Genomic DNA, 100,129 nt, shown 5'->3' on the forward strand with positions numbered 1-100,129 from the left:
TGATTCTCCCCGGTTTTTATCCGGATGCGGACAGCTTATCCGACTAATGCTGGACAACTTATGCCGTCATCTGCTGGGCATTATGCGCTAGCAGTAACAATATCTCAATTCTGGAGCGACAGCTTATAACAGCAAGAGGGGATGGTAAAAGCTATATTTATACTAACTTCAATCCAAAGTATGCTCATTACGCCCTAACCATCCTTCGGACCTTCTATAATTTCTGCTTAATGTGGCTCTCAATGAAACCAAATCGTCGCAAATCAAATAAGAGGGTATGTTCATATCGTAAAACTTATGGGGATATGTTCTTGTCCGATAAGAGGGTATATTCATGTCGCTACACATATAAAAAAGCATTATCGCCAATCTTTTCTGTCAAAGTGAAGCAAACCACCGCGAGCATCGCGGTTTTTATTTTTTTGCGATGGAATGAACCTTTTGAGTTGCTCGAGGCTCTTAGTAATAGAGGTGAAAAAATGGATGTAGTAAATATGGTTAAGAAAGCGAAAAAGGGGGACAAGGAGGCTTTGCTTCAATTGATTTTATCAGAAAAAAACGCGTATTATCGGCTAGCTTATTCCTACATGAGGAATGAAGAGGATGCCATGGATGTCTTAGAGGAAATGATCGTGAAGCTTTATGAGCGGATCGGCCAATTGAAGAAAGAAGAGTCCTTCTACACCTGGAGCAAGACCATTCTGGTCAATCAATGCAAACGCTCGTTGAAAAGAAACAACAAGGTAATCCCACTAGGAGACCAGCTAGAAGTGAGCAAGGGGCAAATCGACTCTTCCGCAAAATCCGATTATAGCCAAGTGGAAGAGCAGATGGATCTACAAGCGCTACTGACCCATCTGAACGCTGACCAAAGCGAAGCCATTCAACTAAAATATTTTCATGATCTGGATTATGGTTCGATTGCTGCGATGACCCACGTATCGACGGGAACGGTCAAATCAAGAATTTATCAAGGGCTTCAGAAACTGAGAGCGTTATACGGGAGGCTTGCAGATGAGCAACATTGAAGATCGGTTCTTGGAAGAGAAAGTGCGGTTAAGTGAACTTTCCGCCCCTGAAGAGTTGGAAGCAAGATTAAGAAATGCGTTAAACACCACAGTCCCCAGAAGAAAAGCGAAATGGAATGTAAAAAGAAGTTGGACAATCGCGGCAGCTGTCCTTGCGGTTATGCTGTTCACTGGAAACCAATACCATGCGTTAGCCTATTACGGCAAGATGCTGCTCGGCTTTGACGAAGCCGTATACGACACTCTTAGCGAACTAGACAAGCAGGGGAAGGGGCAGGCTCTTAACGAGCGGTTCCAACTTGAGGACGGTACTATGCTTACCATCAACGGCATTATGTCGGATGAAAATCAGTTTATCTTGTACTATACCTTGAGCAACCCGAATGGGCTTCGGAGTTACGACGGTTTTGATCCTACTGGGATTAGAGGTTTTCAAACGGATTCCCATCATATACTACGTGGAGCAACATCTGGACCAACTGGCGGGGTTACCGAGACCAAAGGATATTTGGCTTTCGATCCTGTCAGCCCGCTTGCCAAGAAATTAACGCTTTCGTATTGGTATAAGCTGCCGGAAAGCGATCAACGACGGGAGGGACAAATTACGTTCCCTTACCGGCCGGATGAAGCGATGCCTACCAAGATCAAACAATCCGTAAATGTTACCGTTAATGGCCAAACGATAAGCATCGGCACGATTACCGCAACTCCGACGATGACTTTGATTGAAGGCACACTTCAAGCGGAAAATGAACAACTGAATCAAGCCGTTCTGAACGGAATGGATCTGATCGCCAATGGAGATTCGGTATCTTTATTCAGCAGCTCATGCAGTCTCAGACCGGAGCTTTTTCACTGGAGTATGATACCCTCCCGGAGAATCTTCAATCTTTGCAGCTTATCCTAAAGAAAACGGGTGATACGGTGCAGATACCGGTTAAATAAAAATTTCTTCGACTTAGTAGGTAAGCGTGGAATTAAGATAAATTCAGTGAAAGCAGCTACATTTTTTTTAGGTGAGGTAAGCGATATGAATCCGGTGATTGGCTTGGCTGAGAAGGTCAAAATACTGAAGAAGCTAGAAACACATGGTTATCAAATTGCTTTTTATATACTTCAAAATGAGGATCTTGCTATTGAAGCTATTAAGACGGCGCTGATCGAACTCAGTATGGATGATACGTTTTTTAGAAAATCTCAAACTGTTCAGCAACAAATTATGAAAAGAACCTGCATGTATAAATCAATAGCGGTAAAGCAAAAGTGAATATTGGACATTTACGGTAAGCCAAGGGATAGTTTAATAAACAAACCGGGCTGCCGCTAGTACTGTCAATTTAGGAAAAACCATCCGCATTGGATGTTTTTCCATTTATATCCATGCGTTTGCACCTGGTGACAGCGACGCTGGTACTACCCCTAAATCAATAGTTAAACGACATCAAGCTGCCGAGAATTTCTGCGGCTTACTTTGCTTCTTTGTTTGAACTCGTGATACAAGAAATTAACGAACGAAAGGACAAAAGATGGGGAAGTTATTTCTTAAGAGCTAAAAAGCAATAATATACATTGACACTCCATAAATGAAGGAGGACAAGAACATATATCCACATCGACCCGCGCCCAGCGCGGTTTTTTTGTTTTATGAATATAACTTCTTGTCTTTTGCGCAGGACAAGAAGTTATAAATATTTCCTAATGAGGACAACAAGTAATAATGTTTTCCACTTCATTAATTACGTTGGTGGCGAATCACTTTTTGAACACTCCAAGTTGTGAATTTAGCGAGAGAACATTCTGACATATGAAGCCTTTGTATTTGCGGCATTAAAATTGTACGCCGAATAATTGGACAAGAAGGATTACTGTATTCCGATTTTTTGACCCAACAATACAGTATCATGTCTGCTCATTAAGGACAAAAGGAAAGCGCCTTAATGGCTCTAAGTAGATTTACAGACATATGTATAAAATACGGGTTTTGTGAAATAGCCAAACATTTTACCAAACGGCTGCTTATCCTTAATATCGGACGACAAGAACATATATTCATAAAGGACAAGAATTTACATCGTTGGATGTATTGTGCGAATTTACATGGGCTGCTGTCCCAACCGCTGCTCGTCATGATGCTTCTTAATCGACATCAATAGCAAATCGGGACAAATCAGTTACACTTAGCCCAGATATTTGTGCGTTTCGGCACGACACAAAACCAGGGTTATATAAAAATAAAAAAGCTTGATTTCTCAAGCTTCCGTCCTCTCAGTTATGTCCCGCTTTTGTGTCGTTAGACAAACATATCCTTATATGTCCCTGCCTCACCAGAAATGCCAATTTGCAATTCCTCGACGAGACCAGCCTTTAACAATTGCTGCCCAACGATCGGGCCGCCCACTACCATGACGTCTTTTTCTCCAGCGGCTTGTTTGGCTTGCTCAATAGCACCTTCGACAGGTGCAGCCTGATCCGATTGAACTCCGCGCAAATGGCGGACTTCAATCGGATCAGGACGATAATTCACCATAAACTGGTTTGAAAATTACGCAGTTTCATCGGTCGGCTTCTCTCGCGTCCGCATTACTGAGATGCCGCTTGAATTTGGTCATAAGCCCAATGGTCAGGAGGAACATCGCGCCATTTAGGCGGCTTCGAATCCTTTGGTACCGTTTTTCCTAGCATATGATTGATGATCGTTACCGCCTCTGCACGTGTTAACGGCCGATTGGGGTAGAAAGCGCCATCTCCATATCCCTTCATCAACCCGGCAGCCTGCACCGCTCTTATGGCACTGGAAGCCCAATGATTCTTCGTATCGGAGAACGCATTCGTTGGTGTGGCATCGAGATTCATCGCGCGGGCCGCAATGCTCGCCATTTCCGCTCGAGTAACAGGCGAATCGGGATGGAATGTTCCATCCGGATAGCCGACCAACACATGGTTCCCGATCAGTTCTTGAATCGGCTGCATCGCCCAATGCATGCTCGGAACATCCAAAACCGCTATCGGGGTTTCTGCTGTCGCCGGCAAATTCAGCACTCTTGCAAGTAACGCAGCTAATTCTGCGCGCGTAATTTGACGATTGGGACGGAAGCTTCCATCTGCATACCCATTAATATAGCCTGGGCCGTTGTTCTCACTTCCTTCCTTATGTTGTTTGGTTATGGTAATATTCAATATCGGCATGATTTCCCCAACGTGAATCAATCCATTCCGAATGTAGCTAAAGCCCCCCAGAGATTCATCGCGCGGATCCTTTCGGCTATCGTAGGTTTCATACCCCTCTTTCTTTGCAATCACATAGAAGTCGCCATCGGGATAGACCATCCAGCCATATTGGCCATCCGCGTTATTGACCTGCGGATTATGGTTTTGATTGATCACGTCCGCAGGAAGCTTCGGCAATTTCACCGGGGAACCGGGGATTCGGCCCTTGCTTCGATTCAACTCTGTATCGGCCCAGAAAAGCTGAACTTCGACTCCGGCAATGGGTTTGTGCGTCTCGCGATCCTGAATCACGCCATTCGGATAGATGAAATCCGTTTGAATCGAAGCCGTTCCATTCGCCTGAACGGTTAATGACCCCGCAATTCCGGATAACTCTTCTCCGGTTGGCGCGACGACATGGATAATTACCGGATATTGTCCGGGAGCCAAATTGCTTGCTAACTGGAATTGTCCGTTTGAAGCGATCGTCAAATTGGCGATTTCCGCTGAATTCCCATCCGCAGAGAGTACGGCAGCCGTCAAAGATACGCCCGAACCCAGGATGTTTGGTAAACCGACAGATCCGTTTGCTTGGGGACCTTTTACCTTTAATTCTCCTATAATCGTAATTGGAGCAGTCGGCTGTACAGGCACAACAGGCTGTACAGCCACAACAGGCTCAGAGCCGTAAGTTTTGGCCGTACGAGGCTTTCCGCCTTCCCCAAGTTCGTAACCGAGACATATACCGTACCCGAGCCGGTTCCCAGCTGCAGAATGCTCACTGTTGCCGAGGTTTCACCGGCACCTACGGTTGACGACCCCAGCAGATTCCCGTCTGCCGCCGCGTCATAAACCTTAACCATGTCGCCCGCGGCCAATCCGCTTACGGACACCGTATCTGGGGTTGGCGCTGTATGATTGGACACCGTTACGTCGGATGCGGAAGGCGCCGTCGATTGCACAACAGGCTCTGAGCCGTAAGTTTTTGCCGTACGAGAGCTTTCCGCCTTCCCCAAGTTCGTAACCGAGACATACACCGTCCCCGAGCCGGTTCCCAGCTGCAGAATGCTCACCGTTGCCGAGGTTTCACCGGCGCCCACGGTTGACGACCCTAACAGATTCCCGTCTGCCGCCGCGTCATAAACCTTAACCACGTCGCCCGCGGCCAATCCGCTTACGGACACCGTATCTGGGGTTGGCGCTGGATGATTGGAAACCGTCACATTTGATGCAGGAATTGAAGCGGAAGAGTTCCGCATGATGATTTGGATTCGGTTATTCCATGTATCCGCTACATAGATATTTTCATATTGATCAACGGCTACACCGGAGGGCTCATCAAACTGCTCTTTTCCCGCCCCTTTACTTCCCCAAGCCTGTATGAAATTACTCGACCCATCAAACTCTTGTATTCGGTTGTTTAAAGTATCGGCAACATAAATATTACCTGCTTGTGCAGCGATCCCTTGGGGACTATTGAATTCTCCATTCCCGGATCCGCCTCTTCCCCAGACCCACGTGACGTCCGAATTAACGATTCGTTGATTAGCAGTGTCGGCGACGAATGGAATTCCAAAGTTGAGAACTACTCCGAATGGGAATAGGAATGGGCCTGGTATTAGTAAGTATACATCCCCGTTATCCTGAAACACGATAAGCCGATTATTTCCGGTATCCGCAACATATAATCCTGCGCTGAGTGCTATACCTCTGGGTGAATTCAATGGTCCAACCACAGAATCGGGACCGAAAGTTAACAGATAATTTCCGTTTTTATCGAATTTTTGAATTCGGTTATTCCCCGTATCGGCCACATATATATTTCCTTCATAATCCAACTCGACGTCTGAAGGCGAATTGAATTGTCCATTCCCGGATCCGCTCGTGCCGAATGAGGTCACATAAGTCCCATCGGAAGCAAATTTCTGAATTCGGTTATTCCCCGTATCGGCCACATAAATATTTAAAGATGAGTCGACGGCTATCCCCCTAGGATGATCAAATTGCCCGTTTCCGCTTCCGAAATTCCCGAAGGAAACCCAAGTGGGAGAAGTCCCCGGGTCGGCCGAAACAACGAAGCGAGAAGAAAAATTGATTACCAATAATGGAATTGATAGGATAATTAAAACTTTCCTAATAAAGCCTCCGAAAAGAGGCTTGACTTTTGTTATCATGCGAATAAATTCCCTCCTCTAATAAATTTGCCTTAGCGCAACTTCAGAATGGTGGATTAAGAATTCTCATTGAATAGTATAAAGTCCAATAAATGTTAAGTATGTCGTTTCTTGCTGATAGCTAACAATTTCATAACTGGTTCTAATCGGCAGAATTCCGGAAACGGAAGAGATGCTCGATTTTGCCGCTCAACAGGCATACTCACTAAGCGCGGCGTAATTGGTGAAAGGACAAGAACTTGTACCCATAAAACGAAAAAACCGCGCACAGCGCGGGTCTTATTAAATGTATGTTCTTATCCTCCGACACTTAATCAACAGCCGTTCTATTCCAGTATCGCCCGGCTATTTTCATTGCCGCAGCGGAGTCCCAAAACAGTGCAACTCCGAGTTCCTAACGGTGATATAAACGCGTTATTGCGATTATGAGCTATTCAAATGTAATGATCGGTTTGATGGTGATCCCTTTGGCGGAATCCTCGAACGCCTGATTGATCTCATCGAATGCATAGTATTTGATCAGTCTGTCAAACGGGAATCTTCCCTTTTTGTACAACTCAATCAACGCCGGAATGTACAATTGGGGCACGCTTCGGCCCATCAAAAACCCACTGAGCGTTCGTTCAAACAAAATCGTATTTAGATCAACAGTGGCCTCCGTGCCCAGCTTCGAACCGCCGACTTGTACCGCAACCCCCAATAATTGAAGGCTATCGATTGCGTTTCGTGTGTTTTCCGGACGTCCGCTGGCCTCAACTGCATGATCCACGCCGCCGCCAGTAATACTCTTTATCCTCTCCACTACGTTACCCTTGAATGGGCTGATCACACCGACAACCCCAACAGGTAAACGGTACACGCGATTCTCTTTGCCAGGAATGACCGAGGGCCGAATTTCCCCGGTCATGTTCATTGGAATCGCAGCATAATAACGAATGTCTCCGATAAACATGTCGACCTCGGTCTCCGCCTTGAGATGCGAACTGCCGGTCTCAATCGTAAGGATCTCAATCAGGTCTTCCCGCTGCTTCTCCACAATGTCGGCTGCCTTCATCATGATGGCAGAACGTGTGTACCGGTTAAGATCCCACCACTCGACTTGCGCTGTCGCAGCAGAGCGATAGGCCTCCTCCACATCCTCCTTGGAGGCTAAACGGATGGTAACCAACTCCGATTCGTCGAACGGATTCCGGTTTGTGTATTGTCTCTCACTGCGACCAGTGCGCCATGCTCCAGCAATGAACTGTTTGTCCCAAGTTTTAAACTCAACCGCCATGTTAACTCCCCTTCATTTTAAGATGAGAAGGTCTAAACACTTAAGCACGCTCTTCCTAGGTAGTCGACCTGCTTGGAAACCGACGCTGGAATATGCCGTAGCAAGCATCTTCAATGTGATATGCGGTTTCTAGCAGTACATCTTCTCTATAATCCGATGTGCGGCAGATAGTGAGGTCGTCATATAAGGGTCGTTTTCCCCGATATAGTGCACGTTCGTGTATAGCTTGCCCCAGGACAAGAACATATATCGAACAACACTGACATCCTGTAACTCGTTTGTTGTTTGTATATGTATGAGACCTTTGCCCATCGACATTGGGATCGACTCATTCTGAATAAATTATCCATAGCGTGCCGCATTGCCTCCGCCAAAGAGCCGGCATCGGCTTTACCGGTGCCCGCAAAATGTTGCGATTACGCCTCTTTTCGGAGAACCATATAACTTGTCTTGAGCAAAGGACAAGAAGTTATATCCATAAAATAAAGAAACCGCGCTGGGCGCGGATCTCTAACGATATATGTTCTAACGTAATTCGAGATAATCCTTGCTCCTATTTGCTCGATTGCTGCTTCTTGACCACACTGAGTACGGCTCTCGAATACTCTTCCCCGAGGAATCGGTATCCTTCTTCACTCGGATGTATCCCGTCGGTATCGGAAAGGTATTTTGCATAGTTGTCGTCATTCCATTTCCCCGACAAGTCGACGAAGGTGCAATTCGTAACGAGGGAGCAGGCGTTCTTGATATCCTGATTGTAGGGAGCAAGCATCTCATCGGACATGCCTCTTATGGAGATAATCCCGCTGGCAAACACATGCGTGAGAGGCAGTGCGTCCGTAATGGACTTGAGAAAAGTCACGTAGTCCGCCTGGTATTGGTTATGGGAGGAGTCTCCACGATTAATATCACGTATGGCATTAAAGCCGTATACTGACAGCACATAATCGGGTTTGTAGGAAATCACGTCGCTGCCAACCCGGCTTAAGCCGCTCGATTTTCCGCCAACGTTAATATCCGTTCTTCCGATTCCCACATTGATGCTCTCCATATCCAGTTTATCGCCTACGATCGAGGAGAACGAGAAGAAGCCTTTATTGTTGAGGCAACACCCTTCGGCATAGCTGTGACCGATGACGACGATTTTTTTCTTTTGTTCCTCTGGCTTTCTCACGTCAGCGCCTTTGTCGATGTACATTCCACCGATCTCATAATTGGAATTCGAAAAAGCGACTTCGATCTTATGCCACCCCGTTTGTTTCGTAAAAATGGGAAGATAATGCCACGATTGGTCGCTTGGAATAACATGCGTAACGGCAGGATTTCCGTCTACCGAAATTTTGATTTCTCCCCCGGTGCCCCGTTGCTTAAGCGTCGCGTAACTGCTATTCGTTTCGATTTTGGCCTTCGCCCCTGTAAGCGTCCCGACCATTACCTTTCCTAAAGACGGATCCTCCGAAGCTGTCCATGGTCCATTCGTGTACAGCCAGGAGGCATCGTCCGGAGCCAGAAATCGCTCGTTGTTCATTCGGCTTGAGACTCCAAATGCTAGAATGAGCAGCATGCCCAAAGTCACTACTATCAAACCGGTAATCTTCACTGTTCGGTTCATCTTTTGCCGCCCCCCTCTTCGTAGCTTCTTTATTCATCCATGCTACCACGCAGGTGAGAATCGATCCTGTCATTTTGTGCTCGCAGCGAACAGATTTCTTCTTCTCCTTAAACGACCTGAAATCGAGTATAGTTAATTTAATGAAGCAAGAACGGCAGAGGTGAGACAATTGGACGGATTACAACGGATGAGAAATGCGCTGGAACTCATGGAGAAGAATCTGGACCAACCGCTGAACGTCGAAACGATCGCAAAGGCCGCTTATTCGTCACCGTTTCATTTTCAACGAATGTTCCATATGTTGACGGGATTAACGGTCGCCGAATATACGCGCAAACGCAAATTAACTCTAGCAGCCAATGAATTGGCGACTTCCTCCTCCAAGGTGGTCGATGTAGCCCTTAAATATGGATACGATTCACCGGAAGCCTTCTCCAAAGCATTTCGCAAAATTCACGGTATCTCTCCCTCGCAAGCACGGCGTCCGGGAGCTATCCTGAAGGCTTTTCCACGTATCTCGTTTCAGCTTCTATTCACAGGAGATAAAGAGGTTGTTTATAGGATAGAAGATAAAGAGGCATTCATGGTAACGGGTAAATCCGTACAATTAATGTGCGGGGATGAAAGCTATTCGCGGCAAAGCTTTTGGAGCGACTGTCATCGGGACGGAACGATCCGCAAACTCGTTTCTTCGGACCCGCATCACCGTTTGTTGGGAATCACGATGGATATTAATGAGGATTTTACCTATATGATCGCAAGCGAGGCAGCCGAAATAGCACCTGCGGAAGGATTAACCGTGCGAATGATTCCAGCTTGCACCTGGGTGATCTTTACCTCCGTTGGTCCGCTGCCGGGGGCCATACAAAGCTTATTCACACGCATCTTTCAGGAGTGGTTTCCGGCTACGGGGTATGAGCATTCGGGAGCTCCCGAGATTGAGGTATACCTCCCGGGCGATTCAACGGCAGAGGACTACACGTGTGAAGTTTGGATTCCGATATTGAAATAAGCGCAAAAAAGCGGAATCCAGTTGAATTCTGGATCCCGCTTTTCCTTACGCGAACTTCTTTCGGCTCTTTTTGTAGTCAGCCGCCAAACTTGTGATCTTATTATAGAACGTTTTATCTTCCAATCGGTCAAACAATTTATACGAGGGATATGCAAGGTTTACCTCGATAATCCATATCCTCCCCAGATAATCGATACCAAAATCAATACCGGTCTCATGGGTTCGATACCCCTTTTTGGCAGCATATCGAATCAATCTAAAAGAGTGGCGGATCAAGTCGCGTTTTATGCTCGCGATTCGTTCGCGACCGTAGCCTAATGATTTGGCCAAAGCATTGTCGATTGTGGTCGCATACCCTCCACCGCGTCGAACATTGGTCACTACGCTGTCTGTTCCTGCGACTTTCGCCAGCATCCCCGCGTAGTGCCATTTTTCTTTCCCGTCTCGCATTAACATAACGCGAATGGAGAAGGGTCTTCCTTCAATCATAGGCGAATGAATGGTCTTTTGGATGAGAACCGAGTTTTTACTTCGTCCGTCTCTGAGCTTATCATATAGTTCATCGATCGATTGCACGGTAACCGGCTTCCCCTTGACTTTAATGAAATGATAACCTTCTTCTGTTTTCCAAACCTTTATGATTGCTGAGCCTTTATGCTCTTTGTTTCCTTTGACATATACCGACTTGTATTTATCCAAGTATTTCGAAAGGGAGCTTAGAGTCAGAATCGATGTCGGAGGCAAAATTTTGCGGAGCTCGGAATGTTTGGAATACAGACGATGTATCTCCCACTTTGAACCATCCCATTTAAAGCCCATGTCATCATTCCTTTTTTATTATTTTTTTGGCATGTAGATATCTCCGATACAACTTCCCGTCATACCTCTTCATCCCTGAGCATTCCGGTTTCGTATTGGCTTCGATGAACCACACTTTTCCTTTCTTATCGATTCCCATATCCAACCCGAGAATGTTAAGTGGAAAATGGGAACTGAGAATTTGCGCGATTTGATGGGATGCATCCATTAAATCCCGCAAGACAGCAAAACTGTTCAAGGATTGATCGGTTCCCTTGAGCAATTTGTAAAGATTACGGTCCTCTGCGCCCTTCGCTACATTCGTGACGACCGATGACTTGTGAGGTGCGAGTTTGGCGGACATTAACGTCGCACGCCACTTGCCCAGAGGTTTTTGCAAGACAACCCGCACATCGAAGGGGCGATTCTGGTAAGTGGCCAAATCAACCCCTTGTTGGATGATGTATTTCTTTTCGGGCTTCAGAATCTTTTTGATTCGCGAATACAGTTTATCCGGTGAGCTACGGCTCGTGGTTTTTTTATATGAAATCTCACATTCTTTAGAGTTAAGCTTCTTGACACGGATGATCCCAGTCCCTTTATTTCCGCTATCCGGTTTTATATAAACGCACGAATAGGTTTTCAGCATTTTATGGAGGGATGAATATTCAAACCAATCCGTATCCGGAACATAATGCTTCATGATCGGGTCTTTCATGATGGAAAGTCCCTTTTTCATCTTGCTGCGAATGACGGTGTGTTCGATACGATCACCTCCTTAAATAAACCCTTTACGATTCAGATAGGTTTCAAGCAGATTCAAAAATGACTCTATATCTCTGCATGTGATATCACCGATATTTGCGATTCTGAATGTTCTATATTCGTCGAGCTTGCCGGGATAAATCGTATAGCCTCTGCTATGCAAATAGTCGTGCATCTCTTTGAAGCTGTATCCTTCCACGTTCGGCTCGAAGATGGACGTAACCAGCTTGGAATGGAGATTATCGCTGGCGATATATTTTAAACCCAGCCGTGTGATGCCCGCGATTAACGTCTCCCAGCATTTCTGATATCGCTCATATCTTTGCTCAATGCCCTCTTCTTGTAATTCTTCTATCGCTTGTTTAAGCGCATAAAGGGTTTGAACGGGCGGCGTAAACCGGGTTTGACGTGTTTCAGAGAAAAAACGATATTGGGCGTACAAATTCAAATAATAATTTTTCGATTTCTTATTCTGCTTTCTTTTCAATAACTCCGTTTCGGCGATGACGAACGAGATCCCGGCCATGGCTTGAAGGTTTTTGTTGGAACTGGCCGCGAGATAATGTATATTCATTTCGCTCATGTTGATGGGAATTGCTGCAAAAGAACTTATGGCATCGACAATCAGGTGAATTCGGTGACTCCGGCACAATTCGCCAATCGCTTTAATATCATTAAGAAGTCCGGTTGTCGTCTCGTGGTGAACGACAGCGAGATGGGTGATTTTCCGGCGGCTATTGTTCAGAAGCGATTCCAACGCAGTCAGATCGATAGCGGCGTGAGGAGGACTGTGAAAGATCAAATGGTTCAAGCCGTAGGCTTCGGCAATTTCGCAAAACCTTTCGCCGTACGCGCCGTTATTTACAATCAAAAGCACATCGCCATGATGTACGACGGAACTTAATATGGACTCGACTGCGGCGGTACCGGAACCCCCGAACAATACGGTCGAATAACTGTCCGGATCGGCAGTCATACGAGTCAAATCTGTGCACACAGATTCCATCAGCAGGCCGAATTCTTTTTCCCGCGGGCAGATATCAGGCACCACCTGCGCAAGTTTAACGGAATCCGTTGTCGTTGCGGGACCGGGAGTGAGTAAAATATTTCTTCTGACAGGCTGCATCAGCTTCCCACTCCTTCAAATTCGGAGAAATTGCGATTCAAAAATATCTCTAACCGTTCCTTGACTTCATGAGGTTTCATTGCCGGCCGGCCTAACTCATCTTCGGTGCTTGAAGAAATTTTGAGATGAACAAAGGTCAAGCCTTTCGTCATTTTCCATTCTTCCAGGCATGTGTTCAGCTCGTCTAGATTGTGGATATAAATAGACTTTGAGTAACCGCAGGAAGATGCAATATTTACAAAATGAATGTTATGGGATACCGTCATCTGTCCCCCTGTAGAATCATGGGCATTATTATCCAGTAAGATATGAATCATATTCTCTGGATTATAGTAACCGCTCGTAGCCAAGCTGCCCATGCGCATCAGCAGCGCGCCGTCCCCATCGATCACGACGATATCGAAGTCCGGTTTACTAAGCGCGAGCCCAAGGCCGAAGGAACCGACACACCCCATAGAGCCGACCATATAAAGGTTATTGCTGGCATCTTCGATTTCGTACAATTGCCTTCCGGTTTTTCCGGTTGTCGCAAGCTGGACCGTTTTGGCATCCTTCCATCGATTGATCACCCGTAATGCTTCCTGGCGGGAAGGGAGCTGATCGTCGGCGTGCTCAGCAACGCTTACTTTGTTAACGCTGAAAGAACGCTCCTGTTTTTCCAATATTTCTTGTGCGAAAGTTCCTTTTTTTACCACAAAGAAAAAAGGATGTCCGCTTTCAATATACTGGGATGCCAGCACCAGCTGTCGTTTGGCTTTCTCCATATCGTTAGACAAGTACATCCACTTCACCTGCATGGAATCAAGCAGCTTTGTCGTTATCCGCCCCATCAGTTCATGCTGAGGCTCATCCGGGTAACCTGGCTGTCCTCGCCAACTCACGAACCCGAGTACCGGCATACGAAACGGATAGTTAAGAGATACGAGCGGAGAAACGGCGTTCGACAGACCCGAATTTTGCATTAAAACAACCGGTTTCTTTCCTCCGAGCAAGGCTCCCGCAGCGATCGCGACCGCGTCTCCCTCGTTCGTCGCCCCTATATATTCGCATTCATTAATCGCATAATTGATTAAGTTTTTTAAAAAGGAGCAGGGTACGCCGCTGTAAAAATCAAAACCCATTTTTTTCAGTTCTCTCCCAAAACTTTTGGTGTTGAGCATCGATTGATTCGCACCCTCCTTTAGCTGTCGGCGATCGTTAGCGCATACTCCAGCGGGTTCGAAAAAAACGCGCCGCGCTTTAGACCCATATGCTTTCAAAATTGAAACCTTAGCCGATTGAGCATTGCATTCGATAAGCCATAACTTTCCTTCTTTATCCACTGCAAAGTCAATGCCCATTTCTCCGAATTTTCCGTATACTTTCTCCACAGCCACATAAATTTTGCGTAAAAAAATCCTTGATATTTTGTTTCAAACTATTTAATTGCTTGGTGGTGTAACGGGGAAAAAGCTTAGGGAGATAAGTATCGTACCGATAAGCGGACGAATGGGTTGTAATTGGCGAATGGGGTTGGCCTGCCCGCGCGCAAACTCCGACAATATCGATTTCTCTCTTTTTGTTTCTTTGTACTTCGGCCCGAAAATCTACAAGACGGTTGTTGCTGATCGTCACCAAATCGATCGCCTTCTGTACGACCACTTTTTTATCACCGAAAAAAGATCTGATTGTACGAAGCAAGTGCTCCATATTGTCAGCTTTCTTGCTGACCAATTTTCCGAGAATGGAATAAGTGCATAGATAACCGGAATTTTTAGACAATTTTTCAACGCGCATCACATGGAGCCCTCTCCTGCCGTCGCGTGCCTTCACATACACTTTCCCCAACTTCAGAATCGCGCTTTTGATATCATTCTTTTGTTCAACACTTACCGTAAGAGGCAGATGATGACGTACGTTGGGGTCTTGAATCAATTGCTCGAATAACTCGCCTTTATTAAAGGCATGGATCGGATTGATTCTTTTGATTCCCAGGTACTCGAATTTTTCCAAAAGATCCTTGGTTTTACCCCCTCTTCCCCGCACATACACGACATCCGGAAATGGAAACGAGCGCTTTGTCCAACTTTTTTTCTTGACGTCAAAGGAAGCCCCCGTAAATTCCTCCTTGGACAAATCCACTTCTTTATAACTGAAGAAGGCAAGGGAAGTACCGACCTCCTTGTTCGCTTCCACCAGCTTGCGGATTCTAATATGATTACTGATCTCACTTAGAGACATTGTTCTGGTGCCTAGATATACTCCGACGAGCCGAGGTGCAGTCGAAGAAGCCGTGATTGAACGGTACATTCCTGTTCACCTCATGTTTTCATTTGTTTTTTTCTGAGGCATATCCGGCATTTCGTTAACGGATATGACTTCCGTCGTCTTCTTGGCCGGTTTGTTCCAATATTTTTCGTTTCCGGGCAAATCGTCAAACCAGGCGGCCTCCCCGGGACAGTCCAAAATCATCAATTTTCCATACTCCCCGTCACGCGATTGATGATACTTCAAATAAGCTTTGCCGTTCTCGATGGCGAGGATCTCGATTTTACCGGACGTATGACTCATGCACAGCTTCACGCGTTTGCCTAAGCCCGATGTTCTGGATTTGGCTTCCTCCACGATTCGATAGACTTCTTCAAGCGGAAGCACGAATCCCCTGTTGCCCGCAACGGGTCTGTTTATGAAAAAAGTAATAAGGAGTAACACCCGCCCATGAAAGCTTATCAAGCAATTCGCCGAGCACTGCGGGATCATCATTGATTCCTTGCAGCACAGGCGTTTGATTGACGACAATGGCTCCAGCGTCGTAAAGTGCCTTGAAACATTTTTTGGCTTCCGGTGTGATTTCTCTGGGATGGTTAACGTGCGCCATGATATAGATCCGCTTCTCTGCCGTAGAATATGTCCGAATCGCATCAAGCAATTGCTCATCTTCATATATTCTCATGGGGTTGAACACAGGCATTTTGGACCCGATTCTAATAATTTTGACATGCTCGATCGATCTTAGGACTTCTAGCAAATTGCGAATCTTACTGGTCGCCAGGATCAGCGGATCGCCGCCGGTAAGAAGAACATTGTTGATTTCAGGTGTTCTTGCGATATACTCGATTCCGTCTTGGACGTCAGGCATCGCCTCTTTCACGTCCGTTCGGAACAAGCGTTTACGAAAGCAAAATCTGCAATACGACCCGCACACTTCCGAGACGAGCAGCAAAGCGGTCGTTTCGTATTTATGCTGGCATCCTTTTACCACGTAATTCGTGACTTCGTCGGAAGCGTCCCATCGGCCGTATTCCTGAAGCTCATTCGTGCTTGGGATCACGAGCTTTCGGATGGGGTCATCCGGATTCGACCAGTCGATCAATCGCAAATAATAATCGTTCAGCCGAAAAACGAATTTCTCGGTCACTTTACTCAAGGCGGCCCTCTCTCCGTCAGTCAAAAAAGGTAAGTCGTCCAAATGGGTGGTGTATTTCACTTGCATGATAAATTGAATTCTCCTCTCAAGTGCATGTTGATCAGAGTACGACTACAATACCCTCTGTGAATTTGTACTAGTTAATGCGCCAAGGGAATTCCATGTGTTAGATAAACGTGGAAAGCTAAGAGAAATCCGCAAGCTGACACATTAATATAAAAAGCCGCGTCCAAGTCATTTTTTAAAAAATGATAGAGATTCGTACAAGCATTATCATTTCAAAATTCATATTTTATTAAAAAAGGAGGTGACGAACATGAAAACCAGACACAAATGGATGCAGTACAAGCATATGAAACGGTTTGAAAAAATAAGAAGTCATTTGCCGGAAACAGAGCTGTTCGATAAACACACCTTAAAGGAGCTTATCGGTAAATATGGCGATGTGATTCTTAAGCCTGACGATGGCCGCCGTGGAAGAGGAATTTACAGGGTATCCGTGATAGATAAAAAGACTTACGAGATACACAAAGAAAGTAAAAAGAAAGTAATGGGAAAGGGACGGGCCTATGAGTATTTAAAAGACAAAATCGGGTCTCAAAAGTATCTTGTTCAACGTCGGATTCCGCTTGCTACGATTAACTCCCGTCCTATGGACGTTCGGGTGATCGTACAACGAAAAAGCCACAGCGATGTATGGAAAGTAACCGCAATAGTAGTCAAAGTGGCCGGCAAAGGTTATATCGTTACCAATATCGAAAGGAGTAACGGTACGATCATGTCGTTTAAAAAAGCCCTTCGAAAATCTTCATTAAAAGATTATTCCTATCATAGTTTGTTGTCAAAAATAGAACGGGTTGCTATACGCTCAGCCGAGAAAGTAAGCCGGTTATATTCGCATCATCGCATTTTCGGATTTGATATGGGCCTTGATAAGAAGGGGTATGCATGGATCATTGAAGTCAATCGGTTTCCAATGATGTCCCACTTCCGTAAATTAAAGGACAAAACATTGTATCATCGAATTATGAAATATAAGAGGAGTTGAAAAAAGCTTTTGTCCCTGCGATAGGACAAAAGCTTTTATTGTTCTATATCAATTGCTGCGGTAACCTCGGCTGTAGTGATGGGATGAATGGTTTCTGTTCGACTTGGCAATCGTCTTGGCATACTCCAGCGGGTTCAAAAAAACTCGCTGCGCTTTAGCTCCATACGCTTTTACAATGGATACTTTGGCCGATTGAGCATTGCATTCGATAAGCCAAATCTTCCCTTTTGTATCAATGGCAAAGTCAATGCCGATTTCCCCGAATTTCCCGTATTTTTTCTCCACGCCCGAATAAACCTTGTGTAAAAAATCTTTGATATCCTTTTTCAAAACCTTTAATTGTTTGGCGGTGTAACGGGGAAATAACTTCGGCAAATAATCCTCATACCGATAAGCGGAAGAATGGGTTGTAATGGGGGCATTGGACCTGCCTACTCGCACGTTAATTCCGACAATATCGATTTCGTTGTTTCTATTTCTTTGAACTTCGGCCCGAAAATCGACAAGTCGATTGTCTCCGATCTTCACCAGATCGATCGCCCTCTGAACGATCACTTTTTTATCGCCGAAAAAAGTCGTTATTTTTTTAAGCAATTGCTCCGTATTGCTTGCTTTACCGCGAACCAATCTGCCTATAATCGAATAACTGTATTGATAACCGGAGTTGTTGGGCAATTTTTCAACGCGCATTACCTGCAGCCCTTTCCTGCCGCGGTGAGCTTTAACATACACTTTTCCATACTTAAAAATCGTATTTTTGATCTCGCTGCTATTATCGACATTTACGCTGGGAGGCAAATGCGGCCGAACGTTTTTGACTTGGTACAAGTGTTCATATACCTCACCCTTATTAAAGGCACGGATCGGATTGACTCTTTTGATTCCCAATTCATCGAATTTTTTCAGAAGCTGGTCCGTTACACCTCCTCCTCCCCGTACATAGATGACGTCCGGAAAAGGAAATAATTTCTTATCCCACTTTTTTTCCTTGTCATTGAAATAGATCCCGGTGATTTCTTCCTCAGAAAAATCTACTTCGTCTGCGGTGAAGAAGAAGAGCGTCGTGCCTGCTTCTTTATTCGCTTGCACAAGATTTTTGAGTCTAGGGTATCGTCCAACTTCTCTTAACGGTATGAATCCGTCGCCTAAATACACTCCTACAATCGTTCGTGCAATCGAAGAATTCCCATACGAACGGCTCATGATTGCACGAGCTTTCGGATGGGTTCATTGTGATTCGAACAATCGTTCAATTGCAGCATGATAAATTGAACTCTCCTTTCATGTTCATGTTGATCTGTCTTCGATGAAACGCCTCCCTTTCAATTTGTAGTTAGTTAATGCGGTTACGGGTAGCCATGTGTTAGATAAACGTGGAAAAGCCATGAAATCCGCAAGCTGAGTCAGCGAATATAAACCCCCTCTTCATGCTCCAAGCGGTTTCTCCTCTATTTACATGAAATCATGTTAATAAACGGAAATAGTCTGACAATTGGCGTTTTAAAGCAGTTTCTATGTTTAAGAATTAGTGACTGCTAGAGAAGACATACTCCACTAATCTTATGGGAGGAATGTAAAAAGTGTTTAAGCGTATGGATGAGATTATGATCGAAATTCCGGAAGTGCAGAACCCGGATCCGAATGCCGCTGCCGCTGTCCAGGAACTCCTCGGAGTAAGTTCGGTGAATTGTCCACATTGAATACCAAAGAAGGCGCTCCGGACGCCACTCCTCTCAATCCGTTGAAGGATATGCGGCTGTCGTACCCTTTCCTTGCCGGCGCACAGGGCTCTATGCCGATCGACTCGATGGGCAGAACGTGGAGCGGTGAGTATGTATTCAACAGCGGTAATTTAATCGAGGACCTGCTTCATAATTTCTTCCTGGAATGCGGTGCGCGCACACACAAAATGAAAGTTTATCAAACGACGGATCACCCAGCTGCCCGCGAAGTTGTGGGATTCCTGCTCGTACGGGGCGGTGTGCATGTGGTGGCTTACGCTAAGGCATTGGAAATCACAACGGGTGTGGATGTCACCAAGCTCATCCCGATTCCTTCACTGAATAACAAAGCGTTTAACGAAGCACGAAAATATGAGGAAAAAGGCGTTCACACAAAGCTCTATACTTGGAGTGACAACGATTTCAACGATATAGCGCAGATCTGGCTAGGCACTCACCCGGAAGACGGTATGCCTTTGGAAGTTATCCAAGGGGTGCCGAAAGGTGTCCCGATTCCAGAAGCGCCTGAAGCTCCGATAGAATTTGCTCCCGGGATCTCGGCTGAGGACTTCAAGGAAATATCGAAACGCCTTAAGGTTGCGGCGAATGTTCGTTAATAGATAATATCAAAAAGATGGAGTCCCTTGAGGTGACTCCATCTTTTTGTCATCATAATAAGATCACACCGTAACTTCCTTCAGATTCTGCACATTATACAATCTGGCATATCCGCCATCCAGCCTCATCAGCTCTTCATGAGTGCCCTTCTCTTTGATTTCGCCATTCTCGATCAGAACGATTTGGTCGGCGTGCGTGATCGTCGACAGCCGGTGCGCGACAATTAACGTCGTTCTGTCTTTGGCCAATCTCTCGAGCGAGTCCTGAATAAGATGCTCAGACTCGAGATCGAGTGCCGAGGTGGCTTCATCCAGGACTAAAATGCGCGGATTTTTGAGGAACACTCTTGCAATGGCAATTCGCTGCTTCTGTCCTCCTGACAGTTTCACACCCCGCTCGCCGATCTCCGTGTCATAGCCGTTCGGCAGATTCATCACGAAATCATGCGCGTTAGCGGCTTCTGCAGCTTGAATAATCTCAGCCTGTCCTGCATCCGGATTCCCGAACAATATATTGTCACGCACACTGCCGCTGAACAAGATGTTATCCTGCAGCACCATGCCGATCTGGCTTCTTAAGCTTTTTACGGTAATATCCTGAATATCTGTGTCGTCTACCGAGATCTTCCCATGCTGTATATCGTAAAAACGGGGGATCAAGCTGATCAGCGAAGATTTGCCCCCTCCGCTCATCCCTACGAAAGCGATCGTTTGACCCGGTTGGATACTGAGTTTCAGATCGTTCAGCACCCAGCCGGCCGGATTGTCTCCGGCATCCTGATAACGGAAAAATACATGATCAAAATCGATCTTGCCTTTCACTTCGCGGATCGGCTTTGCACCGGGACTGTCCATAATATCGTAAGGCTCTTGCATAAACTCGATTACGCGTTCCAGCGAAGCGCTTGCTTGCGTAAGTTCCGTCGAGGCATTCACGACACGTCGAAGCGGTGTATACAGTCGATCCAAAAAGGCAAAGAAAGCGACAAACGCGCCTAATGTAATATTTTCCTGAATAACCTGGTATCCCCCATAACATAAAACGAGTAATGGAGCGATGTCGGTTAAGGTATTGATAATGGCATTCGTCCTTGCATTCCACTTGGTCAAAGCCAACGCTCTTTGCAGAAAATGACGGTTTTTCCCTGCGAAATTCTCGGCTTCCTTCTCCTCCAGTGTGAAGCTTTTGGTCACGGCGATCCCGTTGACCCGCTCATGGAGATAGCTTTGCATATCGGCAAGCGCTTGCGATCTTGATTTACTGAACGCTTTCAACTTCCGATAGAGCTTCTTCACGGACAAAGCGTAGAAAGGCAGCACCGCGATCGACACGAGCGTTAGCTCAAAATCCATATGAAACATGAACCCGAGTGCGAGGGTAAGCGTGAATAAATCCAGCCAAATGTTCATCATCCCGGTTTCCACAATGCTCTTGGTCGCTTCTGCATCGTTAATCATACGGGAAATGGTCTCGCCGGTCTTATGGTTATGATAGTACCGGAGAGACAGCTTCTGAGTATGAACATAGAGGTGATTACGCAGATCATACAGGATTTTGCTGGTGGTTAACTGTGCAAAATATTGACGCAAATACTCGATCGGCGCCCTTATGACAACGAAAAGTGCAAACGCGGCCAGCATCACATAGCTTAATCTCTCCACTTTTACTCCCGACGGGAGTGTAGCAAGGAGCAGATCATCCACGACATATTTCATCAGAAGCGGCATGGTGAGCGGAATTCCGAATTTGACCATTCCGATCACTAATGTCAATAGAACCAGCTTCCAATAAGGTTTAACGAATGAGAAATATATTTTGAAACTTGACATAGCAGACTCCTTTTAGATAGTTGCTGTGAGTAGTACCCCGACGTGCATACCTAAAACTATCCCCCTCCGGCAAATCTGTCAAGTTCCACATAATGAAAGAGGACAGCCCGAAAGCCGTCCCCTCTTCATCTCGCTTTACTGTGTATCTCTTGGAATTCTGCGTGCCGCTCCTGTATCGATAGCAGCCTGAATGACATGGTGCCGGACCGATTCAACGACTTTACTGTTGAACACGCTGGGAATGATGTACTGCTCATTCAGCTCATCCTCGCCGATAATGGAGGCAATGGCATTCGCTGCCGCAATCTTCATTTCCTCGTTGATCATCGTCGCCCGGCAGTCGAGCGCACCGCGGAAGATGCCTGGAAAGCAGAGCACGTTATTGATCTGATTCGGATAATCGGATCGGCCGGTCGCCATTACTTTCACGTAAGGTGCAGCCTCTTCAGGGCTGATCTCCGGAGTTGGATTGGCCATTGCGAACACGATCGGATCCTTGGCCATATTTTTCAAATCTTCTACCTTAAGAACACCCGGCCCTGATAAACCGATAAATACATCCGCGCCATGGATAACATCGGACAGCGTTCCGGTCTTGATCTCAGGGTTGGTAAGCTCAGCATACCAGTTATAAATCGGATTTTCGTATGTTTCGTTACGATTGATGGCGCCGGCTCGTGTTACCCCAACAATATTCTTGCTCTGAACACCGGCACTGAGTAAAATTTTCGTACAAGCAACGCCGGCTGCGCCGATACCGGAAAATACGATCCTGAGGTCTTCCATCCGCTTTCCTACGATCTTCAGCGCATTGATTAAACCGGCCAGCATCACAACGGCAGTCCCGTGTTGATCGTCGTGAAACACCGGAATGTCCAATTCCTTCTTTAATCTTTCCTCGATTTCAAAACACCGGGGAGACGCGATATCCTCCAGATTAATGCCGCCGAAAGCAGGCGCAATCGCCTTAATGATACGTATGATCTCTTCGGTGTCCGTCGTATCCAGGCAAATGGGGAAAGAGTCCAGATCCGCCATCTCCTTGAACAGCATCGCCTTCCCTTCCATTACCGGCATCGCTCCGTAAGGACCGATATTACCGAGGCCGAGCACGGCGGTGCCATCCGAGATGACGGCAACGGTGTTGCGTTTAATGGTCAAGGAGTAAGCCTTCGACGGATCCTCGTGAATGGCCATACACACGCGGGCCACACCAGGGGTGTAAACTCTTGATAAGTCGTCCCTGTTTTTAACCGGAACTTTAAGCTTCGTCTCGATTTTGCCGCCAAGGTGGAGCAGAAACGTTTGATCCGAGACGTTCACCAAGCGAACGCCGGGATCATCCGCAATACATTTCACCAGCCGCTCTTGATGAGTTTCATCGAATACGTTCACAGTAACGTCGCGTACGTTGGAGTCCTTGGAAGCACTGATCATGTCCACTGCAATGATGTCTCCACCGGTTTCGTTAATCTTGGAAGCGATCTCGAAGAACGAAATTCCTTGTGATATTTCCATCCGCAAAATAATGCTGTAGCTGCCTTTGGTTACATTGGACATGTTCAAGCCTCCTAATATTAGAAAGAATAAGGATTAACCGCCCATCCGGAACATCTCTTCTTTGCGATTATCCCTCTGTGGCATTTCTTTCAAACGTTCCTCGGAGTATTTGTCATCACGTGATTGCCAAAACCCGGCAATATGGCTGCTTAACTGTGCGTCGCTCATCTCCGAACGCAAATGCGAACGCAGATCATGGCCTTTGGAAGCGAATAAGCAGGTGTACAATTTACCTTCTGCGGACACTCTCGCCCGGGTGCATGTCGAGCAAAATGCTTGTGTTACTGAAGAAATAAGCCCGATCTCTTTGTCACTTCCTATGTAGCGGTACCTTGTGGCCACTTCACCGTAATAATTGGCATGTACGGGTTCCAGCGGGCGGATGCGATGTATGGCGTCCACGATTTCTTGGGATGGAACAACCTGATCCAGCCTCCAGCCGTTCGCGTTGCCCACATCCATATATTCGATAAAGCGGAGTACATGACCTTTTTCATAGAAGTATTCCGCCATCGGTACAACGTCCTGATCGTTAACGCCCTTGCGTACAACCATATTGACCTTAATCTTCATCCCCGCATCGGCGGCAGCCTCGATCCCGTCAAGAACTTTCTGTACCGGGAAACCTCGCCCGTTCATGAGACCAAACCGTTCGTTATTCAGGCTGTCCAGACTCACGCTTATTCTCTTGAGTCCTGCTTTACGCAATTTGTGAGCCAGCCCGGGAAGCAGCGAACCGTTTGTTGTGACAGCGATGTCCGAGATGCCCTCGATTTCGCCGACCATCCCGATCAGTCTGTCCAGATTCGGCCTTAATAGCGGCTCGCCTCCGGTGATTCTGATTTTTCGTACGCCAAGCGGTACGCATAAGGTAATCAATCTACAAATCTCTTCAAAGCTCAGCAGCTTGGATTGTTCTAGAAAAGGGAAATCCGGGCCGAAAATTTCAGCGGGCATGCAGTAGCTGCAGCGAAAATTACATCGATCCGTAACAGAGATTCTGAGGTCGGAAAGAGGACGCTTTAACACATCCGTGACATCATTGTGCAGATTGGAATCGGTCATAGTGTCCTCCCTATACAGTAGTCCGTAATGCGACCGTATAGATATCAGAACAAGATTTTGACCCTATGTCAAGTTTTCACGCCAAAAGGCGGAGCGACAACGCCTCCGCCTGCAGTGAAAGGTTAATATGTTAAATAACTTGTAGATCTAACGGCTTCTCTACAGAACGGCTTCCGTGCACCACGGATGCTTGTGCAGCCGCAATTCGGGCCAGCGGAATACGATACGGTGAACAGCTGACATAATCCAATCCGATCTGGTGGCAGAAGAAGATGGACTCCTGATCTCCGCCGTGTTCACCGCAGATTCCCGTTTTCAGCTGCGGCTTCACGGCTCTGCCGTTCGTAACGGCCATTTCCACCAATTGCCCGACCCCTTCGGTATCCAATACCTCGAACGGATTGTGCGGAAGAAGCTTCTGGTCCAGATAGTGCGATAGAAACTTTCCTTCAGCATCATCACGGCTGTAACCTAGCGTCATTTGCGTCAGATCGTTCGTTCCGAAGGAAAAGAAATCCGCGTACGGAGCAATCTGCTTAGCGGTAAGCGCCGCCCGAGGAACTTCAATCATCGTTCCTACCTTGTACGCGCATTTGCCTTTATGCGTGCCCAATATTCGCTGCCCAACATCGTCAACCAAGCTTCGAAGCACTTGCAGCTCGCCGGCGTGGCCGACCAGCGGAATCATGACCTCCGGATAGACGCTTGTTCCTTCATCCATAACGGCAGCTGCCGCTTGGAATATCGCTTCAACCTGCATTTCATAAATCTCAGGATATACGATTCCCAGTCTGCATCCCCTGTGCCCAAGCATCGGATTCGATTCATGAAGCTCATGTACTTTGCGGATCATTCGGCGAAGCTCAGTCTCTTCCGCTGCCGCTCCCGCGTCACTTGCAATCTGCGCAAGACGATGTTCAAGCTCCGGCAGCTTCGGCAGAAATTCATGGAGCGGCGGATCCAGCAGACGAATGGTGACCGGAAGTCCTGCCATTTGCCGGAAAATGCCTTCAAAATCGGACCGCTGCATCGGAAGCAGCTCCTGAAGCGCCTCGATGCGAGCTTCCGTCCGGTCAGCCAAGATCATGCGCTGAATGACGGCAAGCCTCTCAGGCGCGAAAAACATATGCTCCGTACGGCAGAGACCGATGCCTTCCGCGCCGAACTTGCGCGCGATCTCGGCATCCTGCGGATTATCCGCGTTGGCGTAAACCTTGAGATCGCGGACTTCATCCGCCCAGACGAGCATTTGGAGCAGCTCCGGTGTCATTTCCGCTTCCTTGAGCGGAACGATGCCGGCGAAGAACCGCCCGCTAGCGCCGTCCACGGTAACCCAGTCTCCTTCTTCTATCGTCCGCTGACCAATCGTGAATTTCTTATCGTCCGGGACAATACGCGCCTCTTCGCAGCCGGAGATGCAGGGCTTGCCCATTCCGCGGGCGACTACCGCCGCATGGCTGGTCATTCCGCCGCGGCTTGTGATGACCGCTTCCGAGACGAGCAATCCATGGATATCCTCAGGTGTCGTTTCCGGTCTGGCTAGAATGACCTTCTTTCCTGACTGGGACCATTCGACGGCCGTATCGGCATCGAACACCACCTGACCCACCGCAGCTCCGGGAGAAGCCGGCAGTCCCGTGCCGAGAAGCTCCGTTACAGCATCCTCATCCAAGCCGCGATGCAGAAGCTGATCGAGATGGGAGACTTCGATTCGCTGAAGGGACTCTTCTTTGGTCAATATGCCTTCTTTTACAAGATCTACAGCAATTTTCAAGGCAGCTTGCGCGTTCCTTTTGCCGTTTCGCGTCTGCAGCAAGTACAGCTTTCCGTGTTCCACGGTAAATTCGATATCTTGCATATCTTTATAATGGAGTTCAAGCTGTTCGGCACTTTGGACAAGCTGGTTATAAACGTCGGGCATTTCGTCTGCCAAAGCCGAAATGGGCAGCGGTGTTCTGACTCCTGCAACCACATCTTCGCCTTGCGCATTGGTCAAATACTCTCCGAACAATCGCTTCTCGCCTGTGGACGGATTCCGGGTAAAGACGACTCCGGTTCCGCAGTCCGCGCCTTTGTTGCCGAACACCATGATTTGAACGTTAACCGCGGTTCCTTGACTATCCGGGATCTGGTGAATTTTCCGGTATACTTTTGCTCTCTCATTATTCCAAGAGCGGAATACAGCCTCCACGGCCATCCGCAATTGTTCTTTTACATCCTGCGGAAAATCGATGGGAGCCATTCGTTTGATGCACTGCTTGTAATCACCGATGAGCTGCTTCCAACCGTCCGCCGTCACTTCCTGATCGTTACTCCATCCGTGTTTGCGTTTTAATTTGATCAGAAGCGATTCGAAATAGTGAGACTCAATACCGAGCACCACATTGCCGAACATTTGAATGAAACGTCTGTAACAATCGAAAGCGAATGCGGGCTTACCCGTAAGGTTCGATAAAGCCTCTGCCGTCTCGTCGTTCAAACCTAAATTCAGAATGGTATCCATCATGCCCGGCATGGAATTGACCGATCCGGAGCGTACGGATACGAGCAGCGGGCGTTCAGGGTTTCCTAGCACAAGTCCGGTTTTCTGCTCCAGCTCACTCAAAGCCATATGGATGCCGGCTTCCAGCTCGGCGGTGATCTGGTTCCCACTCTGGAAATAAGCCAAACAAGCATCCGTTGAAATGGTAAAGCCGGGAGGGACCGGCAGACCTCTCCTGGTCATTTCCGCGAGGTTGGCGCCTTTCCCTCCGAGAGTCGACTTCATCTGTGCATTGCCTTCCGTAAAAGAATAAACCTGCTTCAACGACACGAATCCGTCACTCTCCTTCGTTGGGCTGGCAATTGTCTTTGCACACGCCGTATATTGTCTTGACACCGTTAGTAGGAAGCGTGAACATAACATTGCCGCAGTTTTTGCAGATCACGGCGCCCAAGTCAGGCAGCGGTTTGGACTCTAGGATAACACCGTTTGTTTGTTCCACTCAGAATCAGCCTCCTTAATTTGTAACTCTTTATGCGCCACGTAATGCGCCAAATCATACACTCTGCATGTATAAGCCCATTCATTGTCGTACCATGCCAGCAATTTGACCCCTTGACCATGTACAGTGAGGCTTAAGCCGTCTACAACAGCCGATTTGCTATTCCCGACATAATCAACCGACACCAGCGGGAGGTCCGTGTAGTCGACATACTTGCCCATAGGTCCGGCGATTGCGGTGCGAATGGCATGACGGACATCGTCTGCCGATACTCCAGGTTTCTGAAGGTCAAGCTGAAGGTCCAGCAATGAGACGTTCACCGTAGGGACGCGAATCGACTGACCTTGAACCCGATCCGCCAAATGCGGCAATATACCGGACAAAGCTTTGCTGACACCGGTTGTTGTGGGAATGATCGACTGTGTGCAGGATCTGGCCCGCCTTAAGTCCTTATGGGAATTATCCAAATGATTCTGATCGTTCGTAAAAGAATGAACCGTTGTCATCCATCCGTGCTCGACACCGAAAGCCTGATCCATGATGTGCAGCACAGGAGCCAGACAGTTCGTGGTACAGGATGCTGCCGACAGCAAGTAATGAGAGGATGGATCGTATGCCTCTTCATTGACTCCCATAACGACGGTGAGATCCATGCCGCGTCCCGGCGCGGTTATGATCACCCGTTCGGCACCTGCCGACAAATGCTGCTGAGCGCCTTGCCGGTCGTTAAACTTGCCGGTTGCATCCACGACGATCGATACACCATAATGCTGCCACGGAATTTTGTCGGGCAGCGGTTCAGATATTACAGGCACCCGCCGGCCATTAATCACCAGCGCATCCTCTTCCGCGATGATTTCAGCATCCCAATAACCATGAACGGTGTCGAACTTCAGTAAATGCGCCAAAACCGGGAGCTTGGCAAGGGAATTGATCACTGTGATTTCGAGCTTCGAATCCTGCTCGGAGAACGCCTTTCGAATAAAAAGCCGCCCTATTCTTCCGCTTCCGCTAAGTCCGATCCGCAAATGATTGTCCCCTCCCCTATATATATTACATCATAAATATAAATCATTAGTATATAATACACAATATATATTCATCAGCACGACGTATATTTATTTGGCAATGATTTCATATGATTTTGAGATGAAAAAAGCAGGGAGCCCGAGAATGGGTCTCCCTGCTTTCTATATGTAAGGATGCTTTTCTACATTCCCTTATGTAATGCCTCTCTCGAACCGGTCAATCTGTTCATTCGTTCCGATGACGACCATGACGTCGTCCTCCTCAAGAATATCCTCCGCTGTAGGAGCGATCACCACATCGTCCGGTTTGTTGATCGCTACAATGGTACAGCCGTAACGGGCGCGCGTATCCAACTGCATCAAGGAATGGCCGGCAATCTCCCTCGTTACCGAGATCTCCGCTATGGTGTAATCCTTCGAAAGCTCGATGTAATCCAATAAATTCGGTGAAACCAGTTGGTTGGCAACGCGCACTCCCATGTCCCGTTCAGGATAGATCACGCGATCGACGCCGATTCTTTTCAGCACTTTCCCATGCAGAGGCGACAGTGCTTTCGCCACAACCTTTTTGACCCCCAAATCTTTAAGAATGATCGAGGTCAGAATGCTGGCTTGGATGTCGTCGCCGATCGCCACGACCACACAGTCTATATTGCGAATGCCAATCGATCGCAGCGCCTCTTCATCTGTGGTGTCGGCGACGACCGTGTGAGTCAGATACTGGTTCATATCGTCCACAACCTGGACATTCTTATCTACGCCAAGAACTTCATGGCCTAACCCGGCGATCTGTCTCGCTACACTCGATCCGAACCTGCCCAATCCGATCACCGCAAACTGGCTAACCGCCATACTAGTCGCCCCTTCTAAATCTGTATATTCGTTACTGAATCCGATTTGTAAATGTTGGGAAGTCTATTCATCATGCAAATACGAGCGGCCGACTCTGCGAGGTGATGATTCTTGCTGGCTAACTTTTTTAATCGGCTGAGACTGTCGCCGCCGAGAATTCTTGTCTGCGGTTTTGCGCTTATTATTGTGCTTGGCGCTGTATTATTATCCCAACCGTTTGCATCGAAAGATGGATCCGCCCTGCGTTATATCGATGCAATTTTTACGGCAACCTCCGCGACATGCGTGACCGGCCTGGTCGTCGTCGATACGGGAACTTATTTTTCCGTCACGGGGCAGCTCATCCTGCTTATGCTCATACAGATGGGCGGACTCGGATTTATGACGATGGCCACTCTCATCGCCCTTATGCTGGGCAAACGCATCTCATTACGGGAACGCATGGTACTTCAGGAGGCGATGGGACAGCAGAACATGGAAGGGATCGTCCGGTTGATCCGACAGGTGATTGTTTTCTCTGTTACGATTGAAGCTGTCGGCGCGCTCCTCTTTACCATACGGTGGGCATTCGATATGCCTCTTGGACAAGCCGCCTATTTCGGGTTGTTCCATGCCGTATCATTCTTCAATAACGCCGGCTTCGATGTGTTCGGAGAATACCGGAGCCTGACTCCCTATGTGGACGATCCTTTCGTCAATATGGTCTCTATGGCATTGATTATTTTGGGCGGCATCGGTTTTGTCGTTATGAAAGAAGTATGGGAACATAGAAAATTCGGGAAGAAGCTTTCCTTGCATTCCAAGGTGGTGCTGGCGATGACCGGCTTTCTTATTCTCATCGGAGCGCTCGTTATTTTCACCTTCGAATTCACCAATACACTTGAACCGCTGAATTGGAGAGGAAAAATTCTTGCTTCTCTATTTCAGTCCGTAACGCCGCGAACCGCCGGTGCGAACACGCTGGATCTTGCCGAATTGCGGCAAGCCTCTCAGTTTTTCCTTATCATCCTCATGTTTATCGGTGCCGGACCGGGTTCAACGGCCGGAGGCATCAAGATCACCACCCTGGCTACTCTGTTCGGATGTGTGAAAGCAATGAGCCGCGGTAAACAGGACATCGTTCTGTTCCATCACCGGTTGGCGCCGGACCGTGTGTTCAAAGCGGTTACGGTTACCATGATGGGACTGGGGCTTGTCATCATCGTCGCCATGGTGCTGTCCACTACCGAGGATGCGGCATTCATCCGCATCTTGTTCGAAACGGTCTCCGCGTTCGGAACCGTCGGGTTGTCGACGGGACTGACGCCTGATCTTAGCGACATCGGCAGAATTCTGCTCTCAGTAACGATGTTCGCAGGCAGGCTTGGACCTTTAACGCTGGCATACGCGCTTGGACCCGGCACCGAGAAGGAATTGTACCGGCACCCGGAAGGCAAGCTCATCATTGCATGAAATCACAGGGAGCGCATATGCCGCCCCCTGTGTTCTACCGCTTGGAATATCGGTCAAGCTTTTTGAGAAACGCTGCTATTTTCCTTTCGGCAGACAAAGTGCGATAAAACTGTTTGGCGATCAACTTTTTCACCCGCCTGTTTGAACGCCGGTATCTGTTCAGCAGAAGATATGTCGTGCGTGGAAACCGAAGCAGTGTACTCAGCATCGCGAAGTCTTCCTCCGTCAGTTTGGTGACCGTTTGATAACCGTTCAGAATATTTCGGGCAATTGAAAATTTCCAGGAATGATCCTTGCAAGAATTGTAAATGACCCGGTATAAATCATATGCTCTCAAGTCTATGCGCAGCGTCTCGAAGTCGATTAAATGAGTGCCGCGGCTGTTAATGATGAAGTTTGAGGGCCCTCCATCGCCATGGCACAAACAAGTTAAATGAGATCCGGTACGACATATTTTCCGGTATCCGCGCTCGCGCAGAAGCTTCCTGGCTTGATTGGAAAACCCGAGGATTTCTTCCCCATGCTTGCTCAAGCTGCGATCCATGGACAGCTTGTTTTTTTTCCGCGATGCCCGTCTGACCATCTTTGCGATCAGCGAATGTCTCGCGCGAAGCTCCTCAGGCCACTGACCTACCTTATTGACGGCGCCTCGTCTTTTCAAGCGATCCGGGCGGCCGGCCTGATGAAAACGAGCCAGTGCGGCGCCGCAAGCTCTCATATGCCTCCGGGAATGAACGGATGGCCACCGCCCGTTAATCCAAGGAACGAGAACATAGGGAGCGCCGCCGGATCTCTTTTTTACGAACAGACGCCGTCCCGCCTTTGCTTGCGGATTACGCCAAGCGATCCGAGTGAATCCGTGCCTCCGCACGCACCTGAGCGAACGGTCCATCCACCTCAGGCGTTTGGCTGTAACGGGCATGCGCTTCAAACTATACTTTCTGCCTTTGCGCAGGACCACCCGATACACCCCCTTCTTAATAGGGATGATTCGCAGCGGTCTTAAACGAAAGCCCCTGACAATTCGGAGCACTTTTTTGCGGTCACTCATCTCGCCTTCACTCTCTTTAAAGGACGACGTTTATTTTTTTGAAGCCGAATGAACACAGACTTATATCTAGCAGCCGTTCTCCGCCAGCTGTAGCGTTTTGCCACCAGCTTACCCTTACGGATTCGCTTCAGAGTCCTCTGCGGATTGTCCCACATCGCTTGAATGGCTCGCGCAATTGCTTTGCTGTTCATTCCGGTAATAATTTGTGCGTTGTCTCGATTGACAAATTCCTTGAGTCCGCCCGCCCGGGTTGTAACAAGAGCAATGCCGCTGGCCATCGCCTCAAGCGCAACCAGACAGAAAGACTCCTTTCTGCTTGGAACGACGACCGCGCCGTAGGCTTTATACAACCTTTGCACCTTTTTATGAGGAACGAACCCGCGCCAGCGGATTTTCGAGGAGATGCCTTTCTTTCTCGCAATGCTCTTCAGGCGTTTCGAATATTTGCGAGAGCCTTTGCCAATGACGGTCAAGCGGACTTGTCTGTTTTTAACGGACAATAGAGAGACAGACCGGATCAAGGATTCGATTCCTTTTTCCTTGAACAGCCTGCCGACAAACAACAGTCGATAACGCTTGCTTCCGGAACGGCTTGAAACGGATTTAACGCCATGGGGAATGACGATTGCTCTTCGGGCCGCGGCGGGATATCTCTTTCGCAGCTGTTGTTTAAGCCATAAACTTGGAACAATGATCCGGTTTGAACGGCGCAGCAGTTTACCTTGGTTTTTCGACCGGAATGTATGTCTGCCTCCCCTTTTGGAAACCAGAGAATGACAGGTATAGACGACAGGAATTCGATATTTTCGTTTAAAAAATAATGCCGCCTGGGCGAACTCCAGACTATGAACATGAATGACATCCGGCTTACGGTGTAAATAACGGGCGGTGATCCGCCGTATGCTGTGCGGTCTAAAAGTTAAACGCTTGCCGCGGTAAAACCGGTTACTGAAGGGAAGTCGAAGGATTGCCGTTCTGCTTCCTCTCGTGAAGCGGAAGGCTCGGTGTACGCTTGCGGTTATTACGTCGGTTTTCACGTTCGAGTCCTTCAATGCCTTCGTTAATTCAGTAGCAACCGTGCCGAGTCCGCCAATAATCGCCGGCCCGTACTCTTTAGTCATCACCCACACGGATGGCGAGCGTAGTTTAGTCAATGACATGGCCTCCCCCAACATTACTCATCTAGTGTATGAATGAAAGGAAAGATGTACCTGTGATACGGTCTAGCCCGCTCATTTTTGGGACATTGCGGATGTAGTCGTGCACATTGCTTGACAAAATTAAATTGCTATCAATATAATTGCTATAGCATTTATATGTGAAAAGGAGATCTAGCTGTGAGGCAGGACGATTCCATTGGATTTATTATTAATCAGGCCGGAAGACGGCTGAGCCAATTGCTGGCCATCCGTTTTGCGGCCTTTGATCTAACCACGGAACAATGGTCCGTGTTATCCCGCTTGTGCGAGCAGGACGGAACTAGCCAGAAGGATCTTGCTGTGCGCGTGGGCAAGGATCAAACGAATATTACTCGTATTCTGGATCAGCTCGAGCGTAAGAAGCTGGCTGAGCGGCGGACAAATCCTGATGATCGCAGGTCTTTTTACGCCTTTGTAACCGACGCGGGAAGAGATCTTCAAGGACGGCTGGTACCGATTGAGCAGGAGGTGCTTGCATCCGTTACAGAAGAGATAACCGAGCAGCAAGCCACCATTCTGAAAGAGCTGCTGATCCGGCTGACAAACAAAACAAACGAATTACTTCAACATTATGAGTAGACAACTAGAAAAAGGAGCTTGAAATTGAGGAGTCAGAAATTATGGAATCGAGGTTTTATCAGCGTCTGTTTGAGCAGTTTTTTTGTTTTCCTTACCTTCTACACCCTATCGGCTACACTTCCCCAGTTCGTAAGCGATAAGTTAAACGGCAGCCATCAGCAAGTGGGCTGGGTTATGACCGCGTTTATTATTTCCGCCGTTTTATTCCGTCCTTTGGCCGGCAGGTGGCTTGATCTCATCGGAAGAAGAAAAGTACTTATTTTCTCTCTTCTATTATTCATTGCAGCAACCATTTCTTATTTTTCCGTTTATAGTTTTCTGTTTCTTATCTTGCTTCGCTTTGTTCACGGCATAAGTTTTGGAGTGGCCACAACCGCTAACGGAACAATCGCTGCCGACATCATTCCGGAGAAGCGCAAAGGCGAAGGAATGGGATACTTTGCTCTATCGATGAATTTGGCGATGGCGCTCGGACCCTTCCTCGGGCTGGTGCTCATTCAGCATACCAGCTTCACCGTGTTGTTCGCCGTTACGTCGCTGTTCGCCGCGCTTGCCTTGATCTGCGGCGCCGATATCCGGCTGCCTAAACCCGCTGCGCCGGTTGCGGCAGCGCAGGCAAGTAACCGGCATTGGACTCAATTTATTGAACCTGGTGCAATGCCCATAGCCTTAATCGCGATGATGCTTTCTTTCGCTTACAGCGGGATCCTGACCTTCATTCCCAGCTATGCCGGCGATCTGGGGATGCCATCCATGGCCAGTTCTTTCTTCGTTGTTTATGCGGTGATGATCATTGTATCCCGTCCTTTTACCGGTAAATTATTCGATCGATTCGCAGAACAATACGTCATTTATCCGTCTCTCATTCTCTATGTATTGGGATTGCTGCTCTTGAGCCAAGCTCATACGCCGCTGTTATTCTTGGCCTCGTCAGCCGTGATTGGGTTAGGCTTCGGCACATTGTATCCGTGCTTGCAAACGATCGCCATCCGCGATTCAGCGGCTCACCGTCGCGGTTTGGCCACAAGCACCTTCCTGTTGTTTTACGATATCGGAATCGGACTCGGTTCCGTCATTCTCGGCAGCATCGCGTCCTCCACCCATGAGGGGAACATGTATTTGTTGTCAGCGGCGGTAGTGGCTGCAGCCGGGTTGGCCTACATGAGCTTGCTTTATGTAAGACAAAGAAAGCTTCGTCTCGCCATGGAATGACTAGAAAAAATACCAAAAAGGGATTGCCAAACCGACAAGGTTGCAATCCTTTTAGTATAATCTTTTATTCCAGCCGCGCTTTGAGCCGGGAGACAACGCTGAGAACTGTATCTAACGGTTCATTGTCTAATTCAACAGCAAGCTCAGAATTCTGTAGTGCCAAGCCGATTTGTGTACAAATCCAAAGCCATATCTTCTCCATCACGTTACACCCTTCCATCCACAATCATTAATCTGTCTGCAGGGAGGTAAATTATTCGTCACACGACGGGTAACCCGGAACCGGTTTACATAATAAAAATTATGGTTATCTCTCGACCTTAACTTGTGCAGCAATGTCGTCGCGATCTCCATAACCCGTGAGCCAAACTTCGACTTTATCCTCCAACTGAATATCTTGCAGCTGCGCCAGCGAATTGTTAAGCCAATATTTCGTGTATAGCTGTAAAACATATTTTTGTCCATCAACTTCAATAGAAGTCTGATCTGCCTTGTCAACGTTCAGTGCCGTTACCTTACCTTTTACATCCGCATTGCCTGTTTCGTAACTTACGACCTGAACCTGGATGCCGGTCGTTTGGCGGGGCATGCTTTCCGCGATAATGCCGTTACTCCATGCATTCACCTGATAGCCGATTTTAAGACCGCCCAGCACATTCGCAGGCAGCTTGACCCATATTGCGCTGCCGGTCTCCAGTTTATTCACGATCAGAACTCTTTTTTGCGTCCACCGCCGTAATCTTACCGGTGATATCAGCTTTGTCAGGCAGCACGAACGACTTGATTTCCAGCGGAAAAGTACGGTGCAGCGAATCGAAAATGGCTTCCTCGAGCTTCTGCTTGTCATCTTCGGACAGGTCTTCCCAAGGCTTACGAGATTTATGAACTTCCAAATAAACCTGACCTTCTTCACTGTACGCAGAATGAGGTTGAACGCCCTGCTTTTCATATACGTTATTTAGCGCCATTATTTGCTGCGGAATCGAATCGAAATCTTCACCGGTCGCCGTGCTCGCTCCGCAGCCGGAAAGCAACAATATTACAGTCAAAAGGATGCCCGCCCAAGCCGTCTTCTTGTTCAATGGACTTCCTCCATTCTTTTCAATCTCGTAGTTGATCTATACCTTCCAAACGCAATGATCAGGTCAAATGTTGCTTGCTAACAATTTGCGATTAGTTACTGAGATTAAATTTTTACATGATTAATTCACTTATGAGTTTACATAACTTTTATTATGTTTGCACTACCCAACCGTGCAAAAACAAACTTCGTCCAATGATCGAATTTTGATATACTGAAAGTGATAAACTCCTGCGCAAAGGGGCAAGCCATGAATCTGCAAAAGATCAAAGACCGCGAACAATTGGATCAGCGTATCCCGAGAATGCCATGGTATGTTGAGAAGTTTATTAACTATAAGCTGCCCGATCTCTCTCCTTCTTCGCTGCTCGAGTATGTCAGAGACTATGAAACGTTCTTTTCCTGGCTGATGGCCGAGGGATTAACATCCGCTGCAGCAATGAGCGCAATCCCGCTTGAGGATCTCGAGCGTCTCCATATGGACAGCGTTGATAATTTTCGGATGTTCCTGTCCACTAGACGGGAGCAAGCGAACAGCAAAATAACGATCTCTCGCAAGCTTTCCTCCCTTCGATCGTTATTCCATTATTTAAGCCAGATTGCCGAGGACGATAACTTTTACCCGCTGCTCAAGCGCAATGTCATGGCCAAGGTGTCCATTAAACGTACGCAGAAGCCTAAGGACACCGCCGCCAAGCTCGAAGGCAAATTGCTGCAAGAACAGGAAATCAGCGAGTTCATTCACTACATTAAACAAGATTATGCTCATGATGCGGCGAACAACAAGCAGGCCATTTACGCACATGAACTCAATCGGATCCGGGATTGCTGCATCGTCAGTCTCATCCTGAACTCCGGTTTGCGCGTATCCGAACTCGTCAATTTAAACACAGATGATATGGATTTCAAAAAAAGGCTTCTTTACGTTTACCGAAAGGGGAAAAATGACGATACTTTCAAAACGCCCGTCTACTTCCGCCAAGATGCCCTCATCGATTTGGAACAATATTTAGCCCAGCGGGACACCCGGTATAAAGCGCCCAAAAAAGAAAAAGCCCTCTTTCTCGCCATCGCTAACGGCAAAAAAGAAGGCTCAAGAATGACCAAACGCGCCATTCAAGAGATGGTGATGAAATACGCCAAACGTTTCGGGAAGCCCTATTTGTCCGTACATAAGCTGCGCCACTCATTCGCGACGGATTATTATTTGCGCAATGATCTATACAAGACGCAAGAACAGCTGGGACACGCCTCGCCTGAGACGACTCAGATTTATGCTCATCTCACTGACAAAACAATGGCGGATGCGATTGATCGCCGCAAAACGGGAAACAATGAATGAGGGGCTGCTGCCCCTCATTTTTTTCTTTTCGTGCTCACATTTAACATCCTTAATAAGAACAGGGTGACTCTATGTATAACGTATTCCGAACCACTGTCCTTGCTGCTCTGTTTTTCACAGCCACTTTGGGCGTACTGCCCGTCACAATCGCCGCAGGACAACCCGAATACGCCAAATGGGGCGAGATCGCAATGCAGCAAACGTCGGACAGATACCACGCTGCTATTGTGGATTATTTACACGTCGGCCGGGCGCACCCCGCACCCGGCATCTCGGAAGAAAAGTTCAAGCTATGGCTCCGCGAGAACAACCGGGAATTCGGCGTATATGTAACGATTCAATTCTACACGAGCACGGAACAGATCATTGCGATTCGTTTCCAGGAAACGCCGCGTTAATGTTCGTTTCTGGATTTGTAGGCTTGAACCAATTTCTTCGGAGCTGTCCGGAGGTATGCCTCCTCAATCAGTTGAGCGATTTCTTCCCAGTCACGAATCTGATCGGCCTTGATGGACACCCAGCCATGCTGCCCGATATACGGTGTTTTGTAAAAATGTCCTTGTCCGATTAGCAGCTGCTGGGTTTCTTTGTCCGTCTTGATGGACATGCCAGGGTCCCCGCCGTTCTCGCCTTCCCCCATAAAAACAAAACTCTTGTCTCTAACACGCAATACCATATGCCCGAAGCCGTCGATCTTCTCTTCCGTTTCGGGCAGCTTTGATGCGTATTCTCTCACCTTGCCCAGCATTGCAACTCCGAGCTCCGATTTCATACTCTTGTCATGCATCTTGGAAATCCCCTTCTGTGTAGATTGCCGCAGCTGGGCTTACTTCGGTTTTCGGCGGAAAAAGCTGATTACCGACACCAGTGTTCCCACTAGATATATAGGTCCCACGACTACCAGCAGTGTAGCGATCGCCGCCAAGTCCCCCCAGCCGTCTTCGTCTCTCAGAGTCGTGATCAAAAAGAAAAGGCATCCGAGAGCATAAATTCCGAAAGCCCACCATTTTCTTTTCCAAGCCGCCGCTGCAGGAAATGCAAGCAATACGATCCATATTAACAAATAAGCAGGACCATCCATTGCCTCTCACCCTCTTTGCCGTCGTTCATTTAATTATATACGATAAATGCGGTATGATTAATCTATATCTGACCATTCGAGAGAGGTGTCATTATGGAATATCGCATCGAAAGAGATACGATCGGAGAAATACAAGTTCCTGCGAATAAGTTATGGGGCGCCCAGACGCAGCGCAGCTCCGAGAATTTCCGGATCGGTACGGAAAGAATGCCCGCCGAGCTCATCACGGTCTTCGCCGTTCTCAAAAAAAGCGCAGCTATCGTCAATCTGGAACTGGGCAAGCTGGATGCGGACAAAGCCAAGGCGATCATCACTGCGGCTGAGGAAGTTATCGAAGGCAAATGGGACGATCACTTTCCGCTCGTTGTATGGCAGACGGGAAGCGGAACCCAATCCAATATGAACGTCAATGAAGTGATCGCTAACAGAGCGAATCAACTGCTTGAGCAGCAAGGAATCGACAGCCGTGTCCATCCGAACGACGATGTCAATATGTCTCAAAGCTCCAACGACACTTTTCCGACAGCCATGCATATGGCCGCACTTGTGACTGTAGAAGATCGGGTGCTTCCTGCGATTATAACCCTGAAGGAGACATTAGAACAGAAAAGCCGCGAATTCACCGATATTATCAAAATCGGAAGAACGCATTTGCAGGACGCTACTCCGCTCACGCTCGGACAGGAAATAAGCGGTTGGGTACGCATGCTTGAGAAGTGCGAGCGGATGCTGCGGGAAAGCTCCTCCAGCTTGCAAGAGCTCGCCATCGGAGGCACGGCAGTCGGAACAGGCATTAACGCTCATCCGCAATTCGGCGGCAAGGTGGCCGAACGAATCAGCCTGCTGACAGGAAAGACGTTCGTATCCGCCCCGAATAAGTTTCATTCCTTAACAAGCCATGATGAGATTGTGTACGTTCATGGAGCGCTCAAAGCGCTGGCCGCCGATCTGATGAAGATCGCCAACGATGTCCGCTGGCTGGCCAGCGGGCCGAGAAGCGGAATCGGCGAAATCACGATTCCGGCGAATGAGCCGGGCAGCTCCATCATGCCCGGCAAAGTGAACCCGACACAGTCGGAAGCGATGACGATGGTTGTTACACAAGTGATGGGCAACGATGTTACGATCGGTATGGCGTCCAGCAGGGGAACTTCGAGCTCAATGTTTTCAAGCCCGTCATCATTTATAATTTTCTGCAATCCGCACGTCTTCTCTCCGATGCCATGCAGTCATTCAACGACAATTGCGCGGTCGGAATAGAAGCGAATGTGCCGGTGATTCAAGGTCATCTGGAGCGCTCGCTGATGCTGGTGACGGCGCTTAATCCGCACATCGGTTACGAGAATGCGGCAGCCATTGCCAAAACCGCCCACAAGCGAGGACTCACTCTTAAAGAGGCCGCTCTTGAAAGCGGTCTGCTGACCGAAGCGCAGTTCGACGAAATTGTCCGGCCTGAACATATGATTCACCCTAAGGAATAATGCTTCAGCAGAACAAGGCCCAGTCGCTTGAACCGACTGGGCCTTGTTCTCTTTCTATGAAATCAGCCGTCCCTTCAATGTCGTTACTGCCTGACCGGATATCCGGATCCGCTCACCCTCAATCTTAAGCTTCAATACGCCGCCCCGCTTCGATATCTGCAGAGCAGAAAATTCATCCTTATGCAGACGCTTCTGCCAATACGGGCCCAAGCAGCAATGCGCAGAACCTGTCACCGGATCTTCGTCGATTCCTACACCCGGAAAAAAGCACCTCGATACAAAATCGACCGCTTTGTCATTCGCCCGGCTGGTTACGATGACTCCTCGGCCCTCTAGTCGTCTAAGGAGCTCCATTTTCGGCTTCAAGCTTTTGACGACCTCTTGGTTCTCCACTTCCACGATATAGTCCATGCGATTTCTTCCCACGTACTTCAAAGGAACACCCAAAGCCTCTTCAAGAAAGCCCGGAGCTTCACAAGCGTTGTCCCGCTCCAACGGGAAATCGAGGACGATCCAGTCTCCGCTCCTGGATGCTGTCAGCACACCGCTCTTCGTCATGAACCGGAGCTCGGCCGCCGAATCATATCCTTCGGTCCACAGAATATGAGCGCTTGCCAAAGTCGCATGGCCGCACAGATCAACCTCTGCCTGAGGCGTGAACCATCTGAGTGAGTAATATCCGTCAACCTTATGTAAAAGAGCGGTCTCCGCCAAATTCATTTCAGCGCCGACATTCTGCATCCATTCCTCCGACACAGCACCTTCAACCATGCACACACCCGCCGGATTACCTTTGAACGCCTCATTCGTGAACGCATCAACCGTATAAATCGCTAAATTGGACGGCAAAATCCACCACTCCTTTAAAGGGGCTGTATGTGCAGCAAAACTCGCATTAAACGTCTGTCTCGGCTGTTATCATCTTAGCATAAAAAAGAACCCCTTGGCATTCCCGACGGAATGACTAAGGGGTTCGCTTATGCATGGATATTGCCGGCTGTAAGCTCCCGGATTCGATTTAACGATAACCCGGTGTGCTGCACCACATCCATTATGCTCGCTTCGCGGTTGTTAGACAGATATTCTTTAATTTTGAGCAAATCTTCCTTCTGGCTTTCAATGCAATCGTTACATAAGCGGATCCGACGCTCTAACATCACTTTACCGCAATCCCTACAATTGACGACCGACACAATCACGAACCTCCCAATTTTAAGCTTTCCATGACGTATTACGTCGAAAAGCGTCGATTTATGGGGGTGCTCGTTAAAAACTTCCTTGATTGTCTTCATTATGTTTATCGTCTTGATCCGTTTTTTTACGTTTGTCCTCTTTACTGTCTTTATCGTCCACATTCACCGGGGCGACCGGTATAACGGTGCCGTCATCGTCGTAGTCACTGCCGGGATTGACTTCGTTGTTAACATCGCCCGGGCTGCGATGGTCTTCTTGGCTGTCCGGATTATTATGTTGCTCTGTGCCGTCGTCATCTAAAGGATCATCCGTATCGCCGGAATCCATATGATCATCCGGAACATCCGGGGAGCTTGCCCCGCTCCCGCTTGTGTCATCATCTTGGCGCTCGCTACCTTCTTGGCCGCCTGCATGGTCTTCCACGCTTTTATCCTCTTGTGCTTCGCTTTCATCACGATCTTTTCTCTCAACTTTCGGACGATCGTCTTCTCCCTTGTTATCTCTTTTGCCGGATTTTTTTGCTCTTTGCTCCTTTTCCAGATTCGGCTCCGGCTCAAGATTAACCGCCGGTCTTTCCTGCACTTGCAGGTTGAACGGCTTGACCGCAGCTGGAGGGCTCAGTACTTCATCCGTCTGCTCCGTCACGGCCGTCTCGGGCAGCTTTTCTTCGCTACCGAGCTGAATGGCTGTTGCCTGTTCGCCGAAAAAGCTTTCCATATTCACGCCTGCGTCTTGCAGCGATAAAGCTATGGAATGCGTGCGAAGTTCCTCGGTGTTTAGCGTAATCCCTCGTTGTTTCGCCTGTTCGTATACGAGCAATTTGTTGATGGTTAAGCCCATCTGTTTCGCTTGTGTGCGTTTGTTTTGGTCTGTGTGGTACAGTTCGAAGCTGCATTCAGCCAGTACCGGAGACATTTTCTCCAGATCGACGTCAAAAGAATGTTCTCCCAAATCGACCACCGACATAAAAACATATTTTTTTCTCGGTGTTTGTGTCCAGATACCCTTGCTCTTTGGCCTTGGACACGATGGCTTCAACAGCTTCATAGAGCGGTTCGTCCAATAATTCTTCTTCCGTGATCAATTGCTGCGCATCTTCATTGACCAGGCTCACCGCATCCACATTGCCATCCCCGTCAACTATCAGTTCGATGCTGGGGTTAATATCGATAGCGATCATCGCGACAGGCTCCGATGCGCCCGGTGTTCTCATTAGCTGAACCGATAATCCGAACAATAGGAGCAAAGATGCGGCTGCCGACGCCATCCTTCTTAGCCGATGTACCCGGCGCCCGCTCTGTTGTCTCGGCATTTCCTCCGCCGCGGGCATCGCAATCCGCTGTCCCAATGCGTATTGGACCGATGGATTCCGCAAATTGCGAAATTTACCGTCATCGCAAAGAATGACGACTGTGCCGTCGCTTATTTTCATCACAACGCCTTGCATTTCCATATTCACTCTCCCATTCCGCTGAAGGAAACGGTGCTCCGAATTCGGCCAAAATCCTCGTATGTAAAGATAAGAATAAGAGCGATCAGATACTTTCTGTTTCGCTCCAATGTTTTTTTGCTAACCGTCGCTAAATTAAGCATGGCCTTGATCGGCAACTGCTTCGTTCTTAGCAAATGCGCCCTTAATTCCGGATATTCGTTCAATTTTTTCGCCAATTGAATCATGTGGATCCGCGCATCCAGATGGCTCGGAGAACACTCTTCCAGCTCTTCCAGACGAACACCGTATTCTTGCAGCATTTCGTCATAACGCGAAAGCTCCTGTGCCAGCTCCATCGCAGCTTGTTCGCGCTCATAGGCTTCCATTGAACTGGAAAAAGCGGCGGATGACAATTCCAAGTCATCATCGTCGCTCCATATGATGCTTTCGGTTTTCAGCTGCTTGCCGTTTCTCCGAAATTCATCGATAAGCCGATTGCGAATAATCATAAATGCAAAATTATCAAATGTTTTGCCGTGCGACGTGTCATAGCGATCGATCGCCTCATTAAAAGCAATGAGCCCGACACTTGCCTCATCATCGCTCCAGCCGATTTTGCATTTGCAAATATGAGATACCACCCGCAGCACGAATGGCCGATAGGTCTCAATCAACTTACCGCGCTCTTCTGCACTCCCGTCGTGAATGAGCAGAATAACCCGTTCAATCGAACTATCCATAACCGCTATCACTTCCTATTTCGCAGGAACTCGGTTTTTTATGTCGGTCTTCTCCAATAATAAGAACTCTCTATCCACTTTATATATCGAACAATTTATGAATTGTTTAAAGATAAAGCGGTATACCGTCTTCCCCCAGATAAACGGAGGGTTATCCGTTTAGGTTTGATGGACAGCAGCGCTGTTTTTTGCGTGAAATAGTATATTGATGCTACGATGGAAATATATGACGATCAGAGGGGAAGAGACGAATTGATCACGTACAAAAAATTGAGCGAGCTGTCCATTGAAGATGTAATTGCCCTGTGGAACCGAAGCTTTGAGGAATATTTGGTTAATATTACGATGACTGTCACAACGTTCTTACGAAGAGTGGTAATCGAGGATCTGTCTTTGGAGCATTCATTCGCTGCATATGTCGACGGGCAGCCCGTCGGCATTGTCGTTAACGGTTTCCGCCAGGTCAATGGCGACAAGGTCGGCTGGAACGGCGGCACGGCCATTGTACCCGAGCATCGCGGTAAAGGGTTAGGACTTATTTTGATGCAGGAGAATATCGAGCGATATCGGCGCGAAGGCGTGCAGATTGCACTGCTGGAAGCGATCAGTGAGAATGAACGGGCAATCAAGCTATATCGAAATGTCGGCTATACAATCGAAGATCAGTTGACGTTCATGAACACATCCGGCGATCTGCCCGAAGATGTGTTCGGCTCCTCCGACCCCAATGGCCGCTATACCATAAAGAGGGGCATGGCCCGCGATATCCGAGCGTTCCCTTTCCACAAACCGCTTGCCGCATGGCAGACCCAGTGGCCAAGTGTAAAAGACGGCGAAAGTATCATCATATTCGACGGTACGGAAGCCGTTGGCTATGCTCTTTACAAACAAGTCTACGATGATTCCGGGAATTTAACGATGATTTCATTGTACCAGTGCGAGGCATTGCCCGGTCATCAGGATCAGGATGCGATCCTTCGGTTAGCCCTGCATGAAGTCTACCGTCCTCATAGCTTTTCTTGCAGAAGAATTACCGTTAACCTGAGCAAATCGAATGAAGTCGTGATTCGGGCGTTAACGGACGCCGGCTTCGAGAAACAGGTGGATTTGGTACATATGAAAAAAATGATTTAAACTTGCAAAATAAAAGACGCATTCGCTCTGATTCGAGAGGAATGCGTCTTTTGTCTATTATTTACCTATCTTCTCTACCACTCTATTTACTGCCTCTTCATGAGCCGGACTGTATATCTTAAGAAGCCAAATGGCTGCTCCTTTCAGACCGTGCCGCTTGGCGAGACCGATCTTATCATCGATAGAATCCGGGGTTTCGCTGCCCAGACTGATCCCGAGCAAAAGTTTGTTTTTAGGTACCCCTGCTTTAACGAGCATTGTGATCGCATCATCCACCATCGAATTGGGTTCCGGTCCTGTTACACCTTTCGGGTGATACTTATACGCCATGATCATCAAATCTTCTGCCATGGATGCGAGCGTTATATAATCATAGCCTTTGTAGGCACTGTTCGGAGGAGGTACGGCAACAGATACCGTGGCTCCGAGAGGTGATATTTTATCGACGAGCTGTCTCACGTAATCATTGAGCAATTTTTGCTGGGAAGCCGCATCAAGCTTCAAGCCGAGCCCCTCGAAATCCAGCATCACACCGCCGAACCCTTTGTCCTTCACCAAGGCAGCGATGCTGTCGATGGAACGATTGCGAAGCGTCTCATCGCTTAGCATTAGAGTCAGCTGATTGTCCCCATCCAAGGAATACACCATGAGATACGGTTTGACGCCCTCAGCGGCAGCGCCTGACACGAGGGATTCGGGTGTTATATCTCCAGCTGCTTCAGGCCAGAAATATTCTCCGCCTTCAAGCGTAAATTCACCTTTCTCATTGATGTGACTCCACCCGAACGCAACGGAATCCATAGAGGAAATTTTACCTCTTTGTTGGAAAGAGCCGAGCGCATAGAAAGAGCGCAAATGTATTTTCTTCTTCGGAGAACGATCGTCACAGTCTGCGCGGCCCCGCTCCAGCCGACCTGTGCACCGAATTCGGTGCTGAAGAACCTGAGCGGAATGAGGATGTTATCATTCACAACCAGGGGAGCACTAAGGAGCGCCACCTTCTTCCCGTTCACATCCGCCGTCTTCTGTCCCAGGCGCAGCACGACTTTTTTGGCTTCCCCGTCTACCACTGTTTGGGCGATAACGGCTTTGTTCTTGCCGTCCCAATCTACCTTAATTCCTAAAGCTTCGCCAATGGATCGGAAAGGCACCATAGTCACGTTGTTCTTCACCGTCGGCGCCGCATTGAAGGCTAACGGCACATCGTCCAGAATGATTTTGACATTCGGCACAGCTGCAGCCGCGGCGGAAGGCTTAAGCGGGACTCCGCTTGCTAGAGTCGTGCCCAGCAAAGCGATTAGAGCTGTTTTTCCCCATAAACTCATCTCTTAATCTCCCATTCTATAAATATAGTGATACGAGTAGTATAGCAAACGACATTACACGCGTGTACCAACCCGAGCACTAAAAAACGCAGACCAGGTGTCCCTGACTGCGTTAATGATGAGATATATTAACTGCTTACACGACCAAATCGCAGGCTTCCACCGGCATCCAGTGAGGATCCTTGCCGTCCCATTTCACATTACAGCCCATCGGGTTGGTCAAAGGTATGGAGACAGGTTCCCCCGCGACAAACTCGGAAAGCGCGCGCTCCAAGTTGTTCATCGTCATCTTGCTGACATCCTTGGGTGAGTCTACCCCCCTGCCGGTATAGATCAGCCTGCGGTCCACATTGAAAACATAGAAATGAGGTGTCCGCAATGCGCCGTATACGCGTGCTACATCTTGACTTTCATCCCGCAGATAAACCCATGGGAAATTCTTCTCTTTCATAATCTCGACCATGTGGCCATAGGAATCTTCCGAATAAGTGTTGACGCTGTTCGCGTTAATGGCGACAAATTTGATCCCATGCTGCGCATACTTCTCTGCGGTGTCCCGCGTCACTTCGTTGGAGCCCATGACATAGGGGCAATGATTACACGTGAAGAAGACGACCAGCCCTTTGGCGTTGTCAAAATGCTCGAGCGAATAATAGCTGCCGTCCGTGCCAAGCAGTTTGAAATCAATCGCAGAATCTCCAATCGATAACGTAAAAGCCATTTCATCATCCTCCTCGATATCTCTTATGTTTATAGCCAATAAAGAGTCTAGTAAAACGAAGGAGCAGACGCAAAGTAAGAACACCTAATGAAGCAAATGGTATAATTGGTGCATAAAGGGGGAGAGAATGTGCGATCGATCAGATACAATCTGCTGAACTACGCGGCTTCCAAGCTGTCAGGATTGGGATTCTGTCTGCTGTTTATTTCATTTGCCGGCGTGATCGCAGGAGAATTGGATGTTCATGGTTTCATCCAGTCTTTCTATGAAAACCGTGCGGGCTGGATCATCATCATATATAGTTTAGGTTGTTCCATTGCGATCGATCTTCTGGCCTACCCGCTTCGCCGGTATAAGGAACTCGTGAAAGTTATACTCTACATTATAGCGGGCGCTGGATTTTTCATCTTTCAGGTCTCGCACCCGATTGCCATTTTTTTCGGTTTGTTGGGCGCTTTGTGTTCGCTTTTTTTCTACTTTGGAACATGGATTGCGCACATAGACTCTCCCTTCAAGTATTTACTCTCTATTGTGGTCCCCCTTTGTTTCCTTCTGATTGGAATCAGCTGTCTTTAGAGGTCTCGCTTATCAGTGGAGCATACATCATAAGCGCATGATTCTCCGTAATCTCCTCTTCTCGAAGCCATTCCCCATCCACATTATATACATCCCGGCAAAGCAAATTATGCCTCACATAACCGCCCCAAGGTTCGGATGTGATTGCATGATTCCTTTCCTTCACCTCATATCGATAGCGCGAAGGCGCCTGCGCGTGCCAGCTTCCTCGCAGATCCTGCCCGTCAAGCGATAGACGAAGCTGATAAGCCGTATCCGTGTTGTTCGTTATTCTCAAGTCCAAATAATTATAAGAACAAGTTGCTCCGCTTCCGAAAGGCTGCGTGCGATTGGCGTCCGGAAACACGTCATAGCTGTGACGATGCCGCTCCGTTACGGTTAACTCGGTGTGCAGCGTCATCCAATAAATCAGATTGGATAGCTGGCAAAGTCCTCCCGCGACACCCGTTCTTACCTGACCGTAGAAGAGAACCATTCCGTCCACGTACCCCTTGCCGCGTGTCGGTCGTCCTAACAAGCGCCAGTAGGAGAATGTTTCGCCCGGATTCAGCAGCAGACCGTCTAGCCGGGGAACCGCTGCCTTGAGGTTCTGAATCTTATTATGCTGAAGCCGCATGTCTGTGTTGGAAAGCTTCCGAAGAAGAGGCGTTTGATGCTGAAAAATCGTATATGGCAGCGACGCATAGCTTTTTTTGCGCGCAAAACGAACTTTGCCGAACCACCATTCCAAGTACCGGGCAGACGTATAACCCCATTTGCCGAGTTTCAGTCTCAAGGGGGAACGTGGCACCGGCCGCAGCTGCTGCATCATTACCCTACATCTTCCTTCCATTCCGATTTGAGCAGCCCCATCTGAATCACATCTACATAACGGCCGTTCTTGTACTGCCGTTCCCGCAGTCTTCCCTCCTCCTTGAAGCCGCAGCCCACATAACAGCGATAAGCCCGGTCATTGAAATCATACACTTCAAGCTGCAGCCTGTTCAGATTCATCTCCTGAAAAGCGAATCGAATAAGCAGCCGCATCGCTTCCGTTCCATACCCTAACCCCAGCTGTTCCGAAGAACCGATCACGATGCCGATGCTGCCTGCGCGATTCTTCCAATCGATTGAATCCAGGTTGACTTGTCCGATATAAGCTTCCGATTCAAGGTCCGCTATGACAAACCCTCTGCTGTCCGAGCTTCCTTCGATGACAGCCTCCAAGAAAGCTTCCGTAGACTCCAGCGCATGCGGGTAAAGGAAAATATCCGACAGATTACTTACAATGGCGGGATCGTTGACCCACTGACGGATCCAAGGCAAGTCATCCCTCCGGTATTCACGCAGCATAATTCTGTCACCGAACAAACGTGCCATCGCTTAATCCTCCTCATCACCCGTGTCATCAAGAAGAATCCCTTTGTCGACGGCACGCTGCAGCAATTCCAGGGTGAACGTCCACAGTGTCTCGGACACCGTCTCAATCGGAGCCATCCGCTTCATGACTTGGGAGCGGAAAATGCGGTTCTTTTGCCAGCTCTCGCCGCCTGTATAGTAATTGTGGATAACCGGGTGAAGCCGGTCGATGGCTGCCGCGTATCTGGACTCGTATGTAATTCCATCTTCAAACTCTCGCCAAAGCGCCATCCACTCGTTTCTTTGATCGTCCGGCAATATCCCGAACAGCCGCTGCGCCGCCGCGTTTTCCCGTTCTTCTTTGTCCAAATAACCTTCTGCGTCATACGCAAACGTATCGCCTGCATCGATCTCCACCAGATCGTGTAGCAGGAGCATCCGGATCACGCGGTATAAGTCCATGTCAAGATTGTCGGCGTGCTCCTTCATCAACAAGGCCATAAGGGAAATGTGCCAGCTGTGCTCCGCCACGTTCTCGTTGCGGCTTTTATCGATGAGGAAGGTGCGTCTTGTCACACTCTTGAGTTTATCCACTTCAACCAGAAATTCGATCTGCCGGGTCAAACGTTTATTGTTCCAGTTATCGTTCATGTTCGTGCTCCCTTGCGATGTTGTTCGTACCTGTATTGTACCACGCCCGGGAATACGATTTCCCGATATCTGTTGTTCTAGATTACGTTCTTATGATAAAATAATCATTGTAAAGAATGTACGACAAAAGACCGCAGATGCTGAACCATCTACGGCCTTCCCATCGATTGCCACAAGGGCAGTCGGCATAAGAGAGTAGACAGACCTCCCCGGCCGGGCAAGCTCAAGGGAGGTCTACTTTTTGTTCAAGTAGCTAAGTAAGGCGAGAAGAAGCATGCAAGATGAGAGCATGAGGTTCAACGCATCCTTTACTTCCATAGCATCACCTCCTTTCCGGAGATGTGCCAACCTGCCCTTGTAAACTTATCGATGGTATAATTAGTATATCATTATTTAAAGAATAGGAACATATGTTCTAATACCTAGTTCGGACTGAATAGGTCCGGGCTATTTTAATCCGCAGCGAAACGAGGGTCTATATGAATACGACTGGAATCGATGCTTCCCCTGCTTCACCAAAAGGAAATTGGCGTGCTTTCTTTGATCTGGTCCGTAAGGCCAAACCTTCTTACAAGATGCTGGCTATCGCCCTTGCGCTAAGCTTAGTAAACACTGCAGCCGGGCTTTTCGTGCCCTTGTTTACTAAAAATTTGGTAGACGGATTCACGCTCAATTCCCTGCGGACTTATCAGATCGTTCTGCTCGTGTGCGCCTTTGTGGCCCAAGCTGCAGCGGGAGGCGTGTCCATTTATCTTCTGAACAAGTTCGGTCAGCAAATGTTAGCCGGACTTCGGGAGATGCTGTGGCGCAAGTTGTTATATCTTCCGGTTGCTCATTACGATCAGGAAGAAACCGGCGGACTCATCAGCCGGGTTACCAACGATACCGGAGTCGTCAAGCAAGTGATTTCCGAACATATTGCCGGGTTCGTTACCGGTGTCATCTCCATCATAGGATCGGTCATTATTATGCTGACACTCGATTGGCAAATGACTCTGTTGCTCCTCATTGCAGTTCCTCTCACTCTATTCATTCTTATCCCGCTGGGCCGGCAAATGCATAAGATCTCGAGGAACATGCAGAAGGAGACCGCTAACTTCACATCGGTACTCACACAAGTTCTCTCGGAGGTTCGGCTCGTCAAATCTTCCAATGCTGAACCTATTGAATATGCACGCGGCAAACAAGGCATAAGCAAGCTGTTTCATCTCGGCGTTAGAGAAGGCAAAATACAGGCGTTTATCGGACCGCTTATGGGCATTGTCATTATGACACTCATGGTTGTGATTATCGGCTACGGCGGACTTCGCGTATCATCCGGTTCAATCTCAGCCGGCGAACTGGTTGCCTTCATCCTGTATTTGATCCAAATTGTGATGCCGCTCGGCCAGATCACCGCATTTTTCACTCAGCTGCAGAGAGCAATGGGCGCCACGGAACGGATGATCGAGATCCTCGGTAAATCCGAAGAAATGCAGCAGGAAGGGCAGCCGGTACCGAGTGCAGACGCGACTATTACCCTTGAGAACGTAAGCTTCCATTACGATAATGGCGAGCCGATATTGAAAGAGGTAAGCTTTTATATGCCGTCAGGAAAAGTCACTGCGCTTGTCGGTCCCAGCGGAAGCGGGAAAACCACCTTGTTCGCCCTGCTTGAGCGTTATTACGAGCCTGAGCAAGGCCGCATTCTGTATGGCAGCCGCTCGATCGAGGAATTCTCCTTGGTTTCTTGGAGAAGCCAAATCGGCTATGTCTCGCAAGAAAGCCCATTAATGTCAGGAACAATCCGTGACAACATTACGTACGGACTGGACCGCGAAGTGAGTGAACAACAGCTGAGGAGTGTAGCGGAGATGGCTTATGCAGACGGGTTTGTCGACGAGCTGCCGGAAGGCTTCAATACACAGGTCGGTGAACGAGGGATTAAATTATCCGGCGGGCAGCGGCAACGGATTGCGATAGCACGAGCTCTGCTGCGGAATCCCCGGATCCTCATGCTGGATGAAGCCACATCAAGCCTGGACAGCAAATCCGAGCTGGTGGTACAGGAAGCGCTGCACAATCTGATGAAAGGCCGCACCACACTGGTCATCGCCCATCGACTTTCCACTGTGGTGGACGCGGACCAGATCATTTTCCTCGACAAAGGAAAGATTACCGGCAGCGGAACACACGATGAGTTGATGAACACCCACGCCATGTACAGGGAGTTTGCCAAGCAGCAGCTGCGTTATGCCGAGCACTCCGAATAAACGAAAAACCCGCAGCCGCACATTCGGCGGAAGCGGGTTTTTATTATTTAACATCATTAACTTTGGAGATTGTGACGGAAGCGCTGCAGCATGAACTGGAGAAACAGGGCCTGCAGCTCGCGGGATGAGCGTGTTTTCGTTTTATTCATCATGCACGCCATATGATTCTTCAGCGTTTTAGTAGAAATATGCAGTACTGATCCCATGTCGTCATTGCGGAAACCGAACAGGATCAGCAGCCTGAACACTTCTTTTTCCCTCGGTGTCATTCGGTATCCCGCCCCGAACTCCTCAATCATCGGTGCCGTAATCGAATCGGTCTCACTCATTACTTGATAATGGAGCATTTATTAATGTCACCGTTCCCTTCTGTGGTTACCTCATTCGTCGGGCGATGTTTCATACAAATACTGATTCGTTATGACAATAATATAGTAATAAAGTATTAGTACACTTACATAACCACTATTTTATTTTTATGAATTTCGCTAACAACCGACAACCGGGGGTGGCCGATTGTTCCACGTGAAATTGGATGATCAGGTAAATAGTGGAATAATATTGGTCGTCGACGATCAGCAGATCAATCGATTAATCTCCCGGCAATTGCTGATCGAGCTTGGGTTTAACGTTGTGTTGGCGAATAACGGGAAAGAAGCTTTGGATATCCTGGAGCGATCACCGGTGGATCTGATTCTCATGGATCTCTATATGCCGGTTATGGACGGAATCGAAACCGCTATAAAAATTCGCGCCGACAACAGATTCAACGAGCTGCCCATCGTTGCTTTGACGGCGGATGACAAGCAAGATCAGCGGATCCGCTGCTTGAATGCGGGAATGAACGATGTGATTGCAAAGCCGCTGCAATCCGAAGTGATCATCTCAGTCGTTTCACGGTTATTACCTGCCGCACCGTTGACGCATGTTAACAGTTCATCAGGAGAACGGCATTGGCCGGACACGCCTGGAATTAACGTGCCGATTGCGCTGGAGAGGTTAAACGGCAAAACAGAGCTTTATTTCAAAATGCTGGACAAGTTCCAACAACAATATGCCGAAGCTGCGATCGCATTAAGATGGATGCTTGATACCGGCGATGTACAGAGCGCGATTCGTTTTTTGCACTCCATCAGCGGAGCAGCCGCCCATTTGGGCGCGTCGACAATTCAAACGCAGGCAGCCGCTTTGGAAACGTTACTTAGAGAACAGCCGGGGCGAGAGGTGGAATTCGCATTATTCGAAAGCTCCATGAACGAGGCGATGGAAACGATCAATCAGCTTTTGTCAGCAAACGATTAGTTTTCCAAACAATTTGTTAAAAAGGGTGTGACTTCATTGACACGAGTTCTTGTAATCGAAGATGATCCGATCATTGGAGAAATGCTCACCCTGTATTTATCCGAAGAGCAATTTAACGTTCAACGGGTAGATACGGCAAAAGACGGTATGCATGCTCTGGATCATTTCGATCCGGATATCATTCTCCTTGATCTGATGCTTCCCGATTCGTCAGGCTCGGAGCTCTGCGATGAATTTCGCCAACAGACGAGCACCCCTATTATTGTGACTTCCATGAAATCCGCTGTGGGGGATCGAATCAAAGCCATAAGCGCAGGTGCGGATGATTATCTATGCAAGCCGTTCAGCCTGCAAGAACTGAAAGCCCGGATGAATGCCGTGCTTCGACGCACGTCCGGATCCGCTGTCGAACAACCGTTGTCTGCCGACAAGCGGTCCGATGGCACCCAAGCCTCAAAGTCGGGAATTTCTCTGGATGTGGAACGCAGAACGATTGTGGTGGATGACAGGCATATAGACACAACTTTCTCCGAATATGAGATTATGAAGCTCTTTGTCCAGCACCCTGCCCGTGTATTCAGCCGGGAAGAACTCATCAATGCGGTTAGAGGTATCGACTCGTTCATCAACGACCGGGCCATCGATGTCCATATCACAAATCTGCGCCGCAAAATCGAGAAAAATCCGAAGGAGCCGCGGTTCATCAAGACGGTGTGGGGTGTCGGCTACAAATACGTAAATTAAAAAGATCACCCATAACTCGGCCGAAAGGCCGGGTCAGGCGATCTTTTTTTGTGGCTCGCGATGGACTTAACCATTCGACGGTCAAGGTAAGCCTTGGCAACGTCAAACGTTCAGTACCTGATCCATTTGCCGGCGATGGTGCGCATCATGATGGATGAAATCTTCCAGATACGCGTGAATGGTAAAAGGATTGCCGTCAGCATCATGATGAGTGATCTCATATTGAGACTCATCGATGTCGGAGACTGCTTTAACTAGCTTCCGCCGGATTTGGATGGTCTCCTCGAGCAACTGCTTCCATTCCATTCGACTGCAAATTCCCATAGCTTCTTGGTTAAAAACGTTGTAATCCAGGCTATGATACGTAAGCGGTTGGTGCTGGGCGATCGCCCGGATCGCATGCTCCCAGAAAAACTCATCCCACTTCACCATATGAGCGATAACGTCGCGAACCGCCCATTTTCCCTCGCCAAGCGGTTGTAATTGTTTTTCCGGAGGTAAATCGGTGAGTGAGTTGACGTAATCGATCCATGATTCGAATTGATGCAGCTGCTCCGTATATTTGCTCATCAAGTGTCCTCCCGCTGGTTAAGAATCCTCTTCATTTCTTGCAGCTCGCTGCAATTGATCTGCCGTTACCAGCCCATTCTTTCGCGCAGCCGGGTAATATGAGCCGTGTGATGGCGGCCATGCCATGAGTAAAGAGCCAGAATGCTGTCAAGAGGAATAAGCTTTTGAGATTCCGGATGGAAAAAAGTGCGGGAGAAGTCTTGCTCGGACATGGAACGAAGCAAATAAACCCAGCGCTCATGCAGTCCGTTCAGAAGGACGATCGACAAATCAGGCGGCGCTTTTGTCGTATCATCCAGAAGCGCCCATCGTTCCTCAAAGTAAGGCTTGATCGTCGGCTGATCCTCCGTCAGCGCAAGCTTAAACCGGATAAAGCTGTTCATATGACTGTCCGCCAGATGATGGGTAACCTGCCGAACCGTCCATCCTTCAGGCCGATACGGAGTATCAAGCTGTTCAGAGCTGAGTCCCTCGATTGCAGCAGCCAGCTGTTCAGGCAGCATGACAATATCGTTGATCCACTGCTCCCGCGGCTGAGCTGAAACTTCACCATCATAACTGAATCGTCCGATCGGATAACTTAGATTCGTACTCATACCCATTCCCACTCTCGCTTTTCTATGAATTCGTTTCAGACAAGCAAATCATAATGATAGAATCCGTCATCTCTTGTAAAACCGAATGATTCGTATAAAGACTGTGCCGTTAAATTGTCCACTGCTGTCGAAAGCGACAGCCCTTTCGCATTCGATGCTGCGGCATGCTGCTTCGCCGCTTCCAAGAGTCTTGTGGCAATCCCCGTTTTACGACGATCGCTGCGGACGAACAGATCATTGAGGATCCAGGCCCTCCGTGCGGATACGGAGGAGAATGTCGGATAGAGCTGTGTAAATCCCAGACCCTCGCCTGATTGCGCCGCCAGCGCCAAATAGATGACCGATTCATTGCGCTCCAGCCGTTCTTTCAGAAAATGAAAGGCTTTGTCCAAGTCCGATGGCTGTCCGTAAAACTGCCGGTATTGATCGAATAAAGGAGCCGCAATATGTAAATCATCCGAAGTTGCCTGTATGACCTGTATCGTATTAGTCACGTGATAAAACCCCTTCCCTGTTTTGAAACCACTCTACCGCAAAATCCACACCATCCCTTTGTTTGAATAGCCGGCATAAGGCAGAGGCGACCGGCCGGACAACTACCGAATGCTTCTCTTCGAATTGTGCTCCGATATCATTGAACACTTCAGTCTCAAACTCGATTTCAGAGTATTCGATCCACTCCCGCTCGCCGCCGCTAATGACGGGCGCGCCTTTCAATTCAACCTTCCGATCATGAAGACGATTCTCCGCCAGATGAAAGGATGTATTACTGTCATATTCCACTCCTATCAAGAGCACAAAACCGTCCAAGTCATAGATTCGAGCCAAGGGCGATTGCTCGCCGAGTCCGAAATCCAAGCCGTGAGCTTCGGTCACCAGCTTGGCATGTCTTCCCCATGCGGCAAACGACACGGCTGGATGATCGCTTCGATGTACGCCTGGGAACGAACGAAAAGTTTCGACGATGGCCCCCATGCCTTGGGATGGCGTATAGGCGGGGTTAAAGGCAGGCATTGTCGCCCGAATCGTGTCCCACCAAGTTTCGGGAACCGGGGGATTCTCCCACTGTGCCGGGTCTGAATATTCCCCGGAGTGGGCAGGCATCACCAGGGTGCCTTCGTCTGTAATCACTTCCATGAGAGCTTGAACGACTGCAACCGGTCCGCCGCTCACCCAGCCTAATGAACTGAGGGAGGAATGAACGATCAAGGTCATTCCCGGGGCTAGACCCAGCTGCCGGAACTCCTGTTCCAGCAAGGGTTTGGTCACGACTTGCGAATAACGCCGAATCGCTTCTTCTTCTTTGGTCATCATCGTCTGATTCCTACTTTATCGAATGTTGGTGTTACCGTGAATCCGGATTGAATGCGGTGATGAGCCGTTTGGGCGATACGCTTCGCCAAGCCTTGATCAGCAAACCGTGCAGCTCTGCAGGTTCAACCCGATCCATCCGGACAACCATGTAATTCAAGTTTGAAAAAGCCGCCGGCATCTGATAGATATCGGGATCCATCATCGTGTACACAGCCCGGTCGTCGGGAGCCGTTTTGATCACCAGTGAAATCCGATCCGGCTGAATAACCGCAAATATTTTGTTCCGCACACGAAAAGACGGTTTATCCCAATGCTTCACCTCAACGGCTTCAGGAAACGATAGTGCGATATTTCTGACTTCCTCCGGCGTGATCATTGAATGCACTCCTCTCAACCGGCTTCCGCCAGCCTCGCAATCACCTGTTCCCAGCGATTCTTCATCTCATCTCTGACGCGGGCGTCAGATAAATGCTCTTGATGGAAGCTTACCGTTGTCTTGAAGGGATTATCGCCGCTGCTAATGAGACGGATCTGAAGCGTTGACGGCTTGCTCCAGCTTCTAGCTGCCAGGTGAGACGAAGCTGCTCATGAAGCTTTACGACCTTGAACTCGCCTGCTATGCCTTCCTCCGACTCGTACTTCTCGCCGACATCGAACCGCACCGCCGTCAAGCTGCCCAGCCACCATTTCAAACCCTCTGCGGATGTCAGCCTTTCCCAAGCTTCTTCCTTGCTGATCGACAGCGTTCTTCTTACTCCAATCTGAAAACCGGCTTTCGCTGTCAATCCGACCGGCTTACGCTCCGAATTGTTACGTGTCATGATAAGCCTCCTTTAGTCAGATTTGGGGCATACAGCTCCTCTTCAAGTTCGGATGTTTTTTGCAGGATCGTTTGACGGCTGTCTTCAATGGCTTTGTTGTAAATATACGGTCCGATCTCCTTAATCATTAAATCCACGAGCTGCTCGGCGGCAAGCTCTCCGATCGTCTCGCCGCGATCCGATTCAAAGTGGGCGATTACGCCTCTAATAATTTCGTCCTTCTGTTCCTTCGGCAATTTGATTGGAATGAGCATTCGGCTGTCTCCTGTCCCCTGTCTCTGTTTCCTGCTTATGCCATTGATTATACATCTCCGTATTCAAGCCCGTCCAACAACAATCATTGAGTTTTATGCGATGGCCGGATTATAATGTAGACTGTTGCTTAAATTTAAGAAAAAGGTGCGATATATGAGTATTTTAACGGTAAAAAACTTGACTCACGGCTTCGGCGACCGCGCGATATTTAACAATGTGTCCTTCCGATTGTTGAAAGGCGAGCACGTTGCGCTAATCGGCGCGAACGGTGAAGGCAAGTCGACCTTTATGAATATTATAACGGGGAGTTTGGAGCCGGATGCCGGGAAAGTCGAATGGGCCAAAAAAGTTCGCGTCGGTTACCTGGATCAGCACTCCGTGCTGCACAAAGGAATGACGATTCGCGATGTGCTGAAAGGTGCATTCAGCTATCTTATCGATCTCGAGAACGAGATGAACCAAATGTATGACCGCATGGGCTCAGCCTCTCCGGAGGAACTGGAACAGCTGTTGGAGGAAGTCGGCAACATCCAGGATACGCTGACGAATAACGACTTTTATCTGATCGACGCCAAGGTCGAAGAAATCGCGCGCGGTCTCGGACTGGGAGATATCGGGCTGGACAGGGACGTACATGATTTAAGCGGCGGACAGCGAACCAAGGTTCTGCTCGCCAAGCTGCTGCTGGAAAAACCGGATATCCTTCTATTGGACGAGCCGACCAACTACCTGGATGAGCAGCACATCGAGTGGCTCAAGCGCTATTTGCAAGAGTATGAGAACGCCTTTATTCTCGTATCCCACGATATTCCGTTCCTGAACAGCGTAATCAATCTCATTTACCATGTGGAAAATCAAGAGTTGAGCAGATACGTCGGAGATTACGATACATTCCAGCAGCAGCACGAAGCGAAAAAGGCCCAGCTGGAATCCGCATATAAGCGTCAACAGCAGGAAATTGACGATCTTAAGGACTTTGTCGCCAGGAACAAAGCTCGTGTCTCTACGCGCAACATGGCGATGTCCAGACAGAAAAAGCTCGATAATATGGACATTATAGAACTCGCGAAAGAGAAGCCGAAGCCGGAGTTCCTTTTCAAGGAAGCCCGAACTTCAAGCCGGCTCATCTTCGAAGCCAAGAATCTTGTGATCGGCTACGAAGATCCTCTCTGCAGCCCGATCGACCTGCTGATGGAACGCGGGCAGAAGATCGCGATCGTCGGAGCTAACGGTATCGGCAAGACTACGCTGCTTCGCAGCTTGATCGGCGAGATCCCTGCCCTGTCCGGATCCGTTACTCGGGGCGACAATCTGTACACCGGCTATTTCGAACAGGAGATCAAGGGCGGAGTCGATGAAACCTGTATTGAAGCGGTGTGGAAGGACTTCCCGTCGTTCTCTCAGTTTGAAGTGCGCGCAGCGCTCGCCAAATGCGGTCTGACTACCAAGCATATTGAGAGCAAGGTGTCCGTTCTTAGCGGCGGCGAGAAAGCCAAGGTTCGCCTGTGTAAGCTCATTAACCGGGAAACGAATTTGCTCGTGCTGGACGAGCCGACCAACCATCTTGATGTGGACGCTAAAGACGAATTGAAACGCGCGCTTAAGGCATACAAAGGCAGCATTTTGCTCATCAGCCACGAGCCGGAGTTCTACCGCGATATTGCGACAGATGTTTGGAACTGTGAAGAGTGGACGACCAAAGTTTTTTAAAATTGTGCGGAGCACGTAACGTTCTATATAGGAGGTCTTCAGAGTGCAGCTCGGCGGGATCAATCATCTGCTTTTCTCAGTCAGCGATCTGGACGAATCCATCCGGTTCTATACCACGGTCTTAAATGCGAAGCTGTTAGTCAAAGGCAGGAGCTTAGCTTACTTTGATCTAAACGGGCTTTGGCTGGCGCTGAATGTAGAAAAGGACATCCCTCGCAATGAAATTCAGCATTCGTACACGCATATCGCCTTTTCCCTGAAGGACGAGGAATTCGATTCTGCAGAAGAGCGGCTAAAGAGGCTGAATGTCAACATTCTTCCAGGGAGAACCAGAGACGAGAGAGACAAGCGTTCCATTTACTTTACAGATCCTGACGGGCATAAATTCGAATTCCATACGGGCAGTTTGCAAGACCGGATGGATTATTACAGAACGGAAAAGCCTCATATGCAATTCTTCGAGTAAAAACAAAGGACAGAGGGTTCATCCCTTCTATCCTTTGTTGTTATCCCGTATAACAAAATCTTACTTTTGTAACGAAAAAAATGGCTATATTCGAGGAGTTGCAATGTTCGTGCCATGCATAGGTTAGATGTCCTTCAGCAATCATAAATCCATTCGTAAAAATTGGGCTATGGAGGGAAAATACGGATGGATCAACAATACAACCCGATCTTCAACTCATTTGTGTTCGACAACGGAATGGATTTGCGCAACCGGATCGTCATGGCGCCTATGACCAACTTCTCTTCTCATGAAGACGGCACCGTTTCCGATGCTGAATTGGCCTACTATGCCCGCAGAGCTGACGGTGTAAGTATGGTAATCACGGCATGCACCTATGTCACTGCGAACGGAAAAGGATTTCATGGAGAATTTGCCGGTCATCGCGATGAGATGATCCCAAGCTTGCGAAGGCTTGCCACCGTCATCAAGGACAAAGGTGCAGCGGCCGTACTGCAGATTTTCCACGGCGGCCGAATGTGTCCTGTTGAACTCGTACCGAACGGTGACGTAGTGAGCGCCAGTTCCATCTCATCGAGCGAAAATCCTAATGTGGTGCCGAGGACGCTTACCAATGACGAAGTGGAAGCCATTATCCGCGATTTCGGACAAGCTGCTCGCCGCGCGATTGAAGCGGGTTACGACGGTGTTGAAATCCATGGTGCCAACGGATATTTGATTCAACAGTTCTTCTCCCCTCATTCCAACGAACGTGAGGATCACTGGGGAGGCGACTTAGAGCAGCGAATGGCGTTTCCTTTAGCTGTAGTTGATGAGGTCAATAGGGTTGTAGCCGAACATGCGAAGCGGCCCTTTCTGGTAGGCTACCGCTTCTCGCCGGAAGAACCGGAAACGCCCGGGATCACCATGTCTGACACACTTAGTTTAATCGATAAGCTGGCAGACAAAAACCTGGATTATCTCCATGTTTCTCTAATGGATTTCTGGTCACGTCCGAGACGCGGGGTCGATGACAGCAAGACCCGTATGGAGTGGATTCTGGAGCGGGTCGGAGACCGCGTTCCGGTTATCGGCGTAGGCTCGATTCATACGGTGGAAGATGCGCTGAAAGCTTTCCAAACCGGTGTGCCGTTACTCGCATTGGCGCGTGAAATTATTATGGAACCTGACTGGATGGAGAAAGCTGCGAACGGACGGGAGAGAGATATCAAAACCACGTTAAGCAGGGACGATCAAGCCCGTTTGGTCATTCCCGATCCGTTATGGCAGGCGATCATAAACACTCCCGGATGGTTCCCGGTGGAACAATAAACTGACGGGCTGCCCTCATGGCAGCCTGTTCTGTCAAAATTCGATAAAAACTGGTAAGATTATGGATAGAGCGCGTGTGAATGCCGGCAAACCTATAAGGTGGAGATCAATCTTGGTAAACTTCATCAAAACGATGATGAGCAATTTTATGTTCATGCTTATTCCACCTGTCGTCTATTTTCTCTACTGGAGTTCCAGCGAGAATAGGCGCCCCAAATTTTCACCTCTGATTATGCTCATTACGCTTACCAGTTCCATGCTGCTTTGCATGTCTTTCCCTTATGAATACCAGGATCATTTTAATTTTGATTTCAGGCACGTCCCGATCGTGTTAGGAGTCTTATATGGAGGTCCGCGTCTCGGCGCACTTATTGTTGCCATTTTTTTAGTCTACCGTTATGTAATAGGCGGAGAAGGTGTGTCACCGGGTTCGCTCATTACGGTCGCCGTCTATTTAAGCCTCGTCTACATCAAGTCCAGATATCATTTGGATACCCGCTACAAGCTGATTCTGGCGGTATGGATCTCTGCCGCGATCGTTCCGATCCCACTGCTGCTGTCGCTGGCGTTAACTAATTTAATAACGTTCCAACTTGCGTTCTCTTTTATTCTATTCCGGCTTGTTCAGAGCGTGGCCATCTGTTTCATTGTTTATCTTATCGAATTTTTGATCGATCATTATAAAATGCAAAGCCAATTGCAAGAATCCGAGAAAATGAGAGTTGTAAGTGAACTTGCCGCCAGCGTTTCACATGAAATCCGGAATCCTTTGACTACGGTTAAGGGAATGCTGCAGCTGCTCGGAGCAAACGATTATTCCAAAGAAAAGAAGCAGGAATATATCAAAATGGCTCTGAACGAGCTGGATACATCTATTAATATCATTTCGGATTATTTGACCTTTTCCAAGCCTCAATTAGATAACGTAAAGCCGATCCATCTCGCCGATGAATGCAAAAAAGTCATTAATGTGCTGACTCCCTACGCTAACTTGCACCAGGTCCATTTACACTTCAGCCTTGATCCATCTTGCATCATATTGGGCGACAGCCAAAAGCTTCGTCAAAGCGTTATCAATCTGGTCAAAAATTGCATCGAGGCCTCAAAGGATGGCACGGTGGAGCTTATAGTCCAGAACAATAGAGAAGGATCCATTATTCAGATCAGGGATACGGGAATCGGAATGACCAAAGAACAAGTGAACAGACTCGGCACCCCGTATTATTCGACCAAAGAAAAAGGGACCGGGCTCGGCTCGATGGTCGCTTTCAGTTTAATTAAAGCAATGAACGGCTCCGTGACAGTGGAGAGCGAGATCGGTAAAGGAAGCAGATTTATTATCGCCTTCCCCCATCGCGTCATGTGAAAAGCTCCCTTGGCATAGGGAGCTCCAGATTAACTATCTGTATATTTTGACTTCCAACCGGTTCAAGTTTTTAAACTCATATCCCCGCTCCCGGGCAGCGTCGATCATTCTACCCAATGCTTCTGCATTGTCACGGGACACGGAATGCAGCAGGATAACCGCGCCGGGGTGAAGCTGTGCCATCACATTGTCATAAGCATAGCGCCAGCCTTTTTGATCGTTGATATTCCAGTCTCTATAAGCGATGGACCAGAATACGTTCGTGTAGCCAAGCTCGCCGCAAACAGCCAGCATTCGATCGCTGAAGATCCCTCTTGGCGGCCGTACAAAATGCATCTCTTGCTGTCCCGTCAGCTCAGCCACTCCCGCTCGCACTTTGTCCAATTCATCCTTTATCCTTGCCGGCGATACTTGGGACAGATCAGGATGGCTCCACGAGTGATTGCCGATCAAATGGCCTTCGCTGTACATTCGCTTAATCAGCTCTGGCTGATCCTTGACAAAATGTCCCGTTACGAAAAAAGCGGCAGGCACTTTCTTCTCTTTTAAGACATCAAGAATTTTGGCAGTCATGCCATTTTCATACCCATTATCGAAAGTCAGGTACAACTCTTTCTTTTCGGTGTTCCCTAAAAAGATGGCTTGATGCCTTTGAAGTGTGCCCATGAATCCTTCTTGAGCAATGGAGGGGAGTTCACCGTTCTTGCTTTTTTTAAACCCGAAGTGAAAAGGTCCGGGAGCTTGAGCGGATGCGGTGTAGACCGTCAATAATACGCAAAAAAATAACCGCGAGCAGAGCCGCAGGCTTAATCGCTCGTTTCATGTCCTCACTCCTGTAAATGATCGTCCCAAATATCCTTCCACAATAATCCAAAAGATACTCATCGTCATTTCTTACAGGAGCGGGTCATCTGCCGGCTGTTAAACCGGTTTGTTTAGACTTTCCTTGATCTCATCCAGAGTTTCCTGCATCTTCTGCATTCTTTGCAAACCGGAATATTGGTTACCGATAATGCCCGCAAAGCCGATTATAATCACGATAGCTATGAATAAAGACAATTTAAAGCCCTCCTTTAAAAATGGATCATCGCGCCGCGTTCGTCGAATACAGCAGTCGGATTCCAGGCAACTTCCCAAACATTCTGCTCCGGATCGAGAAAATACGCGGTCCGTCCTCCCCAAAACGCGTTGCTGGGCTCTCTGGTAATCCTTGCGCCGGCGCTGCGAATCGTCTCAATGGTCTGGTCCACTTCTTCAGGTTTATCCACATTTATCGCTAATGTTATTCCGCTGAACCCTTTCCTCTCCTCAAGCGCCATTCCGGCATCTTTCATAAGCTCCTGCAAGGGAAACAAAGACAGCAATACGCCTGCAGTTTCAAATACACAGTAATCGTCGGAGCTCATCTCCGTTTCACGCCAACCGAGCTTTTGATAAAACCTTCGCAGCTCCGGCAAATCCCTGGCTCCAATCGTAATCAGACTTACTCTTTGCGGTACCATTACAATTCCTCCTTACGAAACGGATCTACTTTTATTTCAGGATTGCGCTTCTTTAATTCATCAACAAACAATTGCTGAGGTTCAGGTGAGATCTTAATGCTCCCTAAGACCCCTGTCTTATAATGGATCTCGATGGCATCTCTAGCGGACATAATTCGATACCCGAACCAAATATTGGGGTGAAAAGAGATCCTGGTGATATCCTCATATTTAATTAAAGATTTAACGGGTCCGCCTCGGACATATAGATGATCCTGCCTGAATTCATAAGTTATGTCCATCATAATCCAAACCAAAAACACCGATATTACGACCGCGATACCAATCACAATCAGGACATCTTGGACATTCGTATCTTCAAAAAATAAGATGGGAACAATCAGTATACTATTAACAAATACAAGCATGATGGTTAGCAATCTCTTGTAGAAGCTATCCCTTTTTACTTTGAATTTCATAAGTATCCTCACAAGTGTATAATAGGTAGCAATTCTGTTCCCTATGGAGTGTACATTTATGCCGGAAGATCGAGTGATTCTGTTCGATGGAGTATGTAATCTATGCAACAACAGTGTTCAATTCATTATCAAGAGAGACCCGAACGGCTATTATAGATTTGCTTCACTTCAAAGCGATATAGGGCAAGCTTACTTGAGTAAATACAACCTGGGCGGCTATGCGGACAGCTTCGTGCTGATTGAACAGGATCGCGCTTATTTGAAATCGGATGCTGCATTACAAATCTCGAAAAACTTAGCAGGTGTGTGGAAGGTCTTTTACCTGTTCAAAATCGTTCCTCGACCTTTGCGGAATCTGGTCTATAGCGTCATCGCGAAAAATAGATACAAATGGTTCGGCAAAAAAGAAGCTTGCATGATTCCAACACCGGACATCAAATCCAGGTTTCTTGATGCTTGACCCTGCTCATATTTTTCTCCCCATAATGACCAGATCTCTTTCAACGTGATCTAACTCGGCAACCCCCGGCAAGCGTCCCCATTGTTCGAAACCAAACTTTCCGAGCAGTCTCAGACTGGGTTCATTGTGGCCGAAAACAAACCCGAGTAAAGTTTTTATTTTAAGTCGCGGACATTCTGCAATAGCCTTGTGTAACAAAATCGTTCCCAGCCCTTTTGAACGATGTTCAGGCGAAATATAAATGCTTAATTCCGCTGTAGCGTTATAAGCGGGTCTTCCGTAGAACGATTGAAAGCTGAACCAGGCGACGATCTCATCCTTCATTTTCATGACCCACAGCGGCCTGAATGCCGGGGAGTGATCCTCAAACCACTTTACTCTGCTTTCCGCCGTAACGGGCACCAGGTCCGCGGTTACCATGCGGCCCTCGATCGTGGAGTTATAGATCTCAACGATCCGGTCCAGATCATGGCTCGCGGCGTCTTTAATTTCATAATTGCTCATGATGCACTTCCCTCATTCGTTGTTCATTCGCCGGTTTCTCCTTATTCACCGGTTACGCTGGTCCAGTGATTTCCCACCCATTTAACCACATCGCCGGATACCAGGTTAGGCGCCAGCTTTTCCTTAGGCACCGGGATTTCTTTTCCCTCAATTTCAATCATTGCCGTTTGTTCAGCGAACCGCTTGATGATTCCCCTGCGCTCAATCTGACACTTATTGTCTGACAACTGCATCACCTCTGCCGAACACGACGACTCGCATGATTCTCTCCGTAATATCACTGAGTAATCGCGGTGCGTCAAGCATGGCCGCTTCTAACGAAAGAGGTCCGTTCACCATCGAAAAGATACTCGTTACGCCATGCTTGTACAGCGTTTCGGCACCTTGGCCTACAGAGCCCGCAATAAGTATAACGGGAACACTTCTTTTGCTTGCGAGCTGAGCGACACCGAATGGAGTTTTGCCCAGCGCCGTTTGAGCGTCACACTGACCTTCGCCGCATAACACAAGATGCGCGTCTCGAAGCTTGGCCTCCAAACCGGTTGCCTCGATTACGATATCCACGCCTTTTTGCATGACGCCTTTCAAAAATGCGACAATACCGGCTCCCAAACCTCCTGCAGCACCTGCACCGGGCACGTTCGCAATCGATTTGCCCAGACACTTCTCTATGATCGCAGCTAGGTGTCTGAGATTGTCATCCAGTGCGGCAATCATTTCAGGGGAGGCTCCTTTTTGCGGCCCGTACACGCTGCTGGCGCCGTTCGATCCGTATAAGGGATTATCCACATCACATGCTGCCGTAAAAGAGCACTGCCGAATTCTGGGATCCAGACCGCTCATGTCAATCTGATAAAGCCGATTCAGACTTCCTCCGCCACCGGGCAGCTCTTGTCCCATTCCATCGAGGAATCGGATGCCCAGTGCTTGAGCCATCCCGGTGCCGCCGTCATTCGTAGCGCTTCCGCCCAGGCCGATAATGAATTTTCGGCAGCCTCGATTTACCGCGTCCATGATTAGTTCGCCGGTGCCGTACGTAGTCGTTATCATCGGATTTCGGCGATCCGCGGGAATCAAGTACAAGCCGGATGCCTCCGCCATCTCAATGACGGCAGTCAGGCGATCACCCAGCACGCCATACTTCGCCGCCACCGGCTCCCCAATTGGATTCATAACGGTGGCTTCATAGATGGTGCCTCCTGTTGCGTCAACCAGGCTTTGCACCGTTCCCTCCCCGCCGTCAGCCATCGGATGGTGAATGATTTCAGCATCCGGGAGCACCCGTCTGATCCCTTCCTCCATCGCATTACACGCTTCTTTAGCGGTAATGCTGCCTTTGTAGGAATCCGGAGCCAACACGATTTTCATGCTGCAGCCATCCCTTCTCGAGGCCAATATTCGACACCACCCTGCGGTTTATTCCTCATATCCAACATTATTGTATACGGAATGTCGCTTGGTGCGCTTTCCCAGGAAATCCGTCACCACTAATCCCAGACCTTAACCCTGGGCACTCCCGCTACTCTTAGGTAGTCCAGTAATTGGCCCGTATGAACGGATTCATGGTACCCAATTCGTAAAAGCATATCACCAAGTTTTCTTTTATAACCGACATCCGAACGATCGATAATGATGTCCGCCAACTGTGCCGCGCTGAACGATTTTATTGTTGCTAAGAACGCCTTCCTTAATGGCTCTGCCATTTCCAATTCCTTGTGAACTGAGATTAACGGTCGCGAATCGAATGGGGATTCGTAGGACTCTAAACTGCCTCGATTTAAAATAGCAAGGTGATAATAATGCTCGGAGTCCAGCACATGGCGTACCATCTCCAAGCAGCTCATAGCCTTCTCGTCAGGCTTCCAGCCTAAGTACTCCTCCGGAACGGACATCCAGACTTTAATGCTTCGCCTTCTTACTTCTTCAAAATTCAATAGAAGCAATTCAATAGATTCCATGTCTTAAGCACGTCCTTAATTATTCTTAGGTGTCTTTATTGCTATTGTAACGCTTACCCGATTAATTTGCATCGATATACTCATCCCGCAAAATACTCATTAGAACGGAATCCCAGTAGCGCCCTTCTCTGAATATTTTTTGCCGCAACCTTCCTTCTTCTCTAAAGCCGCATTTCAGATAACATCTGTAGCCTCTTTCATTGTATTCGTACACTTCTAACGCCAAACGGTGCAGATTCAACGTGTTAAACACATAACCTTTCATCAACTCAATCGCTTCGCTTCCAATGCCCCGGCCAAAAAATTCTTTTCGCCCGATTACGAGCCCGAGATTTGCCGACCGATTTTTCCAATCCAGCTGCGCCAAATCGATTTGGCCTATGTATTCAAATGTATCAACTGCAGCGATAACGAAACCCGTTCCTAATTCCCCTTCGATTTTCATCCGCAAAAAAGATTCGGTATCGTGCACGGTTTGCGGGTAAAGAAAGACGTCGTGGAGAGTGTTCGTGATGTCATAATCGTTGACCCACTGTCTCATATGAGGCAGATCTTCATAACGATAGTCTCGTAAAACGATCCGCTCGCCAAATAGATAGGACATATCTGCACTTCACTTCCTTCGATATTAAGTTTCCACAATTATACAGCGCAGGCTTCAGCAAGAAAAGTCATACAAAAACACAAAGCGAACCTTATCAGGTTCGCCGAAGAATTGCCGTGCCTATAGAATAGCGATCAAACAGTTGTCAGGATTTCCTTCAAGTTCCCGATGGAGCGGGCTGAGCCGGTCTTCTGCTCCTCATCCCCTTCAAATTCGACGCTTAACCAGTCCCGGTATCCGGCAGCCTTAAGCGTACGGAGTATGTGCGTCAAGTTGACGTCGCCTTCCCCGCTGATTTTGCCCGCATAACGGACTCCGCTTAACGACGGATATACAGCTTTACCCTCGTAGCTTTCGTCCACCTTTTTGAAATCTTTGAAATGCACGTGCGCCACCATCGATTTCAACTGATCCAGCGCTTGCTCGGGATTATCGTCTACCAACAGGAAGTTGCCCGTATCGAATGTGCTCTTAAGTGCAGGAGAATTGACTTCACCGATCACCTCAAGAACCTGCTTGGCTTTTCCGGCAAAATGGCCGTGGTTTTCAAGGCACAGCGTGACGCCTTTGCTATGGGCATACGCTGCCGCTTCTTTCAGTCCGGAAATAATCCAATCTTTCGCTTGCTCGAACGTTACGCCTTCCGGTTTATCTCCGGAAAATACGCGAACGACTTTTGCTCCGAAGTGAACAGCCGTGTCAACGGAGTCCGTGATGTCTTTCACCTGCGCTCTTCTTCCCGCCTCATCCGGCACCGCCAGATTGTTGCATGCTCCGAAGCAAGCCATGACAAGTCCGTTCCGGCTAAGCGCTTCCTCAACACGTGGGATGTCCTCCTCGGGATTCCAGAACACGCTGAGCAGCTCGACGCCTTCGGCTCCAGCCGTCTTCGCGAAATCGATAAAGTCTGCATTCGTCCACGAACCGTCATACATGTATTTGTGGCAGCTCCACACGCTTAAACTCATTTTCAACGCCGGCACTCTCCTTATTTATAACGATTGATGAATTCCACGGCTTTGCGAATATCCGCCTCTGGCTGAGATCCTACTTCCCTCTCGATGGTTAAATAGCCCGTATAACCGATTTCCTGAAGCGCAAGAAAATAGGCATCGCAATCCACGCTGCCTTCTCCGAGGGGAAGTTCTCGGAAAAACTCGCCGGACGCCACCATTTGCGCGATTTTGTCATGGTCCAGCGGATCATAACCGATTGAGCCGTACACCGCTCGCGGATCCACCGGCTTCAACCGGATTCCGTCTTTGACATGGGTATGTACAATGTAATCTTGAAGCGTTCTGACTCCTTGCGCCGGATCGTCCCCCGTTACCATTACCATGTTCGCCGGGTCAAAATTGACCGAGACACCGTTCGTGCTGAGCGTATCCAGAAAGGCCTTTAAATCTTGCGCGGTTTCAGGTCCGGTCTCAATTGCAAAATAAGAGCCTATGCTTTTCGCATACTTGCCTAATTGTTCACAAGCCGAGTGCATGGTGTCGAACATTTCACTTTGCTGATCGTGCGGGACGATCCCGATGTGTGTGGTGACGATGTCGGTTCCCAGCTCCTTCGCCAAATCGAGAATTCGCTTGGATTTTTCAATTTTCCATGCATTCTCCGATTTGTCCTGGAAACCGTGGCCTCCAAGATCACCGACAAGCGCCGATATTTCCAAGCCCAGCGATTCAATGAAGCTCTTCAATTCTTTGCGGCCAGCGGGCGTTAAATGCTGCGGATCCATCTCACCTTTCACCGCATAGATTTGAACGCCGTCAGCACCGACATCCTTCGCTTTGATTAACCCTTCCCTAACGCCCACGCCAAAACTGTCTACGATAACTCCAATTTTGTTTGCGAGTTTCACGGCTTTTCCCCTTTCTATACGGGCAACTCCATTAAACTTGTTCTGAACTCGGCGATATTTACGGATTTTCCATCGTTTTTGCGGGACTCTTCCGCGGCAAAAGCCATTAGGTGGCTGCGAACCGACGCGCTCGCAGAAGTTATACTCTCACCACCGTTATACCCGCGTACTTCTTCCAGGAAACTTGCCACAATACCGGCGTCCCCACCCCCATGCCCTTCCGCCTCGGCAGCAGTGCGAATTTCCGTTTCGCGGCCGGAGGCAAATTCATAAACAGTCATCTTATTGCTTTCCATATGACCGCGGATTTCTCCTGCTGTTCCCATGATCTGAATGGAGCGCGAAACCTCGTGCGTAAACGCCGACATACTGAACATCACAGTGGCGCCGCTTGCAAATTCCATGTTCACGACCTGATGGTCAACGACATTATTATCGCATTTGTATACGCAGCGGCCGTATGGTCCGTCATTAAGCGCCCTCAATATTCCTTCCGAGGAAGGATCATCTGTAATCAGACCCGCCCAATGCTCATGTCCTTTGCCCAGATAAAAACCGGGTGCGTAGTAGGGACATGTGCGTGCCGCAGGACAACCGTCCAAACAACGGTCAGGCGCACCTTCCGGCGCGTTGCCTTGATGAAAATATATCAGTGAACCGAAAGAGGTTACACGCTTGCATTCCTCATCCATCAACCAGAATATAACGTCCATATCGTGGCAGGATTTCGCGAGAATCATCGGGCTGGACTCGTCGGAGTTGCGCCAATTGCCCCTCACGAAGCTGTGAGCCATATGAAAAAAACCTACGTTTTCGTTTAGCTGAATAGAAGCGATTTTACCGATTTGTCCGGATTGGACGACCTGCCTCAACGCAGACCAGAACGGTGTGTAACGCAGGACATGGCAGATCGTCAAAAGACGGCTATACTTATGCGCTGCCTGCTCCAGCTGCACACACTCTATCGGATCGGGTGAGATCGGTTTTTCCAGCAGAACGTGATAACCCAGCTCCAAGGCTTTCATCGCCGGTTCAAAATGCATTCTGTCCTGTGTCCCGATAATTGCGATATCGGCCATTCGCGGCCTGGCGAGCGTTTCTTCCCAGCTTGAGAACACACCGTCCGCATCAAGACCGTAGGTGTGTGCAAAATTCATCCGTCTCTCTTCGTTCGGCTCGGCAACAGCGACAAATTTCAGATCGTGTGGAAATTTCAAGGCGTACGGCGCATAAGCTTTCGCCCCGCGCGCACCGGCGCCTAACAGCACTGCCGTTAATGGATTCATGCGCTGTCCCTTCCCTCTTGCCTGTTTGCCTGTTGTCAACGATACGATAAACCGCACGTATGTAACCGTTTGCACTTAAGTATAGCATTTGCGCCTGTGAACGTCATGTGCCGATTCTGAGCCCATACCTTCTTGATCGCCTTGAATTCGGCAGGCGGAATGAGAGCAGGCTTTCTGTTCGGCGCCGTTCTGGCTATAGCTGGAGCGGTGCTGACTTGGTCCGCAAAGACTGAAAAATGAGCTGCTCCTTTATTCGATTAGGTCGCGTTTATATATTTGCCGAACCACCACAATGCTGCGGTTAACACAAGTGAGCCCGCCGTCAGGATAGAATCGCGTAATCGCCATTGCAGACTCTCTGCATGAATCGGAGCTGCCCGCATTCCCACTCCGCGGCTCTCCAAGGCGACGACAACCTCATCCCCCAGCCGGAATAACGAGAGCAGGAAAGGCAGCGACACATCGCGAAGCCTACGGGCAGACGCAGCGGGAGTTCGGGACACCTGCTTGCCGCGTGCCAGAAAGATACGAGAAAAACGTTCCCATTCCCTAAGCAGTACAGGAACAAAGCGGATCATCAATGTGACGGTGAGTACAAGCTTCTGCGCAAATGCCGGCATCCTGCCTTTGAATGATAGAAGCTGTACCAGCGATCTCCGTAAAGAAAGAGGAGTCATTGCAATCGCCATTGCTATGCCGAGCAGCAGCACAAGCATCGTACGGCTAAAGGAGAATAGAGTCCCCAAGAACGATTCCATATTAAAATAACCGCTGCCCCCGCCCCGCCCAATTGCCAGAAACCCCGAAACCATCATTGCAAAAATAACATAGCTTTGTATCATTCCCCGCCAACGATGCAGTGAAATTCGACCCGTAACAAGCAACGAAACGGTTACCACAGATCCGGCAGCGATGCCGATCCACGTTGTCTGGGCGAACATGCCGGCCGACAACAGCATATAGGCGAGCCATATCGCACGAGGGTCGAATCGGCGTACAAGCGAAGAACCTTCCTTCTCCGTCACATGTTTGCGCGCCGCACCGCCAATGACCTCTAGCTGTCTCGTTTCTCTGCCTACAGGCGCTGCAGCACCCCTGTTTGCAGCAATGGCTTGAGCGGCTTCCGCCGGCTTCCAGAGCTGCGTCGCTGCAACGCCGTTCCGATACAACGCGTGAGCGATCCGAAGCCACTCCGGAACTTGCATGCCCGTCTCTTCCAGCCATTCCGGATGTGCGAGCAGCTGCTCGCTGCTGCACAGCCTAAGACTGCCGTCCGGATGAAGCAGCATGACCTGATCCGAGAGCGGCAGCGCCCAGTCGGAGTCATGGGATACCAGCAAAATACCGGTATTCTCTGATTTTAGCTTCGTGAGATGCTGTGCCACACGATCATGCCCGGTGCCGTCCAGCCCTGCAGTCGGTTCATCGAGGAGCACCCAAGCGGCCGGAGCTGCGAAAAGAGCAGCAAGTGCAGCCCGCCTGCGCTCCCCGCCGCTCATCAGATAAGGATCGCGTTTCAGCCAAGCGTCATCCCATCCTACAGAGGATAGCGCTGTGTTTTTGTACTGCTGTGTGACCGCAGCGGGAAGATGAAAGGGTCTCAATGAGTAATCCAGCTCGTCAGCGACGCTTCGCGAGAATAATCCCTCTTCGGGCGACTGGCAAGCGTAGCTGTAACTGCGCATCGCCATTGCGCTTAATTTAGGCTTGCCGACTCTCCTCTCTACCCATAGAGGTTCATTGCCATAAGTAATCTTCAGCTTTTCGGGCGGCCGTAAGCCGGCCAGCTTTTCCAGCAGCGTCGTTTTCCCTGCACCGTTCGCTCCCATGAGAAGAGTGACGGTACCGGGCCGCAGCCTTAAACCGGACGAGCGGCGGCTCTCTTTGCCTTCTTCACCGCGATACCAGACGATACCGTCCACACAAAGCTCTGCGCCGAAAGGTTCAGGTGTATCGCGCTGTGCTATCCGCTCCTGCAAAATGACCCATCACCTTTCGCCATTCTTCAGCCGTAACCGGCAGAGGATCCTGCAGCTGGTTCAACTGCCTTAATTGCATCGCTAAAGTCGCCAAGTATGGTACACGCAGACCGGAGCTTTGACAGAGTGAATCGTGACCTGTTTCTCCATAAAGAAATTTGCGGACATTCCCGTCGAAAATAATCCGGCCGCCCGCCAACGCGGCGACACGGAAATCCGGCTTAAGCTCATCCAGCCGCTGTGTCACCCAAACAACAGCAGAACCTGACCTATGTATGTGCTCAGCTGTTTCCAGCACTATTTTTCTATTCGCGTCATCCAGCATAGAAGTGACCTCGTCAAAAACGATGAGAGGAGTCCGGGACGCTGCCGAAGCGGCAATGGCCGCAAGCTGAAGCTGCCCTCCCGAAAGCTTTTCCCAAGGCAAATCCGCGAGCTCCGTCAGCCCGGTCATTTCAAGAGCCTCAGCCGTTCGAGCCTTAACCGAGCCGGGTGCGAGTTCCCGCCATTCCAGGGCAAACCGGACTTCTTCCCGCGGCGACTCCCCGAACAACTGTGCTTTAGGCTGCTGCAATACGATTGGAGAAGCACTCTCGCCCGCAAAGCCGCGGTTGACGGTGCCCATCAAATTTTCCTCATATAGACCGGCCAGCAGACGAGCCATTGTCGTCTTGCCGCTGCCGTTCACTCCCACCAAGTAAAGCCATTCTCCGGGAGCTATAGTCAAATTTACATTGTGCAGCCGATCGTCCTTTTCCCCAAATTCATTGGTGCCGGCAACAGAAACTCCTGATAACACCATTTGCTCATCTACCGCATTGCCGGACATAAAAAATCCCTCTTCTCAACCGGGCGTTCCCATGCTACAATCTCAATTGTTAACCAGCTCTCATAATTTAGGTTAACATTTAGGAGGAACTTTGACAATGTCCGTACCCACATCTGCAGCACCCGCAAGCTCAAGAGTACATACGAACAAATGGCTTCGCGGAATCGTATTCACCGCTTTATTCGCAGCTCTTTTTATTGCCGCAAGCTTCATCAAAATTCCGCTGCCTTTCAGCCCGGTTCCCATCACCTTGCAATCGTTTGCCGTCATGATTGCCGGAGGACTGTTAGGTGCAGTCTATGGATTCTGGAGCATCTTTATTGTCATCATTCTCACCGCTTGCGGCTTTCAGCTTATGAACGGCCCAGGCGGGTTTGCCCAAATCCTTGGGCCTACGGGCGGATTCATCTGGATGTTTCCTTTTGCCGCCTTGCTGATCGGCTGGTTCTCGGATAAGCTTTTTTCCGGGAAAAAGAAACTGACAATAGCGCAGACCGTGTGGTTGTTGCTCGCTGTCTACGCCTTCGGATCATTGCTGCTATATGTGACTGGAGTTCCTTGGCTGGCCCATTACTCACCTAAGTATGATCTACACGGCGCCTACATGGCCGGTATGTACCCGTTCTTTATTGGTGATGCGATTAAAGCGGCGGCTGCCGCTTTGGTAATTAAAGCACTTCGCCCCACTCTGCCGTCGATTAGACCAATAAAGAACAAGTAACCTCTATGAAGTCTCTCTGCAAAGGGAGACTTTTTTATTTATATCGTTAATTATTAATGCTATGCAAGAAAAAAGAGAAAGGGCCGCGCATGCAGCGCGACCCCTTGCTTTTTAAATATAACTATCTATTAATCGCATTGTTCAGGCGGTTCCGGAGGGGCGGCGGCTTCAACATCCAGCTTCTCGGCAACCGAATCCCGGATGACCGAGACAACGGACTGCAGCAGGTAATTCACATCTACTTGGCTTTGCTGGAACTGTTGAACGATCGGCATTCCATCCAGCTCATCCTGGATGGAATCGATCTCTGCTTCGATTTTTTCTACCATCTTCGGATTATTGAAAGTGCTCTGGAATGCGACAAGCTCTTTCTGTTTTTTCTTTATGGTCGTTATAAGGCTTTGCACCCGGTCGTGCTTCTGGATGACTTTCTCCGCCTTCTGGTAAATCTCGACTTCTTCCGTCGTTGTAATGAGCTGAGCCAGCTCTTTAGCCCTTGCTAGAATATCTTCACGAACGATCAATGTGCGATTATCGAAGCTCGGTATGGAGCAGTCCTCTCCATGCTCGTGGTCATGGTCGTGTGCGTGTGCCGACATCTTGTTCTCCTCCGTTCGACTTTTAAGCCGAGTGTTATTTAGACTGCGTTGCTGGCCGGCACTTGTGCGCCGACGACTTCCGCTTTAATGTACCAGGTTTTGGCTTCCATCACCCGAACGTTGACAAGCTGCCCGATCCATTCCTTGTTTCCTTCAAAATGAATGAGCTTATTCGAGCGGGTCCGGCCGGATAGAACATTCGCATTATTTTTACTTTCGCCCTCCACCAATACTTCGACGACCTGTCCTATGAGCTCTTGATGGTGCGCCAGAGAAAGCTCCGCGATCAGTTCATTCAGGCGGTGAAGCCGCTTTTGTTTCACTTCGTAAGGCACGTTGTCTTCCATCACCGCAGCCGGTGTACCCTCACGAGGGGAGTAAATGAACGTAAAAGCCATCGTAAAGTTGGCCTCTCGAACCAGCGAAAGAGTTTCTTCGAATTGCTCATCCGTCTCGCCCGGAAAACCGACGATAATATCGGTGGAGAGTACCGCATTCGGTATAGCGATACGAATACGCCGTACGAGATCGAGGAATAGCTCCCGCGAATATTTGCGGCTCATACGCTTCAAAATCTCGGTGCTCCCGGATTGAACCGGCAAATGGATATGCTCCACCAGGTTGCCGCCCTTGGCTAACACTTCGATGAGGTGATCGTCAAAATCACGCGGATGCGAAGTGGTGAAGCGAACACGCGGAATATCGATTTTGCGGATATCATCCATCAAATCGCCAAAGCGATAGTTTCGGTCTGCGAAATCTTTGCCGTAAGCATTTACGTTCTGCCCGAGCAGAGTTATTTCCTTAAAGCCTTGCCGCGCGAGATCGCGAACCTCCGCGATGACATCCTCAGGCAGGCGGCTGCGCTCTTTGCCTCGGGTATAAGGCACGATACAGTATGTGCAGAATTTATCACAGCCGTACATAATATTCACCCAAGCCCGCAGGCCTTCGGTGCGTTTCTTAGGCAGGTTCTCGATGATATCGCCTTCTTTGGACCAGACCTCGACGACCATCTCTTTGCCGAAATGCGCATCCTGCAGTAAGTGGGGCAAACGATGAATATTATGCGTTCCGAAAATCATATCGACATGCGCATGCTTCTGCATAATACGATTCACGACTGACGCTTCCTGTGACATGCAGCCGCAGACGCCAAGTATCAGATCCGGGCGCTGCTGCTTCAATACCTTCATATGTCCGAGCTCGCCGAACACCTTGTCCTCCGCATTTTCACGTACTGCGCAAGTATTGAAAAGGATCACATCGGCATCCTGGCGATCTACCGCAGCGATGTACCCCATCGCTTCGAACAGACCGCGCATCACTTCCGTATCGTGCTCATTCATTTGACAGCCATAAGTGTATATCAAATATTTTTTGCCTAGTCCGAGGTTCCGGAGCTTGTCCGGCACGGCATTCTCGTAATGAACTTGAATCGACTCTTTGCCACGCTGCTTCTCCTGCCGGTAGTCCGGCTCGGAAAGTATATGGATATCCCGTCCGTTCAGACGAATCGTTTTGCCGTTTTGATCCTCGGAAATGAGCTTGGCGCCGGAGAAATCGAAGTATTTGCTGTAATCCTTGCTCTCTTTGGCCACTTACATTTCCCTCCCAAAACCGGGGAAGCTCTGCCGAGTCTCCCGCAAGTGTCAATCCTTCGTATTATAGCATGAACTTGCGAGAGGATGCGACATTGGATTCACACGAAAAGTACTGCGAAAAAGGGATGGCACTCCACCGCTGTTAAAATCAAGTTGTCTGAATGATAGATCATGGTAACAACTAGATTTTAAAGGCGGCCGTTCCACTTTCCGTACCACCCCTTTTCCTCCGTACCCGTATGAATCCTCGCCGCATTCTTATCTGCTTCATCTTGCTATTTTACTCAGTCAATAATTTCACCGAAGGTGCCGGGGGTGACGCCTGCGGCGTTGCCTTCGTCTGTGTCGATATGCATGTCCAGTGCATATTGATCCGACACGCGCGCGAGCACCTGTTCAAATACCACGCCGCGTTCACCGCCTACACGCACCTTCAACATTTGTTGATCCTGAATCCCCCACCGCTCAGCATCGGCAGTATGAAAATGAATATGGCGGGCGGCCACGATCACGCCTTGCTCAATGGTGACCTCACCGGCGGGGCCGACGATACGGATTCCGGGCGTGCCTTCGATGCTGCCGGATTGGCGAACGGGAGGATTGATACCGAGCGTGAAGGCATCCGTCCTTGAGATTTCCAATTGCGTCAGTTGTCGTGCCGGGCCCAAGATGCGCACTTTAGCAAAAGACCCTTTCGGTCCATGGACCGAAACCATCTCGTGCGCCGCATATTGCTTAGGCTGGGACAACGGTTTCAACTCCGTTAGCGTCGCTCCTTTACCGAACAAAGCATCCACATGCTCCAATGACAAATGTATATGCCGTGCGGATACGCCGACCGGTACTTTCTTGGTATCGGACATCGTTGACGACCTCCTTGTCAGTATGTTTCGACACCCTAAGTATAACGCAAGAGGCGCACGGGACAAACCCGTGCGCCTCTTATAAAGTTGTATATTATTTGAATTCAGTGAGCAGTTTGTCAAAATCAGCGCGGGAGAGCTGCAAATCTTGTTTGGCGAGCCCTTCCGGTTTGAACCCTGTAATCAAATTCTCGTAGGATTTGCGCTCTTTGTTCTGATAGATCAGACCGGTAAGCATACCGTTCGTCTCCATGATCTTGTTCATAGCAACGACACGGTTGGAAGGATCGTAATCCGGGTATTGCTCCAGGTTAACGATGTTCTCCTTGAACCAGTCGTATGTGTTCACTTTGTTGAATGTCACACAAGGGCTGAATACGTTGATGAGAGAGAAGCCTTTGTGCTGCAAACCTTGCTCGATCAGTGAAGTGAGCTGCTTGAGATCGCTGGAGAAAGATTGAGCAACGAAAGTAGCGCCGGCGGACAGCGCAATTTCAAGCGGCGACAGCGTGGACTCGATGGAGCTTCCGGTGTCGATTTCGTTTTGAAGCCTTCCGCACTGCGCGGCGAGGTTTGGCCTTTGGTCAGACCGTAAATCTGGTTATCCATTACGATGTACGTAACATCAAGGTTACGACGGATCGCATGAACCGTATGGCCCATACCGATGGCGAATCCATCTCCGTCACCGCCGGAAGCGACTACCGTCAGCTCGCGGTTTGCAAGCTTGACGCCTTGCGCGATCGGAAGCGCACGTCCGTGAATACCATGCAGGCCATAAGCGTTGATGTAACCGGAAATCCGGCCCGAACAGCCGATCCCCGAAATAACCGCCAGTTGTTCCGGCTCCAGTCCTCTGTTAGCCGCCGCGCGCTGAATCGCCGCCTGTACGGAAAAGTCGCCGCAGCCCGGGCACCAGTTCGGCTTGATATTGTTACGAAACTCTTTAAATGTGGCCATCTTAGTTCAGCTCCTTACAGGCTTTGTGAATTTCCGAAGGCAGGAACGGCGTTCCATCGTACTTCAGCATGTTACGGATTTTGTCGTGTGAGCCGTTGTTTTGCTTAATCAGGTTAGCTAATTGACCGGTTGCGTTATTTTCCAGAACAACAATCTTCTTGGCAGCATCCAGATGAGGCTGCAGCAGGTCGGTCGGGAAAGGATGCATTTGGCGCACCATGATCCGGTTGGTAGTGATGCCCTCTTGCGTCAGTCGATCGCGGGCTTCTTCAATCGTTCCGCCGGTGGAGCCCATAGCAATGATCAATAAGTCCGGATTCGCATTCGGAGCATCTGCTTTAATCGCGTTCGTGATGCGCAAGGACTTGATTTTATTTAAACGTTTGTCCATCATTTTCTCGCGATTCAGCGCATTCTCGGAAGGTCTTCCTTCCTGATCGTGCTCTACGCCGGTTACGTGATGGATGCCGTTTTTCATGCCCGGCAGCACACGAGGCGAAATGCCGTCTTCCGTCCACTCGTAACGTTTGAACATATGGTTGTCTTCCAGTGCCGGCAGTTCTCCTTGTGCCAGCTTGCCGCGGTTGATTTCGATTTTCTCGAAGTCCAGCGCTTCACAAGACTGTTTACCTAGGGACAACTGCAAGTCGGTAGCGATAATAACCGGTACTTGGTACTTTTCAGCGATGTTGAAAGCTTCGACCATATCGTAGAAGCATTCTTCAATCGTGCTTGGCGAGATGACGACTTTCGGAATTTCGCCGTGCGTACCGTAGATCAGTGCGTTAATATCGGATTGCTCTTGCTTCGTCGGCAAGCCCGTTGAAGGACCGCCGCGCTGGGTATCTACGATAACAAGCGGTGTTTCCGTCATGCCGGAGAGGCCGATTGCTTCCATCATGAGCGAAAGACCGGGACCGGCAGAAGCTGTCATCGTGCGCACACCGCCGTAGTTCGCGCCGATTGCCATCGTTACGGCAGCAATTTCGTCCTCGGTTTGAACAACTGTACCGCCGAACTTAGGAAGCTTCTTGATCAAATATTCCATAATTTCCGAAGCCGGAGTAATCGGATAAGCCGACATCAATCGGCAGCCTGCAGCGATCGAACCAAGCGCCATCGCTTCATTGCCGATCATGAACAGCTTCTGCTTCCCGTCCGCTTCTTCCAGCCTGAATTCGTCGAGCGGACCGCCTGCCTGTTCCAGAACGAACTCTGCGCCGCGGCGGACCGCTTCGATGTTCTTCTCTACGATTGCAGGACCCTTACGACCGAACTCTTCTTCTACAGCTGTGTTGAATACTTCCATCGGCAAGCCGAGCAGCGCCCATGAAGCGCCGGAAGCGACCATATTTTTCATGAGGGAAGTGCCGAGCTCTTCCGCAATCGCCGTAATCGGTACCGCGAACAGACGAGCTTGAATGCCGTCCGGAATCGTTGGCGAGAACTTCGCGTCGGCAACAACGACACCGCCTGGGCGCAATTCGCCCGCATTCAAATCAATGCTCTCCTGGTCAAACGCCACGAGAATGTCCAAATCGTCTGAAATCGCGCGAATCGGCTTTGTACTGATGCGGATTTTGTTATTCGTGTGTCCGCCTTTAATCCGCGAGGAAAAGTGACGGTACCCGTAAAGGTAATAGCCCAGCCGGTTCAGCGCCGTGGAGAAAATACGGTCCGTACTTTCCACGCCTTCCCCTTGCTGGCCGCCAATTTTCCATGACAGTTGACTGATCACAGTGCCCATCTCCTCTAAATGTGTGTTTCTTAATTTTTTCGACAATATTTTTAATAAAATTTATTCATTGACCATATAAATTTTATGTTTGAGCCGTCCAAATTGCAAGACAAAACGTAGGATTTACACATAGTTCTTTTCGATCGAATCATTGCCGATTCGAGATGGATGTTAGCCGAACGGTTCAGTTTGGTAGATTTTTTATTAAAAAACGAACGGCATTTTCGCCCATTATACCTTTTACGACACTTTCCGGATAATGTCTCAGCAGCGTATCAGCAAGAACCGTATAGCGGCCGGGATGTTCCAATCCTTGCACATGACGGTCGACACCATCGAAATCCGATCCGAAACCTACCTGATTTGCTCCGCCGAGCGCGCAAATATGCTCGATATGTTTCATTATATCATTTATATTGGCAGGTTCCGAGCTAGTTAGAAACCACGGTACAAATGTGAGCCCAATGAGGCCTCCCGCAGATAAGAGAGTTTGGATCTGGCTGTCGGTAAGGTTTCGGGGATGATTCCGTATCGCTCTGCAATTGGAATGGGAAGCAAAAAAAGGGCGCGCTGCACAATTGGCTATTTCCCAGAATCCCTGATCTGATAGGTGAGATACATCTATTAGGATACCCAAATTTTGGCATTCCGATATCAATTGCCTGCCGGCCTTAGTAAATCCGCCTCCGCGAGGCTCCATCGCCCCATCGCACGCCCAGTTCGCATGATTCCAAGTAGGGCCCAGCAAGCGCAGTCCCAAACGGTGCAGAAGCTTCAGAGTCCAGAAGTTGCCTTGCAGCGCGTCAACCCCTTCGAGGGAGAGGAGAGCACCCGTTGTGCCCTCATTCAAAGCAGACTTCAGATCGGCTGCGCTTCGGATCAGCTTGATTCCCGACACGGTAAGCACCTGACTCCAGTACAACTCCGCTGCGTGCATGACAGACTCCGGGTTGCCGGGCACCTTGTCAGGCACATAAAGCGCAAACACTTGAAGCATGACCCCGCCCTGTCTCAACCGTTCCGGAGTTGCATCGAATATTGCGCCGGCGCTGTTCTGCGGTGAATCGGCTTCGCTCCATTTGGCATCGGGATGCTCAAGCATTTTACAAAGAACATCTACGTGCAGATCTGCCACCCTCACAGATTAACCTCCTATACAGACAAATGGGTAACGTCCTAACCGCACAAAAAAACCTGCTGCAACGATGCCTTCAGTGTCGCAACAAGGTCACGAGACTTCAAAAGACATCATAGAAACAGGTCGACGAATTGCAAATTCTTTTTCTTTGCCCTTACCGGGGTTCGACGATTAGCTTGATCGCCGTCCGGTCTTCCCCGTCAATTACAATATCCGTAAAAGCCGGGATGCAAATCAGGTCTACCCCGCTCGGTGCGACAAACCCGCGGGCAATAGCGACCGCTTTAACCGCCTGATTGAGTGCGCCGGCGCCAATAGCCTGCAGTTCGGCTGCTCCGCGTTCGCGAAGTACACCAGCGAGTGCGCCTGCAACGGAGTTTGGATTGGACTTTGCTGAAACCTTTAAAACTTCCATGACCAGTACCTCCTCTTATGACAACCAACGTGCCGCATTGCTAACTAAATCGGTTGTGCATCAGAACAACCGAATATTACGCAGGCACTACATCGGTTGCATCGGGAATCTAGCGGAAATCGAAGGATGGGCCCACTAAGGCATATTATTCGGTAACCCCGGCGAAAATTCCTTCTTTTCAATTCCGATCCGGTCATGAAAGTACGTGTAACGTTTAAGTGGCAATCCACGAGTCTTCATCTACGCTGATCAATTGCACTTTTTGCGCCTTGCCCGTCGATTCATCTAGCTCGGCATAGACTCCATTAAGAGCCCACTTGCCTTCTGCCACGGTGAAACGCGCTGGCAGCCCGGTCAGAAAACGACGAACAACCGCCTCTTTCTCCATTCCGAGCACACCGTCCCGAGGTCCCGTCATTCCCGCATCCGTGACATACGCTGTGCCTTCAGGAAGAATCCGTGCATCATTCGTTTGAACATGGGTGTGCGTACCGACCAGCAATGAAGCATAACCGTCCAAATGCCAGCCGATGGCTACTTTTTCGCTTGTCGCTTCCGCGTGGAAATCGACCAATATGCATTTCGTTGTCCGGCGCAGCTGCTCAATCTCTTCATCGGCGGTGCGGAACGGATCTTCTGCCGGAGGCAGAAATGTGCGGCCGATCAAATTAACAACGCCGAGCGATTTGCCATTCGCTTTGATAATCATGCTGCCTCGGCCCGGGGTGCCCGGTGCCAGGTTACTCGGCCGAATCATCCTTGGCTCGTCATCGATAAACTCGAAAATTTCACGGTTATCCCAAGTATGGTTTCCCATCGTGATGCCGTGAACGCCGCATTCGAACAGCTCTCGCGTGATGCTTGCGGTAATCCCGCGGCCGCCGGCGGCGTTCTCACCGTTGGCTATAATAATGTGAGGATGATATTTGTCGTTGATCCACGGAATGAGCCGTCTTACGGTGTCACGTCCGACATTGCCGACAATATCTCCAATAAAAACAACTCTCATATTCTCACCGTCCGTTCTAAAAGGAAAAGTGGCTGCAACTGCCGCAGCCACTTTTCAGCCTTCCCTGCATTTTGTAAATTATTTCGCGTACTCGACGGCACGGGTTTCACGAATGACCGTAACCTTGATGTGACCCGGATAATCCAGCTCACCCTCGATTTTCTTCGTGATATCGCGAGCCAATCGGAACGCTTCCGTATCGTCGATTTTCTCCGGCTGCACCATAACGCGAACCTCGCGTCCGGCTTGAATCGCGTACGATTTCTCGACGCCTTCGAAAGACTCGGAGATGGCCTCCAGCTTCTCAAGCCGGCGGATGTAGGTTTCCAGCGTTTCGCGGCGTGCGCCCGGACGGGCTGCACTGAGCGCATCGGCAGCGCCGACGAGCATTGCGATGACCGAAGTCGCTTCTACATCTCCGTGATGAGAATGGATACTGTTGATGACGACCGGATGTTCCTTGTACTTCTTCCCTAATTCCACGCCGATCTCGACATGCGAACCTTCCACTTCGTGGTCGAGCGCTTTGCCGATATCGTGCAGCAAGCCGGCGCGTTTGGCTAGCGTAATGTCTTCTCCAAGTTCCGCAGCCATAAGGCCAGTCAGGTAGGCGACTTCCATCGAGTGCTTCAGCACATTCTGACCATAGCTCGTCCGGAATTTCAGACGGCCGAGAATTTTGATCAGATCCGGATGAAGGCCATGCACGCCCACTTCGAAAGTTGCCTGCTCGCCGTATTCGCGAATTCTTTCGTCGACTTCCTTGCGGGATTTCTCCACCATCTCTTCGATGCGGGCCGGGTGAATCCGTCCGTCCGCAACCAGTTTCTCAAGTGAAGTTCTGGCAATTTCACGACGAATCGGATCAAAACCGGACAGAATGACCGCTTCCGGCGTATCGTCGATGATGAGGTCGATCCCCGTCAACGTCTCAAGCGCACGGATGTTTCGGCCTTCACGGCCGATGATGCGGCCTTTCATCTCTTCATTAGGCAGCGAGACGACGGATACCGTCGTTTCGGCCACATGATCCGCAGCACAACGTTGAATGGCAAGAGAGATAATATCGCGGGCCTTCTTGTCGCCTTCTTCTTTGGCTTGTTGTTCGATTTCTTTGATTAACTGCGCGGTCTCGTGGCGCACTTCCTGTTCCACTGTCGACAAAATCATCTGCTTAGCGTCTTCAGTAGACAAGCTCGAAATGCGTTCCAATTCCGTTACCTGCCGCTTATGCAGCAATTCAATCTGTTCTTGGGTCTCTTCAACTCGTTTCTCTTTGTTGGCGACTTGCTCCTCTTTGCGTTCCAACGCTTCGAGCTTGCGATCCAGCGACTCTTCCTTTTGTAGCAGCCGCCTTTCCTGGCGTTGAATTTCGTTCCGGCGTTCGCGAATATCGCGTTCCGCTTCGTTACGGAGCTTATGCACCTCGTCTTTGGCTTCCAACACGGTTTCTTTGCGAATGGCTTCCGCTTCTTTCTTAGCGGCTTCGACAATTTGACTCGCGGCCTGTTCGGCACTGGAAATTTTGGCTTCCGCAATGGATTTGCGTACGACATAACCGATCCCAAAGCAAAGGGCGCCAACAACGACAACGATCAAGACCCAGATACTAAAGTCCATGGTCTCTCACCTCCTCGTTGCATCACCAAGGCAACCGCTTGGGGACACTTATTCAATTGATTTTCCGGTTTCCAAACCGTTTGATTACATGTGAGCAAAGCATAAAAGTCGAAAAAACGCGTTCCGAATCATTTTTTGGAAGGGAAAAGGGTTCGGAATGAAAGATGGAATACAAAATCATTTTATCTTTTGCGAAAATAGATTGTCAAGCAACGATATACGTTCTATGCCCACACGTGTGCGCTTAGGTTATTAATCTAGTGAATCATCGGGATCCGTTCCGACATCCGGGTCGAACTCGAACCAGGCTTCTTCATCCGCGGATTCCGCGGCAATTTGCTGTACCGCAGTCTTCACGATACTGCCCGGGAAGCCGCGGCGCATTAGCATCGCCATCAATTTCTGCTTTCTTTCCCTGTCATTACCTTTTATATTCGGCCAGCGTTTGCGTGCTAGAACTAAAGCTGAATTCTGCTCCAGCTCTCCGTCCAGCTCACCTAGCGCAGCATCGATCTCTTCTCGGCGCACGCCCCTCTGCAGCAGTTCTTGCCGAATCAAAAGCCTGCCCTTACGTTGGGATACCGCCCGCTGCTCCGTGAAGCGCTTGGCAAATGCCGAATCATCCAACATACCCCGCTGCTGCAGACGCTCCAAGCAGCCGGTAATGACCTCAGGGCTGAACCCTTTGCGTTTCAAGGATTTAGACAGTTCTGCCGTCGTCCGCGCTTTTCTTTCCAACATTCCAAGTGACGTGCGGTAAGCTTCCTCTTTCTGTTCATCTTCTTTTAACTCGGCATACTCTTCGGCCGATAACCGGCGCCCTTTCAGAAGGCGCCAGCTGACAAGGGTATCCTCATGCACGGTAAGCAGGGTTTCGGCTTCGGGCCCTGCCAACTGGGCACTTGCGATCAAGGCATCCACTTCAGACGGCCAATCGCGGCCGGCTTGATCATGCTCAGTATCATCGTGCGCACCTTCTACATCAGGCGGCGCTTCACCGACTTCTAATTTAAGTGCAAGCCGGTACATGTGAGATTGTTTGGGATGAGCCTCGACAGCGACGATCGTGGCGCCGGTAATAGGCAAGTCCTCGAGTTCGGCGGCCAATCCGGATGGAACATCGCTTGTATTCGGCGAGCCCTCAAGCTCGCCGGCCAATCCGGATGGAGCATTTGCTGACTTTTTTTGTCGACTGCCGGTCCAGCCATAGCCTTTTCCTGTCCTTCTCGACTTGTACACTGCGATCCCTCCTCCGGAAAAAGCAAATAGCGGCAATAAATGCCGCCTTTAGCTGTCATATGAGTTGTATAAGTATGGGGTTCTCAATACTTAATGCCATTAATCCTCTTCGAATTCGCTATCGTCGTCATCGCTTGCAGCGAAAGAGGCAGCTTTGCTCGTTGGGGATGAGCTGAGCAGAGCATCGCGAATTTGCTTCTCGATTTGCGCGGAAACATCCGGATTATCCTTCAAATACTGCTTCGCATTCTCGCGGCCTTGACCGAGACGCTCGCTGTTATACGAGAACCATGCGCCGCTCTTCTGGACGATATCCTGCTCCGCACCGATATCGATTATGCTGCCGTATTTAGAGATGCCTTCTCCGTACATGATATCAACATCCGCTTGCTTGAAGGGTGGCGCGACTTTGTTCTTAACGACCTTAATCTTGGTCCGGTTACCCACGACATCGTTGCCTTGTTTGATCGCTTCGACACGACGAACGTCTAAACGTACGCTGGCATAGAACTTCAACGCGCGTCCGCCCGGTGTCGTCTCCGGATTACCGAACATAACGCCGACCTTCTCACGCAATTGGTTGATGAAGATGGTAATCGATTTGGACTTGCTGATCGCCCCGGACAACTTCCGCATCGCCTGAGACATGAGCCGCGCCTGTAAACCGACGAAGGAATCCCCCATATCGCCTTCAATCTCCGCTTTAGGAACGAGCGCTGCAACGGAGTCTACAACGACAATATCGACAGCACCGCTGCGCACCAACGCTTCGGCAATTTCCAAAGCCTGTTCGCCGGTGTCTGGCTGGGAGAGCAGCAGCTCGTCGATGTTGACGCCGAGATTGCGGGCATACAACGGGTCCAGAGCATGTTCCGCATCAATGAATGCAGCTTGTCCGCCAGCGCGTTGTACTTCTGCAATCGCGTGAAGCGCCACAGTTGTCTTACCGGACGATTCAGGTCCGTATACCTCAATAATTCTACCGCGCGGATATCCGCCAATCCCCAGTGCTATATCTAATGCCAAAACTCCGCTGGAGACCGTTTCAACCTGCAGATGCGAGTTCTCCCCAAGCTTCATAATCGAGCCCTTGCCGAACTGCTTCTCAATCTGGCGCAAGGCCATGTCTAATGCGGCGCGACGATCCGACAACACACCCACATCCTTATCCTTTGATATTTTCATCATACTGGTTTTTCAAGCATTTGCCAAGCATTTTGAGAACATTTGTTCGATTCTTTTCCGAAAAAAGAACCGCAGCAAAGTATTCTTCGCTACGGTTCTTCCGCAACTTTCAACAGTAATGTATCATAACCGTCTTTTGTTGACAAGCCTTGGCAGTAAGTTTAAAGCGCTGCTCACCGAAACCGTCAGCGCTTGCACAATCCTAGTTTGCTGAAACCTCGACCTGTAAGGCGGGTGAGCCGCCTTACACGCATGTACACTCGCTCAACTTCGACCTGTAAGGCGGGTGAGCAGCCTTACATGGATGCACACTCGCTTAACTTCGACCTGTAAGGCGGGTGAACAGCCTTAAACACATACACACTGGCTGAACTCCAAGCTGGAAGACGGGTAAATCGACTTTCACGATGCACACGGGCTGAACTCCACGCTGTAAGAGGAGTAAATCGCATTACACGCGTGCACACTCGCTCAACTACCAGCTGTAAGGCCGCTCAGCCTCGCTGCAGCAGACAGCGAGGCCTCCAAGCGCACACCTTATGCCCGCCCTGTCAACGCTTGCCACAGCGTGTACAGCGAGCGCTTGGCAGCACGGAGGCGAATGCCCTCCCGGTCGCCCGAGAGCTGCAGCTTGTCCACCCTGGTCGGCTGCCCTTTCTGCGCAAGGCCTACGAAGACGAGGCCAACCGGCTTGCCTTCGGAAGCTGCCGGACCGGCGACACCGGTTACCGACAAAGCGAAGTCGGAGTCGGCCGCTTTCAGCACGCCCTCCGCCATTGCGGCTGCCGTCTCTTCGCTGACCGCTCCAGGCGCATCAGGGCCATCCAGCAGTTCGTTCGGCACACCCAGCTGCCGATGTTTCATCAGGTTGCTGTAGCTGACCACTCCGCCCTGAAACACATCGGCGCTCCCAGGGATCATCGTGATCAGCTGGGACACCATGCCGCCCGTGCAGCTTTCTGCAAGCGATACCGTGCGGCGTTGTTCGGTCAATAACTGCACAACCTTCGATTCAATCGACACGTCTTCCTCTGCATACAGATAAGACTCCGTCCGCCGGCGGATTTCCGTCAATGCCGCCTCCAGCTTCCGCTGCGCTTCAGCGCTATCCCTCGCTTTGGTCGACACGCGGACGGTAACTTCCCCTTCTTTGGCATAGGTGGCGATGGTCGGGTCATTCTGTTCCCGGATGAGATCGATCAACGTTTCCTCAAGCAGCGACTCGCCGATGCCGGCGAACTTCAGCATCACGGAATGGAGGCTCAAGGTTTCACCCGTCAATTGCTTCAACCAAGCCGTACCGTCGTTGTCGAACATCGGCTTCATCTCCCGCGGCGGTCCCGGGAGGAGCAAATAATGCGTACCGTCGACGCTCAACGCGTTACCGACCGCGAGCCCCGTATCGTTGCGCAAAGGGGTTGCCCCTTCGACCAGTAACGCCTGGCGGCGGTTACTTTCGACGAATGTCATTCCGCGTCCTGCAAACAAGCTTTCGATTTTGTTCATCGTCGGCTCGTGAAGCTCAACATCACGGCCCAAATATTCGGCAAGCGCGTCGCGGGTCAAATCATCCATCGTCGGCCCGAGGCCCCCCGTGAAAACGAGGAGATCCGCCCGGCTGCGCGCCAATCGTATCACTTCGATCAAACGATCTTTGTTGTCGCCCACTACAGTCTGATAATAAACATCAATGCCCAGCTCTGCCAAACCTTTCGACAGATACTGGGCGTTGGTGTTGACGATCTGACCGAGGAGCAGCTCCGTGCCGACAGCGATAATCTCTGCTCTCATGTATTCCGCCGCACCTCGTTCGAACCTTGTCCGCCTGTAGACGGATCGCCCACCGGAATCAGGTTTTTATTTTTGACGAAATAATCAATGCCGGAGTACACCGTAATAAGCACTGCAGCCCATACGACATATAGGTCTACCCGGAAATCGATAAAGTTAAAAGGGAAATTGTTCAGAAGCAGCACGATGATCATCGTGATTTGCACTGCTGTTTTCCATTTACCCCATTTGCTCGCCGCTAGAACAGTGCCTTCCAGCAGGGCTACCTGCCTTAATCCCGTAACCGCCCATTCACGGCTGATGATGACGATAGCCACCCAAGCGGCAAGCATCTGAGTCTCAACCATCGAGATAAGAACAGCCGCTACCAGCAGCTTATCTGCCAGAGGGTCCAGCAGTTTGCCCAAATTGGTGACGATTTTGTGTTTACGCGCAATATAGCCGTCCAGTCCGTCTGTGCTTGCCGCAATGATAAACAGCAGAAGCGCAAACACCTGGTTATACAAAATGGAATAATTTCCTACTGTGAGCGGCTGAACATCCAGCTTCACAAGCAGAAAAAACGTCATGATCGGCACGATAAAGATCCGTATCAACGTGATCCGGTTGGCGAGGTTCACGCGATTCCCTCCCCTGATAAATCATATTCATACGCATGCGTGATACGAACGCGGCGGATCTCGCCGATCTCGGAACGGCATCGGGTAATGAATACCTCTCCGTCTACGGTCGCATCTTCCGGCTTATCGACGAGTGAGTAACCCCGTTGATGCACCAGGCCGGACATGATCTCGGAATCGACCAAATTTTTCTCGCAGCCGAGCGTGACGACGCTGACTTTCTCTGGCATGGATGACTTCCCCCAAACGTTCGTCAGTTCTTATGCACAACAGTATAAATGAACCCCTTGGACGTGTCAAAACGCGCGATCCTTATCGATAATTGATAAATTGAAGCTCAAGAGGCATTCCGGCACCTCGGAGGAGAGCCATAACCGCCTGCAGATCGTCTTTCGTTTTTCCTGTGACCCGCAGCTGGTCGCCTTGAATTTGACTTTTCACTTTTAACTTGGAGTCCCGGATCATAATATTGATTTTTTTCGCATTTTCCTGGTCGATGCCCTGTCTCATCTTGATGGTCTGCCGAACGGTCGCGCCGGAAGCCGGCTCAACTTTGCCGTAGTCCATGTTCAGGATAGGAACTCCCCGTTTAATAAGCTTGGACTGCAAAATATCAACGACGCTGTTGAGCTTATATTCGTCTTCGGAAGCGACTACGAGCTGTTCCCCTTCCAAGGAAATCTTGCTTTTGCTTCCTTTGAAATCAAACCGGGTTTCAATTTCCTTCATCGCCTGCTGAACCGCGTTGTTCACTTCCTGCATGTCTACTTTAGATACGATATCAAAAGAATACTCCGACGCCATAACCTTTGTCTCCCTTTCTTGTTATCCGGCTTTTGAAGTTATTATAGCATGACAATTATTCGCACAGAAAACAAAAAGCCCTCCACAGAGGGCTTATACGTTAGGTAAAGCTTAGCGGGAGCGGACCGGCTCCCTTAGCATGTCCAGGATTCCGAGCACGATATGTGCGAGTCCGAAACCGAGTATGCCGTATCCCCAAGCGCTCGGCGTCAAATACCAGCCCAGCAGGCTGACGATGATGCCGAGACCGCTCACAATCCAGCTGAGTGCCATTCCCATTCCCTCCGGTCACGTGGACTATAAATATCAATAGTAGGATTACCGGAGTATGAAAAGTTTATGCGGCGTGGTTACTGCGCAGGCGCAGCGGCAACCGGTGTGAACAGCAGTCTGCTGCGATTCGCTTTATCCCCGTCGTCAACGGGTACACCGTCGATCTTGACTGTAGCGAGATCCGAGCGTCCGATGCTGATATAGAACACGCCAGGCACGTCAAAAGACAGAGTTTGAGGAGTGTCGACACTCGCGTAATGAAGCTTCTTCCCGCTTCTTCCGCCGTCTCGAACTTCGACCCAGCAGCGGCCGGTGATGTCTATTTCCAATTTGTGGCCGCCCTCGGGAGAAATCTCGTAATATCGCGTGCTGCCGCGCGTTTCCTTGAATGAAACTGTCACCGTGCTGTTCGGAGTCAGACTTGGTGAAGCCGACTCGGTAGGTGAAGGAGACGGCGCCGCTGAAGCTGTCGGACTTGGCGTCGGTGTCCCAGTGTCCGAGCTGATCGGCGGGGTCTGCGGGGCCAGCTCGTTAGGTTCGGCAGACTTGGTATTAATATAATACACATAAATGACGACTGCTATGAGAATAGGAAAAGCCCACATGAGCAGAGATACAGCGGCTTTACCCCATCGGTCGCTGTGCTGAACGCTTCGGCTGCTGCTTTTGATCTGGGGTTGAACCAACACCGTCTCAGGCGCGGTCGCCTTCGGCAGCTCTTGCTGATACAGCCGAAGCACCTCTTCGGCGTCCAGCCCTACCGTCTCAGCGTACGTTTTCACAAATGCACGCACATAGAACGAGCCAGGCAGTATCTTATAATCCCCCGTCTCAATGGCTTCCAAATACCTTTTGCGAATTTTCGTAATTTCCTGAACATCGTCCAGCGTATAGCCGCGCTTCTCCCGCGCAGTACGCAAGACCTCGCCTAAATCAGACACTGCCTCTCACCTCCGGATTATCTTGGTGCCCGCGTATGTAGTCAGAACTCATCGTTCAGCCCGGCTGTTGTGAAGTTTTCGTACGTAATTTCTTCCTCAGGCGTATTCCGCAGCTCCACGATACAATTGAAAATATCATAATCAAACTGCGATTCCCTTACGAAAATATCGGGATGCTCGATCACCTTGGTTGAAGGCATCGCCATGATTTCTTGCAGCAGTCCGTAATGTTTCTCGTTAGAACGAATCGTACTTACAATACCATCGACGATAAAAACGTTATTCGGGTTCATTTCTTCTTCGGAAAGCTGACTGCGTACCGTTTGGCGGAGCATGGTGGAAGAGACGAACGCCCACCGTTTGTTCGCGCACACGCTGCCCGCGATGATGGATTCCGTCTTGCCGACCCGCGGCATGCCGCGCAGCCCGATCGTCTGATTGCCTTCCCTTTTGAACAACTCCCCGAGAAAATCGACGAGCAAGCCCAGCTCGTCCCTGGTAAATCGAAAGGTCTTGCGATCGTCTGAATCACGTTCAATGTATCGCCCGTGCCGAACCGCCAGAATATCGGTCAGTTTCGGAGGACGCAAGGTGTTCACCGTTATATTCTCGACCTTGGCAAGCATCTTGCCCAGCAACTCGATCTTCTCCTCATCGTCCGTCTGGAGGAGCATGCCTCGCGTTCTGTCTTCAACTCCGTTAATACTCAGAATATTGACCTCGAGCATCCCAAGCAGCGACGCGACGTCCCCCAGCAGACCGGGACGATTTTTGTGGATTTTATACTCCATATACCATTGTTTGGGTTCCATGACACACCTCATTCAAATAAACGGAAAAATAATGCCTTTCGACACTTTCATGTTTATTCTACAACGCTCGCCATTATCCTGCAAAATAAAATAGGTTTTTACTTCCAAAGACCTAACAAGGAAAGAGGACAGAAAGCCTCCTGAGGGAGGCTTTCCATAAATACCGATCGATTAAGAATTGGACTGCGCCAGCTTAACCATCATGCCGGCCATTGTTTGACGCTCGTTTTCGTCGCCGACATCCCATAATTCTCTTAATACACGCTGCTCGTCGTTTTTCGGATCGACCCGGTCATGAAGGAACTCTCCGATTTCATACGCCAGCTTGGAGATATCTTGTTGGTCGACACCGAGGTTTTTGGCCGCAGCCACACGATTTCCCAGAAACTGTTTCCACGTCTCAAAATTATTCATAACGGTAGACATTGAGCAGCCTCCTAACGGGTATGGGGATTAAAACTCAACGCTAATATGTCCGTTTAAGGCCTCATTTATGCGGAAACGTCAGCATCACAGGATTTACAACTGCCATCCGCCATCCAGTCCGAGCACCTGTCCCGTTATGTACCGCGCATCTTCAGAGACGAGAAAACGCACCAGCTCCGCTACCTCCTCGGGCCGGCCCAGCCTTCCCAGCGGAATTTCGCTGCACACCGCCTTAAGTTCATCCGCGGACAACGCGGCAAGCATATCCGTATCCACAGCCCCTGCCGCGACCGCATTCACCGTAACGCCTGCCGAAGCCATTTCTTTAGCCGTGGACTTCGTGAACGCGTTTACGCCGCCTTTCGCTGCCGCGTATACCGCTTCGCCTGCGGAGCCGACTACACCCCACACACTGGACAGATGGACGAAACGTCCCCATCTGTTCCACACCATGGAAGGGGCAAACAACTTCGTTAAATAGAACGCGGTCCTTAAATGTATATTCATGAGTTCGTCCCAGATGCGATCATCGACCTGGTCCACCAAGCCATAGTGGGAAATACCGGCGCAATGCACGACGATATCCGGCGTACGGCCGGCTCGTTCCAGATTGCGTTTCAAGGCTGCTATCCCGTCTCCCGTGCGCAAGTCCGCCCGTTCCAGAAGCGCAGCATTCCCGAAGCGCCGGCAGTCCTCTGCCACCGTCTGGGCGGACGCCTCCGATGAGAAATAATGAATAATGACATCGGCGCCGTCCGCCGCCAGCCGGCGGGCCACCGCGGCTCCGATACCGCGGGAGGCTCCCGTGACCAGCGCCGTACGCGTCAATCCGACCCGCTCCTTACCACGGAGATTGCCCGCTGCTCCGGCTTCGCGTGCTCGCGCACACGTTGGTTTACCTCTTCAAGCGTCAAGCTTTCATAAATGTCCACCAATTTAAACAAATCTCCGCCTTTTTGCCGGACACGGGTAAATTCACTGGCAATGGCCTCCGGGCTGTTCAGCATACGCAGGTAACCGCCGATCTTTTTACGGCGGGTACGCTCGAAAATATCCGCCGGAATGCCGCCGCTCGCTGCGTCATATAACGCCTGGCTGACTCTTTGCACCAGTTCGTCCGGATCCCTCGTCTCTCCGCCGATGATCGAGAAGCTGTAGCCCGGACCTGTGTTATACTCGTGTCCGAAATTGTCCGATATCAAGTTGTCATCGTACAATTGTTGATATAACTGGGTACTGGCGCCCAGCACGGTTTCCAGCATCAATTTGCTCGCCAGCTCACGCCGAATCGAATCTTGCTCCTCACCAGGCTGCTCTTTGAAACCGAACAAGCATTTCGGAAGAGAGACCGGCAGATTTATTTCCTTTTTCTCCGTTCTCACCTGCTCGGGCTCCTGCTCGAACAACCTCACGATTTCGCCGCCCGGACCGAACGATTTGCCCGCTTGATCACGCCTTACTTGCTCCATAGTCGCTTCAGGGTCGACCCCGCCCACAACGAACAACGTCATATTCGCGGGGTGATAGAAGGTGTGGTAGCAATCATACAGCATCTCCTTCGTGATCGAACGGACGGAATCCGGCGTACCCGCGATATCGATGCTCACCGGGTGCTCCCGATACAGCGCTTCGATCAGCCCGAAATAGACCCGCCAATCCGGGTTATCCTTGTACATCTCGATTTCTTGCACGATGATGCCTTTTTCCTTTTCCACATTCTCATCCGTAAAATAAGGGTTCTGGACAAAATCAAGCAATGTGTCCAAGTTGGCGCTTACTTCATGAGTGGCGGAGAACAGATACACCGTCCGGTCAAAGCTGGTATAAGCGTTCGCTGACGCTCCTTTTGAAGCGAATTTGGAGAACACGTCTCCTTCAGGTTCTTCAAACATTTTGTGCTCGAGAAAGTGCGCGATGCCGTCAGGCACTTTAATGGTCTGACCTCCGGGTGTCGTAAAACGGTTATCAATCGAGCCGAACCGAGTGCTGAAGGTTGCGTACGTCTTCGTGAAACCCGGTTTCGGCAGAATGAATACCTCAAGTCCGTTATCCAGCTTCTCGTGCCACAGCTTCTCCTGGAGTTTAGGATACTCAGTAACCGCCATCAGCTCTCCTCCTTTCGGTCGCGCAAAAAGTAGATCGTATCCAGCTGCACACCTTGAGCGGCCGACGTCACCATTTCGGGTGTCACCGACTGTATGTCCGCAATGAAGCTTTCCCCGGTGCGCTCGATTCCGGACACGACATTGTTAAAATCGAATGAAATTCGCTCGAACGCCGAATCTTGAAGCTCCCGCAGATGGTTGATGATCATCGCTTGCGTTCTGCCAAGATCTTCGGCCGCGAAATTACCCGCCTTCATCTCGCTGATTTGTTCGCGGATGATCGCAACCGCCCGTTCATAATTGACGATCTCAATCCCCGATTGGATCGTCAAAATCCCTTTATGCCCATCCAGTCGGGAAGAGGCGTAGTAAGCCAAACTCGCTTTTTCGCGCACATTCACGAACAGCTTCGAGTGGGGAAAGCCGCCCAGAAGACCGTTATACACCAGTAATGCGGGATATTGATCGCTCGCGTAAGTCGCTCCTGCGCGAAGCCCCATGTTCAGCTTCCCTTGAGCCACGTCCAGCCTCTCTTGAATCGTTTGTACCTGTTCACGCCCTGCAATGACCTTAGGAGCCGCATATGTCGACGGTTGTCCCGAGGGCAGCCGGAAGGCTTTGGAGACGATCGACTCCACTTCCTGCAAGCTCGTGTCTCCTGACACGTACAGATCGAACGAGGCATTTTGCAGCCAATTCTGATAAGCCTGAAACAGACTGTCTGCATTTAACCCCGGAAGATCTTCTTTGCGTCCGAGAGCGGGCAGCCGATAAGGTTCGTTTTTTGCACATTTCCTCTACGCAGCGCTCGGCCGCATAGCGGATTTTATCGTTGATGATGGCGTCTATCCTTTTGCTGACTGTCGTTTTTTTCGGCTTCCACATACTTCGGGCGGAAATGTCCGTTCTCCAAAGCAGGAGCAGTGACAACCCCGCCGAGGAACTTCAGCGCTTCGCCGAGCAGCGAATCCCCAGCCGACACGAAACGGTCGTTAATGATATCCAGACGAAACTGGACGATCTGATGATCCCCGCGTGTAGAGGTCGAAGCCGAAACCGGCGCCGTATAACTCATCAAGCTTCTCCCGGAACGAGATGGTCTCGGGATAACTCTGCGTTCCCCTGCGCAGAACAAAAGGGGTGAGCGCAATCGGCGTCACCCCGGACTCTGACAAAGGAACTCCCGCAAACAAAGACAAGGCGAAGGTTTTGAAACGTTTCGTCGGCAATACGTGCAGACGAAGCCGGCCCACAACGCCTCTTTGGAATTGTTCCGACATGATTGATAAGCCCCTTTAAATAGAGTCGCAGATGGCCGGAGGACACCGAATCGACAAGCCCTCCGGCATACTAATTCAGCCCCATTCTAACTGATTGGACAATGCGGAAGCAAATGTTGGCAGCAGGGGCTTAACCGACGCTAACGGGAAAAGATATGCTCCCCTATCGTCTTATATTGCGGCCGGGACCAAATCCACTTCGAAGTTGCCGTCTTGGGATTGAAATAGTACAGGCATCCGTCGGTGGGATCCCAGCCGCTTAAGGCGTCTTTGACGGCTCTTGTTGCCGTAGCGTTAGGTGTCAGCCAGATCTGTCCGTCCGCCACGGCCGTGAACGCGCCAGGCTGGAATATAACCCCGGTGGGGGTGTTCGGGAATTCTGACGACTTCACCCGATTCAGGATGACGGCGGCTACGGCCACCTGTCCTTCGTACGGCTCGCCTCTTGCTTCACCGTACACTGCGTTAGACATGATTCTCAGTTCTTTCTCCGATAACCCATTTGTGTTGGAAGCCGGCAATGCCGGCGCGGCTCCGCCAGCGGCTCCGCCAGCAGCTCCACCCGCCGCTCCTCCTTGCGGAACGTCTTCGGCAGTCGGTCTCCAGCTTTTGGTCGCCTGCCATAGCTTCAGCTTTGTTTTGGCGCCGACCACCCCGTCCGATTTCATGCCGAATTTCCACTGAAACCACGTCACTGCGTTTTTCGTTGTCGGCCCGAAGTTGCCGTCCACCTTGCCGTTATAAAACCCCAGCGCCTTGAGACGCCCCTGAAGTTCGTAAACATCCTTACCGGCGGATCCCTGCTTAAGGGTAGCGGCACTGAAAGTTTCGCGGCTTTGCCCCGTATGCTGAAGCGTATAGAGACCGAGCAATCCGAATACCAAACATACCGTCAAAATCACCAGACGATAACTCACTTGAGGTCACGCCTTTCTCATTCCGAGTGTCGTATTCCTCACCCGTCCTTGTAAATAAGGAGAAGGAATACAAGTTATTCGCCCGTTAGTATGAGAAAAGAGAAAGGCTCTTATACCCATTTTCTCAAGCAAAAAAAGCCTGCATACCCTTAAAAAGGTATGCAGGCTCATCATCAAGAAGGTATTCGCTGCTGGTATTGTTCCATTGTCATCAACACTTCACGAGGCTTGCTGCCCTCATAAGGGCCAACAATGCCTTTGGCCTCCATGGAATCGATCAGACGCGCCGCGCGTGTATAGCCGATTCTCATGCGCCGCTGAAGCAGCGAAACCGAGGCCTGCTTGGCGTCTAAAACAATCTGCACGGCCTGATCAAACAGTTCATCCATGATCTCGTCCGGAGCTTGGCCGTCCGTCTCATCTATTTCCGGAACCAGATCCTCGTTGTATTCAGCCTCGGCTTGTCCCCTCGCATAAGCGACCACCGACTCTACCTCGCTGTCCGATAAAAAAGCTCCTTGAACCCTAATGGGCTTGGATGCTCCCATCGGGAGAAACAGCATATCGCCGCGGCCGAGCAGTTTTTCGGCGCCGACCATGTCCAGAATGGTTCGCGAGTCGACCTGGGAAGATACTCCAAACGCGATCCGGCTGGGAATGTTCGCTTTGATGACACCGGTAATGACATCTACCGAAGGCCGCTGGGTAGCGATAATAAGATGGATCCCCGCGGCCCGTGCCATCTGGGCAAGCCGCGTAATCGAGTCCTCGACATCGCCGGCCGCGACCATCATTAAGTCGGCGAGCTCATCTACAATAACGACAATGTAAGGCAGAACGCCATCCGGATTGTCGCCGCTCAACATGAGCGCATTATAAGCTTCAATGTTTCGCGTTCCCGATTTGGAAAAGCTTTCGTATCTCTTTTCCATCTCCACCACGATTTTTTTCAAGGCCAGTGAAGCCCGGCGGGGATCGGTAACGACCGGTGCGAGCAAATGCGGGATACCGTTGTACACATTCAACTCAACCATTTTGGGATCGATCATGAGAAACTTCACTTCATCCGGCTTCGCTTTGTAAAGCAAGCTGGTGATTATACCGTTAATACAAACGGATTTACCGGAGCCGGTGGCGCCCGCTACCAGCATATGCGGCATGCGAGCCAGGTTGCCCACGATCGGTTGGCCGGATATATCGCGGCCGAAAGCGATGGTAAGTTTGGCCGGCGACTCTTTGAAAGGCTGGGTTTCCAGCACTTCACGGAGTGTAACCACACTCACCTCATTGTTCGGGACCTCAATACCGATCGCGGATTTGCCGGGTATCGGCGCTTCCATACGGATGTCTTTCGCTGCCAATGCCAACGCGATATCGTCCGTAAGACTCACGATTCTGCTTACTTTAACGCCCACGTCAGGCTGAAGCTCATATCGCGTGACGGCAGGCCCTCTAGCCACGTCCAATACCTTTGCCCGTACACCGAAGCTTTCCAGTGTGGCTTCGAGTTTGCGGGCAGTGTTCATGTAGTCATTGGCATTCCCTGATTTGCCCGCCGCTGCCGGCTTGTCCAAAAGATTTAGACTGGGAAGGCGGTAAGGCTTCTGAGGCTTACGGGCCGGTTTAGCTGGCGCAGGCTGTGTATTAGCCGCAGGGTCCGTTTCCGTAACCGCTCCTTCAGACTTATCCGATTCGTTATGTACCGCAGCCGGGTCGCTCGCGATCGGCTCTTCATGCGCGTCGGCCTCCCACGGCGGCTCGGCGTATGATTGCGAAGTGAAATCCGTAAACCGAGGTCCAGCGGACTGCTGCTCGTTATTCCGCACCGACGCATCTTCCGCAGCGCCGTCGTTATGATGTTCACGCGGACCCTGTTGTCGCCTGCCCGGCTGGTAAACCGGATCCTCCTCCTCCCAATTGTCCTCGGGAGGCAGGTTCATCTCACGTTCCGACTTGCCATGAAACAGTTGGAAGAACAACGGAGCTTTGCGCTGCTTAGGCATGAGCGACGCTTCGTCCAGCCCGTCGTCCTCCGGCAGGCTGTCCATCGGAGTCTGCACCACCGCTCTCTTCGGGCCTTTGACAGGAACCGCTTTCGCGGAAAGCAGCTTCCGGCCGGAAGAAAAGCGCGCGGCGATCAGAGGCGAGACTCTAAGTACAAAGAGTCGTATCGTGCGCGCCATTTCGACATAGGAACGATTCGTAATCAGCATCAATGCAATCGCAATTTCTATGATGAGAATAAACTTGGCTCCGTAATACCCGAACATCCAGTAAAAAATGGAATATTGCACGGCGCCGACGATTCCGCCGCCGATGTCTTTTTGCATGACGGGGACGTCCTGAGACGGAGGCACCTGCCACAATTGCTCCTTCAGCTGAGCGGACGTCTGCGCGACGATTCCGGAGGCGGTGATGCCGTCCATGGCGCCCAAGCTTTTGTCTATATCGCCCATTGCACTCCAAAGCGTCAAAATCAGCGTAACTAAAACGAAGCCGGATCTTTTCGATGTCCAGCCCCGAGGCCAAGCCCGTCTAATCATTACGTACAAGCCGGCCCAAATGCCGGCCAAGGCGAGAAAGTAATAATGTGTTCCGAGCAAAAATGCGAACAGCTTGGAGAGCGACCGTCCGACTGCCGCTTCCCCAGAGATGGCGATCATGGAGAGCGTAATCAACAGGATGCCGTAAATCTCATATTTCAAGTTCGCTCCGAACGAGGCCCTTTTCTTTTTGCGTTTGGCCAAGTATGCCACCTCCCGGTTCAACATTATACCATAGTTGATGGAAGGTTGGCAGAAGATCCGTATTCGACCAAGACCGAGTCTAAGGGAACTGCGTTATAGCTCGCTCTCCGCAGAGGGTAAGGAGTCCCCTCATCCGCGTACTGCACTGTGCTGCCGGGGGTTAATTCAGGACGGAGATAGCTCTGAAGCGGAGCATCCAGCAGACGAACAATGCGGCCTATTCCCGGCGACAGCGGCTCCACTTGCATTTTGATCCCTCTCACCGTCACTTCTACAAAAGGTCCCGGTTCGTTCTGAAAGCCGTCCAATACCAGTTCCAAGGGTACAGAGGTATATATCGTCATTGCACCCCGCCCCCAGGACCCATCGGCGGCATCATTCCTGCCCCTGGCTGTACCCCGGCGGACATGGGCTGCACACCTTGATTGATTCCCTGCATGGCTTGTGCCATAATCGGAACTCTGCCCGCTTGCGTGTTTTGCGCCCGGCGCTCTCCTATGCGGCGATTCAGTTCGGTTAACGCCTCTCCGAGGCCGCCTACCGCATCGATCAGCCCGTGCTTCACCGCTTCCTCCCCGATGAGGGTCGTTCCGATATCCCGCGACAACTCCCCTGTTTTGAACATCAGCTCCTTGAAATTGTCCGCACTTATCCCTGAATGCCGGGCGACGAATTTTACGACCCGTTCTTGCATTTTGTCCAGATAATCGAATGTTTGCGGCACGCTGATCACAAGTCCCGTCATGCGGATCGGGTGGATCGTCATCGTGGCGGTCTCCGCAATGATGGAGTAATTGCCGGACACGGCGATCGGAACGCCGATCGAATGTCCGCCGCCCAGCACAATGGTAACCGTCGGCTTGGACATGGATGAGATCATCTCCGCGATCGCCAGGCCGGCTTCCACATCGCCGCCTACCGTATTCAACACCAACAGTAATCCTTCAACCTTGGCATTCTGCTCAGCCGCAACAAGCTGAGGAATGACGTGCTCATACTTCGTCGTCTTGTTTTGAGGCGGCAGAAGCATATGTCCCTCGATCTGGCCGATAATCGTGAGACAAAATATGTTGGATTCAGGCGTTGGAACTGCAGTTTGTCCCAGCTCTACAAGGGCTTGCGTAGCTACCGCGTTTCTGCGGGCCTCTTCGTTTGGAATGGGTTCATGGATCGGTGTCTCCATTTTTAACTGTTCGTTCATATCCAAACCTCCTCGTATAGTATCTGTTGAAAACATATTTCAGTGTATTTCCAGTCCTCTGGGACATTGGGTGCAAGCTACAAAATTTCCAATTGCTCATTGAAAATTTCATTAGGGGACTGGACTTTCCGGCATGCCTCTGGACAATGGAACTTAGGGTCCATTCGGGGCAATTCTCTCGCCTCCTGTAGCATCGTCTACTTCCTAAGTCTGTTTCTCCGGTACTCGCTCGAACTTCTTACCGCTGGCTGTTCCCTTCGGCAGCCCATGCC

The 100,129-nt window shown here is 49.7% G+C and carries 103 protein-coding genes and 6 pseudogenes; 23 read left to right on the forward strand and 86 right to left on the reverse strand.

The genetic code is table 11. The features are described 5' to 3' along the window. Positions 1-311: 311 nt before the first annotated feature. The 3 genes from SD71_RS12040 to SD71_RS12050 all read left to right on the forward strand — a co-directional run bounded on the left by SD71_RS12040 (position 312) and on the right by SD71_RS12050 (position 2,295). On the forward strand, positions 312-1,028 hold the full coding sequence (locus SD71_RS12040; RefSeq protein WP_326998741.1) for an RNA polymerase sigma factor: 717 nt from the start codon (positions 312-314) through the stop codon (positions 1,026-1,028). Continuing rightward, the gene (locus SD71_RS12045) at positions 1,015-1,935 is read left to right on the forward strand and encodes a DUF4179 domain-containing protein (RefSeq protein ID WP_041063529.1); all 921 of its coding nucleotides are present in this window, start codon (positions 1,015-1,017) and stop codon (positions 1,933-1,935) included. The genes SD71_RS12040 and SD71_RS12045 overlap by 14 nt, the downstream gene beginning before the upstream one ends. Before the next feature lie 84 nt (positions 1,936-2,019). Further along, positions 2,020-2,295: a hypothetical protein gene (locus SD71_RS12050; RefSeq protein WP_152619436.1), complete on the forward strand. Its 276-nt coding sequence runs from the start codon at positions 2,020-2,022 to the stop codon at positions 2,293-2,295. A 1,023-nt stretch (positions 2,296-3,318) separates the two neighbouring features. On the opposite strand, the gene SD71_RS12055 is transcribed toward SD71_RS12050, so the two are convergent. The 5 genes from SD71_RS12055 to SD71_RS12085 form a co-directional block, all read right to left on the reverse strand. Beyond that, positions 3,319-3,516, reverse strand: coding sequence for a dihydrofolate reductase family protein (locus tag SD71_RS12055; RefSeq protein ID WP_052476206.1), 198 nt, complete (start codon positions 3,514-3,516; stop codon positions 3,319-3,321). 92 nt (positions 3,517-3,608) lie between these two features. Beyond that, a complete protein-coding gene (locus tag SD71_RS22245) occupies positions 3,609-4,907 on the reverse strand; it encodes an S-layer homology domain-containing protein (RefSeq protein ID WP_152619438.1) in 1,299 nt (432 codons plus the stop codon). Further along, positions 4,853-6,409: a 6-bladed beta-propeller gene (locus SD71_RS22250; protein ID WP_052476208.1), complete on the reverse strand. Its 1,557-nt coding sequence runs from the start codon at positions 6,407-6,409 to the stop codon at positions 4,853-4,855. The genes SD71_RS22245 and SD71_RS22250 overlap by 55 nt, the downstream gene beginning before the upstream one ends. Before the next feature lie 430 nt (positions 6,410-6,839). Next, positions 6,840-7,685, reverse strand: a complete 846-nt coding sequence (locus tag SD71_RS22255) for an aldehyde dehydrogenase family protein (protein ID WP_052476209.1) — start codon at positions 7,683-7,685, stop codon at positions 6,840-6,842. A 553-nt stretch (positions 7,686-8,238) separates the two neighbouring features. Continuing rightward, on the reverse strand, positions 8,239-9,297 hold the full coding sequence (locus SD71_RS12085; RefSeq protein WP_041063538.1) for an SGNH/GDSL hydrolase family protein: 1,059 nt from the start codon (positions 9,295-9,297) through the stop codon (positions 8,239-8,241). A 169-nt stretch (positions 9,298-9,466) separates the two neighbouring features. Here SD71_RS12085 and SD71_RS12090 point away from each other — a divergent pair, with 169 nt between their 5' ends. Further along, complete coding sequence (locus tag SD71_RS12090) at positions 9,467-10,309, forward strand: AraC family transcriptional regulator (protein ID WP_200889597.1); 843 nt, start codon at positions 9,467-9,469, stop codon at positions 10,307-10,309. A gap of 45 nt (positions 10,310-10,354) precedes the next feature. Here SD71_RS12090 and SD71_RS12095 read toward each other — a convergent pair whose 3' ends face one another. From SD71_RS12095 to SD71_RS12120, 7 genes and pseudogenes are all read right to left on the reverse strand, one after another. Continuing rightward, positions 10,355-11,128, reverse strand: a complete 774-nt coding sequence (locus SD71_RS12095) for a YheC/YheD family protein (protein WP_041063541.1) — start codon at positions 11,126-11,128, stop codon at positions 10,355-10,357. A 4-nt stretch (positions 11,129-11,132) separates the two neighbouring features. Further along, positions 11,133-11,825 (reverse strand): YheC/YheD family protein, encoded by a 693-nt coding sequence (locus tag SD71_RS12100; RefSeq protein ID WP_161793384.1) that lies wholly within the window; start codon positions 11,823-11,825, stop codon positions 11,133-11,135. A 60-nt stretch (positions 11,826-11,885) separates the two neighbouring features. After that, positions 11,886-12,998, reverse strand: coding sequence for a 2-aminoethylphosphonate aminotransferase (locus SD71_RS12105; protein WP_041063546.1), 1,113 nt, complete (start codon positions 12,996-12,998; stop codon positions 11,886-11,888). Then, positions 12,998-14,158 (reverse strand): phosphonopyruvate decarboxylase, encoded by a 1,161-nt coding sequence (aepY, locus tag SD71_RS12110; protein ID WP_041063725.1) that lies wholly within the window; start codon positions 14,156-14,158, stop codon positions 12,998-13,000. The genes SD71_RS12105 and aepY overlap by 1 nt, the downstream gene beginning before the upstream one ends. A gap of 132 nt (positions 14,159-14,290) precedes the next feature. Next, positions 14,291-14,338 (reverse strand): annotated as a pseudogene (locus tag SD71_RS26215) (hypothetical protein); the annotation flags it as partial. Further along, a complete protein-coding gene (locus SD71_RS12115) occupies positions 14,328-15,287 on the reverse strand; it encodes a YheC/YheD family protein (RefSeq protein WP_041063549.1) in 960 nt (319 codons plus the stop codon). The gene SD71_RS12115 and the pseudogene SD71_RS26215, both read right to left, overlap by 11 nt. Before the next feature lie 6 nt (positions 15,288-15,293). Then, positions 15,294-16,473: pseudogene (locus SD71_RS12120) on the reverse strand (KamA family radical SAM protein). A gap of 247 nt (positions 16,474-16,720) precedes the next feature. On the opposite strand from SD71_RS12120, the gene SD71_RS12125 reads away from it, so the two are divergent. Continuing rightward, entirely contained in the window at positions 16,721-17,452 is a 732-nt protein-coding gene (locus SD71_RS12125; RefSeq protein WP_041063552.1) for a YheC/YheD family protein, read from the forward strand. A 48-nt stretch (positions 17,453-17,500) separates the two neighbouring features. On the opposite strand, the gene SD71_RS12130 is transcribed toward SD71_RS12125, so the two are convergent. Further along, positions 17,501-18,655, reverse strand: coding sequence for a YheC/YheD family endospore coat-associated protein (locus SD71_RS12130; RefSeq protein ID WP_082034211.1), 1,155 nt, complete (start codon positions 18,653-18,655; stop codon positions 17,501-17,503). Positions 18,656-19,032: 377 nt separating this feature from the next. Here SD71_RS12130 and SD71_RS12135 point away from each other — a divergent pair. After that, a pseudogene (locus SD71_RS12135) lies at positions 19,033-19,790 on the forward strand (manganese catalase family protein). Between the two features lie 63 nt (positions 19,791-19,853). Here the strand turns inward: SD71_RS12135 and SD71_RS12140 are convergent. From SD71_RS12140 to SD71_RS12165, 7 genes are all read right to left on the reverse strand, one after another. Continuing rightward, entirely contained in the window at positions 19,854-21,620 is a 1,767-nt protein-coding gene (locus SD71_RS12140) for an ABC transporter ATP-binding protein (RefSeq protein ID WP_041063557.1), read from the reverse strand. Between the two features lie 135 nt (positions 21,621-21,755). After that, complete coding sequence (locus SD71_RS12145; RefSeq protein WP_041063560.1) at positions 21,756-23,180, reverse strand: NAD-dependent malic enzyme; 1,425 nt, start codon at positions 23,178-23,180, stop codon at positions 21,756-21,758. A 33-nt stretch (positions 23,181-23,213) separates the two neighbouring features. Continuing rightward, complete coding sequence (gene moaA / locus SD71_RS12150) at positions 23,214-24,230, reverse strand: GTP 3',8-cyclase MoaA (protein ID WP_407637542.1); 1,017 nt, start codon at positions 24,228-24,230, stop codon at positions 23,214-23,216. A gap of 145 nt (positions 24,231-24,375) precedes the next feature. Then, positions 24,376-27,057 carry a pyruvate, phosphate dikinase gene (gene ppdK / locus SD71_RS12155; protein ID WP_041063565.1) on the reverse strand — a complete coding sequence of 894 codons (2,682 nt, stop codon included), beginning with the start codon at positions 27,055-27,057 and terminating at the stop codon, positions 24,376-24,378. 7 nt (positions 27,058-27,064) lie between these two features. Beyond that, entirely contained in the window at positions 27,065-27,229 is a 165-nt protein-coding gene (locus SD71_RS24945; protein ID WP_152619441.1) for a GapA-binding peptide SR1P, read from the reverse strand. Continuing rightward, positions 27,202-28,257, reverse strand: coding sequence for a type I glyceraldehyde-3-phosphate dehydrogenase (gene gap / locus SD71_RS12160; RefSeq protein WP_041063568.1), 1,056 nt, complete (start codon positions 28,255-28,257; stop codon positions 27,202-27,204). The genes SD71_RS24945 and gap overlap by 28 nt, the downstream gene beginning before the upstream one ends. Positions 28,258-28,449: 192 nt before the next feature. After that, positions 28,450-29,109, reverse strand: a complete 660-nt coding sequence (locus SD71_RS12165; protein WP_041063570.1) for a potassium channel family protein — start codon at positions 29,107-29,109, stop codon at positions 28,450-28,452. Positions 29,110-29,223: 114 nt separating this feature from the next. On the opposite strand from SD71_RS12165, the gene SD71_RS12170 reads away from it, so the two are divergent. Then, the gene (locus SD71_RS12170; RefSeq protein WP_041063728.1) at positions 29,224-30,561 is read left to right on the forward strand and encodes a TrkH family potassium uptake protein; all 1,338 of its coding nucleotides are present in this window, start codon (positions 29,224-29,226) and stop codon (positions 30,559-30,561) included. 34 nt (positions 30,562-30,595) lie between these two features. Here SD71_RS12170 and SD71_RS12175 read toward each other — a convergent pair whose 3' ends face one another. Together SD71_RS12175 and SD71_RS12180 are read right to left on the reverse strand one after the other, a co-directional pair. Continuing rightward, a complete protein-coding gene (locus tag SD71_RS12175; RefSeq protein ID WP_041063573.1) occupies positions 30,596-31,612 on the reverse strand; it encodes a phosphotransferase in 1,017 nt (338 codons plus the stop codon). After that, positions 31,609-32,766: a glycosyltransferase family 4 protein gene (locus SD71_RS12180; protein ID WP_161793385.1), complete on the reverse strand. Its 1,158-nt coding sequence runs from the start codon at positions 32,764-32,766 to the stop codon at positions 31,609-31,611. Before SD71_RS12180 ends, SD71_RS12175 begins: the two co-directional genes overlap by 4 nt. Before the next feature lie 183 nt (positions 32,767-32,949). Here SD71_RS12180 and SD71_RS12185 point away from each other — a divergent pair, with 183 nt between their 5' ends. Both SD71_RS12185 and SD71_RS12190 read left to right on the forward strand, forming a co-directional pair. Continuing rightward, positions 32,950-33,390 (forward strand): MarR family winged helix-turn-helix transcriptional regulator, encoded by a 441-nt coding sequence (locus SD71_RS12185; protein WP_041063581.1) that lies wholly within the window; start codon positions 32,950-32,952, stop codon positions 33,388-33,390. Positions 33,391-33,414: 24 nt separating this feature from the next. Then, positions 33,415-34,602, forward strand: coding sequence for an MFS transporter (locus tag SD71_RS12190; RefSeq protein ID WP_052476211.1), 1,188 nt, complete (start codon positions 33,415-33,417; stop codon positions 34,600-34,602). 307 nt (positions 34,603-34,909) lie between these two features. Here SD71_RS12190 and SD71_RS12195 read toward each other — a convergent pair whose 3' ends face one another. Then, on the reverse strand, positions 34,910-35,308 hold the full coding sequence (locus SD71_RS12195; protein ID WP_041063587.1) for a DUF3221 domain-containing protein: 399 nt from the start codon (positions 35,306-35,308) through the stop codon (positions 34,910-34,912). After that, a complete protein-coding gene (locus tag SD71_RS12200; RefSeq protein ID WP_041063590.1) occupies positions 35,301-35,684 on the reverse strand; it encodes a hypothetical protein in 384 nt (127 codons plus the stop codon). The genes SD71_RS12195 and SD71_RS12200 overlap by 8 nt, the downstream gene beginning before the upstream one ends. A 249-nt stretch (positions 35,685-35,933) precedes the next feature. Between SD71_RS12200 and xerS the strand changes: the two genes are divergently transcribed. Continuing rightward, a complete protein-coding gene (xerS, locus tag SD71_RS12205) occupies positions 35,934-37,025 on the forward strand; it encodes a tyrosine recombinase XerS (RefSeq protein WP_041063592.1) in 1,092 nt (363 codons plus the stop codon). 71 nt (positions 37,026-37,096) lie between these two features. After that, entirely contained in the window at positions 37,097-37,423 is a 327-nt protein-coding gene (locus SD71_RS12210; RefSeq protein ID WP_041063594.1) for a DUF3889 domain-containing protein, read from the forward strand. Here SD71_RS12210 and SD71_RS12215 read toward each other — a convergent pair. Together SD71_RS12215 and SD71_RS12220 are read right to left on the reverse strand one after the other, a co-directional pair. Then, positions 37,420-37,812, reverse strand: coding sequence for an MmcQ/YjbR family DNA-binding protein (locus tag SD71_RS12215; protein WP_041063596.1), 393 nt, complete (start codon positions 37,810-37,812; stop codon positions 37,420-37,422). The genes SD71_RS12210 and SD71_RS12215 overlap by 4 nt on opposite strands. Positions 37,813-37,851: 39 nt before the next feature. Continuing rightward, on the reverse strand, positions 37,852-38,106 hold the full coding sequence (locus SD71_RS12220) for a hypothetical protein (protein WP_041063598.1): 255 nt from the start codon (positions 38,104-38,106) through the stop codon (positions 37,852-37,854). Between the two features lie 93 nt (positions 38,107-38,199). On the opposite strand from SD71_RS12220, the pseudogene fumC reads away from it, so the two are divergent. Beyond that, positions 38,200-39,587 (forward strand): annotated as a pseudogene (gene fumC / locus SD71_RS12225) (class II fumarate hydratase). Between the two features lie 54 nt (positions 39,588-39,641). Here the strand turns inward: fumC and SD71_RS12230 are convergent. From SD71_RS12230 to sigI, 5 genes are all read right to left on the reverse strand, one after another. Continuing rightward, complete coding sequence (locus SD71_RS12230) at positions 39,642-40,436, reverse strand: PhzF family phenazine biosynthesis protein (protein ID WP_041063600.1); 795 nt, start codon at positions 40,434-40,436, stop codon at positions 39,642-39,644. Between the two features lie 128 nt (positions 40,437-40,564). Continuing rightward, a complete protein-coding gene (locus SD71_RS12235) occupies positions 40,565-40,780 on the reverse strand; it encodes a hypothetical protein (RefSeq protein WP_041063602.1) in 216 nt (71 codons plus the stop codon). Positions 40,781-40,853: 73 nt separating this feature from the next. Beyond that, positions 40,854-41,732: a hypothetical protein gene (locus SD71_RS12240; protein ID WP_041063604.1), complete on the reverse strand. Its 879-nt coding sequence runs from the start codon at positions 41,730-41,732 to the stop codon at positions 40,854-40,856. Beyond that, positions 41,713-42,234: an anti-sigma-I factor RsgI family protein gene (locus tag SD71_RS12245; RefSeq protein WP_041063606.1), complete on the reverse strand. Its 522-nt coding sequence runs from the start codon at positions 42,232-42,234 to the stop codon at positions 41,713-41,715. The genes SD71_RS12240 and SD71_RS12245 overlap by 20 nt, the downstream gene beginning before the upstream one ends. A gap of 2 nt (positions 42,235-42,236) precedes the next feature. Further along, on the reverse strand, positions 42,237-42,953 hold the full coding sequence (sigI, locus tag SD71_RS12250) for an RNA polymerase sigma-I factor (RefSeq protein ID WP_041063608.1): 717 nt from the start codon (positions 42,951-42,953) through the stop codon (positions 42,237-42,239). Positions 42,954-43,205: 252 nt separating this feature from the next. On the opposite strand from sigI, the gene SD71_RS12255 reads away from it, so the two are divergent. Beyond that, complete coding sequence (locus SD71_RS12255) at positions 43,206-44,087, forward strand: GNAT family N-acetyltransferase (protein WP_041063611.1); 882 nt, start codon at positions 43,206-43,208, stop codon at positions 44,085-44,087. Between the two features lie 57 nt (positions 44,088-44,144). On the opposite strand, the gene SD71_RS23620 is transcribed toward SD71_RS12255, so the two are convergent. The 3 genes from SD71_RS23620 to SD71_RS12265 all read right to left on the reverse strand — a co-directional run bounded on the left by SD71_RS23620 (position 44,145) and on the right by SD71_RS12265 (position 46,133). Continuing rightward, positions 44,145-44,888, reverse strand: coding sequence for a glycosyl hydrolase family 18 protein (locus SD71_RS23620; RefSeq protein WP_152619442.1), 744 nt, complete (start codon positions 44,886-44,888; stop codon positions 44,145-44,147). Continuing rightward, positions 44,789-45,412: a copper amine oxidase N-terminal domain-containing protein gene (locus SD71_RS23625; RefSeq protein ID WP_152619443.1), complete on the reverse strand. Its 624-nt coding sequence runs from the start codon at positions 45,410-45,412 to the stop codon at positions 44,789-44,791. Before SD71_RS23625 ends, SD71_RS23620 begins: the two co-directional genes overlap by 100 nt. A gap of 136 nt (positions 45,413-45,548) precedes the next feature. Then, positions 45,549-46,133, reverse strand: coding sequence for a thioredoxin family protein (locus tag SD71_RS12265; protein ID WP_041063614.1), 585 nt, complete (start codon positions 46,131-46,133; stop codon positions 45,549-45,551). Between the two features lie 129 nt (positions 46,134-46,262). Between SD71_RS12265 and SD71_RS12270 the strand changes: the two genes are divergently transcribed. Then, the gene (locus SD71_RS12270; protein ID WP_041063617.1) at positions 46,263-46,709 is read left to right on the forward strand and encodes a hypothetical protein; all 447 of its coding nucleotides are present in this window, start codon (positions 46,263-46,265) and stop codon (positions 46,707-46,709) included. On the opposite strand, the gene SD71_RS12275 is transcribed toward SD71_RS12270, so the two are convergent. The 4 genes from SD71_RS12275 to SD71_RS26220 all read right to left on the reverse strand — a co-directional run bounded on the left by SD71_RS12275 (position 46,696) and on the right by SD71_RS26220 (position 49,016). Continuing rightward, positions 46,696-47,520 (reverse strand): VanW family protein, encoded by an 825-nt coding sequence (locus tag SD71_RS12275; RefSeq protein WP_235427092.1) that lies wholly within the window; start codon positions 47,518-47,520, stop codon positions 46,696-46,698. The two genes, SD71_RS12270 and SD71_RS12275, sit on opposite strands and share 14 nt — an antisense overlap. Beyond that, positions 47,520-48,068: a GNAT family N-acetyltransferase gene (locus SD71_RS12280; RefSeq protein WP_041063623.1), complete on the reverse strand. Its 549-nt coding sequence runs from the start codon at positions 48,066-48,068 to the stop codon at positions 47,520-47,522. The genes SD71_RS12275 and SD71_RS12280 overlap by 1 nt, the downstream gene beginning before the upstream one ends. A gap of 3 nt (positions 48,069-48,071) precedes the next feature. Beyond that, complete coding sequence (locus tag SD71_RS12285) at positions 48,072-48,698, reverse strand: HD domain-containing protein (RefSeq protein WP_041063626.1); 627 nt, start codon at positions 48,696-48,698, stop codon at positions 48,072-48,074. Between the two features lie 234 nt (positions 48,699-48,932). Then, positions 48,933-49,016 carry a putative holin-like toxin gene (locus SD71_RS26220; RefSeq protein ID WP_407637543.1) on the reverse strand — a complete coding sequence of 28 codons (84 nt, stop codon included), beginning with the start codon at positions 49,014-49,016 and terminating at the stop codon, positions 48,933-48,935. A 161-nt stretch (positions 49,017-49,177) separates the two neighbouring features. On the opposite strand from SD71_RS26220, the gene SD71_RS12290 reads away from it, so the two are divergent. After that, complete coding sequence (locus tag SD71_RS12290; protein ID WP_041063629.1) at positions 49,178-50,950, forward strand: ABC transporter ATP-binding protein; 1,773 nt, start codon at positions 49,178-49,180, stop codon at positions 50,948-50,950. A 56-nt stretch (positions 50,951-51,006) separates the two neighbouring features. On the opposite strand, the gene SD71_RS12295 is transcribed toward SD71_RS12290, so the two are convergent. Continuing rightward, complete coding sequence (locus tag SD71_RS12295) at positions 51,007-51,297, reverse strand: LuxR C-terminal-related transcriptional regulator (protein WP_041063632.1); 291 nt, start codon at positions 51,295-51,297, stop codon at positions 51,007-51,009. 178 nt (positions 51,298-51,475) lie between these two features. On the opposite strand from SD71_RS12295, the gene SD71_RS12300 reads away from it, so the two are divergent. Continuing rightward, positions 51,476-52,252 (forward strand): response regulator, encoded by a 777-nt coding sequence (locus SD71_RS12300; RefSeq protein ID WP_235427097.1) that lies wholly within the window; start codon positions 51,476-51,478, stop codon positions 52,250-52,252. 27 nt (positions 52,253-52,279) lie between these two features. Then, positions 52,280-52,996 carry a response regulator transcription factor gene (locus SD71_RS12305; RefSeq protein WP_326998742.1) on the forward strand — a complete coding sequence of 239 codons (717 nt, stop codon included), beginning with the start codon at positions 52,280-52,282 and terminating at the stop codon, positions 52,994-52,996. Between the two features lie 102 nt (positions 52,997-53,098). Here SD71_RS12305 and SD71_RS12310 read toward each other — a convergent pair whose 3' ends face one another. The 7 genes from SD71_RS12310 to SD71_RS12340 form a co-directional block, all read right to left on the reverse strand. Beyond that, the gene (locus SD71_RS12310; protein ID WP_041063640.1) at positions 53,099-53,566 is read right to left on the reverse strand and encodes a DinB family protein; all 468 of its coding nucleotides are present in this window, start codon (positions 53,564-53,566) and stop codon (positions 53,099-53,101) included. Between the two features lie 65 nt (positions 53,567-53,631). After that, positions 53,632-54,162, reverse strand: coding sequence for a YfiT family bacillithiol transferase (locus SD71_RS12315; protein ID WP_041063643.1), 531 nt, complete (start codon positions 54,160-54,162; stop codon positions 53,632-53,634). Positions 54,163-54,197: 35 nt separating this feature from the next. Continuing rightward, positions 54,198-54,656 carry a GNAT family N-acetyltransferase gene (locus SD71_RS12320; RefSeq protein WP_235427093.1) on the reverse strand — a complete coding sequence of 153 codons (459 nt, stop codon included), beginning with the start codon at positions 54,654-54,656 and terminating at the stop codon, positions 54,198-54,200. Then, entirely contained in the window at positions 54,649-55,476 is an 828-nt protein-coding gene (locus tag SD71_RS12325; protein ID WP_235427094.1) for an aminoglycoside N(3)-acetyltransferase, read from the reverse strand. The genes SD71_RS12320 and SD71_RS12325 overlap by 8 nt, the downstream gene beginning before the upstream one ends. Before the next feature lie 31 nt (positions 55,477-55,507). After that, a complete protein-coding gene (locus SD71_RS12330) occupies positions 55,508-55,852 on the reverse strand; it encodes an MmcQ/YjbR family DNA-binding protein (RefSeq protein ID WP_041063647.1) in 345 nt (114 codons plus the stop codon). A 109-nt stretch (positions 55,853-55,961) separates the two neighbouring features. Continuing rightward, positions 55,962-56,297, reverse strand: coding sequence for a hypothetical protein (locus tag SD71_RS12335; RefSeq protein ID WP_326998743.1), 336 nt, complete (start codon positions 56,295-56,297; stop codon positions 55,962-55,964). Continuing rightward, complete coding sequence (locus SD71_RS12340) at positions 56,294-56,551, reverse strand: DUF2164 domain-containing protein (RefSeq protein WP_041063650.1); 258 nt, start codon at positions 56,549-56,551, stop codon at positions 56,294-56,296. Before SD71_RS12340 ends, SD71_RS12335 begins: the two co-directional genes overlap by 4 nt. Positions 56,552-56,705: 154 nt before the next feature. Between SD71_RS12340 and SD71_RS12345 the strand changes: the two genes are divergently transcribed. From SD71_RS12345 to SD71_RS12360, 4 genes are all read left to right on the forward strand, one after another. Continuing rightward, positions 56,706-58,262 carry an ABC-F family ATP-binding cassette domain-containing protein gene (locus SD71_RS12345; RefSeq protein WP_041063652.1) on the forward strand — a complete coding sequence of 519 codons (1,557 nt, stop codon included), beginning with the start codon at positions 56,706-56,708 and terminating at the stop codon, positions 58,260-58,262. Between the two features lie 43 nt (positions 58,263-58,305). Then, the gene (gene fosB, locus SD71_RS12350) at positions 58,306-58,728 is read left to right on the forward strand and encodes a metallothiol transferase FosB (protein WP_041063654.1); all 423 of its coding nucleotides are present in this window, start codon (positions 58,306-58,308) and stop codon (positions 58,726-58,728) included. A gap of 186 nt (positions 58,729-58,914) precedes the next feature. Beyond that, on the forward strand, positions 58,915-60,039 hold the full coding sequence (locus SD71_RS12355) for an NADH-dependent flavin oxidoreductase (RefSeq protein WP_041063657.1): 1,125 nt from the start codon (positions 58,915-58,917) through the stop codon (positions 60,037-60,039). A gap of 112 nt (positions 60,040-60,151) precedes the next feature. Beyond that, positions 60,152-61,405 carry an ATP-binding protein gene (locus SD71_RS12360; protein WP_041063662.1) on the forward strand — a complete coding sequence of 418 codons (1,254 nt, stop codon included), beginning with the start codon at positions 60,152-60,154 and terminating at the stop codon, positions 61,403-61,405. A 33-nt stretch (positions 61,406-61,438) separates the two neighbouring features. Here the strand turns inward: SD71_RS12360 and pdaA are convergent, their stop codons facing one another. The 4 genes from pdaA to SD71_RS12375 form a co-directional block, all read right to left on the reverse strand. Beyond that, positions 61,439-62,173, reverse strand: coding sequence for a delta-lactam-biosynthetic de-N-acetylase (gene pdaA, locus SD71_RS12365; protein ID WP_235427095.1), 735 nt, complete (start codon positions 62,171-62,173; stop codon positions 61,439-61,441). Between the two features lie 153 nt (positions 62,174-62,326). Then, the gene (locus SD71_RS24215; RefSeq protein WP_165418313.1) at positions 62,327-62,464 is read right to left on the reverse strand and encodes a hypothetical protein; all 138 of its coding nucleotides are present in this window, start codon (positions 62,462-62,464) and stop codon (positions 62,327-62,329) included. 14 nt (positions 62,465-62,478) lie between these two features. Continuing rightward, a complete protein-coding gene (locus SD71_RS12370; RefSeq protein WP_041063668.1) occupies positions 62,479-62,907 on the reverse strand; it encodes a VOC family protein in 429 nt (142 codons plus the stop codon). Then, complete coding sequence (locus SD71_RS12375; protein ID WP_052476212.1) at positions 62,907-63,365, reverse strand: PH domain-containing protein; 459 nt, start codon at positions 63,363-63,365, stop codon at positions 62,907-62,909. Before SD71_RS12375 ends, SD71_RS12370 begins: the two co-directional genes overlap by 1 nt. Before the next feature lie 58 nt (positions 63,366-63,423). On the opposite strand from SD71_RS12375, the gene SD71_RS12380 reads away from it, so the two are divergent. After that, the gene (locus tag SD71_RS12380; RefSeq protein ID WP_041063670.1) at positions 63,424-63,825 is read left to right on the forward strand and encodes a thiol-disulfide oxidoreductase DCC family protein; all 402 of its coding nucleotides are present in this window, start codon (positions 63,424-63,426) and stop codon (positions 63,823-63,825) included. 6 nt (positions 63,826-63,831) lie between these two features. Here the strand turns inward: SD71_RS12380 and SD71_RS12385 are convergent, their stop codons facing one another. From SD71_RS12385 to SD71_RS12430, 10 genes are all read right to left on the reverse strand, one after another. Further along, complete coding sequence (locus SD71_RS12385) at positions 63,832-64,332, reverse strand: GNAT family N-acetyltransferase (RefSeq protein ID WP_407637544.1); 501 nt, start codon at positions 64,330-64,332, stop codon at positions 63,832-63,834. Positions 64,333-64,370: 38 nt separating this feature from the next. Then, positions 64,371-64,556, reverse strand: a complete 186-nt coding sequence (locus SD71_RS12390) for a hypothetical protein (protein WP_041063672.1) — start codon at positions 64,554-64,556, stop codon at positions 64,371-64,373. Next, complete coding sequence (locus tag SD71_RS12395; protein WP_041063675.1) at positions 64,543-65,697, reverse strand: glycerate kinase; 1,155 nt, start codon at positions 65,695-65,697, stop codon at positions 64,543-64,545. Before SD71_RS12395 ends, SD71_RS12390 begins: the two co-directional genes overlap by 14 nt. A 119-nt stretch (positions 65,698-65,816) precedes the next feature. Then, positions 65,817-66,287: a DinB family protein gene (locus tag SD71_RS12400; RefSeq protein ID WP_041063678.1), complete on the reverse strand. Its 471-nt coding sequence runs from the start codon at positions 66,285-66,287 to the stop codon at positions 65,817-65,819. Between the two features lie 61 nt (positions 66,288-66,348). Then, positions 66,349-66,891, reverse strand: a complete 543-nt coding sequence (locus tag SD71_RS12405; protein WP_041063680.1) for a GNAT family N-acetyltransferase — start codon at positions 66,889-66,891, stop codon at positions 66,349-66,351. Positions 66,892-67,025: 134 nt separating this feature from the next. Further along, positions 67,026-67,859 carry a sugar phosphate isomerase/epimerase family protein gene (locus SD71_RS12410; RefSeq protein WP_235427098.1) on the reverse strand — a complete coding sequence of 278 codons (834 nt, stop codon included), beginning with the start codon at positions 67,857-67,859 and terminating at the stop codon, positions 67,026-67,028. Between the two features lie 20 nt (positions 67,860-67,879). Beyond that, positions 67,880-68,755 (reverse strand): sugar phosphate isomerase/epimerase family protein, encoded by an 876-nt coding sequence (locus SD71_RS12415; protein ID WP_041063684.1) that lies wholly within the window; start codon positions 68,753-68,755, stop codon positions 67,880-67,882. A 14-nt stretch (positions 68,756-68,769) separates the two neighbouring features. Then, positions 68,770-70,041 carry a Gfo/Idh/MocA family protein gene (locus tag SD71_RS12420; protein WP_041063686.1) on the reverse strand — a complete coding sequence of 424 codons (1,272 nt, stop codon included), beginning with the start codon at positions 70,039-70,041 and terminating at the stop codon, positions 68,770-68,772. A 257-nt stretch (positions 70,042-70,298) separates the two neighbouring features. After that, positions 70,299-72,020 (reverse strand): ATP-binding cassette domain-containing protein, encoded by a 1,722-nt coding sequence (locus SD71_RS12425; RefSeq protein WP_041063687.1) that lies wholly within the window; start codon positions 72,018-72,020, stop codon positions 70,299-70,301. After that, positions 71,986-72,849: an energy-coupling factor ABC transporter ATP-binding protein gene (locus SD71_RS12430; protein ID WP_052476214.1), complete on the reverse strand. Its 864-nt coding sequence runs from the start codon at positions 72,847-72,849 to the stop codon at positions 71,986-71,988. The genes SD71_RS12425 and SD71_RS12430 overlap by 35 nt, the downstream gene beginning before the upstream one ends. A gap of 97 nt (positions 72,850-72,946) precedes the next feature. Here SD71_RS12430 and SD71_RS12435 point away from each other — a divergent pair, with 97 nt between their 5' ends. Next, positions 72,947-73,570, forward strand: coding sequence for a biotin transporter BioY (locus SD71_RS12435; RefSeq protein WP_052476215.1), 624 nt, complete (start codon positions 72,947-72,949; stop codon positions 73,568-73,570). A 128-nt stretch (positions 73,571-73,698) separates the two neighbouring features. Here the strand turns inward: SD71_RS12435 and SD71_RS12440 are convergent, their stop codons facing one another. The 26 genes and pseudogenes from SD71_RS12440 to SD71_RS12560 all read right to left on the reverse strand — a co-directional run bounded on the left by SD71_RS12440 (position 73,699) and on the right by SD71_RS12560 (position 99,857). Next, entirely contained in the window at positions 73,699-74,169 is a 471-nt protein-coding gene (locus SD71_RS12440; protein ID WP_041063689.1) for a RicAFT regulatory complex protein RicA family protein, read from the reverse strand. A 38-nt stretch (positions 74,170-74,207) separates the two neighbouring features. Beyond that, positions 74,208-75,770: a tRNA (N6-isopentenyl adenosine(37)-C2)-methylthiotransferase MiaB gene (gene miaB / locus SD71_RS12445; RefSeq protein WP_041063691.1), complete on the reverse strand. Its 1,563-nt coding sequence runs from the start codon at positions 75,768-75,770 to the stop codon at positions 74,208-74,210. 287 nt (positions 75,771-76,057) lie between these two features. After that, positions 76,058-76,636 carry a phosphate propanoyltransferase gene (gene pduL / locus SD71_RS12450; protein ID WP_041063693.1) on the reverse strand — a complete coding sequence of 193 codons (579 nt, stop codon included), beginning with the start codon at positions 76,634-76,636 and terminating at the stop codon, positions 76,058-76,060. Between the two features lie 94 nt (positions 76,637-76,730). Further along, positions 76,731-77,596, reverse strand: a pseudogene (locus tag SD71_RS12455) (2-oxoacid:ferredoxin oxidoreductase subunit beta). Position 77,597: 1 nt separating this feature from the next. Then, positions 77,598-79,334 carry a 2-oxoacid:acceptor oxidoreductase subunit alpha gene (locus SD71_RS12460; protein WP_041063694.1) on the reverse strand — a complete coding sequence of 579 codons (1,737 nt, stop codon included), beginning with the start codon at positions 79,332-79,334 and terminating at the stop codon, positions 77,598-77,600. Positions 79,335-79,518: 184 nt separating this feature from the next. Next, positions 79,519-80,475 carry a dipeptidase gene (locus SD71_RS12465; RefSeq protein WP_041063695.1) on the reverse strand — a complete coding sequence of 319 codons (957 nt, stop codon included), beginning with the start codon at positions 80,473-80,475 and terminating at the stop codon, positions 79,519-79,521. A 151-nt stretch (positions 80,476-80,626) separates the two neighbouring features. Continuing rightward, complete coding sequence (spoVS, locus tag SD71_RS12470) at positions 80,627-80,887, reverse strand: stage V sporulation protein SpoVS (RefSeq protein ID WP_027084382.1); 261 nt, start codon at positions 80,885-80,887, stop codon at positions 80,627-80,629. Positions 80,888-81,101: 214 nt separating this feature from the next. After that, a complete protein-coding gene (locus SD71_RS12475; protein ID WP_041063743.1) occupies positions 81,102-81,896 on the reverse strand; it encodes a TIGR00282 family metallophosphoesterase in 795 nt (264 codons plus the stop codon). Positions 81,897-81,974: 78 nt separating this feature from the next. Next, a complete protein-coding gene (gene rny, locus SD71_RS12480) occupies positions 81,975-83,516 on the reverse strand; it encodes a ribonuclease Y (protein ID WP_041063696.1) in 1,542 nt (513 codons plus the stop codon). A gap of 252 nt (positions 83,517-83,768) precedes the next feature. After that, on the reverse strand, positions 83,769-84,755 hold the full coding sequence (locus SD71_RS22260; RefSeq protein WP_052476216.1) for a regulatory protein RecX: 987 nt from the start codon (positions 84,753-84,755) through the stop codon (positions 83,769-83,771). 99 nt (positions 84,756-84,854) lie between these two features. Next, positions 84,855-85,907: a recombinase RecA gene (gene recA / locus SD71_RS12490; RefSeq protein WP_041063697.1), complete on the reverse strand. Its 1,053-nt coding sequence runs from the start codon at positions 85,905-85,907 to the stop codon at positions 84,855-84,857. 570 nt (positions 85,908-86,477) lie between these two features. Beyond that, entirely contained in the window at positions 86,478-87,731 is a 1,254-nt protein-coding gene (locus SD71_RS12495; RefSeq protein ID WP_041063698.1) for a competence/damage-inducible protein A, read from the reverse strand. Continuing rightward, entirely contained in the window at positions 87,728-88,351 is a 624-nt protein-coding gene (pgsA, locus tag SD71_RS12500; RefSeq protein ID WP_041063699.1) for a CDP-diacylglycerol--glycerol-3-phosphate 3-phosphatidyltransferase, read from the reverse strand. Before pgsA ends, SD71_RS12495 begins: the two co-directional genes overlap by 4 nt. After that, entirely contained in the window at positions 88,348-88,581 is a 234-nt protein-coding gene (locus tag SD71_RS26225) for a hypothetical protein (protein ID WP_041063702.1), read from the reverse strand. Before SD71_RS26225 ends, pgsA begins: the two co-directional genes overlap by 4 nt. An 82-nt stretch (positions 88,582-88,663) precedes the next feature. Continuing rightward, entirely contained in the window at positions 88,664-89,155 is a 492-nt protein-coding gene (locus tag SD71_RS12510; RefSeq protein ID WP_041063703.1) for a YajQ family cyclic di-GMP-binding protein, read from the reverse strand. A 111-nt stretch (positions 89,156-89,266) separates the two neighbouring features. Beyond that, positions 89,267-89,428, reverse strand: coding sequence for a hypothetical protein (locus SD71_RS24220; protein ID WP_165418314.1), 162 nt, complete (start codon positions 89,426-89,428; stop codon positions 89,267-89,269). A gap of 77 nt (positions 89,429-89,505) precedes the next feature. Next, complete coding sequence (locus tag SD71_RS12515; protein ID WP_052476217.1) at positions 89,506-90,369, reverse strand: RodZ domain-containing protein; 864 nt, start codon at positions 90,367-90,369, stop codon at positions 89,506-89,508. Positions 90,370-90,410: 41 nt separating this feature from the next. Further along, positions 90,411-91,181: a DUF3388 domain-containing protein gene (locus tag SD71_RS12520; RefSeq protein ID WP_041063704.1), complete on the reverse strand. Its 771-nt coding sequence runs from the start codon at positions 91,179-91,181 to the stop codon at positions 90,411-90,413. Positions 91,182-91,352: 171 nt separating this feature from the next. Then, positions 91,353-91,607 carry a DUF3243 domain-containing protein gene (locus SD71_RS12525; protein WP_041063705.1) on the reverse strand — a complete coding sequence of 85 codons (255 nt, stop codon included), beginning with the start codon at positions 91,605-91,607 and terminating at the stop codon, positions 91,353-91,355. 93 nt (positions 91,608-91,700) lie between these two features. Further along, the gene (gene ymfI, locus SD71_RS12530) at positions 91,701-92,435 is read right to left on the reverse strand and encodes an elongation factor P 5-aminopentanone reductase (RefSeq protein ID WP_041063706.1); all 735 of its coding nucleotides are present in this window, start codon (positions 92,433-92,435) and stop codon (positions 91,701-91,703) included. Beyond that, a complete protein-coding gene (gene yfmH, locus SD71_RS12535; protein ID WP_041063707.1) occupies positions 92,432-93,712 on the reverse strand; it encodes an EF-P 5-aminopentanol modification-associated protein YfmH in 1,281 nt (426 codons plus the stop codon). Before yfmH ends, ymfI begins: the two co-directional genes overlap by 4 nt. Next, positions 93,712-94,992 (reverse strand): annotated as a pseudogene (gene yfmF / locus SD71_RS12540) (EF-P 5-aminopentanol modification-associated protein YfmF). The gene yfmH and the pseudogene yfmF overlap by 1 nt, the downstream one beginning before the upstream one ends. A gap of 140 nt (positions 94,993-95,132) precedes the next feature. Further along, the gene (gene sleB, locus SD71_RS12545) at positions 95,133-95,909 is read right to left on the reverse strand and encodes a spore cortex-lytic enzyme (protein WP_041063708.1); all 777 of its coding nucleotides are present in this window, start codon (positions 95,907-95,909) and stop codon (positions 95,133-95,135) included. A gap of 173 nt (positions 95,910-96,082) precedes the next feature. Next, on the reverse strand, positions 96,083-98,656 hold the full coding sequence (locus tag SD71_RS12550) for a DNA translocase FtsK (protein WP_041063710.1): 2,574 nt from the start codon (positions 98,654-98,656) through the stop codon (positions 96,083-96,085). Between the two features lie 23 nt (positions 98,657-98,679). Further along, on the reverse strand, positions 98,680-99,000 hold the full coding sequence (locus tag SD71_RS23070) for a YlzJ-like family protein (RefSeq protein ID WP_082034216.1): 321 nt from the start codon (positions 98,998-99,000) through the stop codon (positions 98,680-98,682). Beyond that, positions 98,997-99,857, reverse strand: a complete 861-nt coding sequence (locus tag SD71_RS12560) for a ClpP family protease (protein ID WP_082034217.1) — start codon at positions 99,855-99,857, stop codon at positions 98,997-98,999. Before SD71_RS12560 ends, SD71_RS23070 begins: the two co-directional genes overlap by 4 nt. Between the last annotated feature and the right edge of the window lie 272 nt (positions 99,858-100,129).

The organism is Cohnella kolymensis (assembly GCF_000829465.1).
GTDB lineage: Bacteria > Bacillota > Bacilli > Paenibacillales > Paenibacillaceae > Cohnella > Cohnella kolymensis.

Excerpts from the sequence above, each read along its gene's own strand:
- SD71_RS12045 (WP_041063529.1), top strand. The coding sequence starts at position 1,015 with ATGAGCAACATTGAAGATCGGTTCTTGGAAGAGAAAGTGCGGTTAAGT.
- SD71_RS22250 (WP_052476208.1), bottom strand. The coding sequence starts at position 6,409 with ATGATAACAAAAGTCAAGCCTCTTTTCGGAGGCTTTATTAGGAAAGTT.
- SD71_RS22255 (WP_052476209.1), bottom strand. The coding sequence starts at position 7,685 with ATGGCGGTTGAGTTTAAAACTTGGGACAAACAGTTCATTGCTGGAGCA.
- SD71_RS12085 (WP_041063538.1), bottom strand. The coding sequence starts at position 9,297 with ATGAACCGAACAGTGAAGATTACCGGTTTGATAGTAGTGACTTTGGGC.
- SD71_RS12095 (WP_041063541.1), bottom strand. The coding sequence starts at position 11,128 with ATGGGCTTTAAATGGGATGGTTCAAAGTGGGAGATACATCGTCTGTAT.
- SD71_RS12100 (WP_161793384.1), bottom strand. The coding sequence starts at position 11,825 with ATGAAAGACCCGATCATGAAGCATTATGTTCCGGATACGGATTGGTTT.
- SD71_RS12105 (WP_041063546.1), bottom strand. The coding sequence starts at position 12,998 with ATGCAGCCTGTCAGAAGAAATATTTTACTCACTCCCGGTCCCGCAACG.
- aepY (WP_041063725.1), bottom strand. The coding sequence starts at position 14,158 with ATGCTCAACACCAAAAGTTTTGGGAGAGAACTGAAAAAAATGGGTTTT.
- SD71_RS12115 (WP_041063549.1), bottom strand. The coding sequence starts at position 15,287 with ATGTACCGTTCAATCACGGCTTCTTCGACTGCACCTCGGCTCGTCGGA.
- SD71_RS12125 (WP_041063552.1), top strand. The coding sequence starts at position 16,721 with ATGAAAACCAGACACAAATGGATGCAGTACAAGCATATGAAACGGTTT.
- SD71_RS12130 (WP_082034211.1), bottom strand. The coding sequence starts at position 18,655 with ATGAGCCGTTCGTATGGGAATTCTTCGATTGCACGAACGATTGTAGGA.
- SD71_RS12140 (WP_041063557.1), bottom strand. The coding sequence starts at position 21,620 with ATGTCAAGTTTCAAAATATATTTCTCATTCGTTAAACCTTATTGGAAG.
- SD71_RS12145 (WP_041063560.1), bottom strand. The coding sequence starts at position 23,180 with ATGTCCAATGTAACCAAAGGCAGCTACAGCATTATTTTGCGGATGGAA.
- SD71_RS12165 (WP_041063570.1), bottom strand. The coding sequence starts at position 29,109 with ATGGCGGTTAGCCAGTTTGCGGTGATCGGATTGGGCAGGTTCGGATCG.
- SD71_RS12175 (WP_041063573.1), bottom strand. The coding sequence starts at position 31,612 with ATGAGTGACCGCAAAAAAGTGCTCCGAATTGTCAGGGGCTTTCGTTTA.
- xerS (WP_041063592.1), top strand. The coding sequence starts at position 35,934 with ATGAATCTGCAAAAGATCAAAGACCGCGAACAATTGGATCAGCGTATC.
- SD71_RS12210 (WP_041063594.1), top strand. The coding sequence starts at position 37,097 with ATGTATAACGTATTCCGAACCACTGTCCTTGCTGCTCTGTTTTTCACA.
- SD71_RS12215 (WP_041063596.1), bottom strand. The coding sequence starts at position 37,812 with ATGCATGACAAGAGTATGAAATCGGAGCTCGGAGTTGCAATGCTGGGC.
- SD71_RS12220 (WP_041063598.1), bottom strand. The coding sequence starts at position 38,106 with ATGGATGGTCCTGCTTATTTGTTAATATGGATCGTATTGCTTGCATTT.
- SD71_RS12245 (WP_041063606.1), bottom strand. The coding sequence starts at position 42,234 with ATGGAAATGCAAGGCGTTGTGATGAAAATAAGCGACGGCACAGTCGTC.
- sigI (WP_041063608.1), bottom strand. The coding sequence starts at position 42,953 with ATGGATAGTTCGATTGAACGGGTTATTCTGCTCATTCACGACGGGAGT.
- SD71_RS23620 (WP_152619442.1), bottom strand. The coding sequence starts at position 44,888 with ATGGATTCCGTTGCGTTCGGGTGGAGTCACATCAATGAGAAAGGTGAA.
- SD71_RS23625 (WP_152619443.1), bottom strand. The coding sequence starts at position 45,412 with ATGAGTTTATGGGGAAAAACAGCTCTAATCGCTTTGCTGGGCACGACT.
- SD71_RS12265 (WP_041063614.1), bottom strand. The coding sequence starts at position 46,133 with ATGGCTTTTACGTTATCGATTGGAGATTCTGCGATTGATTTCAAACTG.
- SD71_RS12275 (WP_235427092.1), bottom strand. The coding sequence starts at position 47,520 with ATGATGCAGCAGCTGCGGCCGGTGCCACGTTCCCCCTTGAGACTGAAA.
- SD71_RS12280 (WP_041063623.1), bottom strand. The coding sequence starts at position 48,068 with ATGGCACGTTTGTTCGGTGACAGAATTATGCTGCGTGAATACCGGAGG.
- SD71_RS12285 (WP_041063626.1), bottom strand. The coding sequence starts at position 48,698 with ATGAACGATAACTGGAACAATAAACGTTTGACCCGGCAGATCGAATTT.
- SD71_RS26220 (WP_407637543.1), bottom strand. The coding sequence starts at position 49,016 with ATGGAAGTAAAGGATGCGTTGAACCTCATGCTCTCATCTTGCATGCTT.
- SD71_RS12290 (WP_041063629.1), top strand. The coding sequence starts at position 49,178 with ATGAATACGACTGGAATCGATGCTTCCCCTGCTTCACCAAAAGGAAAT.
- SD71_RS12295 (WP_041063632.1), bottom strand. The coding sequence starts at position 51,297 with ATGCTCCATTATCAAGTAATGAGTGAGACCGATTCGATTACGGCACCG.
- SD71_RS12310 (WP_041063640.1), bottom strand. The coding sequence starts at position 53,566 with ATGAGCAAATATACGGAGCAGCTGCATCAATTCGAATCATGGATCGAT.
- SD71_RS12315 (WP_041063643.1), bottom strand. The coding sequence starts at position 54,162 with ATGAGTACGAATCTAAGTTATCCGATCGGACGATTCAGTTATGATGGT.
- SD71_RS12325 (WP_235427094.1), bottom strand. The coding sequence starts at position 55,476 with ATGATGACCAAAGAAGAAGAAGCGATTCGGCGTTATTCGCAAGTCGTG.
- SD71_RS12330 (WP_041063647.1), bottom strand. The coding sequence starts at position 55,852 with ATGATCACGCCGGAGGAAGTCAGAAATATCGCACTATCGTTTCCTGAA.
- SD71_RS12335 (WP_326998743.1), bottom strand. The coding sequence starts at position 56,297 with ATGACACGTAACAATTCGGAGCGTAAGCCGGTCGGATTGACAGCGAAA.
- SD71_RS12340 (WP_041063650.1), bottom strand. The coding sequence starts at position 56,551 with ATGCTCATTCCAATCAAATTGCCGAAGGAACAGAAGGACGAAATTATT.
- SD71_RS12345 (WP_041063652.1), top strand. The coding sequence starts at position 56,706 with ATGAGTATTTTAACGGTAAAAAACTTGACTCACGGCTTCGGCGACCGC.
- SD71_RS12355 (WP_041063657.1), top strand. The coding sequence starts at position 58,915 with ATGGATCAACAATACAACCCGATCTTCAACTCATTTGTGTTCGACAAC.
- SD71_RS12370 (WP_041063668.1), bottom strand. The coding sequence starts at position 62,907 with ATGGTACCGCAAAGAGTAAGTCTGATTACGATTGGAGCCAGGGATTTG.
- SD71_RS12375 (WP_052476212.1), bottom strand. The coding sequence starts at position 63,365 with ATGAAATTCAAAGTAAAAAGGGATAGCTTCTACAAGAGATTGCTAACC.
- SD71_RS12380 (WP_041063670.1), top strand. The coding sequence starts at position 63,424 with ATGCCGGAAGATCGAGTGATTCTGTTCGATGGAGTATGTAATCTATGC.
- SD71_RS12395 (WP_041063675.1), bottom strand. The coding sequence starts at position 65,697 with ATGAAAATCGTGTTGGCTCCGGATTCCTACAAAGGCAGCATTACCGCT.
- SD71_RS12400 (WP_041063678.1), bottom strand. The coding sequence starts at position 66,287 with ATGGAATCTATTGAATTGCTTCTATTGAATTTTGAAGAAGTAAGAAGG.
- SD71_RS12405 (WP_041063680.1), bottom strand. The coding sequence starts at position 66,891 with ATGTCCTATCTATTTGGCGAGCGGATCGTTTTACGAGACTATCGTTAT.
- SD71_RS12410 (WP_235427098.1), bottom strand. The coding sequence starts at position 67,859 with ATGAGTTTAAGCGTGTGGAGCTGCCACAAATACATGTATGACGGTTCG.
- SD71_RS12420 (WP_041063686.1), bottom strand. The coding sequence starts at position 70,041 with ATGAATCCATTAACGGCAGTGCTGTTAGGCGCCGGTGCGCGCGGGGCG.
- SD71_RS12430 (WP_052476214.1), bottom strand. The coding sequence starts at position 72,849 with ATGTCCGGCAATGCGGTAGATGAGCAAATGGTGTTATCAGGAGTTTCT.
- SD71_RS12435 (WP_052476215.1), top strand. The coding sequence starts at position 72,947 with ATGTCCGTACCCACATCTGCAGCACCCGCAAGCTCAAGAGTACATACG.
- SD71_RS12440 (WP_041063689.1), bottom strand. The coding sequence starts at position 74,169 with ATGTCGGCACACGCACACGACCATGACCACGAGCATGGAGAGGACTGC.
- pduL (WP_041063693.1), bottom strand. The coding sequence starts at position 76,636 with ATGTCCGATACCAAGAAAGTACCGGTCGGCGTATCCGCACGGCATATA.
- spoVS (WP_027084382.1), bottom strand. The coding sequence starts at position 80,887 with ATGGAAGTTTTAAAGGTTTCAGCAAAGTCCAATCCAAACTCCGTTGCA.
- SD71_RS12475 (WP_041063743.1), bottom strand. The coding sequence starts at position 81,896 with ATGAGAGTTGTTTTTATTGGAGATATTGTCGGCAATGTCGGACGTGAC.
- rny (WP_041063696.1), bottom strand. The coding sequence starts at position 83,516 with ATGGACTTTAGTATCTGGGTCTTGATCGTTGTCGTTGTTGGCGCCCTT.
- SD71_RS12495 (WP_041063698.1), bottom strand. The coding sequence starts at position 87,731 with ATGAGAGCAGAGATTATCGCTGTCGGCACGGAGCTGCTCCTCGGTCAG.
- SD71_RS26225 (WP_041063702.1), bottom strand. The coding sequence starts at position 88,581 with ATGCCAGAGAAAGTCAGCGTCGTCACGCTCGGCTGCGAGAAAAATTTG.
- SD71_RS12510 (WP_041063703.1), bottom strand. The coding sequence starts at position 89,155 with ATGGCGTCGGAGTATTCTTTTGATATCGTATCTAAAGTAGACATGCAG.
- SD71_RS24220 (WP_165418314.1), bottom strand. The coding sequence starts at position 89,428 with ATGGCACTCAGCTGGATTGTGAGCGGTCTCGGCATCATCGTCAGCCTG.
- SD71_RS12520 (WP_041063704.1), bottom strand. The coding sequence starts at position 91,181 with ATGGAACCCAAACAATGGTATATGGAGTATAAAATCCACAAAAATCGT.
- SD71_RS12525 (WP_041063705.1), bottom strand. The coding sequence starts at position 91,607 with ATGTCTACCGTTATGAATAATTTTGAGACGTGGAAACAGTTTCTGGGA.
- yfmH (WP_041063707.1), bottom strand. The coding sequence starts at position 93,712 with ATGGCGGTTACTGAGTATCCTAAACTCCAGGAGAAGCTGTGGCACGAG.
- SD71_RS23070 (WP_082034216.1), bottom strand. The coding sequence starts at position 99,000 with ATGACGATATATACCTCTGTACCCTTGGAACTGGTATTGGACGGCTTT.
- SD71_RS12560 (WP_082034217.1), bottom strand. The coding sequence starts at position 99,857 with ATGAACGAACAGTTAAAAATGGAGACACCGATCCATGAACCCATTCCA.